The organism is Brevibacillus jepli (assembly GCF_047229145.1).
In the GTDB taxonomy this organism is placed as follows: domain Bacteria; phylum Bacillota; class Bacilli; order Brevibacillales; family Brevibacillaceae; genus Brevibacillus.
Window position 1 is genome coordinate 115,343 of sequence record NZ_JBFEFW010000006.1, and the last position, 115,343, is coordinate 230,685.

78 protein-coding genes and 1 other annotated feature (2 of these 79 running past the window's edge) are annotated in these 115,343 nt (G+C 45.5%); of the genes, 64 read left to right on the forward strand and 14 right to left on the reverse strand.

Annotation, left to right across the window (positions count from 1 at the left end; genetic code table 11):
* Nucleotides 1–104, reverse strand: partial view of an ATP-binding protein gene (locus tag AB1L17_RS08840; RefSeq protein ID WP_412844230.1) — the 5' end (the start) only. Its footprint begins 1,306 nt before the window's first position; 104 of the gene's 1,410 nt are visible here — the first part of the coding sequence; it begins with the start codon at nt 102–104; the stop codon falls past the left edge of the window.
* Nucleotides 101–802, reverse strand: coding sequence for a response regulator transcription factor (locus AB1L17_RS08845; RefSeq protein WP_412844231.1), 702 nt, complete (start codon nt 800–802; stop codon nt 101–103). The genes AB1L17_RS08840 and AB1L17_RS08845 overlap by 4 nt, the downstream gene beginning before the upstream one ends.
* 179 nt (nt 803–981) lie before the next feature.
* On the opposite strand from AB1L17_RS08845, the gene AB1L17_RS08850 reads away from it, so the two are divergent.
* The 3 genes from AB1L17_RS08850 to pcrB all read left to right on the forward strand — a co-directional run bounded on the left by AB1L17_RS08850 (nt 982) and on the right by pcrB (nt 3,160).
* Nucleotides 982–2,037 carry a DUF3048 domain-containing protein gene (locus AB1L17_RS08850; protein ID WP_412844232.1) on the forward strand — a complete coding sequence of 352 codons (1,056 nt, stop codon included), beginning with the start codon at nt 982–984 and terminating at the stop codon, nt 2,035–2,037.
* 119 nt (nt 2,038–2,156) lie between these two features.
* Nucleotides 2,157–2,447 carry a YerC/YecD family TrpR-related protein gene (locus AB1L17_RS08855; RefSeq protein WP_007717484.1) on the forward strand — a complete coding sequence of 97 codons (291 nt, stop codon included), beginning with the start codon at nt 2,157–2,159 and terminating at the stop codon, nt 2,445–2,447.
* A 17-nt stretch (nt 2,448–2,464) separates the two neighbouring features.
* Entirely contained in the window at nt 2,465–3,160 is a 696-nt protein-coding gene (gene pcrB, locus AB1L17_RS08860; protein WP_412844233.1) for a heptaprenylglyceryl phosphate synthase, read from the forward strand.
* 62 nt (nt 3,161–3,222) lie between these two features.
* On the opposite strand, the gene AB1L17_RS08865 is transcribed toward pcrB, so the two are convergent.
* Together AB1L17_RS08865 and AB1L17_RS08870 are read right to left on the reverse strand one after the other, a co-directional pair.
* Entirely contained in the window at nt 3,223–4,932 is a 1,710-nt protein-coding gene (locus tag AB1L17_RS08865) for a DUF4179 domain-containing protein (RefSeq protein ID WP_412844234.1), read from the reverse strand.
* Nucleotides 4,929–5,486 carry an RNA polymerase sigma factor gene (locus AB1L17_RS08870; RefSeq protein WP_412844235.1) on the reverse strand — a complete coding sequence of 186 codons (558 nt, stop codon included), beginning with the start codon at nt 5,484–5,486 and terminating at the stop codon, nt 4,929–4,931. The genes AB1L17_RS08865 and AB1L17_RS08870 overlap by 4 nt, the downstream gene beginning before the upstream one ends.
* Before the next feature lie 492 nt (nt 5,487–5,978).
* Here AB1L17_RS08870 and AB1L17_RS08875 point away from each other — a divergent pair, with 492 nt between their 5' ends.
* The 9 genes from AB1L17_RS08875 (at nt 5,979) to mglC (ending at nt 17,238) form a co-directional block, all read left to right on the forward strand.
* Nucleotides 5,979–7,133 (forward strand): HesA/MoeB/ThiF family protein, encoded by a 1,155-nt coding sequence (locus tag AB1L17_RS08875; RefSeq protein WP_412844236.1) that lies wholly within the window; start codon nt 5,979–5,981, stop codon nt 7,131–7,133.
* A gap of 35 nt (nt 7,134–7,168) precedes the next feature.
* Nucleotides 7,169–8,407 (forward strand): PqqD family protein, encoded by a 1,239-nt coding sequence (locus AB1L17_RS08880; protein ID WP_412844237.1) that lies wholly within the window; start codon nt 7,169–7,171, stop codon nt 8,405–8,407.
* 77 nt (nt 8,408–8,484) lie between these two features.
* Nucleotides 8,485–8,970 (forward strand): tetratricopeptide repeat protein, encoded by a 486-nt coding sequence (locus tag AB1L17_RS08885; protein WP_412844238.1) that lies wholly within the window; start codon nt 8,485–8,487, stop codon nt 8,968–8,970.
* Nucleotides 8,971–9,039: 69 nt separating this feature from the next.
* Nucleotides 9,040–10,644, forward strand: a complete 1,605-nt coding sequence (locus AB1L17_RS08890) for a response regulator transcription factor (protein ID WP_412844239.1) — start codon at nt 9,040–9,042, stop codon at nt 10,642–10,644.
* A gap of 3 nt (nt 10,645–10,647) precedes the next feature.
* Entirely contained in the window at nt 10,648–12,417 is a 1,770-nt protein-coding gene (locus AB1L17_RS08895; protein ID WP_412844240.1) for a cache domain-containing sensor histidine kinase, read from the forward strand.
* Nucleotides 12,414–13,397: a substrate-binding domain-containing protein gene (locus AB1L17_RS08900; RefSeq protein ID WP_412844241.1), complete on the forward strand. Its 984-nt coding sequence runs from the start codon at nt 12,414–12,416 to the stop codon at nt 13,395–13,397. The genes AB1L17_RS08895 and AB1L17_RS08900 overlap by 4 nt, the downstream gene beginning before the upstream one ends.
* Before the next feature lie 125 nt (nt 13,398–13,522).
* Entirely contained in the window at nt 13,523–14,569 is a 1,047-nt protein-coding gene (locus tag AB1L17_RS08905) for a galactose ABC transporter substrate-binding protein (RefSeq protein WP_412844242.1), read from the forward strand.
* A 115-nt stretch (nt 14,570–14,684) separates the two neighbouring features.
* Nucleotides 14,685–16,202 carry a sugar ABC transporter ATP-binding protein gene (locus tag AB1L17_RS08910; RefSeq protein ID WP_412844243.1) on the forward strand — a complete coding sequence of 506 codons (1,518 nt, stop codon included), beginning with the start codon at nt 14,685–14,687 and terminating at the stop codon, nt 16,200–16,202.
* Nucleotides 16,203–16,218: 16 nt separating this feature from the next.
* Complete coding sequence (mglC, locus tag AB1L17_RS08915; RefSeq protein WP_412844244.1) at nt 16,219–17,238, forward strand: galactose/methyl galactoside ABC transporter permease MglC; 1,020 nt, start codon at nt 16,219–16,221, stop codon at nt 17,236–17,238.
* 48 nt (nt 17,239–17,286) lie between these two features.
* Here the strand turns inward: mglC and AB1L17_RS08920 are convergent, their stop codons facing one another.
* Nucleotides 17,287–18,336 (reverse strand): DUF418 domain-containing protein, encoded by a 1,050-nt coding sequence (locus AB1L17_RS08920; protein WP_412844312.1) that lies wholly within the window; start codon nt 18,334–18,336, stop codon nt 17,287–17,289.
* Between the two features lie 206 nt (nt 18,337–18,542).
* On the opposite strand from AB1L17_RS08920, the gene AB1L17_RS08925 reads away from it, so the two are divergent.
* From AB1L17_RS08925 to AB1L17_RS08955, 7 genes are all read left to right on the forward strand, one after another.
* Nucleotides 18,543–19,343: a VanW family protein gene (locus tag AB1L17_RS08925; RefSeq protein WP_412844313.1), complete on the forward strand. Its 801-nt coding sequence runs from the start codon at nt 18,543–18,545 to the stop codon at nt 19,341–19,343.
* Nucleotides 19,344–19,444: 101 nt separating this feature from the next.
* Nucleotides 19,445–21,799 (forward strand): DNA helicase PcrA, encoded by a 2,355-nt coding sequence (gene pcrA / locus AB1L17_RS08930; RefSeq protein WP_412844245.1) that lies wholly within the window; start codon nt 19,445–19,447, stop codon nt 21,797–21,799.
* A gap of 5 nt (nt 21,800–21,804) precedes the next feature.
* Nucleotides 21,805–23,820: an NAD-dependent DNA ligase LigA gene (gene ligA, locus AB1L17_RS08935; protein WP_412844246.1), complete on the forward strand. Its 2,016-nt coding sequence runs from the start codon at nt 21,805–21,807 to the stop codon at nt 23,818–23,820.
* Between the two features lie 20 nt (nt 23,821–23,840).
* A complete protein-coding gene (locus AB1L17_RS08940; RefSeq protein ID WP_412844247.1) occupies nt 23,841–24,767 on the forward strand; it encodes a WD40/YVTN/BNR-like repeat-containing protein in 927 nt (308 codons plus the stop codon).
* 46 nt (nt 24,768–24,813) lie between these two features.
* Nucleotides 24,814–25,881, forward strand: a complete 1,068-nt coding sequence (locus tag AB1L17_RS08945) for a CamS family sex pheromone protein (RefSeq protein ID WP_412844248.1) — start codon at nt 24,814–24,816, stop codon at nt 25,879–25,881.
* A gap of 273 nt (nt 25,882–26,154) precedes the next feature.
* Nucleotides 26,155–27,702 carry an L-glutamate gamma-semialdehyde dehydrogenase gene (gene pruA, locus AB1L17_RS08950; protein WP_412844249.1) on the forward strand — a complete coding sequence of 516 codons (1,548 nt, stop codon included), beginning with the start codon at nt 26,155–26,157 and terminating at the stop codon, nt 27,700–27,702.
* 153 nt (nt 27,703–27,855) lie between these two features.
* Nucleotides 27,856–28,761 (forward strand): MraY family glycosyltransferase, encoded by a 906-nt coding sequence (locus tag AB1L17_RS08955; RefSeq protein WP_412844250.1) that lies wholly within the window; start codon nt 27,856–27,858, stop codon nt 28,759–28,761.
* Here the strand turns inward: AB1L17_RS08955 and AB1L17_RS08960 are convergent.
* Nucleotides 28,755–29,681 (reverse strand): diguanylate cyclase domain-containing protein, encoded by a 927-nt coding sequence (locus tag AB1L17_RS08960; RefSeq protein WP_412844251.1) that lies wholly within the window; start codon nt 29,679–29,681, stop codon nt 28,755–28,757. The genes AB1L17_RS08955 and AB1L17_RS08960 overlap by 7 nt on opposite strands.
* Nucleotides 29,682–29,837: 156 nt before the next feature.
* Between AB1L17_RS08960 and asd the strand changes: the two genes are divergently transcribed.
* The 5 genes from asd (at nt 29,838) to AB1L17_RS08985 (ending at nt 36,941) form a co-directional block, all read left to right on the forward strand.
* A complete protein-coding gene (asd, locus tag AB1L17_RS08965; RefSeq protein ID WP_412844252.1) occupies nt 29,838–30,683 on the forward strand; it encodes an archaetidylserine decarboxylase in 846 nt (281 codons plus the stop codon).
* A 1,233-nt stretch (nt 30,684–31,916) separates the two neighbouring features.
* Nucleotides 31,917–32,207, forward strand: a complete 291-nt coding sequence (gene gatC, locus AB1L17_RS08970; RefSeq protein ID WP_007717539.1) for an Asp-tRNA(Asn)/Glu-tRNA(Gln) amidotransferase subunit GatC — start codon at nt 31,917–31,919, stop codon at nt 32,205–32,207.
* Between the two features lie 32 nt (nt 32,208–32,239).
* On the forward strand, nt 32,240–33,712 hold the full coding sequence (gene gatA, locus AB1L17_RS08975; protein WP_412844253.1) for an Asp-tRNA(Asn)/Glu-tRNA(Gln) amidotransferase subunit GatA: 1,473 nt from the start codon (nt 32,240–32,242) through the stop codon (nt 33,710–33,712).
* A 4-nt stretch (nt 33,713–33,716) separates the two neighbouring features.
* Nucleotides 33,717–35,153 carry an Asp-tRNA(Asn)/Glu-tRNA(Gln) amidotransferase subunit GatB gene (gene gatB / locus AB1L17_RS08980; protein WP_412844254.1) on the forward strand — a complete coding sequence of 479 codons (1,437 nt, stop codon included), beginning with the start codon at nt 33,717–33,719 and terminating at the stop codon, nt 35,151–35,153.
* Nucleotides 35,154–35,312: 159 nt separating this feature from the next.
* Nucleotides 35,313–36,941 (forward strand): YcdB/YcdC domain-containing protein, encoded by a 1,629-nt coding sequence (locus AB1L17_RS08985; RefSeq protein WP_412844255.1) that lies wholly within the window; start codon nt 35,313–35,315, stop codon nt 36,939–36,941.
* An 80-nt stretch (nt 36,942–37,021) separates the two neighbouring features.
* Here the strand turns inward: AB1L17_RS08985 and AB1L17_RS08990 are convergent, their stop codons facing one another.
* Complete coding sequence (locus tag AB1L17_RS08990) at nt 37,022–38,773, reverse strand: RNA polymerase sigma factor (protein WP_412844256.1); 1,752 nt, start codon at nt 38,771–38,773, stop codon at nt 37,022–37,024.
* 508 nt (nt 38,774–39,281) lie between these two features.
* On the opposite strand from AB1L17_RS08990, the gene AB1L17_RS08995 reads away from it, so the two are divergent.
* The 6 genes from AB1L17_RS08995 to AB1L17_RS09020 all read left to right on the forward strand — a co-directional run bounded on the left by AB1L17_RS08995 (nt 39,282) and on the right by AB1L17_RS09020 (nt 45,232).
* Nucleotides 39,282–40,538 carry a tetratricopeptide repeat protein gene (locus tag AB1L17_RS08995; RefSeq protein ID WP_412844257.1) on the forward strand — a complete coding sequence of 419 codons (1,257 nt, stop codon included), beginning with the start codon at nt 39,282–39,284 and terminating at the stop codon, nt 40,536–40,538.
* Complete coding sequence (locus AB1L17_RS09000; RefSeq protein ID WP_412844258.1) at nt 40,531–40,950, forward strand: VOC family protein; 420 nt, start codon at nt 40,531–40,533, stop codon at nt 40,948–40,950. The genes AB1L17_RS08995 and AB1L17_RS09000 overlap by 8 nt, the downstream gene beginning before the upstream one ends.
* Nucleotides 40,951–40,971: 21 nt before the next feature.
* Entirely contained in the window at nt 40,972–41,805 is an 834-nt protein-coding gene (locus tag AB1L17_RS09005; protein WP_412844259.1) for a DinB family protein, read from the forward strand.
* On the forward strand, nt 41,780–42,934 hold the full coding sequence (locus AB1L17_RS09010; RefSeq protein ID WP_412844260.1) for an outer membrane protein assembly factor BamB family protein: 1,155 nt from the start codon (nt 41,780–41,782) through the stop codon (nt 42,932–42,934). The genes AB1L17_RS09005 and AB1L17_RS09010 overlap by 26 nt, the downstream gene beginning before the upstream one ends.
* An 88-nt stretch (nt 42,935–43,022) precedes the next feature.
* Nucleotides 43,023–44,390: an MATE family efflux transporter gene (locus AB1L17_RS09015; RefSeq protein ID WP_412844261.1), complete on the forward strand. Its 1,368-nt coding sequence runs from the start codon at nt 43,023–43,025 to the stop codon at nt 44,388–44,390.
* 29 nt (nt 44,391–44,419) lie between these two features.
* The gene (locus AB1L17_RS09020; protein ID WP_412844262.1) at nt 44,420–45,232 is read left to right on the forward strand and encodes a class I SAM-dependent methyltransferase; all 813 of its coding nucleotides are present in this window, start codon (nt 44,420–44,422) and stop codon (nt 45,230–45,232) included.
* Here the strand turns inward: AB1L17_RS09020 and AB1L17_RS09025 are convergent.
* Nucleotides 45,229–46,023, reverse strand: coding sequence for an SDR family NAD(P)-dependent oxidoreductase (locus AB1L17_RS09025; protein ID WP_412844263.1), 795 nt, complete (start codon nt 46,021–46,023; stop codon nt 45,229–45,231). The two genes, AB1L17_RS09020 and AB1L17_RS09025, sit on opposite strands and share 4 nt — an antisense overlap.
* 134 nt (nt 46,024–46,157) lie before the next feature.
* On the opposite strand from AB1L17_RS09025, the gene AB1L17_RS09030 reads away from it, so the two are divergent.
* The 5 genes from AB1L17_RS09030 to AB1L17_RS09050 all read left to right on the forward strand — a co-directional run bounded on the left by AB1L17_RS09030 (nt 46,158) and on the right by AB1L17_RS09050 (nt 49,980).
* Entirely contained in the window at nt 46,158–46,496 is a 339-nt protein-coding gene (locus tag AB1L17_RS09030) for a hypothetical protein (RefSeq protein ID WP_412844264.1), read from the forward strand.
* Nucleotides 46,497–46,607: 111 nt separating this feature from the next.
* Nucleotides 46,608–47,072: a hypothetical protein gene (locus AB1L17_RS09035; protein ID WP_412844265.1), complete on the forward strand. Its 465-nt coding sequence runs from the start codon at nt 46,608–46,610 to the stop codon at nt 47,070–47,072.
* A gap of 27 nt (nt 47,073–47,099) precedes the next feature.
* Nucleotides 47,100–47,828 carry an ABC transporter ATP-binding protein gene (locus AB1L17_RS09040; protein ID WP_412844266.1) on the forward strand — a complete coding sequence of 243 codons (729 nt, stop codon included), beginning with the start codon at nt 47,100–47,102 and terminating at the stop codon, nt 47,826–47,828.
* Nucleotides 47,828–49,009 (forward strand): ABC transporter permease, encoded by a 1,182-nt coding sequence (locus AB1L17_RS09045; RefSeq protein ID WP_412844267.1) that lies wholly within the window; start codon nt 47,828–47,830, stop codon nt 49,007–49,009. The genes AB1L17_RS09040 and AB1L17_RS09045 overlap by 1 nt, the downstream gene beginning before the upstream one ends.
* A 68-nt stretch (nt 49,010–49,077) precedes the next feature.
* Complete coding sequence (locus AB1L17_RS09050) at nt 49,078–49,980, forward strand: DMT family transporter (RefSeq protein WP_412844268.1); 903 nt, start codon at nt 49,078–49,080, stop codon at nt 49,978–49,980.
* 71 nt (nt 49,981–50,051) lie between these two features.
* Here AB1L17_RS09050 and AB1L17_RS09055 read toward each other — a convergent pair whose 3' ends face one another.
* Nucleotides 50,052–51,056, reverse strand: a complete 1,005-nt coding sequence (locus tag AB1L17_RS09055) for an ROK family glucokinase (RefSeq protein ID WP_486599050.1) — start codon at nt 51,054–51,056, stop codon at nt 50,052–50,054.
* A gap of 112 nt (nt 51,057–51,168) precedes the next feature.
* On the opposite strand from AB1L17_RS09055, the gene AB1L17_RS09060 reads away from it, so the two are divergent.
* The 9 genes from AB1L17_RS09060 (at nt 51,169) to AB1L17_RS09100 (ending at nt 66,409) form a co-directional block, all read left to right on the forward strand.
* Entirely contained in the window at nt 51,169–52,059 is an 891-nt protein-coding gene (locus AB1L17_RS09060; RefSeq protein ID WP_412844270.1) for a diacylglycerol kinase, read from the forward strand.
* Nucleotides 52,060–52,186: 127 nt separating this feature from the next.
* Nucleotides 52,187–53,629, forward strand: a complete 1,443-nt coding sequence (gene rlmD / locus AB1L17_RS09065; protein ID WP_412844271.1) for a 23S rRNA (uracil(1939)-C(5))-methyltransferase RlmD — start codon at nt 52,187–52,189, stop codon at nt 53,627–53,629.
* Between the two features lie 541 nt (nt 53,630–54,170).
* On the forward strand, nt 54,171–54,881 hold the full coding sequence (locus AB1L17_RS09070) for a vWA domain-containing protein (RefSeq protein WP_412844272.1): 711 nt from the start codon (nt 54,171–54,173) through the stop codon (nt 54,879–54,881).
* Nucleotide 54,882: 1 nt separating this feature from the next.
* Entirely contained in the window at nt 54,883–55,671 is a 789-nt protein-coding gene (locus AB1L17_RS09075) for a protein phosphatase 2C domain-containing protein (RefSeq protein WP_412844273.1), read from the forward strand.
* The gene (locus AB1L17_RS09080) at nt 55,668–57,092 is read left to right on the forward strand and encodes a protein kinase domain-containing protein (protein ID WP_412844274.1); all 1,425 of its coding nucleotides are present in this window, start codon (nt 55,668–55,670) and stop codon (nt 57,090–57,092) included. The genes AB1L17_RS09075 and AB1L17_RS09080 overlap by 4 nt, the downstream gene beginning before the upstream one ends.
* The gene (locus AB1L17_RS09085) at nt 57,082–60,252 is read left to right on the forward strand and encodes a DEAD/DEAH box helicase (protein WP_412844275.1); all 3,171 of its coding nucleotides are present in this window, start codon (nt 57,082–57,084) and stop codon (nt 60,250–60,252) included. The genes AB1L17_RS09080 and AB1L17_RS09085 overlap by 11 nt, the downstream gene beginning before the upstream one ends.
* Nucleotides 60,245–61,813, forward strand: a complete 1,569-nt coding sequence (locus tag AB1L17_RS09090) for a hypothetical protein (RefSeq protein WP_412844276.1) — start codon at nt 60,245–60,247, stop codon at nt 61,811–61,813. The genes AB1L17_RS09085 and AB1L17_RS09090 overlap by 8 nt, the downstream gene beginning before the upstream one ends.
* Before the next feature lie 9 nt (nt 61,814–61,822).
* Nucleotides 61,823–64,114 (forward strand): AAA family ATPase, encoded by a 2,292-nt coding sequence (locus tag AB1L17_RS09095; protein WP_412844277.1) that lies wholly within the window; start codon nt 61,823–61,825, stop codon nt 64,112–64,114.
* 3 nt (nt 64,115–64,117) lie between these two features.
* The gene (locus AB1L17_RS09100) at nt 64,118–66,409 is read left to right on the forward strand and encodes a DUF2357 domain-containing protein (RefSeq protein ID WP_412844278.1); all 2,292 of its coding nucleotides are present in this window, start codon (nt 64,118–64,120) and stop codon (nt 66,407–66,409) included.
* 113 nt (nt 66,410–66,522) lie between these two features.
* Here the strand turns inward: AB1L17_RS09100 and AB1L17_RS09105 are convergent, their stop codons facing one another.
* Nucleotides 66,523–67,698 carry a tyrosine-type recombinase/integrase gene (locus AB1L17_RS09105; protein WP_412844279.1) on the reverse strand — a complete coding sequence of 392 codons (1,176 nt, stop codon included), beginning with the start codon at nt 67,696–67,698 and terminating at the stop codon, nt 66,523–66,525.
* A gap of 907 nt (nt 67,699–68,605) precedes the next feature.
* Here AB1L17_RS09105 and AB1L17_RS09110 point away from each other — a divergent pair.
* A complete protein-coding gene (locus AB1L17_RS09110; RefSeq protein WP_412844280.1) occupies nt 68,606–70,351 on the forward strand; it encodes a reverse transcriptase domain-containing protein in 1,746 nt (581 codons plus the stop codon).
* A 315-nt stretch (nt 70,352–70,666) separates the two neighbouring features.
* Nucleotides 70,667–70,918: a sequence feature (23S ribosomal RNA rRNA prediction is too short), on the forward strand.
* A 204-nt stretch (nt 70,919–71,122) separates the two neighbouring features.
* Here the strand turns inward: AB1L17_RS09110 and AB1L17_RS09115 are convergent.
* The 4 genes from AB1L17_RS09115 to AB1L17_RS09130 all read right to left on the reverse strand — a co-directional run bounded on the left by AB1L17_RS09115 (nt 71,123) and on the right by AB1L17_RS09130 (nt 75,646).
* The gene (locus tag AB1L17_RS09115) at nt 71,123–72,058 is read right to left on the reverse strand and encodes a tyrosine-type recombinase/integrase (protein WP_412844281.1); all 936 of its coding nucleotides are present in this window, start codon (nt 72,056–72,058) and stop codon (nt 71,123–71,125) included.
* 12 nt (nt 72,059–72,070) lie between these two features.
* Nucleotides 72,071–73,183, reverse strand: a complete 1,113-nt coding sequence (locus AB1L17_RS09120; RefSeq protein WP_412844282.1) for a tyrosine-type recombinase/integrase — start codon at nt 73,181–73,183, stop codon at nt 72,071–72,073.
* Nucleotides 73,184–73,202: 19 nt separating this feature from the next.
* Complete coding sequence (locus AB1L17_RS09125) at nt 73,203–74,705, reverse strand: site-specific integrase (RefSeq protein WP_412844283.1); 1,503 nt, start codon at nt 74,703–74,705, stop codon at nt 73,203–73,205.
* 110 nt (nt 74,706–74,815) lie between these two features.
* A complete protein-coding gene (locus tag AB1L17_RS09130; RefSeq protein ID WP_412844284.1) occupies nt 74,816–75,646 on the reverse strand; it encodes a hypothetical protein in 831 nt (276 codons plus the stop codon).
* Nucleotides 75,647–76,397: 751 nt separating this feature from the next.
* Between AB1L17_RS09130 and AB1L17_RS09135 the strand changes: the two genes are divergently transcribed.
* The 19 genes from AB1L17_RS09135 to AB1L17_RS09225 all read left to right on the forward strand — a co-directional run.
* Nucleotides 76,398–76,571, forward strand: a complete 174-nt coding sequence (locus AB1L17_RS09135) for a helix-turn-helix domain-containing protein (RefSeq protein WP_412844285.1) — start codon at nt 76,398–76,400, stop codon at nt 76,569–76,571.
* Between the two features lie 423 nt (nt 76,572–76,994).
* The gene (locus AB1L17_RS09140) at nt 76,995–78,056 is read left to right on the forward strand and encodes a restriction endonuclease-related protein (RefSeq protein ID WP_412844286.1); all 1,062 of its coding nucleotides are present in this window, start codon (nt 76,995–76,997) and stop codon (nt 78,054–78,056) included.
* A complete protein-coding gene (locus AB1L17_RS09145; protein ID WP_412844287.1) occupies nt 78,053–81,169 on the forward strand; it encodes a pPIWI_RE_Z domain-containing protein in 3,117 nt (1,038 codons plus the stop codon). The genes AB1L17_RS09140 and AB1L17_RS09145 overlap by 4 nt, the downstream gene beginning before the upstream one ends.
* Nucleotides 81,135–83,615, forward strand: coding sequence for a pPIWI_RE module domain-containing protein (locus AB1L17_RS09150; RefSeq protein WP_412844288.1), 2,481 nt, complete (start codon nt 81,135–81,137; stop codon nt 83,613–83,615). The genes AB1L17_RS09145 and AB1L17_RS09150 overlap by 35 nt, the downstream gene beginning before the upstream one ends.
* Nucleotides 83,616–83,734: 119 nt before the next feature.
* The gene (locus AB1L17_RS09155) at nt 83,735–84,685 is read left to right on the forward strand and encodes a helix-turn-helix transcriptional regulator (protein WP_122960167.1); all 951 of its coding nucleotides are present in this window, start codon (nt 83,735–83,737) and stop codon (nt 84,683–84,685) included.
* Nucleotides 84,686–85,218: 533 nt separating this feature from the next.
* Entirely contained in the window at nt 85,219–88,128 is a 2,910-nt protein-coding gene (locus AB1L17_RS09160) for a PD-(D/E)XK nuclease family protein (RefSeq protein ID WP_412844289.1), read from the forward strand.
* Complete coding sequence (locus AB1L17_RS09165) at nt 88,121–91,357, forward strand: UvrD-helicase domain-containing protein (RefSeq protein ID WP_412844290.1); 3,237 nt, start codon at nt 88,121–88,123, stop codon at nt 91,355–91,357. The genes AB1L17_RS09160 and AB1L17_RS09165 overlap by 8 nt, the downstream gene beginning before the upstream one ends.
* A gap of 119 nt (nt 91,358–91,476) precedes the next feature.
* Nucleotides 91,477–92,073 (forward strand): DUF1819 family protein, encoded by a 597-nt coding sequence (locus tag AB1L17_RS09170; protein ID WP_412844291.1) that lies wholly within the window; start codon nt 91,477–91,479, stop codon nt 92,071–92,073.
* Nucleotides 92,074–92,087: 14 nt separating this feature from the next.
* A complete protein-coding gene (locus AB1L17_RS09175) occupies nt 92,088–92,654 on the forward strand; it encodes a DUF1788 domain-containing protein (RefSeq protein ID WP_412844292.1) in 567 nt (188 codons plus the stop codon).
* An 18-nt stretch (nt 92,655–92,672) separates the two neighbouring features.
* Nucleotides 92,673–96,239: a BREX system P-loop protein BrxC gene (gene brxC / locus AB1L17_RS09180; RefSeq protein ID WP_412844293.1), complete on the forward strand. Its 3,567-nt coding sequence runs from the start codon at nt 92,673–92,675 to the stop codon at nt 96,237–96,239.
* A gap of 85 nt (nt 96,240–96,324) precedes the next feature.
* On the forward strand, nt 96,325–99,846 hold the full coding sequence (gene pglX, locus AB1L17_RS09185; protein WP_412844294.1) for a BREX-1 system adenine-specific DNA-methyltransferase PglX: 3,522 nt from the start codon (nt 96,325–96,327) through the stop codon (nt 99,844–99,846).
* An 84-nt stretch (nt 99,847–99,930) separates the two neighbouring features.
* Nucleotides 99,931–102,483: a BREX-1 system phosphatase PglZ type A gene (pglZ, locus tag AB1L17_RS09190; protein WP_412844314.1), complete on the forward strand. Its 2,553-nt coding sequence runs from the start codon at nt 99,931–99,933 to the stop codon at nt 102,481–102,483.
* 18 nt (nt 102,484–102,501) lie between these two features.
* The gene (brxL, locus tag AB1L17_RS09195) at nt 102,502–104,556 is read left to right on the forward strand and encodes a protease Lon-related BREX system protein BrxL (protein ID WP_412844295.1); all 2,055 of its coding nucleotides are present in this window, start codon (nt 102,502–102,504) and stop codon (nt 104,554–104,556) included.
* 142 nt (nt 104,557–104,698) lie between these two features.
* The gene (locus tag AB1L17_RS09200; RefSeq protein ID WP_412844296.1) at nt 104,699–105,895 is read left to right on the forward strand and encodes an exonuclease SbcCD subunit D; all 1,197 of its coding nucleotides are present in this window, start codon (nt 104,699–104,701) and stop codon (nt 105,893–105,895) included.
* On the forward strand, nt 105,852–108,944 hold the full coding sequence (locus tag AB1L17_RS09205) for an AAA family ATPase (RefSeq protein WP_412844297.1): 3,093 nt from the start codon (nt 105,852–105,854) through the stop codon (nt 108,942–108,944). Before AB1L17_RS09200 ends, AB1L17_RS09205 begins: the two co-directional genes overlap by 44 nt.
* 268 nt (nt 108,945–109,212) lie before the next feature.
* The gene (locus AB1L17_RS09210) at nt 109,213–111,744 is read left to right on the forward strand and encodes a dynamin family protein (RefSeq protein ID WP_412844298.1); all 2,532 of its coding nucleotides are present in this window, start codon (nt 109,213–109,215) and stop codon (nt 111,742–111,744) included.
* A 30-nt stretch (nt 111,745–111,774) separates the two neighbouring features.
* A complete protein-coding gene (locus AB1L17_RS09215) occupies nt 111,775–112,416 on the forward strand; it encodes a hypothetical protein (RefSeq protein ID WP_412844299.1) in 642 nt (213 codons plus the stop codon).
* A gap of 12 nt (nt 112,417–112,428) precedes the next feature.
* A complete protein-coding gene (locus AB1L17_RS09220) occupies nt 112,429–114,267 on the forward strand; it encodes a dynamin family protein (RefSeq protein WP_412844300.1) in 1,839 nt (612 codons plus the stop codon).
* Nucleotides 114,254–115,343, forward strand: the 5' portion of a protein-coding gene (locus AB1L17_RS09225; protein WP_412844301.1) for a dynamin family protein. Its footprint extends 755 nt past the window's final position; only the first 1,090 of its 1,845 coding nucleotides appear in the window; the start codon lies at nt 114,254–114,256; its stop codon lies off the right edge, out of view. Before AB1L17_RS09220 ends, AB1L17_RS09225 begins: the two co-directional genes overlap by 14 nt.

Here is a 115,343-nt window from a genome sequence, read left to right on the forward strand (position 1 = left end):
GGATACCCGATGCCAAGTCCGACCCCGAGGACGCTCGTCAGGATCATGAACAAAATGAGAATTTGCCTGGAGATCGGCAGGTTTTTCATTCGGAATTTGCTCATATACGCGTCATCCGGTAGCCGAAGCCATAGACCGTCTCCAAGGGAAACTTGGGCATTTTCTTGCGGATGCGCTTCACCAAGTCATCGACAGCCCGGTCTGAGCCGATGTAGTCCTCGCCCCAGATGGAGGTCAGGATTTGCTCGCGATTTAAGGCCAAGCCCTGGTTGTGGAGAAGGTAGACGATGAGCTCGAATTCCTTTGTCGTTAAATCAATTAGTTCTTCGTCTTCTTTTACTTGTCTGCCTTTTTCTGAGATCATATAAGGACCGACCGTTACCCAATCCTGGAAGGTTTGGGTAGAGGAGGCTGCGGCACCCGGCTTCTCATAGGTGCGCTGCAACAGCTTTTTCGCACGAATGACCAGTTCACGTGGTAGAAAAGGCTTCGCCAAATAATCGTCGCTGCCTAGCTCCAATCCGATGATTTTATCGACATCCTGATCGCGAGCGGAGATGAAGATGATCGGTACATTCGATTTTTCACGAATGAGACGCAATAGCTCATAGCCGTCGATGTCGGGCATCATGATGTCCAAGATCCATAAATGCGGTTGTGATTCTTCATCAAGAAGCGGCAGTACGTCCTTGCCGTTCGAAAACGCCTTTACCTGCAATCCCGCGCTTTGCAAATACGATTGCAGCAGCTCTAATAGGTTCGTTTCATCGTCCACCAGATAGACGAGGTAGGGGGTATTCATAGATTTCGGCCTCGCTTTGCATCTGTTTTATATCATTATTGTAGCATAGCCAAAAACAAGATGTGTGGCACGGGCGTATGAGAATCGTGGAAAACGTGTGGAAGCAGGATTCCCCTGTATCCTTCTGGAAAAAGAAACAGGGAAAATACGACAACGAGAGATGGAAAGGAGCGATTCATATGAAACGAACAGTCAAATCGTCTCTCATGGTACTAGCCTTGTTGCTCTTAACTACAGCTTGCGCCCAAAAGCCGGTGGACACACAGCCCAGTCCGCAAATACCGGACCCGATAGTGCAGACTCCACCGGAAACGAATCAGCCTATCGAGTATGCGTATAAGGCACCGCTGACAGGACTTGGCAGCCACGAAAACCTGGGTAGTAAACGCCCGATTATGGTGATGATCAACAATGCTCCGCCCGCACGTCCACAAACAGGCGTGAACAAAGCGGACATGATTTATGAAGTATTGTCAGAAGGTGAAATGACCCGCTTTCTAGCGATATTCCAAAGTCAGAAGCCAGAAGTAATTGGACCTGTCCGGAGTATACGTCCTTATTTTATCCAGATCGGGAATGGCTTTGACGCTGTCCTCGTTCACGCAGGAGGCAGCCCAGATGCGCTGGAGACCTTGGCGCGAAAAGACTACAGCCATCTGGACGAGATCCCGAACGGCCAATACTTTTGGCGAGAAAAATTCCGGAAAATGCCGCATAACCTGTACACCAAGCCAGAGCTCTTGGAAAAAGCGATGGAGGATAAAGGAATGCGTCAAACGGCAGAGGTGCCTCACTTCACGTTCTTGAAGGAGGATGCCGAAATCAAGGAAGGCGAGCCAGCTACTCAGGTAGATTTGACCTTCCATTCGCTGAACAAAGCTGCTTTTACATACGATCCTGAGCAAAAGAAATACATGCGCTTCACAGCAGGCAAGCCGCATTTGGACTTGAGCGACAAGAAGCAGTTGTCTACGACCAACCTCTTGGTCATCTCTGCCAAGCACCGTGTGCTGGACAAAGAAGGGCGTCTGTCAGTCGATGTAATCGGCCCTGGAGACGGTTATTTATTCCAGCAGGGAAAAGCGCGCAAGGTCAAATGGAAGCGCAGCAATGGTGTCATCCGTGCCTATGAGGACGCGGCTTTGACGCAAGAAGCACCGCTTCTGCCAGGAAATACATGGGTTGCCATATTGCCGAACTCACCAGGTCTGTCGAAGTCGCTCAAGTTCCAGTAAGGATTAGGGCTTGCGGATGAAGGCGGTTTCTTCTAAGATAATTGTTGAAGCTTTAGTGCTTAAAAATTGTACAGTGAGAAACCGCTCGAAAGACGGACTATATAACAGAGGTGACAGACATGCAATTGGAAAAATTAAAAGGAAAAGGGCTTGAGCAGTTGTTTGAAGCTGTGCTTTCCCTGGAAACAATGGAAGAATGCTATCAATTTTTTGACGATCTGTGCACGGTGAACGAAATGCAGTCGCTCGCACAGCGCCTGGAAGTGGCGAGAATGCTCCGCAAAGGCTTTACCTACAATCAGATTGAAGCAGAGACCGGCGCAAGTACGGCGACCATTTCCCGCGTCAAACGCTGTCTGAACTACGGAAATGACGGATACCAGATGGCGCTTGAGCGGATCGGAAAATAGCTAGGAGGCAGGCAACGTTGATTGACTATCGTGGCTGGCGCCATACATTTAAACTAGACCCGGATAAAACAATCGATGACGAGGCCTTGGAGGCGATTTGCGAGTCCGGAACAGATGCGATCATTGTTGGTGGCACGTACGGTGTGACCTATGACAATACGCTCGAATTGATGTCGCGATTGCGTCGTTATGCGGTACCGGCAGTACTGGAGATTTCCTCGCTGGATGCTGTCGTGCCGGGATTTGATTCGTACTTGATCCCGCTCGTACTGAACGCTGGTGATCCTGACTGGATTTTTGCTCCGCATGTATCGGGGCTTCAAGCGTTTGGCGCGTACATTCATTGGGATGAGATCATTACAGAGGGATATATCATCGCCAATCCTGACGCGGGCGTAGCACAGCTGACGAAAGCACGTCCGATTGCGGATGCCTCGCAGGCCAAAGCGTACGCACAGGTAGCGACGAACATTTGCCGTTTGCCAATTGTCTACATGGAGTACAGCGGTACATACGGCGACCCGGCGATCGTCAAGGCAGCCAAAGCAGGCGCGGGCGAAGCCCATCTCTTTTATGGCGGAGGGATTCGTAACCCGGAGCAAGCGGCAGAAATGGCCGCAATTGCAGATACGGTTGTTGTAGGGAATGTCATCTATGACGATCTCGCTGCTGCGCTTTCTACTGTGAAGGCTGTAAAAGGAACCCGAAACTAAAAAAGACCACCACTCCCATGAGCTGTTACAGTTTCATTGGGAGTGGTGGTTTTATTTTTGCGTTAGTTCTTCAGTGGAAGTGCTACGCTCCAATCCATATCTTTTGCTCTGTTCACTTGTTCCTCGATCGTAAGCGTCAGCTCTTTCGGGATTGCGTCCATTTCATCTACGAGTATACCTTTCACGACAAAATTACCTTTTTCATCTTTTGTTGTGGAGCCCATGAAATTAAAATCGTATTCTTTGCCCTTATCATCAGCACCCTCCCAGGAGTCTAAAAAGATCACACCCGGTGCCAAAGTTGCCTCTAGCTGTATTGTACTACGCAGCTTTTTGTGTTTTTCAGAAGTGATTGGGTTTGTTTTCATTATCTCTTCTGAAGCAAAGTTTGAGAAGGTTAGTGTGCTTCCTTCATGCTTTATCGTTACAGGTGTGGTTTTTAGTGTCTCAATGGACAGCTTTTGCTTAAAATTCGAAGGAACCTGATCGTAATTATCACCCACTCTAAAGGTTAGATTTTTATTCGTTGGCAAGGAATGAAAGGTGATGAAGTGAACATTTCTGTCGGCGGTTGCACGAACGAAATACTCCCTGCTTACATTTTTGAAAAATGGATTCGGCTCTTCCCCAAATTCACTCATTAGCTCCAGAGTGCTCCAAGCTGCGAGTACAGTTCCCTTATCGTCCACCACTTCATAAGTTAAGGATGGGGAACTACCACTTCCTTCCGTATTCTCGATAACGAATTCCGTTTGGCCGGGTGTCACCATTACTTGCTTCAGATTAATCACTTCGCCATTGGGAGCGGTAAAATGCTCGTTAATCGGTACAATTTTTGTTTCTTTTTTTGCTTTGGAAATATCAACAAGAATCGTCACGCTCCAATTTCCGTCAACTTTGTCCAGCTTCTTGATACTAAGCTCGATGTTCAGTTTGTCAGGAATCTTGCTGACATCTGTAAAATATCTGCTAATCGGTCGGCTGACCATCAAGTACTCATCTTTTTCGCCGATGCTTTCCTTCTTGTTATATTTAAGATGGTACTTATCATTTGTCTCAAGAACGTTTCCATCTTCGTCTGTGATTTTGATTTCATAGGTTTCGTTCAGTTTATCTTCATCTCCAAGTGGGAAATTCCGGAACAACTTTTCAAGCTGCTTGCCATTCTTATCCTTGAAGCCGAAAATAATCCGGACATCCCTCGTGTCTGCCATGACTTCTCTTACTTCCAGCGTCATTCCGTTGTCGACGGCTTTCAAATCAAGCTTCTTGTTATATCCTTCTTCAAGTCCGCGCTGGATGAGAGCGTCCTCGGACGCTTCTTCTGCAAACAAGCTGCTCTCTGTCTGCTTCGGCTGTGATTTTATGGTAGCGGCATACAAGTCATTTACATAAGTCGCAAAAGATGGTGAAGTCAGTGTTCCAAAATAGACGACTGCTGCGATTCCTGCTACAGCGATGGTTGCTTTTTTCACGATATCCAGGCTCCTTTTTTTCCAATCGATTTTCTTCTGTATGTTTTGTCTCTCTGATCGTTTCAGAACGTGTATGGGGTAAGGGGGAAGACTAGCCATGATGTCTTGGATGACAGCATCGGATGGCTCATCTGTCGCTAGCGATTCTTCCGGATCTTCCAGCTCGTCCAGCTCCTGCTTCAACTTCAACTGACAATGACGGCATTCTTCCAAATGAGCTGCTATGACCTCGGCTTCTTCTGGCTCAAGAAGGTCGTATAGATACAAAGCAATTTGTCCTTTATCTAAGCATTTCATAGATGAAAGTCCCCCCCTTGCCCTGCATGCCCGATTGCTTCCCTGAGCTTGTCTTTTCCACGAGCCAGGCGCGTCCGCACAGTACTCGATGGAATGGACAAGCGATGACTGATTTCTTCACAACTCAATGATTCGAAGTAGCGCATTTCGAGGACGATCCGATACTTTTCTTCGACGGACATCATCCTTTGATGCAACAGGCGCTGACCCTCCTTATTCAGAAAGGCAACCTCCGGCGTATGGCTATCCACTGGTTCTATTTCTTCGCTGGTGGTGAGCTGCTGCTTACGCTTGCGCTTACGCAGCTCGTCCAGACAGTGGTTGGCTGCTATCCGGTACAACCATGCAGAAAAATCGTAGTTTGTTTTATAGTCTGGTAAATGGTAATACGTCTTGATGAAAATTTCCTGCACGATATCTTGTGCATCAGGTGTATGTCCCAACATCTTACGAAGAATGGAACTTACTTTTCCGTGGTATCTGGAAATGATCTCGGAGTAGGAGTCTTTGTTTCCTTGCAAGACCCGCCCGATGATCACTCGATCTTCCTCCATTTGTGCTCCCCCTAAGCAAAAAGGCTCGCTGCGCAGCTTTTCCTTTTTGGATAAAACAAAATGATCTTGGTGTATTTGTTTTATACATCCTAGTACTACGAGTCAAAAAACGAAATTGTCCCAAAATCAGGATAAATTTCTAAAAAAGCTGCAAAGATGTTTCCAAAAGAAGGAATGAAAAAAGTTTGCTAGAAAATGGCAGGAAATTCCTATTGATTACGAAATAAATAGGAGAAAATTACCAAAATATATAAACTTTTGCTAATATTTGTAGATTTCTGTAAATTTCAGGAATATAATGAGCTTGTCTTTATTTTTGATTAGAGAGAGGAGGAACGACTCATGAAAATCCAAGCGAAAAAGGTAGAAAGCGTACGCACTACAGCAGTAGCAGCTTAATTCTCTTTAGGGAGAAGGGAATAGCACTCAGGCTATTCCCTTTTTTCATCCGAATGCGCCGGGTTAGAGAACCCAAATTTGGGAGGGTCTTTTATGGAACGTCGTCCTTTGTTTAAACCAGTGCATCCTGTTTATGAAGTGACTGAGCAGATGATCCGCATGGGGGAAGCTCCCGGCTATACCTTTGAATTGGAAGACGAGAATGGTTCCATCCGCAAGATGATCAAGCTGATGGACGGCACTCGCACGGTCGGTGAAATACATACATGTTTGGTTGTTGATTACCCTGAAATTACGTATGACGAAATAGTAGAAGCAGTGGAATCACTGAGTGGCTTGGGCTTCCTGATGGATCAGGCAAAGGAAGAGGCATCAGTTCTGACTTCGGAACAAAAGGAAAGGTATAAAGCCAATATCCGCTACTTTTCTCTGTTTACCGATCTCCATCAAAGTCCAAGCGAGCTACAGGAGCAGTTGAACAGAAAAAAAGTCACCATTCTGGGAATGGGTGCCTTTGGCTCAACGCTACTGGTCAATCTGGTAGGAGCGGGAATCCAGCATATCAAGCTCGTTGATTTTGACAGAGTAGAGCTCAGCAATTTGAACAGGCAAATGGTCTTTAACGAGCAGGACATTGGTCGCCTGAAGGTGGAAGCGGCACGTGATTTCATAGGAAGGCTTCATTCTGACGTGTTGATTGAAACAGAGACGCTGCAAATCAAGTCCAGCGAAGACGTGGAGCAGGTTATTGCTGGAAGCGACCTCGTGATACTCGCAGCCGATCAGCCCTTCTTCTTTTTGCAAAGATGGGTGAATCAAGCCTGCACCAAGCTGGATATCCCGTTTATTGCAGGTGGATTCAACCTCATCGAAGGACAATTCTTCATGGTAGAACCGGGCAAGACAGGCTGTATCGACTGCATGCATTTGCACCGTTCCAGACAGATAGAGGATTATCCGCAGTTGATCCAAAGGCTGCTCGATACCAACTTCATCCTGCCCACCGCCACCATTGCACCCAACACCATGATGATTACGGGAATGATGGCTTCCGATGCAATTCGGTATTTGACAGGAATCGCTCCGGTGCAATCGGCGGGCAAATTTATCATTTTTGACTTTAATACGCTGGAGAAGAGTGTGTTTTTTGAGTGGGAGCGAAATGAAGCGGAATGCCCGACTTGTGGAGCGGGTAGCGGAACGGAGCCGATTTTTCAAATCACGCGAAAAGAAGTGCTCGCTAGGTGAGAAGTCGTTCCCGATAGAGAAGGAGGTGTCTGTAAGTGAATATCTCGGGCGATAGCATTCTCAAGATGCACCCGCTTGCGCGCCGGGCGGAAAACGAGGAAGAAATCCTCATAGGAAGAACGGATATCAGCAATTTCATCGTGCTTCCGACCATTGGTGTCGAGATCATCGATATGCTGGATGAAGGTAAGAGCATCAATGAAGTAGCGGCTATCATGGAAGAACGGTTGGGCGAACCGGTAGATGTGCTTGACTTTGCGCAGGATTTAATTGCTTCCTATCAATTTGTGTACAGGGTAGATGGAGTAGTTGTCGACGAACCAGTTCCGGTTGTCGATCATTTCTCTTGGATCAAGCAGGGAACAGGTCAGTTTTTCTTTAACCGTGTCGCCTTCGGATTATATGGTATCTTATTTTTCACAGGTCTCTTGATTTGTGTGTTTACTGGCAAGTATATCCCGGTCTACTCCGATATTTTTGTTTCTTCTTCCGTGACGGTTTCGGTTGTGGTTTCTTTCGTGGCCACTTGGGTTTTTCTGTTTTTCCACGAGATGGCTCATTTGATGGCGGCCCGTTCATTGGGGATCGGCAGTCGTATCGGTCTGGGGCATCGGCTTGTTTTTGCAGTGGCAGAGACGAATATGTCCAACATCGTTCTCGTTGAGCCGCAGCGCAGATACAGGGCGTTTTTGGCGGGAATGTCCTGGGATGCGATGTTTTGGGGAATCGGTGTGATTCTGTTGTTTGCCAATGACCAAGGCTGGCTGACCCTTGTGCCCTTCATGGAAGCATTCATTCGCATGCTGAATGTGATCCTGCTCATGGCCTTGGCCTTTCAGTTCATGGTTTTCATGCAGACCGACTTGTATTACGTGCTGGCGACCAAGTTCCAATGCGCTAATTTGATGGTGAATACCCGCTTGTTTTGGAAGGGGAAGTTCCGTTCCTTGACGCAGGAAGAGCAGGAGGAATGGGAGTACGTAGCTGACCATGAGAAAAGAGTCATTCGCTGGTACAGCTGGGTCTACTTGGTCGGATCGGTGTGGGGCATCTGGTTCTTTGTCCAGTATCAGCTGCGAATGGCGGTTGATTTCATCTGGATCATCGTTGACGACATGAAAAACGCTCCGCTTCACTCGTGGGAGTTTTGGGACGGCATCCTGTTGATCTTGCTGGTTCTCGTTCCGTTTCTCATTTTGGGCTGGTCGTGGATGAGAGCGTATCGGCAAAGGAGAAGTGAAAGAGAGCGGGCAAAATCCTTGCAGGGAACATAAGATACGCTTCACGTAACTACACAGCCCTGTTACGCTAGGGAGAAAAGATAGAAACTCAGCCAAAAGGGAGTGCGCGCATGAATTCGACCATCCAAAACATCATCCACCTGCGAAAAGAAGGGCAACTGGAAGAAGCGATTCAACTGGCCCTACAGCTCGTCAGCCAATACCCGACTGATCCTGTCGTCCATTATCAATGTGCATGGTGTCACGACGCAGCTGGATTGGAGAGCGAAGCGGTTCCGTTTTACGAAAAAGCGATTGAGCTCGGACTGTCTGTCGAAGACGATCTGCAAGGAGCACTGCTCGGTCTGGGCAGTACGTATCGAACACTGGGGCAATACGAGCAGGCAGCGGCTACTCTCGCGAAGGGAATGCAACAATTCCCGGAGGACCGCTCCTTTTCGATTTTTCTTTCCATGGCGTATTACAATCTCGGGAAGCATCACGAAGCCATGACTCTCCTCCTGAAAAACCTCGCAGAAACCTCAAGCGATCCTACGATTTTGGCCTATCAAAAAGCGATTCTGTTCTACACAGATGACCTGGATAAAACGTGGTAGCGCCGTACGATTCCATTGGCAGGAAAACAATCACCTCCCGTTGTACATGTACAACAGCGGGAGGTGCCTATGTATAAGCTGATAGTGGTAGATGACGAAGAAGACGTAAGAGAAGGAGTTAGCCAAGAAATTGATTGGCACAGCCACGGATACGAGGTGGTTGCCAAGGCAGAAAACGGCAGAGAGGCATTGGAGCTGGTGGAGAGGCTTCGACCGGACGTTGTCGTGACCGATATCAAGATGCCCTTTATGAACGGACTACAGCTGGCTGAGTCCATCGGGCGTGAATATCCTGGGATTCGCATTATTATCCTGACAGGGTTTGATGAGTTCGAGTACGCGCAAAAGGCCGTGAAGCTGCACATTGATGAATATGTGCTCAAGCCGTTTTCTGCGAGCGAGCTGATTGAGGCGCTGCACAAGGTCAAGCGACGTATGGATGAAGAAGCGGCTCATCGGGAAAACGTTCAGCTTCTGCGCGATAGCTATCGAAAAAGCTTGCCGGTATTGCGGGAAGTTTTTTTATCATCTTTGCTCAGCCGCCAGCTGGTACAGCACGATGCTTTTTCAAAAGCCTGCGAATACGGGGTAGAGCTCAGGAGTCCCGAGTATCTCGTGTCTGTAATCAGTGTGGACCAGCCCAAGCAGGAGGAGCAGCAGCTGTTTCTTTTCGCTGTAAAGAATATCGCGGATGAGCAGTTGCATACAGGGCAGTATGCAGGCATCGTGTTTCTTCATGATGATCATGTGGTGCTGCTCATGCGAACAAAAGCAGATGACACGCAGCGAATAGAAGTGCGGACACAAAATATCGCGGAAGAAATCAGGCGTACGATTGAAAAATATATGAGCATCACCGTAACGATTGGAATCGGACATGTCGTCACGGATCTATCCGCTCTTCCTTACTCATATGAGAACGCCATGCAGGCACTCGATTACAAAAGTATTCTTGGCTGCAACCGGATGATTGTGATCCATGATGTGGAGAAGCAAGCCAGTGAGCAGCTGCGCCTCGATGAGAGAAGAGAGCATGAATTGGTCCGGTGTATCAAAATGGGGACGAGTGCTGAGCTGCGTGCCGTGATGGATGAATTGTTCGATCAAGTGGCTGGGGTGCACGTATCGATTGAGAACTATCGGATTTTTTTGTTAGAGATTATGACGACGATTTTGAAGACTGCCAATCGAGCCGAGGTCGACATGGATCAGCTGTTTGGCGGACAGCGTTATCTTTTGCAGGTGATGACCACACTCACCAGCATTGAAGATGCCAGAGGACAGATCATCGAGATTTGTGAGCGCATCATGGCAAGTGTCGCTAGCGGACGACAAACGACGTACAGGCGACTGATCGATCAGGCTTTGGCCTATACTCACGCGCATTATCATTCTCCCGAAATTTCCATCCATAAGGTGTGCGATCATCTGCACATCAGCCTCGGTTATTTTAGCAGTATTTTCAAGAGAGAGACCAAGACAACGTTTGTGACCTATCTACTGGCAGTGCGCATGGAAAAAGCCAAGGAGCTATTGCGGACGACCGATTTGAAAACATTTGAAATCGCGGAGAAGGTGGGGTATACCGACCCCAATTACTTTAGCTTTTGCTTTCGCAAATATGCTGGCATGTCCGCCAAAGAGTATCGAAATCTGAGTGAGCAGGATGGCTGACCGATGAAACGGATGCTGACGGTTGCTTTGGACGCGATTAAAGTCAAAAGCATTCAATTTATCATTACGACGTCTTTTACGCTCGTGACTGTGCTCGTCATGCTGTTCGTCGGGGTGATGCTGTACGGTAAATTTGCGCAGACGGCAGAACAAAACGCCTACCTGCACACACAGCAAATCCTGGAGCAGGTGAAATACAACCTGGACAGCTATTTGAATGGGATGACGCAAATTTTTGAACTCGTCGATGACAAAATCAGAAGAAGCAAGGGGCTTACGGCAGACAAGCTAAGCGAACAGCTTGAGACCATCGTGGAAACAAGAAAGGACATCGTCTCCATCGCGGTTTTCACGAGAGATGGAACGCTATTGACCACCACACCTTCCAAAACGTTGAGGAAAAACACCCGACTGACTGAACAAAGCTGGTTCCAAAAGGCAATCGAGGACCCAACGAATCTGTCCTTTTCGCTCCCACATATCCAGAACCTGTTTAAAGGGGAGTACACCTGGGTCGTTTCGATGAGTCGGGAAATTACCCTCCACGGACCAGACGGGGCGATTCCGGCCGTACTTTTAGTCGATGTGAATTTCAAGGAGATCGATGATCTGTGCCGGAGAGTGGGCTTGGGGAAAAAGGGGTACGTCTACATCATTGATCTGGTGGGGAATATCGTCTACCATCCACAGCAGCAGTTGATATACGCCGGATTGAAAAATGAAAACCGTTCCTTGCCGCTGAAGCACTCCTATGGCAGCTACGTAGAAGAGACACAGGATGAGGCACGCCTGATTACAATCAAGACAATCGATCAGCTGGGCTGGAAAATCATTGGAGTTTCTTACATGGACGAGATCGTAACGACCAAGAAAGAAATCAGCCGCTTCATTTTTTGGCTGCTCATCATTGTGATCGTCATCGTGTTATTCGTGCTGCACTACCTCTCTGCGAAAATATCACGACCGATCAAGCTACTGGAGCGTTCGATGGAAAAGGTAGAGCAGGGAGATTTCCGGGAGAGTGAACCGATCCAGGGAAGTCACGAAGTCGAACAGCTTTCCATGCGTTTTCATCTGATGGTCGCGAAGGTCAGGGAATTGATGCACCAAATCATTCGGGAGCAGGAAGCCAAACGAAAAAGCGAGCTGGAGGTACTACAGGCGCAAATCAATCCGCATTTTCTGTACAACACGCTGAACTCCGTGGTCAGGATGGTTGGTACCGGAAAAAGTGAAGATGTCATCACCACGATTACTTCGTTGTCGAAGCTGTTTCGGATCAGCCTGAGCAGAGGCAAGAGCATCATCACGGTGCAGGAGGAGCTGGAGCATGTTCGTCATTATCTCATTATTCAAAAAATGAGATACAAGCAAAAATTTGATTACGAGATCGTGGCAGAGGATGAGGTACTAACCTGTCAGACGCTGAAGCTGTTGCTCCAGCCGATTGTGGAAAACGCCATTTACCACGGGATTGAGCATCTGGCTGATCCGGGGTGGATTCGCATATCGGCGTCGCTCATGGAGGGAAAGGTGTTATTGCAGGTAAGCGATAATGGCTTGGGTATGTCCCGAAGCGTACTCGAACAAGTCAAAGCAGGTTGCTACAGAAGCGAAGAAGGCTCGGGCGTAGGGATTCAAAATGTGCAGGAACGCATTCGACTGACCTTTGGAGAACAGTACGGTTTAGAGATTGCGAGCGAACAAGAGGAGGGGACCATCGTGAACCTTTGGATTCCCTGCCAGGAATCAGAGGAGCGAGATCGCTTATGAGGAGATCGGTAAAACGTTTTGGCGTGTACGGGCTGCTCATGGTGTTGGCGGTTACGTTTTTTTACTCCTGCAGTGCTCCAATTTCTGATACTGATGTAGTCAAGAAAAAGACGGTCGCATTGATCGTCCGGATGAAGCACGGTGATTATTGGCGAACGGTCAAGCTCGGGGCGGAGATGGCCGCGAAGGAATATGAGCGGAACCTGAACTTTTACGCACCGGATTATGAGGATGACGCCCAAAGCCAAATGGAGCTGGTGCAGCAGGCAATTGCCGATGGTTCTGATGCGATTGTGGTGGCGCCTAGTGACGAGCAAGTTCTGCGAGAAGCCATCAAGCTGACAAGGGAGCGTGCCGTCCCTATCCTTGTTCTCGACACAGTCGCCCAGGATTCAGCCGTCAATAGCTACATTGGGACGGATAATTACAATATGGGCATGAAGGCATTCGAGAAAATGGTGTTCCTGATCGAAAAACAGGGACAAATCGCATTGCTCGGCACAAATCGGATAAAGGCGAATGCGAAGCAAAGAGAACAAGGCGTCCTGGACTTGCTCCCACGGGAACCCCAGGTCCAGCTGATTGCCAACGAAAATGTTCCGTTGGATAAAAAGCAGATCGGTGAGTGGACACGCGAACTGATCCGTAAGCATCCGCAGGTAAAAGGAGTCATCGCACTCGATGCCAGTACGGCAATCGGTGTGGCCGAGGAAATGGAAAAAAACGGTCTACAGGACAAGGTCAAAATCGTCGCGATCGACAGTCCGCCGGAAGTACTGGAGTACTTACAGGAGGGAGTCATTTCCGCGACGATCATCCAGAAGCCACTATCGATGGGATATCTCGGCGTCAAGTACGCAGTCGAAGCGAGCAATGGAGAATCAGTGCCCAGTTTGGTCGACACCGGAACAAAAGTAATCGATTGGGAGAATATGTTCTGGTCGGAGAATCAAAAGCTCCTCTTCCCCTTTGTAAAATAAGCCACCGAAAAACAGATGAGAATTTTGATAAAAATGCGCAGGATTTTCGATGGAACACCATTAGGAAAACGCTTACATTTGGTATATATCAGATGTAAACATAGGGGATAAAGGGGGATTATCTAATGAGAAAGCTGATTGCCACTACACTGGTGGCCGCTGTTACACTTTCGGTGGTTGGATGCTCACAATCTGGCGGTTCACAGCCAGCAGCGTCCGGGGGAGGATCGGCACCTGCGGGGAATCCCAAAATCGGTGTAGCCATCTACAAGTTTGACGATACGTTCATGACAGGTGTGCGCAATGCGATCTCAAAAGCAGCAGAAGGCAAGGCGGAGGTGGACATTGTAGACAGCCAAAATGCCCAGCCTACGCAAAATGACAAAGTCGATTTGTTCATTAACAAGCAGGTAAATGCCCTCGCGATCAATCCGGTGGATCGCACAGCGGCTGGCGTCATCATCGACAAAGCGAAGCAAGCCAACATTCCAGTGGTGTTCTTTAATCGCGAGCCAATGCCGGAGGATATGCAGAAGTGGGATAAGGTCTACTACGTGGGAGCAAAAGCAGAGGAATCCGGCACGATCTCTGGGGAGCTGATCGTGGATTACTGGAAGGCAAACCCGGAAGCAGATAAAAACAAGGATGGCGTCCTGCAATACGTCATGTTAAAAGGTGAGCCAGGACATCAGGATGCTGAGCTGCGGACGAAGTTTTCCGTGAAGGCGATTGAAGATGCGGGCATTAAGGTTGAAAAGGTCGCGGAAGATACGGCCATGTGGGATCGCGTAAAAGGACAGGAAAAAATGGCGGCATTCCTCGCAGCTTCCGGTGACAAGATCGAAGCCGTTCTGGCCAACAACGATGATATGGCACTCGGTGCAATTGAAGCGCTGAAGGCATCGGGCTATTTTGCGAACGGCAAGTACATGCCCGTTGTCGGTGTGGATGCAACTGCCCCAGCGCTGAAGGAGCTGGAGGCAGGAACCTTGCTCGGAACGGTACTCAATGATGCGAACAATCAAGGGAAGGCCACGCTTAGCATCGCGGCGTCATTGGCGAAGGGGGAAGCGCCAACGAAGGACTCCACAGGCTTTGACATTACAGACGGCAAGTACGTGTGGGTGCCCTACAAAAAAATCACCAAGGAGAACATGAACGACGCGAAATAAGCTCCGTTGGCATGTTCGAACATGACCGTGAAAAGGCAGGAGAGTCGGTGAAGAGACGAATGCGACTCTCCTGTTTTGGTGATGGGATGATTTTGACGAAAGAGGGGGCATTCGCATGGCGCAGCACGAGTTTTTGTTGGAAATGAACCGCATCCATAAAGAATTTCCAGGGGTCAAAGCACTCGATGATGTCACGCTAAAGGTGCGCCAGGGAACCGTTCATGCACTGATGGGAGAAAATGGAGCAGGCAAGTCGACCTTGATGAAGTGTCTCTTCGGCATGTATAGACCGGACTCGGGAGAAATTGTCTTAAACAACGAGCGGGTAACGCTGAACAGCTCAAAGGACGCACTGAGGCATGGAATTTCCATGATTCATCAAGAGCTGCATCCGGTGCCGTTTCGCAATGTCATGGAAAATATATGGCTGGGGCGTTTTCCGGTCAAACGAATCGGTCCTTTTCCTTTGGTGGATGAGAAGAAAATGCTCAAGGATACTGAAACGCTGTTCGCAGATCTTGGCATGGACCTGAATCCGCACGATATTGTCCGTGATCTGTCGGTTTCCAAAGTACAGTCGCTCGAAATTGCCAAAGCCGTCTCCTACGAATCCAAAGTGATCATTATGGACGAACCGACCTCATCATTGACGGGAAACGAGGTGGAGCAGCTGTTTGCCATCATTCGCGAGCTGAAGAGCAGAGGTGTCGCCATCATTTATATTTCGCACAAGATGGAAGAAATCTTGCGGATTGCCGATGATGTGACCATCATGCGCGATGGCAGGCTCATCGGCACATGGCAGGCAACTGAGCTGACGACAGACCTGATCATCTCCAAGATGGTCGGAAGGGATTTGACACAGCGCTACCCGAGTCGGACCAATACCCCTGCGGAACCGATCCTGAAGGTAGACGGACTTAGCTCTCCATTTTCTCATTCGTTTCAGCACGTGTCGTTTGAACTGCGCAAAGGGGAAATCTTGGGCATTGGGGGTCTCGTGGGGGCACAGCGGACAGAGCTGATTGAGGCATTGTTTGGACTGCGTCAGATAGCGACTGGAAAAGTGTCAATCAACGGACAAGAGGTACGGATCAAATCGCCGAGGGATGCGAAGAAGTACAAAATGGCGCTCTTGACGGAGGAACGGCGTGTAACGGGGATCATTCCGGTTTTATCCATCCTGGAAAATACGGTCATCGCGAATGCAGCCAGTTATCAAACACCGTACCTGCTCCTGAATGAACGCAAGCAAAGAGCAGATGTCAGCAGAAGTATCGATATGCTCCGGGTGAAGACTCCCTCTATGAAAACCTTGATCAAAAACCTGTCGGGAGGCAATCAGCAAAAGGTTCTGCTGGCGCGATGGCTCTTGACCGAACCGGATATTTTATTGCTGGACGAACCTACGCGTGGAGTCGATGTGGGTGCCAAATATGAAATCTATACCATCATCGCCGAGCTGGCGAGCCAGGGGAAGGGCATCATTATGATTTCCTCGGAAATGCCGGAGCTGCTTGGTATGTCAGATCGAATTATGGTGATGTGCGAGGGTAGGCTATCGGGGATTTTGTCAGGGGCAGCGGCAACGGAAGAAGAGATCATGCGTCTGGCTACCAAGCATCTCGCATGAGAGGAGGGGAACAAACATGAGTCAGTTGTCGGTTAGGCAGGTGCAAGGCTTTGTTACACAAAATGCCATCTATATCGTGCTGGTTTTGTTAATAGCGGGAATCGCGGTCTATGACTCCAATTTTCTTTCGATTACGACGCTTCGGGATATTTTGCTGCAATCCTCGACTCGCGCGATTATTGCTTTGGGAGCTGCATTTGTGCTCATCACAGGAGGCACGGACCTTTCAGCAGGTCGTGTAGTTGGATTGACGGCTGTCATCTCCGCCTCGATGCTGCAAAGCCAGGACTATCCGCGGAGGTTTTTTCCTGATTTGCCCGATTTGCCATTGCTCATCCCTATCCTTATTGCCATTGCTGCAGGCTTGCTCGTCGGCTTGATCAATGGAATTATCGTGTCTCGCTTCAGTGTCCCTCCTTTTATCGCCACACTGGGTATGATGGTGATTGTGTACGGGTTCAACTCCATCTATTTTGATATGGAGCCCAATCAATCCCAGCCGATTGCTGGGCTGCGAAGTGACTTCAATCATCTCGGGACAGGGTACATTGGTCCTAGTGGCCCGTATTCGATCCCGTATATCGTCATCATCGCAATCGCTGTTGCGTTCATCGTCTGGGTGATCTTCAACAAAACGAGGCTCGGAAAAAACATGTATGCCATCGGAGGCAACATGCAGGCCGCCACAGTTTCCGGAATCAATGTCGCCTTCAATCTGATGATTATCTATGCCATTGCTGGGGCCTTGTATGGACTGGGAGGAGTACTGGAGGCAGCCCGGACAGGAGGTGCGACGAATAACTACGGCAACATGTACGAGCTGGATGCTATTGCTGCCTGTGTGGTAGGCGGAGTCTCAACGTCTGGCGGAATCGGCACCGTTCCGGGCGTGCTTGCGGGTGTCCTTATTTTTGGTGTTATCAACTACGGATTGACGTTTATCGGAGTCAGTCCATACTGGCAGCTCATCATCAAAGGGCTGATCATCGTAGCAGCAGTAGCTTTTGACATTCGGAAATACTTGGCCAAAAAATAAATAGAGACCCCGGTCCAGCTGTCAGGAAGCTTCCGGGGTCTTTGCGTGTTATTTTCGAAGCGGTGTGATTTTCATATACGTAAACAACCGCCATAGCCACTCTAATGGCCCCATGCGGAAGACAGACAGCCAGAGTGCGCTAACTATCATTTGAATCACGTAGATGCCGAGGCAGATCAGTGTTGTTTGCAGGTAACCGAGATTGCCGAACCAATCGAACAAATAGCTTCCAAGAAGGATCAATACGGTTTGTCCCACGTAGTTCGTCAACGCCATGCGACCATAGCTGGTTAGCGGAGACAGGATCGTCTGGACGATTTTGTTTTGCAGCAGCCGAATCAGGGTCGTCGTGTAGAAGACTGCCATGGCAAAGCCAGTGGAGGTCAAGGCAATCGTGTAGTTCATCAGCTGCTGAAGTGTTTCTTCCGATATCGTGTCATCTACAACCAGGTTCGCACCGCCCATTGCCGGATCAGCCGGAGTCAGTCTGTATTGTATAAACAAGCCGATTAACGAAAGTACGAAGGTCACTCCCTGCACTTTCTTAATCACAGGCAAAAATCTCGGAATATCTTGAAATACCCCGTACTGCCCGACAGCAAGCCCCAGAATAAACAACGGAAGAACCAAAAGCGGCTTGAAGCCGGTAGCGCAGACAGCTATAGACAAAATAAGGCCGATGATTAGATTGGTTCTCGCTTTCAATCGATAAAAAGGCATCAAGATGAATCCGAAGATCGCGTAGATAAACAGCGCTTCGCCGGGGTGAAACATTTTATGCACGAATCCAAAGGCGAGTAGCACGATCAAACGTCGAATGAACAAGGCGGTGCTGTTCGCGCCTTTTGCTTTGGCCCGACTGATGAAAATATAGAAGCCTACTCCGAACAAGAATGAAAAAATCACGAAGAAGCGCGATTCCACAAAGAAATTGAAAAACTGGAACAGCCAGTGGTCCACACTTCCTGGCTCAGGTGTTTGCGCATACAGCAATGCTACGATGTTGACGAGGAGAATGCCCATCAAGGCGAAGCCGCGTACGGTGTCTAACGTATCAATCCGTTGGTTCATGGTAGGTGCGTTTTCTATCAATCCCATCACTTCCTTCTCTCGTTGTTTATAGTTCGATTGCGCACTTTTCCTATCCTAGCTCTTGTGGGGGAGAAGAGAAAGGGCATTTACTTACGACAGGCTTACAAAAATGTAAGAAGTGAGGTTCGATCTACCATCCAACCGCAACTTCGTGCTAATTTCCTGCGTCTATTGTAATAATCAGGAAAATTGGGATGTGGCTTAAGAACACGATGAAACCGATCGCACGGGGAAAATGGCGGCTCACGGCAGGTATGACTTATTTTCGCTGGAAAAGGTATGTACAATGGGCAATGGGTCAAACGAAGTTCGCTCATGTGAAAAGAAGCGATCTGTTGCGTTATGTCCATTATTCTCATCAAACGATTTTGTTACGCCCCTTGCAGAACGTGGAGATGTGGATGCAGCACAACAAAGTGATCAACCTGCGCCTGGCTATTGCGCGATTGAACGGATTGATCATCCAACCGGGGGAGACCTTCTCGTACTGGAAGCAAATTGGCAAGCCGACACGAAGCAAAGGCTATGTAGAAGGCATGCTGCTCTCGCAAGGACGTGTCACAGCCGGAGTTGGCGGAGGGCTTTGTCAGCTCTCGAATTTGCTGTACTGGATGACGCTGCATACGCCATTGACAGTGACAGAACGGCATCGTCACAGCTACGATGTATTTCCCGATTCAAATCGGACACAGCCCTTCGGAAGTGGGGCTACTTGCTTCTATAACTATTTGGATCTGCAAATTGCCAATCAGACCCATCAGCCCTTTCAACTGCATGTCTACCTGACCGATACACATTTGGTAGGGGAATGGCGTTCAGACATGCCACCGACAAGGACGTATGTCATTATCGAGAAAGAACATGAGATCCTGCCTTCGATTTGGGGAGGGTATGAACGGAAGAATGAATTGTATCGTGATGTTTATTCGCTCGAAGGAGAATGGGTGGAGCAAGAATGGCTGACACAGAATCGAGCCTACCTCATGTACGAGCCATTGCTGCCGAAAGGATGATCTTTCCTGTTCGGGATACGAACTGGAACTCCACTGCGATCTGTGCGAAAATAGGAACATATGCTTTCGTCTAGGGAACGTGGAAAGGTGGATTTATACATATGTCTTTTGCAGATCGTATTACAGCAGGCCTGAACCCGGAGCAGCGGGAAGCAGTCCTTACAACAGAAGGCCCCGTCTTGATTCTGGCCGGTGCGGGTAGCGGCAAGACCAAAGTACTGACACAGCGAATCGCCTACCTCATCAGTGCAAAACAGGTGGCCCCTTGGAGTATCCTGGCGATCACTTTCACAAATAAGGCAGCGCGGGAGATGCAAAACCGTGTGGCTGCCATTATCGGCGGAGCGGCAGCGCAGGATACTTGGCTGTCGACGTTTCACTCCTTGTGTGTGCGGATTTTGCGCAGGGATATTGACCGACTCGGTATCAACCGCAGCTTTTCTATTTTGGATGCGGGGGACCAGTTGTCTGTCGTTAAGCAGTGTTTAAAGGAACTGAACATCGATCCGAAGCAGTATGAGCCGCGTTCGATCTTGGCTGCGATCAGTGGAGCGAAAAATGAGTTGACCGATCCCGAGACCTATACGCGTCTGGCAGGTGATCCATTTGCACAAGTGGCAGCCAAGGTTTACACGGCTTATCAGAAAAAGCTGAGAAACAACCAATCGCTGGACTTCGACGATCTGATCATGACGACGGTTCGTCTGTTTAAAGAAGTGCCGGAAGTCTTGGAGTTTTATCAAAACAAATTCCGTTATATACACGTCGATGAGTATCAGGATACAAATAGAGCGCAATACCTCTTGATTTCCATGCTGGCAGACAAGTATCGAAATGTATGCTGCGTGGGGGATGCTGACCAGAGTATTTATAAATGGCGCGGTGCCGATATCTCGATCATTTTAAACTTTGAAAAGGATTATCCAGAAGCCAAGCTCATTAAGCTTGAGCAAAATTATCGCTCCACTAAAACGATTTTGCAGGCGGCGAACCAGGTCATTGCCAACAACAAGCTGCGCAAGGAAAAGAAGCTGTGGACCGAGAATCCGGGCGGCGACAAGATCATGTGCTTCCAGGGCGATTCCGAACACGACGAATCGTATTTTATCGTCGATACGATCCGTAAACAGATGGCACAGTACAAGCGCTACGACAAATTCGCGGTCCTGTATCGAACCAATGCACAATCCCGCGTGGTCGAGGAAGTGTTCATCAAGTCGAACATTCCGTACACGATCGTCGGCGGAACCAAGTTCTACGATCGCAAAGAGATTAAGGATATCCTGGCTTATTTGCGCCTCATCTCCAATCCGGACGACGATATCAGCTTGCAGCGGATCATCAACGTTCCGAAGCGAAATATCGGGGATACGACAGTAGACAAGCTGCAAGCCTACGCGAATGCACATGGACAGTCTCTCTTCCAAGCGATTCAAGAGACGGCTTACATGGGGCTGCCTTCACGTACGACGAATGCGATCTTGTCCTTTAATGATCTCATTTCGAATCTGATGCAAATGACCGATTATTTGAGTGTGACCGAGCTGGTGGAAGAAGTGCTGAAGCGCTCTGGATACCGCGATTCTTTAAAAGAAGAAAAAACGTTGGAAGCGCAGGCACGCTTGGAGAATATCGAAGAGTTCCTGTCTGTAACACAGGAGTTCGAGCGCAAAAACGAAGACAAGAGCCTGCTTGCTTTCCTGACCGATCTCGCGTTGGTGGCGGATATCGATTCATTGGGAGATGACGGTGCCCAGGAGGAAGTAGCAGCAGATGGTCAGGTTGTACTCATGACCTTGCATAGCGCCAAAGGGCTGGAGTTCCCTGTTGTATTCCTCGTCGGTTGTGAGGAGGGTGTTTTCCCGCATAGCCGCTCTTTGTTTGACGATGCTGAGATGGAGGAAGAGCGCCGTCTCGCTTATGTGGGCATTACACGAGCAGAGGAACGCCTGTACATGACGTGTGCCCGCATGCGGACGTTGTTTGGACGGACGAATGTGAATGCACCATCTCGCTTCCTGCAAGAAATTCCGGCAGAGCTATTGGAAGGAAATCCAGCGGCAGCGGCAGCTGACCGAGGCTTCGGCGGCGGACGCAGCAGTGCGTTCGGACAGCGCGATGGCAGTGCATTCGGACGCGATACGGGAGCGAGACCGTTTGGCGCATCTTCCTCACAAGCAGGATCAGCTCCGAAATTTGGTATGGGGCAGCAGCGAACAGCTAGCAGTGCACCTGCTACGTTCACCCGTCCGGCTGGAGAAAAACTGCCTGGACACGGTCAAGGAGCAGGCGTTGATTGGAAGGTTGGCGACAGGGTGGCGCATGGCAAATGGGGCAACGGTACGGTCGTCAAAGTAAAAGGAACGGGCGACGACATGGAGCTCGACATTGCCTTCCCAAGCCCGACTGGCATTAAGAAACTGTTGGCGAAGTTTGCTCCGATTCAGAAAGGATGAACGAAATGGATCGATTGACGGCGGAAACAAAAATTAAGGAATTAGCGAAACTAATTGAGCGGCATAACCGTCTTTACCATGAAGAGGATCGACCTGAGATTTCTGACCAGGAATACGATCAATTGATGCGGGAGCTAAAGGAGCTGGAAACCAGCTTCCCTGATCTGCAGTCACCGGATTCTCCTACCCTGCGTGTAGGGGGAGAGCCACTGCCCTTCTTTGAAAAGGTCGTTCATAAGACACCGATGCTTAGTCTCGGCAACGCCTTTAATGAGGAGGACATCAGGGATTTTGACCGACGGGTACGTCAGGCCGTAGGTAATCAAGCTGTACGATATGTAGCTGAACTGAAAATTGATGGTCTGGCTGTGTCGCTACATTATGAAAATGGACTGTTTGTCCGCGGGGCGACACGTGGAGATGGAACAACAGGCGAAGACATCACCCAAAACCTGAAAACCATCCGTTCGATTCCTTTGCGGCTGACAAAGCCATTATCGCTGGAGGTACGTGGCGAGGCTTACATGCCCAAGGGTGCTTTTGAAAAGCTGAACAAAGAGCGCGAGGAGCGCGGGGAAGCGTTATTTGCCAATCCACGTAACTCCGCGGCAGGCTCGCTCCGACAGCTCGATCCAAAGATTGCAGCATCCCGTCAGCTGGATACGTTTATTTACGGCATTGGCGATTTGCAGGGCGAAACGGTTGAATCGCACAGTGAGGGTCTTGATCTATTGGAAACACTCGGCTTCAAGGTGAATCAGGAGCGCCGTGTATTTGACGATGTCGATGAGCTGCTTGCTTTTATTGCGAGCTGGACAGAGAAACGTCCGCATTTGCCTTATGAAATCGATGGCATGGTAATCAAGGTCGACAGCTACGCTCAGCAAGAAGAGCTCGGATTTACGGCGAAAAGTCCGCGTTGGGCTACCGCATACAAATTCCCTGCTGAAGAAGCGATTACAATCCTCGAAGGTATTGAAGTATCTGTAGGACGTACAGGCAATGTAACTCCGACCGCCTTGTTGAAGCCAGTCAGTCTGGCAGGTACGACCGTCAAGCGTGCTTCCTTGCACAATGAAGATATTATTCGGGAAAAAGGCCTTTTGATTGGCGATCATGTTGTCGTCAAAAAAGCAGGGGACATCATCCCGGAGATTATCGCGGTTTTGCCAGAGCGTCGTACTGGTGATGAAGTGCCGTTTGCCATGCCAACGCATTGTCCGGAATGCGGAAGTGAGCTGGTACGCTTGGAGGAGGAAGTGGCTTTGCGCTGCATCAATCCAATGTGTCCGGCATTGATCCGCGAAGGCATGATTCACTTCGTATCCCGAACAGCCATGAACATTGATGGCTTGGGAGAAAAGGTTGTTGCACAGCTATTTCGCGACGGAATCATCCACAGTGTGGGTGACCTGTATTATTTGCACCAGCAGCGCGATGTTCTACTGGGTATGGAGCGCATGGGTGAAAAGTCTGTAGACAATTTGCTCGCGGCCATTGAAGCGAGCAAGGAGAACTCGCTGGAGCGGGTATTGTTTGGTCTTGGTATTCGCTTGGTCGGAGCCAAGGCGGCACGTGTTCTCGCGGAGCATTTTGGCAATATCGATGCCATTATGCAGGCATCTGAAGAAGCGATTACGCAAATCGATGAGATCGGGCCGAAAATGGCTGCGAGTCTCGTGAACTACTTCGCACAGCCGCAGGCTCAGGCTGTTATTGAGAGACTGCGAGCGGCCGGAGTGAACATGGAGTACAAAGGAATCCGCATTGAAAGTGGCGAAGACCTCCCATTCTCAGGCAAAACAATCGTCTTGACTGGCACACTGACGCAAATGTCGCGGCAGGAGGCAGAGGAAGCGATTGCCCGCATGGGTGGCAAGGTAACAGGCAGCGTCAGCAAAAAGACGGACCTGGTGATTGCAGGAGAAAAAGCCGGCTCCAAGCTGGAGAAGGCAGAAAAACTGGGCGTGGCTGTTATGGACGAAGCAGGCTTCCTGCAAGTATTGGAGAGCAACGCCTAAGAAAACGGTGGCGACAACGGATGAGTAAGGGAAGGGACGTGAAGAGCATGAATAGCTTCCTGAAATGGGGAATCGGTGCAATAGCCATGCTGCAATTGGTTGGCTGCGGAAATAACAGCAGTAATGGCGTTGAAAAAATCAATGAAAATCCCCCGACAGTTACAGCTGCTGCTCTACAAGGGGACTTGACCTATCAGGACGTATTGGAACAGGGAGCAACGATTCACAATCTGATGATGACGGATGATGCCGAGCAAATATGGGTAGGCACTCACGCTGGCCTGTATAGCTCAGTTGGCGGCGGAACGTGGGGATCACTTTCGCCAGAATTAGAGCAGTACGATATCGAAGGCTGGTTTGTGGACCCGGATAATCCGAATCAAATTTTTGCCGGTGGGATCGATGGTGTCCTTCATTCCAAAGATGGCGGTAAGAATTGGAAGTCCGTCAATAAAGGGTTACCGGAGCCTGCGAATATCAGCAGCTTTGTGGGGAGTCGCCAAGGAGATGAAGTACGACTGTTTGCCTTTGTCTCGGGTGAAGGCATCTATCAATCGACCGACGAGGCTAGAACATGGAGCCTGTGGCAGCCGATGGATCAGGAAGTATTTGCTATGGACTTTGATCCCGAACAGGACCGTCTCTATGTAGCGGCCCAATTCAGCTTGCTCTATAATGAAGAGGGGCAGTGGAAGACAGAGGCGATTCCCGAGGTACAGCAGATCTATTCTCTAGCCATTAACAGACGAACTGGCACTCTCGCTGTCGCAACCGAACAAGGTATTTATGAAAAAATCAAGGGCGAATGGCGTTTGCTTGATGCTCGCTCTCCTGAAAAGCTGATTGTGATTGCTTCAGGTGGCGGGGATACAAAATGGGTGGGAATTGGTGAATCGGCGCTGATCTACAAGCTCGATGACAAACGATGGACCAAGTGGAACGAGTGACTTGTACATCGCCCACTTTTTGAACGACCTCGAAAAGGAGTAATCTATGAAAGTGAAGTTTTTGACAGGATGCAGGTTCTTGACAGCTTTACTTCTTGTGTTGGCACTGACTGGCTGTTCGTTGATACCTGGGGGCAAGGACAAAGCTCCTGAGCCTACTACACCGTCCTTGTCGGAGGTAGTGGAAGTATCCGAGGATTACTACGGCAGCATTACCCCATACCAGCCGAACCAGACGCGAGGTATGCTTTCAGATACGAAATATCGCATCGATTTCAGCCATCTGGAGTTAGGCTTGATGGAGTTTGCTCGTGAGACATTCCCGACGTCCGACTATTATTTCCAAGAGGGTCAAGTGATCAAGAAGGAGCAAGTCTCCCAGTGGATCGCGCAGGAAAAGACAGGCGGAGCAAATGGGAAAAAGAAGAGTGGGATTCTGGTACACGTGTTGGAGCACGATTACCTGAATAAAAAGGATAAGAGCCTCTCAGGCATGGTGTTGGGCTTGTCGCTCTCGCCCAACTACCAGGATGCAACCGGTCAGGACAAGGTATATACGACACAAGAATTGCAAGCAAAAGGCCAGCAGGTCGCAGCTCGTATCGTGCAGTCTGTGCGTGCCAACGGTCCGCAAGTTCCAATACTGGTATTGATGTATCAAGTACCGGAGGCGAATTCTTCACTGGTGCCTGGCCACTTTATCATGTCAGGAACCGTAGCAGCTAATGAAGCAACGGTATCCAAGTGGCTGCCGATCGAAGAGGAATTTTTCCTGTTCCCAAGTCCAGAGGTTGAGCAGAAATACCCAGAGGTGTCCTTGCAGTACGATAAGCTCATGCGGCAGTCCAAAGGCTATTTTGGCGAGTACATCGGGATGACTGGATTGGGGCGTTTCATGGATGGCCGAATGACAGAAATTACGATCACGGCGACGGCAGAGTATGACTCAAGGACGGAAGTATTGCAGTTCACGCAATATGCGGCAGGAAGCATTAATCAGCTCTTCGACAAAAGCGTCCACGTTAATATGTACGTGCAGTCGATGAACAAACCATTGTCGATCTACATTCGACCGACAAGTGGTGAGCCGTATATGCATATTTACAGACAATAAGGAAAAGCAAAAAGCACCCGAATGATCACCTGATAAAGGTGAGAGTCGGGTGCTTTTTTGTACACAAGAGAAAAGGGATTAAACAAATGTGTTAAATGCTGAACGATATGTAGACAAAAATGTTCACAATACTTCTCCAATCTTGGCGGTGATTTTTCGCCAAAAATGCAAACACTAGTAGAGTCGAGCCTTTAACTGTTGGTTGGTATGATCCTTGCATAAGTTTTATGAGTGATCCGAAACATGGAAGATATCGATAAGGAGGCGTCACAGATGCAAGTGGAATTCAAAAACGAGGCGTTTACTAATTTTAGTCTGCCAGAAAATAAAAAGGCATTTGAAGAAGCACTCGCTAAGGTAGAAAGTGAACTTGGTCAAGAGTTTTCTTTGATCATTGGCGGAGAGCGCATCACAACGGAAAAGAAATCCCGCTCCATCAACCCTTCCAATAAAGAACAAGTAGTGGGTATTGTATCCCAGGCTGACCAAGCACTGGCTGAAAAAGCAATCCAAGTAGCAGCGAGCACATTCGAAACATGGAAAAAGGTATCTCCAACGAATCGCTCCCGCTATCTCTATAAAGCAGCAGCTATTATGCGCCGCCGCAAGCATGAATTCTCTGCTTGGCTTGTAAAAGAAGCAGGTAAAAGCTGGGCAGAGGCTGATGCTGACACAGCAGAAGCAATCGACTTCATGGAATACTATGGCCGTCAAATGGATAAGCTGTCCCAGCGTCATGACTTGCCACGCATCCCGGATGAAGACAACGAACTGTACTACATTCCACTTGGTGTAGGGGTAGTAATCCCACCTTGGAACTTCCCTCTGGCGATCATGGCAGGGATGACAACAGCTGCTCTCGTAGCAGGTAACACGGTAGTACTGAAGCCAGCTTCTACAACACCAATCATCGCAGCGAAATTCATGGAGCTTCTTGAAGAAGCAGGCGTACCAGCAGGTGTTGTGAACTTCGTACCAGGTTCCGGTAGCGAAATCGGCGATTACCTCGTAGAGCACAAGCTGACTCGCTTTATCAGCTTCACAGGCTCCCGTGACGTAGGTCTGCGCATCAACGAGCTGGCTGCGAAACACCGTCCAGGTCAAAAATGGATGAAGCGTCTGGTTGCAGAAATGGGCGGTAAAGACTCCATCGTGGTTGATAGCGAGTGCGACATCGAGCTGGCTGCTCAATCCATCGTGGCTTCTGCATTCGGCTTCTCCGGTCAAAAATGTTCCGCTTGCTCCCGTGCAATCGTTCACCAAGACGTGTACGATCAAGTACTGGGCCGCGTAGTTGAGTTGACCAAGCAACTGACTGTGGGCGACATCAGAACCAACGATTTCTACACAGGTCCTGTTGTTGACGAGAAAGCATACAACAAGATCCTCGAATACATCGAGATCGGTAAAAAAGAAGGTAAACTGGTTGCAGGTGGCGAGAAGGGTCCAGAATCCGGCTACTTCATCATGCCAACTGTATTTGCAGATGTAGATCCACAAGCTCGCATCATGCAGGAAGAAATCTTTGGCCCAGTGGTAGCATTCACGAAAGCAAATGATTTTGACCATGCAATGGAAATCGCGAACAACACGGAGTACGGTTTGACTGGCGCTGTCATCAGCCGCAATCGTGCGCACCTGGAGCGCGCTCGCGAAGAGTTCCACGTAGGTAACCTGTACTTCAACCGCAAGTGCACAGGCGCTTTGGTAGGCGTACATCCATTCGGCGGCTTCAACATGTCCGGTACTGACTCCAAAGCGGGTGGACCAGACTATCTCTTGCTCTTCACGCAAGCAAAAATGGTTTCCGAAAAAATGTAATACCCGCAATAAAAAAGGCTGCCTCTTCACAGGGGCGGCTTTTTTGTTCCCATTTTGTCCACACTAAAGACAAATTGAAGTGCGGGCAGGTGAGGGTAGCTGTTTACTTATATCGTGTCAGGACTCTCCTCGTTTTTTGTGGTGTATTTGTTGATGCCAGTGGCTGATTGGTTGGCGTGGAAAACAAAGCTGTTAGACATGCCGAAGGGAAGAAAGGGACATAGTAGACCGATCCCATTATCCGGTGGCTTGGCGATGTTTGTGGGCCTTGTGCTGGTGTCAACTTTTTTTGCAGGGGCGCAAAAAACGGTTGCAGTTTTGGCAGTTGGCGGGGCTATGCTGGTGGCCATCGGATGGGTAGACGATACGTACAAGTCCAAGAAAAAAGATTTTCCGGCATTACCAAAGCTAACAGTGCAGCTGTTGGTGGCGACCTTGACATTCCTCATGGATATTCGCTTTCGAGGAGTCAATTTATTGTGGCTAGGTGGCGAGGAAGGGACGTATATCTCATTTCCTATCCTTGTTTCCTTGCTAATGACCGTCCTGTGGATTGTGGGCTTGATCAATATGGTCAATTTTTTGGATGGTGTGGACGGGCTGGCTGCCGGTGCTACTGTCATATCAGCGGTGACCTTGTTTTTTTTATCAATGCTCAAAGGCCAGGATATAACAGCTTTATTGGCTGTGGCGCTGGCTGGTGCGGCACTCGCTTTTTTACGCTTTAATTTCTATCCAGCCAAAATTTTTATGGGTGATGCGGGATCGATGTTTTTGGGATTCGCTCTTGGAGTCATCTCATTGGAAGGAACGATGAAGGGGGCAACGCTCATTTCGTTGATTGTGACTGTGCTCGCAGTAGGCTTGCCCATTATAGATACGGTTCAGGTCATTATCAGTCGGCTGTTGGCTGGCTCCCCCATGTACCAGGCGGATCGTCGTCATGTCCATCACCGCCTCATGTCCCGGGGGTTGTCTACGAAGCAAACGGTCATGATCTTGTATATAGTGAGCTTGCTGTTCTCCGTTTTGGCTGTGTTTTTGTTTTACAGTCAGTAGTCTGTTGAATCAAAGAAAGTGAATCGATTGCGTCCTGTATTTTTGGCCTTGTAAAGTGCCTTGTCTGCATTGCTCAACAGCTGTTCGGCTTCGTTTGCCGATGCCGGGTAGAGCGCAATGCCTATGCTTGTCGAAAACGGGATGGCCCGGCCCTCGATCATCCATGGCTCTTGGGTCGCAAGTAGGATACGGCTCGCGATTTTTTCAACCTGACGTTCGGAGTGAATGCCGGTCAGAACGATGACAAACTCGTCCCCACCGAGACGTGCAACGATATCTCCATCTCGAACGGATGACTTGAGACGTGTAGCCAGCATCTGCAAAAACAGATCCCCTGTGTCATGCCCCCACGTATCGTTGATTTCTTTAAAGCGGTCACAGTCCAGATAGAGGGCAGCGACCATCTCTTCTTTAGATTGGGCAGCACTCAGAACTTGCCGAAGCTTTTCGGAGAGGAGACGCCTGTTCGGCAATCCGGTTAGCACATCGTGATACGCCATATAGGTTAGCTGTGACTCCAGGTTTGTGCGCTCGGTAACATCACGGGTAATGGAAAATACATGCGTACATACGCCATTACTATCGTAGATAGGAGAAAGAATGGATTCGCCAATGACATCTCCATTCGCGGTAAAGTGGATGGGACTCCCGCTTTTTACGGCCTGTGTGTACATGTGTTGCAATAAGCTGGCTTTCTCATGGGGATAAACGTCCTCAAACGTTTTTCCGTATGCTTCCTCGCACAGCTGTCCAACGTGCATGGCGGATGGATTCATCAGGACGTAGCGGAACTGATACTCCTCGTCCGCAGCTTGCTCCACAGCCATGAGAAAGAACATGTCCGACATATGATCGAACAGAGTCGTTAGGATATCACCATGTTGACTGATGAGCGTTGTAATATCGAGCTTCTTCACCATAACCGATATCTCCTGATAATGAGCTTGTTAGAATGATTATAGTATAGCAAGACTCTCGAAGAAAATGATGAACCTCTGGTAATAGTGCGGGGTTTACTGGCTGTTAGCAGAAGTGGTAAAGTAAGGGTATTGTTGTTTTACGAAGGAGCATCTCTTATGCGCAAAAAGCTGCTCCCAGGCCTGATTCATCGGTTGCCACAAAACGCGATGTCTCGGACTATGGGCAAAATTACTGCTACTCGCTTTAGTCGATTAGCCATCCAACGATACATACGACATTATCAAATTGATACTTCCATCATAGAAAAGCCGGTTTCGGAATACCGAACGCTGAAGGAATTTTTTTCTCGTCGCCTGAAGCCAGGGGCTAGATCTATTGCACCAGATCGAGATACCATCGTCAGCCCGGTAGATGGGACGATTTCGCAGCTAGGCGATATTTGCGAAGGTACCTTGATTCAGGCAAAAGGAAAAGCGTTCAGCGTGATCGAGCTGTTAGGTGGTTCAGAGGAAGAGGCCAAGCGTTATTACGGCGGTAAATTTATCACGATTTATTTGAGTCCAAAGGACTACCACCGAATTCACATGCCAGTAGCGGGAGATTTGAGCTGTTACTGCTATCTGCCAGGCAGACTCTATCCGGTTAACCAGCTCGGGATCGAAAACGTAGACAGATTGTTTGCCCGCAATGAACGACTGGTAACCCATATTCAAACAGACGATTTGGGAGATATGGCGTTGGTCAAAGTAGGGGCATTGTTTGTAGGCAGCGTGAAGGTCTGCTACAATACCGCTACGACGAACATCAAGCACGGTCGCCAAACCCACGAGAAAATTGCCGGGGCGCCTCATTATGAAAAAGGGGCGGAGCTGGGCTGGTTCGAGTTTGGATCAACCGTCATTCTGCTGTTGGAATCCAACGAGCTCGAATGGGTGGCAGGCGTTGAAAAAGGCAAGCCTCTCTTGATGGGGCAGGCACTCGCGAAAAAGAAGCCTGAATAGCAAACGATAGAAGACGCACAGTCCAGGGCAAATGCCTTGGGCTTGTTTTTCTTAGTAGTTCTAATAGATGGAGCTGCGGTGGGGAGAAGAATATTTCCAGTCTAGGCTCAGTGCTCCGTCCCGCGGGGAAGCATGGACTGCCCGCTCCGAAGGGATTAGCGGGGAACCGCAAAAGTGGTAGCCGCTTCGTCGCAGGGGCACGTTGCGTTTCTTTTGCCCGCTAATCCCTTCTCCGCTCGGTAGGACTCCACAAGTCGCTACGTCTGGAAATATTCTTCTCTGTCGTAACTGATTACGTTCTTCAATCTATTAATTCTTTATAAAACCCGATTTACACGGAAAGCTCGTAGAGGAAACAGGAGAAATAAGCGAAGATCTTTGGTACACCGACCGAGACGCAATGCAAAAAGCGAAACACGCTTTTAAGCGTCCACCTCTGAAAATGCATCCTGAAAGGACCACTTTGGACGCGGTTTCGCTTTTTGCATGGAGTCGGGCAGTGAATCCCTCAGCGGGTGGGACAAGAAGCTGAGCGTTTTCTCCTGTTTCCTCCCCGGCACTACAGCAACAACTTAAGGTTCCTGTTATGTGGCTGCGGTGGGGAGAAGAATATTTCCAGACTAGGCTCAGTGCTCCGTCCCACTGGGAGATTGGACTGTCCGCTCCGCAGGGATTAGCGGGGAACCGCAAAAGTGGTAGCCGCTTCGTCGTAGGGGCACGTTGCGTTTCTTTTGCCCGCAAATCCCTTCTCCGCTCGGTAGGACTCCACAAGTCGCTACGTCTGGAAATATTCTTCTCTGTCGTAACTAATGACATTCTTCAATCTTTTAAGGCTTTATAAAATCGGTTAACACTGACAGCTCGTAGAGGAAACAGGAGAAATAAGCGAAGATCTTTGGTACACCGACCGAGACGCAATGCAAAAAGCGAAACACGCTCTTAAGCGTCCACCTCTGAAATACATCCTGAAAGGACCACTTTGGACGCGGTTTCGCTTTTTGCATGGAGTCGGGCAGTGAATCCCCCAGCGGGTGGGACAAGAAGCTGAGCGTTTTCTCCTGTTTCCTCCCCACCTCAACAGCCGGACAAAGTTATTATTAGTTAATAATCGATCAATATTTTTTTGCCGAAAACATTATTTGTTTTCCCTATCGAAATCCCTGTGAAAATTGACTGAACCTGCTGTTTTCAAGTAAGATCAAAGTTATGTGATACGATTCGGAGGTGGAAAGAATGAGTGCCATTACTCGCAAGGAAGTAGAACACGTAGCTAATTTGGCCCGTTTGCAGCTCACTGAGGAAGAAGCGGAGCGGTACACAAAAGACCTGAATGCGATTCTTGATTTTGCAGCCAAGCTAAACGAGCTCGATACCTCTAACATTGAGCCGACCAGCCATGCTACAGACGTGAAAAACGTCATGCGTGAAGACGTAAACAGACCGTCCCTGCCGCGTGAGGACGTGCTGAAAAACGCACCAGATCACGAAGACGGACAGTTTAAAGTACCGGCTGTATTCGAATAACCTACTGGATAACGAGAAGGGAGGAACCCACTGTGTCGCTGTTTGACAAGCGATTGTCTGAGATACATAGCGCCCTGCGCGCAAAAGAGCTTTCGGTAACAGATCTGGTGCAGGATTCCATCGCTAGCATCAAGGAGCATGATGGAGAAATCAAGTCCGTCCTGCATGTAGATGAAGAGGGAGCCTTGGCTCATGCCCGTCAGTTGGACGAGCGTCTGGTCAAGGGAAATGAAGAGCTGGGTCTTCTCTACGGTTTGCCTGCCGGACTGAAGGACAACCTGGTTACAAAAGACGTTCGCACGACTTGCGCGAGCAAATTTTTGGCGAACTACGATCCTGTTCATGACGGGACTGTTTCCAAAAAGGTAAAAGAAGCTGACGCTGTGATTGTAGCGAAGCTGAACATGGACGAGTTTGCGATGGGCGGCTCCAACGAAAACTCCGGCTTTTTCCCAGCGAAAAACCCATGGAACACCGACTACGTTCCAGGTGGTTCTTCTGGTGGTTCGGCGGCGGCAATGGCTGCGCGTCATTTTTACTTCACGCTTGGCTCTGATACAGGCGGATCTATCCGTCAGCCTGCTGCTTTTTGTGGCGTTGTCGGGTTGAAGCCTACGTATGGTCGTGTCTCCCGTTTCGGACTGGTAGCGTTCGCGTCCTCGCTGGATCAGATTGGACCTGTTACGAAAAACGTAGAGGATTCCGCGTATGTGCTGCAAGCCATTGCGGGACATGATGAATATGATTCTACTTCTGCCAATGTGGACGTACCAGATTACTTGTCTGCATTGACTGGAGATGTAAAAGGTCTGCGTATTGGTGTACCGAAAGAGCTGATCGGCGAAGGGATTGACCCTGAGGTGCGCGATGCTGTTCTGGCAGCGTTGAAGCAGCTGGAGAGCATGGGTGCTACATGGAGCGAGGTTTCCATGCCGCACACGGAATATGCGGTGCCAGCTTACTACCTCTTGTCTTCGTCTGAAGCTTCGTCCAACCTGGCTCGTTTTGACGGCGTACGCTATGGCGTGCGTGCAGACAATGCGGAGAACCTGATCGAGCTGTACAAGGAATCCCGCAGCCAAGGCTTTGGCCCAGAAGTGAAGCGCCGTATCATGCTCGGAACCTACGCGCTCTCGTCTGGTTATTACGATGCTTACTACAAAAAGGCGCAGCAGGTGCGTACCCTGATCATTCAGGACTTCAACAGCATTTTTGCGGACTTTGATGTCATCCTGCATCCGACTACACCTTCTACTGCTTTCAAAGTCGGTGAGAACGTAGATGATCCAGTGAAAATGTATCTGGAGGATATTTGCACCGTTCCTGTGAACCTGGCTGGACTGCCAGCAATCAGCGTACCGTGTGGTTTCTCCAAAAACGGTCTGCCAATCGGTTTGCAGATCGTAGGCCGTGCGTTTGACGAATCCACCGTATTGCGCGTAGCCCATGCGTATGAGCAAACAGCAGGCTACTTCCAGCGCAAACCGGAATGGGTGAGGGGGTAAGAGCATGAGCAAATACGAAACCGTCATCGGCTTGGAGGTTCACGCCGAGCTATCGACCAACAGTAAAATCTTTTGCGGCTGCCCGACTGAGTTCGGTGCACCGCCGAATACACATACATGCCCGATCTGCTTGGGACATCCAGGTGTGCTACCTGTAACGAACAAGCAAGCAGTAGAATTCGCGATGAAGGCAGCACTCGCCCTCAACTGCGAAATTTCCCGCGAGACCAAGTTCGACCGCAAAAACTACTTTTATCCGGACTCGCCAAAAGCGTACCAAATCTCGCAGTTCGACCAGCCGATCGGCTACAATGGCTGGATCGACATCGAGGTAAACGGTGAGACAAAACGCATTGGAATCACTCGTCTGCATCTGGAAGAGGATGCGGGCAAGCTGACGCACAGCGATTTTGGCGGAGAATCCTTGGTAGACTTCAACCGCGTCGGGGTGCCGCTCGTGGAGATCGTTTCTGAGCCGGACATCCGCACACCGGAAGAAGCACGTGCTTATTTGGAAAAGCTGAAAGCGATCATCCAGTACACCGAAGTATCTGACGTTCGCATGGAGCAAGGCTCCTTGCGCTGCGATGCCAACATATCGATTCGTCCATATGGCCAAGAAGAATTCGGAACCAAGGCTGAGCTGAAAAACATGAACTCCTTCCGTAACGTACAAATGGGCTTGGAGTACGAGGTACAGCGTCAGACCGAGGTAGTTTCTTCGGGTGGCAAAGTCGTTCAGGAAACTCGTCGTTGGGATGAAGCGAACAAGAAGACGTTGACGATGCGTTCCAAAGAGGAAGCCCACGACTATCGTTACTTCCCAGACCCGGATCTGGTTCGCATGCAGATATCCGAAGAGTGGATTGAAGCGGTTCGCGCAACGATTCCAGAGCTGCCAGATGCTCGTCAGGCGCGTTATGTGAACGAGTTTGGCTTGTCAAAGGATGATGCAGGAGTTATTACGATCTCCAAGGAAACGGCTGATTTCTTCGATGAGACAGTGAAAACAGGAGCAGAGCCGAAGTCAGTAGCAAACTGGCTGATGGTTGACCTGTTGGCGCACCTCAATGCAAACAACCTGGTGTTTGCGGATGTGAAAATGACACCAAAAGGCTTGGGTGAGATGATCAAGCTGATCGGTGACGGAACCATTTCCTCCAAAATCGCGAAAACCGTCTTCAAAGAGATGGTCGAGACCGGCAAAGAGCCGAAGCAGATCGTCGAGGAAAAAGGGCTCGTCCAAATCAGCGATGAAGGCGCACTGCGTCAAATCGTCGTTGATGCGGTCAATTCCAACCCGCAAGCCGTAGCAGACTTCAAGTCCGGTAACGAAAAAGCAGCTGCTTTCTTCGTAGGTCAGGTTATGAAGCAAACCAAAGGCAAGGCCAACCCGGGAATGGTAAACAAGTTGATTCAGGAAGTATTGAACAGCCTGTAGGCACTATATACAAGCAGCACTTTCTTCGTAGGAGGAGAGTGCTGTTTTTTTTGGGTGCTCGATAGAGGATTTCTGATCGATTAAAAAACATGCTAAATAGTGGGAAAAAAGGTAAAATAGACTTATCAAAATCACAAGACTTATAGGATGTGGAGTAACATGGAGACCAGGAATTGGGGAGCGACAGTGTTTAGCTGGGCGGCAACCGTGATGTTATTTGGCGTAGGATGGGCTGTAATACCAGACCCGATTGAGCTGCCAGCTGGTGCGGATAAGATCATAGCTACCATAGAGAAGCTGGAGCCCGGGTTAAAGGATTTGACGAACCGCAGAGTCAAAATTGACGGACAAGATGAAAATAAAGTATACGTGCAAATGCAAAAACCGGACGATTATTACGCCAGTGCAATTGTATTATTTGATCGAAAAACCGGAGAATTGATCAGCGTGGATGCTTCCATCAACAATTGGAAGAACAAAAAAATAGAAAAAGCAACAGACGAAGAGATCATGAAACGTGCGGATACCATTGTTCAGGAACTATTTGGGGATAAACGAAAAGAGACAGGAACGCCCCGATTATCCAAAGCCATGGAGCCTGATCCGAGTAACCCCAACGATTCGCGTGACGTATACCGGTTTGTATATTACCCTGCCTTGCTGAATGGCGTAGAGATCGAGACGGCAGGAACCGATTATGGCCTAAGTGTGGCGACAGATCACGCAGGACATCTCGTAGAGGTATCGTACGAACCGATCGATTTGCAGGGGATAAGTGTTCCAGATCCGAAAAAGGCTTTGGCACCAGAAGCAATTCAAAAGCAAATCTTCACGCCCGACCGTTTTGATTTTGACTATGTCTGGGACGGAATAGACGGTAAGCCCACTTTGGAATATACAATAAGGACTTCTCCTATCTATGACGCAATGACGGGTAAGCAGATTGATGCCAAACGTGGGACGGAAAAAGAAGATGGAAAGCGTAACGCGACCACCCATAAGGACATTACGATAAAACCCCAGTCGAAACCTCTCATTGCGCAAAGCGCAGAAGAGGCAAAAAAAGTTTTGGAGAGCTTGTATGGGGCAGATTCAATGAATACGTTATCCACCTATAAGAAGAACGAGGTTGATAACCTCATCGTTCATTACTGGACGGAAGGGTACGATTATTTAGATAAATACGTTTCGCTTATCGTAGACAAGTCAACAGGAGAGGTTGTTACCACCGAAAATAATACATACAGGGAAGAACTCGAGGTCCCGCTGACAAAAGAACAAGCATTGCAAAAAGCGATCGCCTTTATGGAGCCATATGCAGAAGCAACGAATTGGCAGGTAGAAATCGTTGAGCCGTACAAAGCTGCTCCGATGGCTGACTGGATGATCGATATTTATGGGGAAGGTCTTCGGGATCATGATGAAGAGGAAGAGGAGGGCAAGTACGTCTTCTACTTTAAGGATTTGCACCATGGCGTGCCTATCGTTGATACGTATTATAGGGTAGTGGTCAATGTGTTAACAGGCCAAGTGCTGCAATTGGAAAGATCATTGCCAATCAATGGGCGTACTTATCCCGTACTAAAACCATCCGTGACCGAACAACAGGCTGCTGAAATATTTGCCAAAAATATTCCATTAAAGCTGAACTACACGTGGGTTCAAATTTACGAGCATAAAGCTCCTCACCTCTCCCTCGTCTACACGCTGGATATGAGCAAAGGTTGGCCAAGCATAGATGCATTAACCGGAAAAATGGTATGGAGAGAATACGAAGAAGAGGAATAATCGTAACACCTATGGTAGAAAGGAAAAAAGAACGCGGTTTGCAGATTGCGCTCTTTTTTCCTTTTCGGATTCAATATTCTCTACTGATTGTCAGCAAGCCCCGCATGCATTTTCTCCAACAAAGAAACAGCCTCACGCTCATTTCGTTCAATCGCTTGCAACAACGCGATGGCCTGCTTGCCCTGCTCCGTATCGTTCGGTTCTCCACCAGCCGGGAACGGGAAGAGCATGCTTAAGGTATCGTAGTCATCTGCAATCGCCCCGTACAAGCTAGCCGCCTTTTTCATCAAGGGGCGAATCTCATCTAACACAGCATCTGTCCACGTCTCCACGATTTCGCTCCAGAATAGGGAAGCATTTCGTCGTGCGTTCGCTGCAACAATAGTCGTATACGAGTTGCCATTTGGCTCAATGGTTCCCTTTTCATAGGCTTCCAGCCAGACTGCATAAGCAGCCAGGCCATTTGCGCAGCTTAGGTCCAGAGGCTCTTCTCCGCGATAGTGAACGAGTGCTGCCTGGATGGCGCTTGCAAGCATCGTACGTTGATCGATCGGGAGTGTACGGTCGATCGCGAGGACAAATAACTCCTCGAGGATGCCACGTCCCAAGTTTTCATAGGGGATGGTGCTGTCGTTACGGCAGTTGTCTCCTGCATAAAACACTCTTTTCTCATCATCATAGCCGTAGATCAAGCCGAACTCTGGCATGAACAGGTCCCAAGCAAGCACCGGGTTGCCTTTGTCGATGGAACGGTGGATCAGCTCCAATGCTTCCGGCAACTGGGCAGATAGCTGGCGCTTCGCACGTGCATCCGGACTGAGCAGCGAAGAATCGACTTGATTGGCGTTAACGCTTGGTGCGCAGCTAAGGTGATAAGAGGTCACGGCACGAGATTCAAAGCCCATGTTTCGCAAGCCCTGCTGCAAGACCCGTTGAAAGTGAAACATCGTCGGTCCCGCAATGTGGATCGTTTCAGGGACGATCGTCAGGCGAAAGGCATGCCCACTCAATCCAAGGATCATGGGTAAAGACATTTTCCGTTCAGTTGATTCCACCAAGCCGTATAGTGCCGCTGCGCAAGTAACCCAAGTAGGCAAAGTGAATGCCTCTGGTTTATTCAATATTGCTTGTTTCATACTCCCCGCAACCTTTCTCGTCTTCATGTATTGATCAACAACGACACGAGTTTTCTCCTGAATCAGCTTTTTGCGAGAACGAGATAGCACTTGGTAGACATTCGCCTGAGACATCTGGAACATGTGGGCGATCTCATGAGGGGCCAAATGGTCAAAAAAGTGAGATTCCACGATGCGTCTTTCCCGGGGGTTGAGGCAGTACAACAGGCTCGTGATTGTCTCAAACAGCTCACGACGCACCATGACCTCCTCGGGATTGATGTTTTGCGCTGTGGGTGACCAAGTGCGCCCGAGTCGGTGCAGGATACTGTCGAGGTCTTCCCAATCAGTTGGTTCCTGCTCACTCGTTTGTTTACCCAGGCTGGAGAAGACTGTCTCCCTTTTTTGAGATCCCTTCGCCAGACGCGTATACGCCTGATTACGCACAATTCGGTGCAGCCAGGGAAGGAAGCGTCTGCTGTCCACCAGTGTGCCCAGGTGCAAAAAGGCGCGAATGAGAGCATCCTGAACGATGTCTTCTGCCAGAAAGGCTTCTTGTGTGTACGAACGTGCATAGCCGTATACTTTGGAGCGATGACGTCTGACCAGCTCGCCAAACGCCTCCTGATCTCCGGCTTTTGCCCGCTCTACCAAAGCCTCGTCCTGTGTCTGTTCTGTTTCCTCAAATGTCTTAGGCTTGATAACCAAATGATCCATCGCAAAAACCCCTCGTAAATTGTTGAGTTACTGTATAGACTTCTGGTTCACGGAATTTCTGACAGGAATACGAAATAAAATTCGAGTTTTTTTTCGCTAGCGGAAACTGTCATGTTTAGTGTAACAGACAAATAAACCCAGTGGTTTTCCAATGATCGTTCAGGAATGTATACATAAGGCTGTTGAGAGATTCTACAACTTTCCTTGTAAATAAGAGGCGACTTATGTCTGAGCGTAGCGTATAGTGTCGATATGATTTTATTTACTGTTTTTGGTAGTAATGTTATATTTTGGGTGTTGCATGCAATGAAAACAGAAAAAGGAGGGGAACCAAATGTTAAAGTTCACTAGCGTAACTTACAAAAAACAACCTGCTCTTTTCAAAGTTGAAGTTTAATCGTTTTCGCTCCACCAAAAACGGACTCTATTTTCAATAGGGTCCGTTTTCCCAAGTTATTACCCTGATTTTTTAACTTTTTTAACCACGCGAAAAGAAGGTGAATCATATATGGATAAGCAGCATGCATTTGTTTCTTCCATCCTCCACTTTCAAGAATCGGGCAATCATCAAAGCAACTGGACCCGCGGTGTTTGCAAAGCCCTCGCTATCCACAACTTCGATCAAGTCCCCTATTACATTGGACAAGTCATGGAATCTTCGGTTCTCTATGAAGTAGCGATGGAGACCGGGTTAACGGTTGAAGCTATCGAAGCATTGGATTACGAGACTTCTGGCCCTATGAAAAAAGTCAAATGGCTCTACGATGAGCTGGAATACTTAACAGAAATTCAAAAGGTAAATTTGGCGAATTGCTTGACTGCCGTATCGCGCTTCCAACTGGCAGAAAAGGTTTTTGCGAAGATTAATCCAGAGCGTCTTTTCCCGTACGAAAAGCATAATTATTACATGCTGTCTTTCATTTTGAAAAACCGCGCCAACGCTGCGGAAAAACGAGATTTTGAATTTACGAAAATCAAGGAAATTATCGAAGCGGTAAATTTGCCAGAAACGACTAGACTTTCCGCAGCCGGCTTGGCGATTGTGTGGGAGATGAAAACAGGGTCTGTCGGCACGGATTTACATAATTGGTTTGTTCGCTTGGGGCAGGAAACCGCCAAAAGCATTGAAGCTTCAGGGGACTTTAGAAATCGCATTGCCCTATCCACCTTCTATCGTGCATATGCGATGATTCCGGCTGAGAATCATGATGTTACAGGCACGCGCCAGGCAATGGAAAAAGCGTTCATGTATGCCAGTCAAACGGAAGCGAAGACACCGATGCAAGAAGTCATCAGGACGGATGCGATCAAAACCGTTCATGAATCAGAACTGAAGGAATATCTGTATTTGTCCCGTGACTACGATAAGGCCGAGCAGGCGGGTGAGAAATTGATCGCTCTTGATCCTTATTGGAGCATTTCGTATCAGGAAATGGCTGAGGTTTACATGGAGACAGACCGCTACGACAAGGCTCTGGACATGTATAAAAAGGCCAGAGAAATTCGTCTGCCTCGCCTGATCGAATCCCAATTCATGGTGGGGTATTGCCTGCAAAAGCTCGGAAGGGAAGAAGAAGCTCTGGCCGAGTATCAAACGACATTGAGAATGGACAACCAAAACATTGGTGCAGGTGTCAACGGGTATAATCTGGCCAAACTTATGGGCCATGCATCTCTCTCCTTCTACCAGGATTATCTGGATGCGTGGGAATCGGCCGGAATTTTGCAAGATGATCATAAGGAGTTGATCTCTAGTCATGCATAGTGCAACCACCCTTCAACCCATTCGCATAAAGCGCTTTGATCATATCCAGATGGACGTTGGCAATCTGGAAGAAAGCATCGAATTTTACTCGCGTGTATTTGGTTTCGAGAAAAAGGAAGCGGGCATGAGAACGCTGACGCGCTGGACAATTGTCGGCAATGATACGGGTCTTTTCCTGTGCATGCATGAATACGCAGAGGGTGTTGGCCAGGAGAACGAAGGCTTGGAGATTACACACTTTGGCTTGATCGTGGAGGATTTTGAAAACGTGATGGATCGTCTAAAAGCATTTGGTGTCGAGCTTTTTTACGATGATTACGTCCATTATCATTCCTCCCGCTCGGTGTATTTCTATGATCCTAACGGCTACAAGCTGGAAATATCTGAACACGATGGTGGCGGGATTCAATAGAAGCGCAAGGAGTGCACAATCATGGAGCCAAAAACGTGTTTGCGTGCAGGAAAACTGGATCGTAGCTTGCACTTTTATCGCCAGATCGGATTCGAAGTCCATTCGTGTCAGGAACAGCAAGCATTGATCAGCTATGGCGGGCATACGCTTGTGCTCGCCGAGCTGGATCAGGATTGGGAAGGGACCAATTTGTTTCGGCCGATGCCTGCCAAGGACTTGATCTATTTCCATACGAGCCTGACAGAGGCCATGAAGGGAAAATGCAAGCTTGCAGGCGCTTCCTTTTACGAAATGAATTACGAATGGGAAAATGCGCTGGTTGTCTACGATCCAGAAGGCTACAAGCTGATGTTTAAAGAAGCGAAGGCTTTGAGTGACAAGCGCATCCTGGAGCTGTACGAACAGGGGATTCACTCCCTGCACAGTGCTGTGGAGGGGGTAACGGTCGCACAGCTCGATGAGAAAAGCGATACAGAAGAATGGAGTATCCGTCAAGAAGTTCATCATCTGATAGAAGAGGATTTGACGAGCTTGATGCGCATCAAAATGACGCTGGCTGAGCCGGGGCGTGTGTTTCATTCCAACGTACTGGACTTCGATGTTTGGCAGTCTGCCTTGCCGTATGACAGGCTGCCCATTGAGTATTCCATCACGATGTTTGAAGCGATCCGAAAACATGTCCTACAGCTTGTCGCCATGACGGATGATCCCATGAATCGCTATCTGGTCACAAATGGAAGGCATGTCTATTTAAGAGATTCACTTCGCCGATTGGCAGGCCATGTCTTGGAGCATACCCATCATATTATGGAAAGAAGAGGGATGCAGGTTGCATACACACAATCAGAACGCTGAGCGTGTCACTTTTCGTGATCTACAGACCCACTTCTCAGGCACATGGTACAAAAACCAATTGGTTTTGAGAAATAGTCAAAAGGATTGGATAAGACAAGAGTTCGGTCAGCATGCCGACTATAAAAAACGTCCCGACATCGTAGCCGAGAAGGATCTGGGAGATCGGCTGTGGAGCATCCCGGGGCAGATCGCTTCGGATCTGGTGATTGCCGGCTGCTGGGACAACTATATTTACAGCTTTGATTTGCATACCTTCCAGGAAAAATGGAAGTTTCGTACAGAAGGGCCTGTATATAGCTCGCCTGCTGTACAAGCTGACGGCTCGTTTGTCATTGGCTGCGAGGATCATGTGCTGCGTCGTATAGACGGGAATGGAAGACTGCTTTGGTCTTATCGCGCGGGCGGCTTGTTTCATGGCACTCCCACCATTGATGCGAAACGAAACCGTGTATACGCAGCTTGCTATGACCAGCATATGTACGCTTTTTGTCTGGATTCTGGAGAACTTGTCTGGAAAATCTACTACGAAGTAGAGTCTCCCGAAGAATGCATCTACAGCTCCCCGTCGTTATGCGATAACGGCAACATCATTTTTGGTGTCGATGTATTTCTGGTTTGTCTGAATCCTGACGGGAAAGAGCTTTGGCGACATACGCGTACAGACTTTATCGATACGACAGCCGCTTTGGATTACGCCACAAGAATATGTGTGTCCGGCTCGTTTGATAAACATATTTTTGCGGTGGATATGGACACTGGCCTACCGTTGTGGTCCTATGAGACGGACGAAATGGTCGTCTCCTGCCCAGCGATCGGGATGCACGGAGATGTTTGCATCGGCAGTGACGATGGCTATGTCTATGCCTTTAATCTGCAAGACGGTAGTCTGTGCTGGAAGTCTTACATCGGTGCCAAAATCAAATGGACTTGCATAACGACGCTTCCAGACGGCTCCTACCTCTATACCGGTTATGACGGAATATTGCGCTGCTTATGCCATGAAACCGGCGAGCTATTGTGGGACAAGACATTTCCGCAAGGCGTTCATTCCGCGCCACTACTTACCCATAACGATATCCTGGTGGTAGGGTCGCATTTTGGACAGCTTTATTTTTTGAAATGGGAGTAAGGTACGGAAGGGAGCGGATGGAGGCGGCTGGAAGAGGCCGTTGTCTTTCCGCTTTTTCGTTAATGACGATGAAGGAGACCTATCAACCATGTCATATGAACTGCAAAAAGAAACCTCAACTGCACACGTGCTAAAGCTGACGTTCCCGATTTTGATGAATTACATGATTCAGTTCAGCTTTACGATTGTAGACAGTCTCATGGTCGCGCCGTTAGGAGTGGCAGAGTTAGGCGGCGTTGGACAGATCGGTATTTTTTATAATGTTGTGGTCACATTTTTCCTGGGCATTCTCTCTATCTATACGCCGTTGGTCGGGCGCTTGAATCAGGAACAGCTTTCTGATGGCAAAATGATCTCGTATTTTTGGATGACGATGTTGCTCACCCCTGTCTTTATGCTGGTGCTATATGGAATCACTTATCATACCGGGACGATTCTATTGTTTTTCCAACAGCCGGTAGAGGTAAGTCAAGTCGGACAGGATTACATGGCGATTCTGCAATGGGCGTTTTTGCCGCACTTGGCGTACTTCTGCTTGTCGCAGACAGCGAATATTCAGGGGAAGCCAGTGATTGGTGTATATGCGGTCATCATCGGGAATTTGCTCAACCTGTTCTTGAACTGGATCATGATTTATGGAAAATGGGGATTTCCTGCATTGGGAGTAGAGGGCTCCGCTTGGGCCACTTTGATTTCGCGCTGGGCTATGCTATTCGTCGCCTTTGTGTTCGTTAACCGATTATTAAAAGGGAAAAATTTGTTGCGGTTTTGGGAAGTCAAGATCGACTGGCAGTTTTACAAAACGATGTTTCAAAAAGGAACGCCTGCGGGATTCACCCGATTAAATGACTGGCTCTCGTCGTACATTTTGGTTTTATTTGTAGGATGGGGCGGAGTTACGATGGTAGCCGCCAATCACGTAACGGACCTGATTTCAAGCACTATGTATATGTTCTCACAGGCTTTTGGAACGGTGACCACCATCATCATCTCCAAACAAATCGGAGCGGGGGTCGAAGGGAAGGAGCTTCGTGGAGTGGTGTGGCGAATGGTCAAAATCGTCATGACGAGTACCATCGTCGTGGGCATCGTCGCCTTCCTGCTGCTTGATTTAATCTTTATGCCGTTTTCCATAACGCCAGGCTCAGACGTGTATCAGATCGCCTTCAACATTATGCTGGTACATTTGGGCATCTATCTGTTTTATGGGCTTCAATATGCGATGCTGGCTGTATTGGATGGATTATTGGATACAGGGGTTCCAAGCATTGTCTATGCGATTTGCTCCTATGGAATCGTTCTTCCGCTCGCATATTTTGCTGTGAAGGCCGGATATGGGGCAGTTGGGGTATGGCTTGCAGACGGATTGGGAATCATCATTTTGGCCGGCATTTTCTGCCATCGGGTATATGGTCACCTGTATAAAAAGGATGCGAAGGTACAAATAGAGACATAATCTGGAAACAAGTCTATCGACCATGTACAATGAGGTTACGATTCGAAGGCAATAAAAGGGGGATTGGCATCGTGAGTGTTCCATGGAGTTTGGAGGAATATGAAGACCCATTATTATATGACGTGGAAAACAATGGGACTGCCGAGCTCCCGTTTTTGCGAGACTGGGCGGGTAAAATACAGGTCGGCGACAGGCCCATTATGGATTTGGGGTGTGGAACGGGTCGATTGACATTGCCAATGGCAGAAGCCGGGTACACGATGATCGGCATCGACGTCCATGAGGGAATGCTTGAGCGTGCAAAAGAAAAAACAAAGCCAGGCTTGTCTGTCTCATGGCTTCGTCAGGATTGTCGGGCTTTGGATGTCCCGATGAAGTCACCCCTTGTCTATATGGTGGGCCACGTTTTTCAGCATTTTTTAACCAATCAGCATCAGGAAGAGCTGTTGAAATCGGTACATAGCGTATTGGCTCCAAACGGTACCTTCATTTTTAACACACGCTTTCCGTCTGCGGATGAATTGCTGCAGCCGGCAGAAGAGCAGTATGACCATACGATTGTGGATCATAACAATCGGAATGTGCAAATTTTTTACAAAATGGAGTATGATCCGATTAACCAAATCCAGCATTACAAAACCATTCGCCGTTTCTATGATCAGGATGAGCTGCAAGAAGAGAGAGTAACCACAATCGACTTGCGCTATACGTACCCGCAGGAAATCGAGAAAACATTAGCACTGAACGGATTTACGCTGCTCCATCTCTTTGACGGCTGGGAAGAGAAAGCGTTGAATCCTGATTGCTACTCGATAGTGGTCGTTTGTCAAAAAGTAGATTAATAGATGGTGGAGAGGCTGCCGCTGTCCATGCGCCAAGCCATGCCGTTGATCGAGGCTGTATGGTCACTGCACAAGGTCGTCAATACAGACAGGACCGCCTCCATGGGGGTATATTTCGTGCTGGTACAATACGGATACGTTCTTTTCATCGCTTCCTCAACAAGATTCTCCACGTTGAGGTTTTTCTTTTGTGCTGCTTCGTTCAAGTATTCTTCGTTGTCTGGTGTCAAGAGAGGGCCGAGCAGCAAGGAATTGGCGGTGATGGAGGTTCCGCGCAAGTCTTGGGCAAGTGCGCGCGTCATTGTGAGTAACGCTGCTTTACTGACGGAGTAGGAGAGTAAATGAGGCTTGACCTGCAGAGCGGATTCCGTGTTGATCATGACGATCCGGCCGTAGTTGCGCTCATGCATGGCTGGCAATAAATGCTTGGTGAGGAACAAGGGAGCAAGTGCATTGACGTCAAAATGACTATACAAGTGGTCCTTGGTTAGCTCGGAAAAAGGGATCTCGTCAAAATGAACAGCGTTATTGATCAGGACGTCCACATAGCCGTGCACAGCTTTGAGACTGTCGGCAAGCTGCGAGAGTTGATCAATATTCTGCAAATCATAGGAGAAATAGCTGTTGCCGGATTTTTCGAACAGCTCCTCGCGATTTTCTATCTGGTCGTAAGAGCGTTTTCCAATCACTAATACTTTTGCATGTTGCTTTGTCAGTTCACTTAGCAAATATTGTCCCAATCCGCTTGTGCCACCTGTTAGCACAACGACTTTCTTTGCCCAATAGCTCATAAAGGCAACACCTCGCATTTTACAAATTTTGTAAATTGATTATACAACAGGCGGAATAGCTTGTACATCATTTGTAACAATTTCCACTCTCCCCTATAATGAACGTACAGGAAGAAAAAGGAGGATGGAAGTGCATGAAGCTCGTTTCTGTTGCAGGAGAAAGCGTGGCACCTGGAAAAGGTGGTTCACCGTCTGATACATTCGACCGTTCCATTGCTACGTGGCAAGAAAATGGTCAGGAAAAAACAATAACCGTCACCTATGTACGCTATTTTGGAAAGGTGCTCGCTGAGCGGGGCATTTACGATCAAGAAGCAGAAGGTGTTCCTGTCAGCCATCTGGTCGCGACTCTTTTTCTGGAAAAGCATCCTGAGGCAAAAGAAACCCGTCACTATATTAACGATACCGAGGCTTTCGTCGCTCTGTTCGAGGACTTTTCTCTGACGAAGTGGAAAGAGCGTTATCCCCTGTAGGATTGGAGAGCCAGGGTTTTTAAAGTCAAAAGATTCTGATTCGCAGATGGCACATACGGGAAACTTTTCAGAGGGCATGCTAAGGGCAACCAATTATTGGAGGTAATTAGCATGTTTTCTATTTGGTTGCCACTGTTGATGACTTCTGCAGCTCTTGTGTTTGGTGCGATGCCTTCGAGTATCCCGGCGACTTCCTCAACTGCGTGGATGGCTGCTGTACAGGAGTTTGATGCGTTTTTGCAGGACTGGAAAAAAGGCCAGGTGCTGGAGAACCTGCGACACCCGCTTTTTGATCTCACGGGAGTATCAGCTGTGTCGGGAATGATGGAGATCATTCGTTTTTCGGGAGAGGCACATGGGCAAGCAGGAGAGATCACCCTGTCGTTTTACACACTGGAGGGCGACAAGGTATTTTCACCTCCCGGCTCCGTGTCTGTTGCACGAGTTGACGAGGAGCGGCGGGAGTTTCATGTCAGTGGTGCCATTCCGCGAGTTTTGCGCGGGCGTACGGGTGTCGTACAGGTGACCTTTCAGGGGGAAAAGCGGGCCTCGTACTTGCTGAAGGTACGATTCTAGTGAAAAACGAGAGAGGAGGGGCTGCTGTTGATTGAGGTCAAAGATGTCAGCAAGCGATTCAAGGAGATCGCAGCGGTCCAGCGTGTATCGTTTCGCGTGGAAGCAGGTGAGGTATACGGTCTTCTGGGGGAAAACGGTGCAGGAAAGACAACCACGATGCGTATGATGGCGACGATCCTGTCACCAACAGAGGGAGACATCGAGATTAGTGGGTTTTCCGTCCGACAGCAACCGCTTGAAGTGCGGCGCCGAATCGGCATCTTGTTCGGGGGAGATGTGGGTCTGTACAGCCGTTTGACAGCGCGGGAAAATATTGCTTACTTCGGGCGTTTATACGGCTTGGACCAAGCGAGGCTTCAGGAGCGGACCTGCAGTCTGAGTCGGATGCTTGCGATGGACGAATTTATCGACAGGCGAGTCGGTGCCTTTTCCCGGGGAATGAAGCAAAAGGTAGCGATCGCCCGGACGCTTGTGCACGATCCGGACGTCATTTTGCTGGATGAACCGACGACAGGTCTCGATGTGACGGCTGCCACCATCTTTCGAAGAATGGTCAGAAGGCTGCAAGCTGAAGGGAAGACGATCCTGTTCTCCAGTCACAACATGGGCGAGATCAACAAGCTGTGTAAAAGGGTTGCTCTCATGCACAAGGGCAAGCTTCGATTTGCCGGAGGCTTGGATTCGTTGCGCGAGCAGTTTGGGACAGATGATCTGGACGACATTTTCATGGCTGTCGTGGAAGGGAGCGAAGGCTAATGGGCTCGCCTGTCATCTGGACCGTACTGAAAAAAGAACTGATGGACTTGTTTCGCGATCGCAAGGCGTGGATGGGGACGTTGCTAATCCCGGTAATCGTCATTCCGTTCGTATTCTTTTTGCTCGGGACGTCCTATAGCAATGTGGAAAAAGAAGCGAGGGAGTATGTCCCGTTAGTCGTTCAAGGCTCATCCTTGTTGATTGATGCTTTGCAAAAAAATCCGGGCGTTCAAATCCTGGAGCCGCCCGATCCGGGGCAAGCATTGCAGGCGGGGCAGCTGCGTGCTATTTTGACAATTCCTGCAGGCTTCGACGAAGAGATAGCGGCGGGCAGAACAGCTCAGTTATCGGTGGCCTACGATTCCACCAATCAAAAATCCGTCTATGCACGTACGTTGATCGAGCAGACGATAGAAGCGTACAGCAAACAAGTGGTAGCTACAAGGTTGAACCAAGCGGGCTTGTCCGAGCAGACGATTCAACCGATTGTCTCTACCTATCAAAATGCAGCCTCGGAGGAAAGGAAGTCGGGAGGGATGCTGGCTGGCATTATTCCGTTGATGCTCGTGGTGTCGCTGGCATCTGGGGGAATGGCCGCAGCGAACGATCTCGTAGCGGGTGAAAAAGAACGGGGAACGCTCGAATCACTAATGACTGCACCGATTGATGCCAAGCACATCCTCACTGCAAAGCTGTTGGCTGTCATGATCATGAGTACAATGGGGGCAGTGGCGTCACTTATTTCTGTTACGCTGGCCATGCGTCTTGGGCCCATGGGGACAGAGGGAGATCATTTTACACTCGCGTTTTTCTCGCCCTTCACGCTCTTTGTGCTCATCGTGACCATCCTGCTGCTGGCAGCACTCTTTGCAGGGCTGGAGCTTGTTCTAAGTACGATTGCGAAGTCGTTTAAAGAGGGACAGACGTACATGAGTGCGGTCATTTTTTTGGCAATGGTTCCGTCGTACATGCTGATGCCAGTAAGTCCCGTCGACATCCCCGAGCATTACTACGTGATGCCCGTTTTCAATGGTGTGGCACTGTGCAAGGAAGTGTTTTATGGCAAGGTCGACCCGATGCATGCGCTCATGGGAATTGGCTCGTCGCTTGTCTATGTGGTCTTCACTATTTTTCTCGCGTCGCGAGTATTCCGTAGAGAAGGGGCGGGATTACAGCACTGATCGCTTGTATGGTCCCTGCCCTGCCACGTCTCTTGTCGCTGCCATTTCGAGAAAGCTGGTGAAATGTTGTGAATCCGCTGTATGTAGGTGTGTTGTATGTATTTGGGTCGGCTGCTGGCTTTGGCGTCATGTCTATTTTCGCTGTGTACGCCTACGAAGCGGGTGTGTCTGTTTCGACGCTCTTGTTTTTACGGTTTTTATTGGCTACTGCCTTATTTTTCGGCTTGTTGCTCTGGCGTAAGGAGTCGCTTCGCTTGGAGAAAAGACAGGTGCTCGCCATGTTTTGTCTCGGTGGGATCTTGTATACGCTGCAATCGCTCAGCTTTTTCTCTGCGGTTCAGTACATCCCGACATCGATGGCTGCCTTGCTGCTGTACACTTTTCCTGTGTTTGTGGCCGTGCTGAGTTACTTCGTCGAGAAGGAGAAGCTGACCAAAAAGACAGTCATCGCCATGCTGATCACGCTCGTCGGTCTGGGACTTGTACTGGGCTTGTCGTTTGGCGGGATTAGGCCGATGGGCGTTCTGTTGGCCTTATCCGCGGCGGTGTTTTATTCCGTTTATATTGTCGTGGGGAATCGGGTGGTAAAAGGGGTTTCGTCTTATGTGACGTCTGCGTACATAGCCCTGTTCGCCGCCATTTCTACCTTTTTCATTGCGCAAAAGGACGGAGGTATTGATCTATCTTTTACGATACAAGGATGGTGGGCGCTGGCGGGAATCGTTGTGTTTTCGACGGTGGTGGCCATCAGCTTTTTCTTCCGTGGCTTGCAATTGATCGGGTCAACGAAAGCGTCGGTGCTAAGTACGCTGGAGCCTGTCGTCACCTTTGGATTTTCGGCGTTGTTGTTTGGTGAAGCTTTTAGTCTGCTTCAGTTATTGGGGGGATGCGCAGTGCTTGTCGGGGCTGCGCTGATTGTTTCGGGGAAAGGCGGCGAACCAGAGCTGGCACCGCGGCAGGCTTCTTCCTAGATGATACCAAAAAGACGCTCATGCTGTGATCATCCGCGCAGGAGCGTCCTTTCTTTTTATAGAATGGGAGATCAGGCTTCGTCCATTTGCGAGCGGATTAACCAGCCTGCACCGTACACACCAGCGTCATTGCCGAGCTTGGCAGGAACGATCTCTGTAGACTCAACGACGTAGGTGAAAGGAACAAAGCGTTTGAATGATTCACGGATTCGGGAAAAGAGGAAGTCACCTGCTGCGGCTACGCCTCCACCAATCATGAACTTCGCGGGATTGAGTACATTCGCCAAATGAGACAGAGCGAGACCGAGATAGAGCGCCACTTGATCGGTAATGGCTATTGCAGCTGTGTCTCCCGCTACCGCTGCTTCGAGGACATCCTTGGCGGCAATGTCTCCTTTGGAGGCGAGTACAGCGGCAAGTGCCGGGCTTGTTCCGTTCGTAGCAGCCAAGCGCCCCTCGCGGATGATGGCGGTCGCAGATGTGTATGTTTCGAGACAGCCTTTTTTGCCGCAATTGCAGGGGGCACCGCTATCCGGCGTCATGGTTATGTGACCGATTTCGCCGCCCACACCATTGATGCCATGGATGACCTTTCCATTCAAGATGACGCCTCCACCTACACCCGTGCCGAGCGTGATGAGAACGAGGTCTTGCGCACCTTGGCCTGCACCCTGCCACATTTCACCGAGCGCTGCTACATTCGCATCGTTATCGACTGCGACAGGCAGGCCTGTAAGGGCTTCCAATTTTTCCTTCAATAAAACGGGTCGGCGCCAGTGAAGATTCACCGCTTGGAAGACGATTCCTCTCGCACCATCGACAGGGCCGGGTACACCTACACCGATTCCGCAGACTTGCGAAAGAGAATAATCGTGCTGCCCAAGAAGCTCACGGGACATGTCTGTGATTTTTTGCAATATGCCATCCTCGCCGTTTGCAACAGGCGTCGGTTCTTGCACTTTTGTCACCAGCTCGCCATCTGGCGTAAGCAAAGCCATCTTGATTGCAGTGCCACCCACATCTACTCCCACGATAATCTTCTTCACAAGCGTCTCCCCTATCTCCTTGTTTTCCATCTTTTTCTATATTATCACGCTACATTCAGCATAGCGATTCCCAAAAATGGCTATACAGGATATGATGGAAGAGAGTACCCATGTGAGCGAGTGAAGGAAGAAGGGATCTGCCTTGAAACGAGCCAGATTAATCTACAATCCAAGCTCCGGCCGGGAAATCGTGCGTCGGCGATTGCCGGATATCCTCGATTTAATGGAGTCGGCCGGATACGAAACTTCATGCTATGCGACCAGAGGGGAAGATGATGCAACCGAAGAAGCTGCTCGTGCAGTAGCTCGCGGTTTTGACGTCATCCTGGCTGCTGGTGGAGATGGAACCATATACGAAGTTGTAAATGGGATGGCTGAGCAGAAAGCACGTCCATCTCTAGGAATAATCCCCACAGGAACCAGCAATGATTTTGCCCGGGCAGTAGGAATACCGAAATCGATCACAAGTGCCACGGAGATTATCGCCAAGGGCAAAAAGAAACGCATTGACCTGGGACGCATCAACAACCGCTATTTTATGAATATCGCGGGTGGCGGCTCACTGACGAATCTGACGTACGAGGTCCCGAGCAAGCTGAAAACACTACTGGGCCAAATGGCGTATTACGTCAAGGGATTGGAAAAGCTGCCGTCGCTGCACCCGATCCGTGTTCGTCTGGAGAGCCGCAAAGAAGTGCTGTTGGATGAAGAAATCATGGTCTTCCTCATCGCTAATAGCCACTCGGTAGGCGGCTTCGACAAGCTCGCTCCAGAAGCGAATTTGTCCGACGGCAAGCTGGACGTCATCGTGGTGAAGAAGACGAACATTGCGGAGTTTATTCGGTTGGCGACACAGGCGGTTCGCGGCGAGCACCTGAAGGACCCGAACATCCTGTATTTCCAAGCAGATTACATCAAAGCCACGTCACCTAGCGGAGAGACGGTTCAGCTCAATCTGGACGGTGAGCTGGGCGGACAGCTGCCTTGCGTCGTGGAAGCGTTGCCGGGGCATATCGAGTTGTTCGTCCCGTAAGAAGATAGTAAAATGAATAGCAATAGCCGTGGGGATGCCGCTTTACGCTGAGCATCCCTGCATGCTTCCTGGATCGAAAAGCCAAGCAGGCGAGGAATATAGAGCAAGACAAAAGGAGCAAAAGATAGTGGCGAAGACAACAAAGAAGCGGCGCGGTCCGCACCCGACAGCCAAAGTGGAGCTGGACGTCCCTGTACGTGTCGGACAAACCGTGGAAGTGGAGATAACCGGACTCAACCACGAAGGAGCAGGAGTCGGCCGGATTGAAGGATATACGCTGTTCGTGGATGGCGCACTTGCAGGAGAGCGAGTGCATGCTCGCGTCGATCATGTGAAGAAAAACTTCGGTTTTGCCAAGCTGACAGAAGTAGTAGAAGCAAGTACCCATCGCTTCCAGCCGCCCTGTCCGCTGTATGATCGTTGCGGAGGCTGTTCGTTGCAGCATCTCGCTTACGAGGAGCAGCTGCGTCACAAGCAGCAAATCGTACGGGACAATCTGCGAAGAATCGGCGGCTTCCAAGTCGATGGAGAAGGGGCCATCACCGTTCATCCGACACTCGGCATGAGTGATCCATGGCGCTATCGCAACAAGGCTCAAGTACCGATCGGTGAGGAAAACGGGGCGTTGGTCGGCGGATTCTACGCAGAGAAATCCCATTCAATCATCGACATGAACGAATGCCTCATCCAGCATCAGGCCAATGACGAGGCGGTTGCAGCAGTGAAGCAGGCAGCAACCAAGCTGAATATCAGGGCATATGACGAGGTACGTAACACTGGATTACTCCGTCATGTGGTGGTCAAGGTAGGAGTCAAGACGGGGGAAGTCATGGTCGTGCTCGTGACGACGGAAGAGCAGATTCCACAGCGAGATCAGCTATTGGAAGCGATTCGCGCACGGGTAGCTGGCGTGACGAGCATCGTGCAGAACATTAACCAGGACAAGACCAACGTCATTTTTGGCAAAAAGACCGTGACGCTTTGGGGCAGCGACGTGATTTATGATTATATCGGTCCGATCAAGTTTGCCATTTCGGCGCGTTCGTTTTATCAGGTCAATCCTGCCCAGACAGAGGTGCTGTACAACAAGACGCTGGAGTATGCGGGTGCGACTGGAACGGAAACGGTTATTGATGCGTACTGCGGCATCGGGACGATCTCGCTCTTTTTGGCGCAGAAGTCCAAGCATGTGTACGGTGTGGAGATTGTGCCGGAAGCGATTGCGGATGCGAATCGGAATGCACAGTTGAATGGCGTGGAGAATGCGACGTTTGAGGCTGGACCTGCTGAGGTTGTTATTCCTGCGTGGAAGGAGAAGGGCATACGAGCGGATGTGATTGTCGTTGACCCGCCGCGCAAAGGCTGTGATGAGGCGTTGTTGACGACGATTTTGGAGATGCAGCCGGAGCGTGTGGTTTATGTGTCTTGTAATCCTTCTACGTTGGCGAGGGATTTGAAGGTGCTGGCGGAGCGGTATGAGGTGAAGGAAGTGCAGCCGGTGGATATGTTCCCGCATACGGGGCATGTGGAGAGTGTGGCGTTGTTGGTGCGGAATGATACAGGTGCCTAAGTTCCTTATAAATAGAGGTTCTTTGAATGGTACAGTTTATTGGTGTGAGTGGTACAGAGGTTGTTTTTGGGCGTTGGTGCTAAATTGGTGTTAAACATCAGCAACAACTAGCCGAAATAAGCGTATTTTCTCACATGAATGTAATGTAATAAAGGGAAACCGTTATAGTCAACAGTATACGAAGAACCCGAACGATTGCTATCTCAATCGCTCGGGTTCTTATGCTTTTTGTTGATAATTAAGGGGGAAATTATTAAGGGGATAATTTTATGAAACTAATTGACGGCTTATCTATCTGCTGTTGCTAAGACATGACCCCAGACGTTCTGAAATAGACAATAATATAATTGTAATTATGTAAAATTATTATGGTATTACCTCCATAAAATCTATTGGAGGTATTTGTTAGTTAATGGAGGAATGTGACAATTCATGTTGAACTAGGGATAAAGGAACAATGTTACTGAGTCAAAAAGACTATATTAAAAATATGTCGAATTTACCGGTATAGGTACAAATCTACTATTTATTGAGGTGTGGGATGAACCTGAACAACTTTGTCATCCAAGAAGCAAGGCCATTGCCTGTCTTTTTGCTCGTAGATACAAGCGGCAGTATGCACGGCGCCAAGATCGATACGGTAAACGTGGCGCTCAGAGAGATGCTCCATACATTGGCCCATGTGGAGGGTGCAAGAGGACAAATCAAGCTTTGCGTAATCACGTTCGGTCAGAATGTCGAAGTGCTGCAACCGCTGGAAAATGTAGAGAAGATTTCTCTGCAGCCGTTAACGGCAACAGGCAATACGCCGATGGGAGAGGCGATTGAGAAAGCAATTGCGTTAATAGAGGACAGGTATCTGGTTCCGGCTAGATCTTATACGCCAACAGTCGTATTAATTAGCGACGGCTTACCGACGGATTGCCCGTCGACTTTATACGACAGCGAGGATGCGTCCAAGGACGACTTCCTGACCTGGGAACCCGTTCGTCAGTTGCATCATGCAGAAAGGGCCAAGAAGGCTTCGAAGCTGGCGATGGGCATTGGACAGGATGCCAATTATGAAATGCTCAAAGCTTTTGTCAACAAGGAGGGCGTGCCCGTCATTAAGGCGAATGACGCGGCGGCGATCGCGAAGTTTTTCAAATGGGTGACGTTATCTGTCAGTATGCGGTCGGTCAGCGTAAACCCGAATACATTCGACGATGTCCCGTTCGACGATGTGTTCGGCAAGGACGAGTTGGTGTACTAACGTGTTGAAGCACCACTTCGCCTATGATTTCAACCAAGTGAAGACCGATTCTCGGGTGATGGAGACGAATGCGGTGTCTGTCACCGGTACAAGAAATATGCTGGCAAAACAAGCCAACCAAGACGCTTTTCTCGTCAAAATCAAGCCGAATATGGCGTGTATGGCGGTTGCGGACGGATTAGGATCATGCAAGCACTCTGCAACGGGCGCGAAAATGGCCGTCGCTTGCGTTGAGGAGTGGATCGAGCATGACCTTGAGAAATACAAGGATGTTTCAGACGAGGTGGTGACCATCTTTCATCGCAAGTTAATTAATCGTTGGAAAACTAAGGTAGGTGTCGCCGATTACCGGCAGTTCGACACTACCTTATTGTATTTGATCGTCACAAACCGATATGCGCTGGTCGGTGGAATCGGAGACGGGATGATTCTTTGTCATCTTGGTCGGGAAACTACGGAGTATTCGTGGGACAAGGACGACTTCAGCAACCGGACACTGTCGCTGGCTTCGAACGGAGCTGCGGATTTGATGAAAGGCCACTTCATCGAGCTTGATGAGTCCAGTCTGCCGCTAACCGTTATTCTGGCAACAGACGGGGTAGCTGAGGATTTGGAGCCCGCGAGCAAAGCGGCGTTGCCTGAATATCTGCATAGTGAACTGCTAAAGTCGAATATCGTCGATCTCCAGCATGAGCTCGAACAGTGGGTCATCCATTGGAAGACCGAGCACCATACCGACGATCGCACATTTTGTATGTTAAATATATACAACAAGAGGGAATTAATATGAGAGACAATCTGCTTGGTCAAACGGTAAAAGATACATCTGGAAGGGTCTACCATCTCGTCAAGTCTGTAGGAGAGGGCGCACAAGGTGTCGTGTACGAAACATCGGACGAATTCATCGTCAAGCATTGCTTTACGACGAAAGAGTGCAGAGAAGAACTCACGAAGCGATTTCTGTGGATTATGAATCAACGAGTTCCCAAAGATGCACGGGTCGTAACGCCGATCGCCGTACTGGATCATCCGAATACGGGGTACGTCATGAAGAAGGTGAAGGGGCATGAACCGCTCACTAACTACGTGACGGCGTCAACCAAAATTCCGTTCGCTGAGTGGTACAACCATCTCACCGGAGGGTTAAAGAAGCGGTTGGAGATCGGGGCCGCCTTAAGCAAATGCTTTCGCAATCTCCACCTTCACGGGTTGAGCTATGTAGATATTTCCCCAAGCAACGTATTGGTTGCAAGAAAGGTCAAATCGGTCGTCTTCATAGATCCGGATAACCTCACCTCGACGGGGACGTTCAAGACCAACATTCTCGGCACGCCGCGATATATCGCACCTGAGCTGTTTACTGGCGGACACCAGCCGAATTCAATTACTGATACGTACGCCTTCGCGGTCATATTATTTGAGCTGCTACGATTGGGGCATCCATTGTTGGGTGAAGATCTGCTGGAAGAAGAGCCCGAACGCGAGGAAGAAGCGCTGCGTGGCGAGGCTGTCTATATCGACCATCCGACAGACGACAGCAATCGGAATACGAAGCTGTTGCCTGCCAAATATGTGTTTACTGAGGAGCTCGCACAGCTATTCGAGCGGATGTTTGTCGATGGCTTGCACGACTATACGAAAAGACCAACGATGCAAGAGTTTCGGCTGGCATGCCAGCGAGCGGAAGATCTGCTCGTCGATTGCAACAATCCCGATTGTGGCTCCTCCTACTTTCTCGAGGGGAAAGAAGCAGTTTGTCCTTGGTGTCAAACGCGCGGTCCGCAGCCTTTCCGATTCGTTTCCAACGAAACCATTACGTTAAAAGCCGAAGTCTTCACGGGAGAGAAGATGGACGTTCCAACCAAAAATGTGGGCGATGTGCTTCTAAAGGAAGGATACAATTTGTTGTGCAGGCGCCATTTCGAGCCTGCGTCGTCATTGGACGGAGACGAAAAAGTAGCCGTGCTGGAACTTACATCGAGCCATGAGATCTATCTCCATACGTTGCCGGCGCATACGATCGTGCTTTTCAACAAGAGTTCGAGGAAAAATGCGTCATTGCCACCGGAAAAGAGGATACGCATCGTGAGCGACGATGTGATGATCTATAAGTTTACGGATCAGCTTCACGAGGTGGAAGACATCTTTGGCAAATGCGTCATCTGCAATTACGGCGTTGTGCTGAGTCAGGAGGATTCCATTGGAAGCTAAGCAGGTCAATTTTGGCAACGAAAAAAACATCACGTTCAGGGCGTCGTCTCATCTGCCGATGGAGATGGAGGAGACGTTCGTCGAGTATCAAATCATCGAGGACCGAATGTATATCCTGGGCGAGCAGCAAGCACGGTATGGATTGCAAGCGGAGACGGCTGCCCAGAAGGAGATACTCAATCACCTTCAGCAATATAACGGCCTATCATTAGTTCGGATCGATCAACTGAGCGGATGGAACGTAACGATCACAGTCTTTACCTATGCGGGCGCCGTGCATTTTACAGATGAGGAATTGTTCAGCATCGTCATCAACTCGTCTATCGATCGTGAGCTTCGAAAATTGGGGATCGGCACGACACAACTGCCGCAGTTTTTTACTTCGGAGTTTCTGTGCAAAGAAAGATGCTTCGCTATTCCCGCACAAGACGGTGATTTAGGGTCGCTCACGTTGGTCGGCGAAAACTACTTTTGTAAAATTGAAAGAACGAAGCAAAATATCATGCAGGTCACCGATATTTGGCGAAGGCGAAAAAACAACTATGTCCAGGGCGCCATTTTGTTGCTCAGCGGCAATATCGAGTTTCAGGACCAGTTGACACATACCGCGCAACAATCCGAAGCGACACAGAAGAAATTTATCGAGAGTGTCAAGGATAATCAACATCTGCTCAAGCTATGGTCGCTCTACAGCGAGCTAGAAATCGAAGCGATGAAGCAAGAAGTAAACGAGCTTGGAGCTATCAAATATGTGGATGCGGATATCGTTCCCGATCTGCATGGCAAGAGCGTCGCCGTGTTCAAGGTGGAGAAGAAGGTACCGTCGAGCTTCTATCAGACAAGCTTGGGATTCGCGGTCGTAAGCGAAGAGCATTTCAACGCACAGGACATCTCCTCCTCGTTAAAGAGTATTTATGTAGGCGATACCGTGTTAAAAGACAACGAGAGCAGACCGGTAGGGTATACCGAGCTGAGAATTGCGTTGGCTTCGGATATGTATGCGTTGCCGCCAAAAGGTTATGTGATCGGATCATTTTTGGGCTCTAAAACGATGGCAGATCGACGAGTGCGAGCGTTGGAGAAGATCGACGCTTGTCAAACTCCGTTGCTGGACTTAAAGCTGCTGCTGCAATCGGGGGAAACCTTGAATCCGGTTAAGAAGAAGCATTTTGAGCCTGTCAACGACGAATTGCTCAAGAAAATTTTTGGCGATAAAAAAATAACCTTTACCGAGCGTCAGCGGGAAGCGATCAATATTGCCGTAAACACGCCGGATATGGCTATTATTCAAGGGCCACCCGGAACCGGAAAAACTACGGTAATCCGGGCGATTATTGCGAGGCTCGGAAAATTATACGACGGGGATGTCAAAATCCTCGTATCCAGCGCCCAACACGATGCGGTAGACAACGCTATCGAAAATGTAGAATACGGCGGATTACCAGTGAACCGAATTGGCGGCAGGCTGGGCGAGGCGGAATTAAAGTCTGGTTCGTACATCTGGAAGTGGATTCGACAAATTTCGCAAAATTGTGACGAGATACTAGCGCGAGAAGGTGTCAGTGAATACCGTGCCGCTTTTCGAAAAATGTTGTTGCTGATCGAGGAGTGCAGAGATCTTGTTCACGATCGAAGCGAAGTTAAGCTCCGGCTGCTGTCAATCTATCGGCTGCTCGCCCAAGTAGATGTGGAAGAAGACGTCATAGACCAAGTCAGGGCTGTGATTTCTCGGTTGGAACGCAATCAGCTTGTTGACTCCCAAGCAGAGACAGAGAATGAGGCGGCAGAGCTGTTCCAGCTACTGGAGAATCAACGATTGACGAAGGCGGCGTTTCAAGACGATGGCCCGATCCAGCTTGCAAAGCTGGTGCGATTTTTAAGGCTCTGTACGGATTTTCAGATCGAGATACCCGATTTCTGGACTTCGCTTCGAACGGGGCCCGATGCATCTGAGCTTGACGAATTGCTCACTCGGTATAAGGACAGCCTCGATCGGATCAGAGCGACTGTTTTCGGTGAGACGACAGAGGCGGTATATACGGACGAAGCGTTGCTCGAAAAAGATCTTGAGGTTTTGTTTACGCGGATTTTGGAAGACATTCAACTCAAGGCTGAGCAGACGCGGGATTCGCTGGCTAACGTGATCTGGGAGTTTAAAGATGAATTGGAGAACCCTCAGAACATCGCGGAAATTATTGAAAAGTACGCAAAAATCAACGCGGCGACTTGTCAGCAAGCCGCGTCAAGAAAAGCGGCCAACGTGAAACTGAACAGATCCATTGAATACGACTACGTCATCGTCGACGAAGCGGCACGGGCGAACCCACTTGATTTGCTCATTCCGATGAGTCTGGGCAAGAAGATCATCTTGGTGGGTGACCATAATCAGTTGCCGCACTTGTTGGAAAAAGACATCGTGCATGAGCTGGTGAAGCGGAAGCGAGACCCGAAGGCTGCTGAGCTATTGCAAGAAACATTGTTCGCCAGATTGTACACGATGCTGGACAAGACGAAGTACACTGAGCATAATCGGACCGTTATGTTGAACGATCAATACCGGATGCACCCCGTCATCGGTGATTTTGTCAGTACGTTTTATGAGGAGCCTCTTCGTTCGGCTATGCCGAGAGAAGAGAAGCTTCATCAGCTAGGTTTATACAACGACAAACCGATTGCCTGGCTCGACGTCAAGCCATCCGCTGGAGCAGAGAGCGCTACTCGCCATCAGAGCAAATCTAGGGATGCGGAAGTAACTCGGCTCATGTCGGAGCTACATCAAATCTTGCATGCGAATCATACATATACGATCGGGATTATTACTTTCTATAAGAGCCAAGCGGTCAAAATTCAGGAGCAAGTCGAAACCCTTACCCAACACGACCAAATGCGGGTCAGCGTTGGGACGGTCGACTCTTTTCAAGGTAAAGAATTCGATGTCGTAATTTTATCGACGGTCCGCTCTAACGCCTACCATGATGTAAAAGATCGCGTCGGTTTTCTCGACTCCAGGAACCGTCTTTGTGTCGCATTTAGCCGCGGCAAGAGACTGCTCATCGTGGTCGGGGATGCCGAGACGGTTGCTTGGGATGGGGAAAGAACAATAATTAAGGAACTGAAGGAGTTCTACGACCTGTGCAAGAGTGAGGGGTACTATGAATAAATCATATATTACGAGCTTTGGGAAGGAACCATCAAAAGCTCACTGTATCGAGAGGAAGGTCGGGTGGCCCCTATATGTATGGAAAGCGTTAGTCCCTGAGTCTATGATCGGCGAGGTAGATATTTTGCAGCGATTCGTCCTCTCGTTGGCTCACATAGACCGGTTAAAGGATCACACGATATTCCACTCTCTGGCGTTGTCAAGCGAGCTCGTAGAGGCTGTAAAGCTCTCCTGCATAGAGAAAAACTACCTGGACAAAAACGGGAAGATCACTGAGGCGGGGAAAGCAGTTTTGTCAGGAGAGGTAATTCAACGCTCTGATGCGAGTCTGAGCGAAAACTACCAAAAAATATGCGTGTTTCGCGATGCGCTGACCGGCGATATCGTACCGCATTTTTCTATTCAATCACTGCCGAGAAGCCGCGAAGAACAGTCGGATCGATGGCTGCTTCCGTATAACAAAGCACATAGCGCAAAGCCGAATTTCAATGAGCTTGCCCATGCAGTGAAAATCAGAAAGTTTATCGAAAGAAACGTCAAGTCTGCTCAACAAGACTATGCAGCGGAAAAGGTGGATTCATCCACTTCCGGCTTGGAGCTGCCTTTCGACCTGACGGCAGACGATGAGGTGGATTGGGAGCAGGTCGGCAACGACGGCGAGGTGGCGGCGAGTCTTGAGGAGCAGCAGAACGCTCGGCCATCGTCTCGAAATGCTATCTCCAGCCGTTCCTATATTAAAATTTGGGATGATACACCTGAGCTGATTTATGCGGATGCGTCGTTATACATCGATCCGGATATGCCGAATCGACTATTTACCGCGTCACCGTTTGACGCATACGAGAATGTGTGGTTTACGAATCATTTATTGAATCAAGCAAATAGAGACGAAGCGATTCAGAGCGGATTGGATGGTTTCGTCAAAATGGCGCTAGAGGAATTGAGGGAGAAGTACCCGCTGAATAATCATCTGGATATCGAACTGTTCGTCCGCTTCCCTGCGATCGCCAACCAGCCCGAATACAAGGAACTAAAAGAACAGTTAGAGTCAGTCAAACGCGCGTACAATCGTATTTCCGACGGTCATATGGATTACGATACTTTCTATTTGCGGTGCCAGCGAACGTTGGAATGCCTGTTGGATTACTGTATCGCAAAGATCGATAAGCGTCAGGAGCTGGCGGGAAAAGTACAAAAGTACGACTTTCCTAATCGGATTCGGGATATGGCGATGAACCTGTCGATCGACCTTCCAAGCAATTATGGCAGTCCTCAGTTTGCTGATCGGATGGAGAAGGTTGCCAGGATGAGAGGAAACAGCAGCAAGGACAGAGCGCTCTTTTTGTTGCTCGACGCTCATTATCGAAAAGATTCAGCGTCCTTGATGGTCTTCAGAGATATGCCCGAGTTTTTCCAAAGCATCAATCTGGTTGCAGAAGTTAGAAATAAGACGGCCCATTACAACAAAGAGACGATTGATCACGATACGTCAACGGAAAGGGTCATGGAACGGCTCGAACTGTTGGTGATCGTACTCTTTTCCCACTTCTTGAGGAGGTAAGCACAGCTTATGTCGAAACGATCGAAAAAAAATTTCCAAGCACCGAAGCAGGACAATCAACCTACGAAACAAGACAATGTCCAGCGGCTTCTTGCTCAGCAGAGGGAGGAAGCGCAAAAAATCCTGCAAAAGGATGAGCGCGTCCTCATCAAAATACAGGAGTACGAGCAGTTGATGGAGGAGCTTGAGAAGGAATATTCACAAAAGCGGGAAGAAGTACAAGCCGAATATACCGAAAAATCAGCAGCGCTGCGCGACGAGAAGGATAGCTTCCAAAAACAGAAGGAACAAATGATCGAGGCGATTCGCAACGACGAAGAACAAATCCGATCCAGCTATCGCGACGAGTTAGCGTTGAAATGGGAGACAGAATTTCAGGAAAAGCAAAAGCAAAGTCACGATTTGCTGACTACTGCGCGAGAAGAAGCCGAGCGTCTTCTGACCCAAGCCAAGCTGGAGGTCGGCAGTGCAATGGAAGAAGCGCATCGTGTAAAAGTAGAGGCAGAACATACGAGAATCACGTTATTGGACGAAACGAGGAAGCAAATTGAACAGAGATATCGGGCGATCTCTGATGAATACGACCAGAAGCTTGCAGAATTAATGAAAAAGGAAACGGAATATAAGAAATGGAAGCTGGAATTGGAGCTCCAGGAAGAAGATATCGAGTATATGAAGCTGGAGTTTCAGTCCAAGAAAGCGAGTTTGGAAGACAGAGCGGCAAAGTTTTCTCCGTTGAAGGTCGAGGAGTTGCAGGGCGAGCTCGAATCGATGCAAGAGTTAAAAGAGGTGGATAAGGAAACGATCCGCCAATTGAAAACACAAGTGTCGCAGTTGAAGCAGTTACTCCCGGAGGACGAAGAGCGATCCATTGACACGATTTTGTCTGAGCTTGATGCCCAAAAAAGGGAGAATAATTCCTTGCGTGACCGTCTGGCGCAGTTGCCTTCAACCGAGGAGCTAGTGCGTCTTCGTGCGTCTTCTGAGACGTTGGACAACCTCAATCGGGTGCTCGATGAAGAACGGCGGAAGCGAAGAGACGCCGAAATGTTAGCCGACAATCTCTCCATCGGTGTCATGGAGCTGGAGCAAGCGAAGAAGACGGCGGAGACGCTTAAGACGTTGAATGCTCAGCTTAGGGATGAACTGGGTAAAATCAACGATGTGTATAAGCAAAGCTCACAAAGCAAGTTCCCGGGATTGCATGAGATTGATCTCAGTCTGTTAGAACAAGCTCCGTTCCGCCCGATGCCGAGCAACAAAGATCTCGAGGGCTTAGTGAAATATATGAGAGCCTACGGAGCGGAGAAAAAGGGGCTTTATTATTCGGAGCGGATGATCCGTGCCTTTATCGCTTCTTTGGCCGCTTCCAAGCTGTTAATTTTGCAAGGCTTGAGCGGGACGGGGAAGTCGAGCCTCCCGAGGCTGTTTCAAGAGGCGCTCGGGGCGGAAAACTCGCTCGTTCCGGTACAGCCTTCTTGGAGGGACAATCGCGAGCTGCTTGGCTACGATAACGACTTTACGAAGCGATTCAAAGAGACGGAATTCACCAAATTCGTCTATACGGCCAGTGCACCGACAAATCGCAACAAGATATGGTTCATTGTACTGGACGAGATGAACTTGGCCAGAATTGAATATTACTTCGCCGATTTCTTGTCAGTCATGGAGAAAGATCCAGAGTATTGGACAATCCCGCTTATTTCAGCAAATGACGACTCTCATCTCGATCAACGACCAAAGTATTTGGTGGATCAAGGGAAAAGCTTGTTCATCACGCAAAATATATGGTTTATCGGTACGGCGAATAGGGACGAATCGACGTTCGGGATTACCGATAAAGTATACGATCGGGCGCAAATCTTGGACTTCAAGCATAGAGAGGAGCCTTTCAGCGCGCAATGCAGCGAGAAGATCGCCTTGTCCTACGACGAATTTTTCGATTTGATTGAAGCGGCCCAAACGAATGCTACGAACGATCTTCGGAAAAGCGACTGGGAGAAAATCGCGTTGCTCGACGAGTATATGCGGGACAAGCTTGATATCACGTTTGGCAATCGGATTAAAGCGCAGATAGAGAAGTTTGTTCCTGTTTACGTCGCTTGCGGAGGCAGCAAGATGGAGGCGTTGGATCATCTGTTCGCGCATAAAGTGCTTCGTAAGCTGGAAGGCAGATATGAAACCTATTTGAAGGATAGTTTGAAAGAGCTAATCGAACTGATAGAATCGGAGTTTGGCAGAGGGGAATTCATGGAAAGCATCTCCCTTATCGAGCAGAAAATCCAGCGCTTAGGGGGGTAAAAGATGCTCAAGATCAGACTGGAAAACGAGCTTGGCTATAGTCAAGACCTCCCCTTAAACAGTAAGTCGCTGCAAATCGGGACGTATTTAAGTTACTTAGAGGTAGATGCCTCCCAGGACCCACTCGAACAAATTATAGTGAATGGCTCCCCTTTTGAATTGGAAAGGGATAACGACGTCGTGGTTATCCCTTGTTATTTCGAAATGAACCAGACGTGTGTCGTTCAAATCAAGAGCCAAAATCAATCGCTGCGGTATTCGTTCACGTATTCGGATTCGCTGAAAGTAGAGAAGAAGTCGATCGAGGCGTTGGCTGACTTTCACAGAAGATCTGTGGAGTGGATAGGTGTGGGCACATCTTCCGTAGATCACGTTATTCGCGGAATTCAAGAAGGGCAAATACCTTTGCTGCACGTACTCGATCCATTGACGGGTATCCACGACCAATCCCTTCTGGAAATGATCGAAGCGGCATTGCCTTTTGCACTTAATATATGCACCAAACCTAGACAACATCTTCGCATCGAAGAAGAAATTTTGGACGTCGAATTGGTGAAGCGCATTGGACCAGCTGCACTACAGCATTTGTCCTCCCATTCCGAGCATTGGAGAGCGCGGACCATTACCGGACTTGTTCCATCCAGGCTTCGCGCCGAGGTTTACGAGGACGACGTAAACATTTACGAAAATCTGTTTTTTCGCATGGTCATCGAGAAATTGTTAATCTTGATAAGCGAGAAGGATGCAGATATCAAGAAGGCGCTTGCGCAAAAAAATTCGTTGATCGACTGGGATCAATACGGTCAAATCATGAAGGATTACAAGAGATCCGAGTTTCTGTACAAGCTGCTCCCTAAGTATGACTACGAGACGGAAGCGGGGGTGAAGGGCGAACTCGAAGAGATGAGATCGCGGCTGAAGCGGTTGGAGAAGCTGCTTACCACGATCGTATCGACTGCATTTTTTCAAGGGATCGACAGGCATCGCAAGCTGGAACTGCCGATCCAGCCTACGAATATTATTAAAATGGATAATCGGTACCAAGAGATGTTCAAGCTGTGGAACAAGTTGCTTGAGTATGAGGGCAATCAAAAGATCCAAGACATTTCGAGCTCTGCTGTACTCAATCCGAATCATTATTACCAAGCTTACGTCCAAATCGTGCTACTCTATTCGTTCCACCTCATGGACTATCGGTTCTCCGGTGATTCCTCCGTAACCGTCTCGGAGAACGGTGCGATTAAACTTAACGTTTTAGTGACGAACGACCATTTCGAAATCGCCTGTCGCTCGGTAGCGAACCGCTGTCTGTCCGAGTACGTCGAATTGAAGCTTACTGAGATTCTCCATCACGAAGCCCGACTCCCTATGGCGTGCGAGATCGGGGACATTGCCGAGGAGCTGGGGCTGTACTATGACGTATGCGAATGGCGCGGCTTGGACACCATTCTGTTCAAGCGGAAGCCAACACCTACGTTGGAAAGATCGATAAGTAATCTATTCAAGAAAGTCAAGGACGAGAGCCCGCATCTAACGAGGGATTCGAAGTATCAACTCGAGACGATGGACAAAGTGTGGAGGAAATGGTTAAGCGAAGAGTTCCTGCGAATCAAGGGTCCGAGAAAGTTCACAATACGGATTCAGCCAGTTCTCGGCTCCGTTGGCAGAGATGAGATTGATCTGAAGAAAAATACCGCAGCCTTACTGGACGGCGGCCTTGTCGCCAATCCGTCCGGCAATATCGATCAATCGATTTTCGTTCTGCCTCTGGATCTCTTTAAATATAGCGATGTAAAGAATGAACAGGTTATTCACAGATTGATAAATTTTGGTGAAGCCTACCTTAACGGGGATGCAACCGCGTGGGGAAATTATCGAGTTGGGATGCTGCCCATATCCCAAACGGAGATTCATTCCATGCAGCGATTTATAAAGCTACTATCGCTCCATATTAGTAAACTAAGCATGGAATGGGGGATCGCGGAGGTGATGTGCCCTTCATGCGGGGCGGAGCATATAGAAGCAATCGATCATACAAGCTGGAGATGCAAGAGTGATACTTGCAAAGTACAGTGGGGAACGACTCGATGTAACGACGGCTGCGGGTCGGAGTATACCTGGATCAAACCATCCTTCGACGGCAATCACGTGAACCTGGAGGCGGATTCACCTCTCGAACTGCTTCTTAAGAAGGAAAGTATGTTTGGGCGACTGACGATAACGGATTTCGAATGGACGAAAGAGCGCGGCTCGACGAAGCTTGTCCCAAGATGTCCGAAATGCGGAACGGTTTGACCGGCTGCGGGGGAGGGGGCATTTCCCCAGAGGGATGCAATGTAGAAAGAGTATTGTTATAGTGAACAGTAATCAAATAACCCGAACGATTGATATGTCAATCGCTTGGGTTATTATGCTTCTTTTTGATTAGTAAGGGGAATAATTTGATCAAACTTATTGGCAGCTTCTTTGTCTGCCTTTGATAGGACATGACCATATATGTTCATTGTCGTGGTTATGTTGGCATGACCCAGTCGCTCTGAAATAATTTTGGCATGAACGCCCTTGTTAATTAATAAAGTAGCCGATGTGTGACGCAGATCATGAAACCTGATGTATTTTAATTTGTGCTTTTTAAGGAAACCTCGGAACCAGAGATACGGACTCTCAGGGTAAAATGCTCTTCCATACTGGTTAAAGAACACAAAGAAATGTTCTTCGTCACGAGTCTCCTTTAGTTTATCCCAGTCTTGAGTGCAGAACTTGTAATATTCCTTCAACTCAGAGAGGACACCATCAGACAAGCTAATCTTGCGTAAGGACTTTTTCGTTTTCGGTTCCTTAATGATGGGTTTCCCGTTAATAAAGTTTGCAATGCTTTGTTTCACATGGATAGTACCAGCTTCTAAATCAATATGTTTCCATTCAAGGGCTACGAGTTCGCCGCGCCGAAGACCTGTGGTTAATGCGAGTGTGATCATCATTCTCCAATGGTATGGCTCGCATTCCAAAGCTTGAAACAACAACTGGATTTCATTTTCATCGTAAACTTCGCTTTCTTTATAAACAACTCTAGGGGATTTTACATCGGCAACTGGATTGGACTTAATAATTCTCCACTCAACCGCCCTCGAGAAAATATTTTTCAATACGCGATAAACGTACTGAATACTTCCAGAAGAGAGCACCCCCTCCTTGCGATCCTGACGGCTTCCTTCTTTGCCTAAATCGCTGAGCAAGGAGACTATATGCATGGGTTTAATTTGATACAAACGAAAATGCCCAATTATAGGGAGAATGCGTTTCTCCAAAATTCTAAGGTATATAGACATTGTTTTGGTTTCAAGTTCTTTTATGGCGTACTTATCTTTCCATTCATGGATAAAAGCATTTAGAGTTAATTTTTCTGGAGCAATGTATTCGCCAGCTTCAACCTCAATTTGGAATTTTGCAAGTTCTATCTCCGCTTCTTTTTTTGTGCGACAGCGAACCGTTTTACAGTGACGAACATACTTGCCATTTGTGTCTTTTCCTGCATTTACAGTTAACCTCCAAGAGTTTTCTCCACGTTTCTGAATACTTGCCACTTCGTCACCTTCTTTTACAAATATACATTATTTCATTTATGTCCATAATCAATTAGAGGGATACACCTATTAAACGGTGGAAGCAACTTTACGCTTTCGATTCCTAGATTAGGTACTAAGCGTATCGTATCTATAGATCCGGAAATAGTCAGTCACAAATAAAAAAGGGGAGATCCTATTGGCTTGGATTGGATCAGCCAACCGGGATGAGAGTATATTTGAAAATGCTTCAAGTTTGATAATAATCGAAATCTGAAACCGCATATTATTTTCGGACATGGCATCCATTTCTGTTTAGAAGCATCTTTAGCACGTCTTGAAGGTTAGCACAAATCAAAAAGATATCCATTGAGTTCGCTGCCAAAGGGGGGTGATATGATCCGATTGAGAGTTGTAGAAAATAGGGGTCAAAAAGTTTCCCGGTTGGCGTTAGAAAATAAATAGTAGGAGCTTAAAGCTTATAACATGAATTCGGAAGTGGATAAAGCACATACAGTTTCATGAGATGCCTCATTATGCTAACAGGAAGTATAGTGGAATAATATTTAAGGGATTTTAGTGTTTTTTCTTTTGCATCGTTCTCTATGTAAGGCTAATTGAATGTGGGGCCAAATTCAGGTGAGTAACGCACTTGAAAATCAAACCTTGCTATGGGCAACGTCCGCTTTTATCTTACAGAATATGACTTTTCAGCAGATAAATTATGGTATATATTTAGAAGGATAAGAGAATTGGGGTAGGGTGCTAATTGATTTCCACTGTGTAATTGCGGTGGTGTATAGAAATGGCAGCAGCACATTTCGCTATGTTTACGCTTGATCACTTTTACTTGGTCTAATCGCCATGTATGAATAAGGTAGAATTTCCCTTCCCCTCTCTTTCCCTTTTAGATAATGGAGTGTATGAAATGACTCATTTTAATGCCAGTCCGACATTAAAAGCAAGCAATGCGCAGCTAGTAAAATCTCTTCGATCACTTCAAACCTTTGATGATGTTGCAAATATGTTGGAGATAACCCCGAAGCACCTTCATTATATTCTCTTTAAAAAAAAAGCTTCTCACTACTATAGATCCTTTAACATTCCTAAAAAAAACGGTGGCAGTAGAAAAATATGTGCACCAGGAAAGCCTTTAAAAATATTACAGGAAAAACTAAATAAGATATTTAGCCTGGATTACAAACCAGATGTTTCTGCCCATGGTTTCATTAATAATAGAGGAATTCTTACAAATGCAACTAAACATTTAAGAAAAAAATATGTTTTAAATATTGATATTGAAGATTTTTTTAATAGTATAAATTTCGGCCGCGTCCGCGGTGTACTTAAGGCGTTTTTTGGAATGAGCGAAGCTGCTGCTACGACCATTGCAAATATATGTTGCTACAACAACGTACTACCGCAAGGAGCACCTACCTCACCAATCCTATCCAATATGGTTTGCTTTAAATTGGACAAGGATATGAGAGACTTAGCAAAGCAATACGGCTGTGACTATTCGCGCTACGCAGACGACCTTACCTTTTCGACAACTCGAAATGTTTTTCCACACGCCATCGCTCACTTAGAATCAGGTGTTGTTCAATTCGGCCCTAAATTAATGAGTATACTCATGACCAATGGCTTTACAATTAAAAGTAACAAAACTCGCTTACACAGCAATCTACAAAACTTAAGCGTTACTGGCATTACTGTAAACAAAAAACCGAATGTGGAAAGAAATTATGTAAAAAAAATTAGAGCAATATTACGGTGCGTAGAGACAAATCCTCTTTCTACCGCACAACAAATCTATGAGAGCAAGTTACCGGCAGAAACGAGAGGCAAAACAAAAAACATAATGCATGTAGTAAGAGGGATGATTACTCATGTAGGTTATGTGAAAGGTAAACAAGATCCAATCTATGAGAAATTAGCCCACCGTTATAATCATCTAGCCGGATCAAAGTCATTAAAGGTCGGAGAGGCATTTTTAAATTATTGGCATGAAAATGTGTGCGTTGTTGAATTGGGATACATTGATAACGGGATCTTTTTGCCCGAAGTACAAGGAACGGGTTTCTTTTTAAAGGATGTTGGTTTCGTTACCAACGAACATACATTCAAAGATTTAATTCCCGATGCAATTGATGTCATTCAAATACACCTATCGAGGTACGGTAAGACTTCCTTTAACGCTCAAATTAAAATAATAAATAAAGACAGAGATATTGCAATATTAGAAGTAGACGAATATAAACCAGTTGGTTTCCAGTATGATTTCGTCCATTTTATTAGCCAAAATATTAAAGTTTTGGGATATCCTCATCATGGTCACGAGGATTCTTTACATGTAGTCCCGGGTGTGATCACACAGTATCGATCTCACCCAATGCCTCACACCTTCAATAAAGAGACGGGTACAATAGGAGTAATGCAGCAGCGAATTGTAACAAACGCAAGAATAGTACAAGGAAATAGTGGTGGCCCCGTCATTAATATGAATGGGCAAGTAATTGGAATTGCGACCAAGGGATTCCGTGCAATTAGCGAATCACAGAAAGATGATCCCTCGGCTGAAAATCATATTGTTCCTATTTCGGAAGTTTTTTCAATGTTAATAGAAAATGAACTGCAAAACAAAGAGCCTTCATTGAAAGCATCTGCTAGATGAGCATGAAAAACACCTTAAAAAACACCCTCAATTATTATTAAAATTATAGAGGGTTAAGCAATATACGAAAGCCCGGTCATTAAGCTGATATGAACGAGGCGGTCATATCAGTTTAATGAGAGGTTGCCGGATCATCTCCAGCAGCCTCTGATGTTTTTGCTAAGCTATCGATACACGTTAGTTAAGTTTTCATCTCCTGATAATTGCTCGGTATACAAATTTCGGTAAGGCTATTTGTCTGCGCAACCGTGATTTTTGTCCTTTAGCAACGGGGACGGTAAGTAGTCGATGCAACCACTCTCTATCTGTCGCGGGCGCAGGAAGTTTGAGGAGAGCTGTCCTTATTACGAGAGGACGCACCGCTGGTGCACCAGTTGTCATGCCAGTGGCACAGCTAGGTAGTTATGTGCGGACGGGATAAGCGCTGAAAGCATCTAAGCGTGAAGCCCCCTCCAAGATGAGACTTCCCACAGCGCAAGCTGATAAGATCCCACATAGACGATGAGGTTGATAGGCTCGGTGTGGAAGCGTGGTAACACGTGGAGCTGACGAATACTAATCGGTCGAAGTCCTATCCACACGCATAATCCACAAAGCAAGTATGCAGATCCAGCTTTGAAGGAATGAATAACTAGACCCAATGTTATCTCATGTAGATAGCACTGGGTCTGTTTATTGTTTTGTTTGTGAATAGACCTCTAATAGAATTTGTCATGAAGGGGATTTCAGCAGCCTATAACGGAGAGCATATAGCTCAAGTGGTGATATATCCTACGATCCTTCCTCTAGTATTTTTGCCAAATCAACCAGAGGTGGAACGTAACGAAGAGTAGTGCTTAGAATCTTGTGCCCCAGTTGGTGTTGGATCTCAATGATACCCATTCCACCAGCTTGCATCAAATAACCCGTAGTACGTCTTAAATCATGTGGAGTCAGATTACGTGATAGTCCAGCTTTTGCACTTAGCTCTTTCAACATGCTTCTTATTTTGTCATAAGAAAATACTTTCCCTTCGTGATTAAAAAGAAATTCATCCCCTTGGTTTGACCAGGTTACATAACTGGGATGATTGACATAACGCTTTAGTTCTATTGCTAGAGATTCAGAAATAGTAGCTACTCGACGCTCCGTTTTTTGACCATCTTTCACTCTTACCATTCTTGTGTCCAAATTAACACTTGATCTTCGAAGAAAGCGAACTTCCGAAATGCGTAAGCCTGTAATCAACATAAACCATATTAGGACGAACCATTGACGATAAAATGGGTCCTCCTTAATGGCAGCTTCAAGCAGTTCCAAACATTCTTCTTTAGATAACGCTGTATTTTTGATTGGTGATTTATACGTAGAATACCGATAGGATTGCATAGGATGATGTTCTATCAATTCCATGTCATATAAAAAATCGAAAAAGTTTTTAAGTGCTTTAACTGTAGCAGACACCGAACATGGAGTGGCCTTTTTTTCGTTATGTAAAAATTGAACAAAGTTTTCGATAAAACTTTCTTGAATCGGGAGATATCGGTCCGGGTGAGCACGGCTAGCATGAAATTTGTCAAAATCTAACTGACCTTCGAATTCCTTTAGCAGTAAGAATTCTTGGAATCTTTTTAGGTAGATTTTATAATTCCGTTTGGTATTTGGTCGTAAATTGGCATATTCATTCCAATACTGAAAATAAAATGACTGGAAGAATAAATTTTTCAAGAAAATCGCCCCTTAATTATGAAAGAAATCAGTTGCTCTTATCTGAGCTAACGGGTGCTTATCGATGGCATGGACGAGCATGTTATTAAACAGCTTCAAATAAACTTCTGTTGAACTCAGCCTTTCGTGACGCATTAGTTCTTTGATTGTGTAGATATTGACGCCGGACTCAAGTAGGTACAGGGCAAAAGAATGACGAAAGGAGTGTGTGGAGAGTTGGTACGATTTTTTATCAAACTCGGAGATCGTTTTAGCTTCGTCTATAAGTGCGGAAATCATTTTTTGAACTGTACTATCATGAAGAGGAGATATCCCCTTGTCACTTGAGAAGATATATCGCTCTTGATAAGCCGGTTCGTTCTCGACGCCTCCATATCGAAATTTCACATACGCAGAGAGGATATCCAGGGATGACTTTGTAATTTTATTAGGTTGTTTATAGCCTTTTTTTCCTTTTCCTCGTACTAAGATCTCTTGCCTCGATGGAATGATATCTCCAACTTGAAGATGGCATAGTTCATTTAGCCGAATCCCGGATCCAAGGAAAGTCCACAAGATCGTGAAGTTACGGTGCGCCTCTTTGCCTAAGCGGACAAGATTTAAAAGCTCATCTAGTTGTTCTTTTGTAAATGCCCGAGGCTCCCGATTCCTATCGATGTCTATAGAAAGGGGACGCTTAAGCTTTTCAATAGACCCCTGAAAAAAATGAGCATGAACCTCTCCAAGAAAGCTACGTAGAAAAGCGGACTTTTTGTTGCGTGTATTTGGCTTCTTTACGGGAGCCAGATAATCGTTTAAGAAAGTCGCAGCTGAGATCTGCGCAATAGTAGGTTGCCCCCCTAATCGTTGGCGGCAGTAATCGGAAAAAAGGTTCATTTCATACTTGTAGACCTGTTGAGAGGATTTGGCTAGACCAGTGAATGCATCACTTGAATAATAATGAGCAATGGCTTCGTTTAATGTTACTTCTTGTTGTTTGGTTTTATCTTGACTTGATTGAATCGGCATCCAGTCAAATCGGCTCAATGCTTGTTGGATCTGGAACGGACCGAACTTTTCAGCAAGACTTTCAAGTGCTTCTTCAAGGAAGAGCTCTTTTGATACTTCTTCATCATATAGAGGCAATGTAATTCCCACCTTTATGCTACTTGTAGTTGAGCAAATTTATCTGATTGATCAATTGTTGCTGTCCCAAATGCACGTAAATACTTACCGTATTGAGATTTTGTACACGCGCCAACTCTTTCATTGCCTGAGGAAGAATTCCCTTTTGGGCTAATCGAGATAAAAATATGTGTCGGAAGAAATGAACTCCACCAGGAAATGACCAATCTGCGATGAGCGCATAAAGTTTATAGTTGAGATAAATTCTGTTTGCAATAGATGTGGGGTTATCCCCCAATAGAAGGTTCGAAGTCTCTGCTCGATTTTTACTTAGTTCACAAATACTTTCGAAAAGTGAACCAGCTAGAGGCAGGAGATGTTCCTTTCCCCCTTTACTGTGAATGGCAAGCGTTTTGTTCCCCAAGTTAATATCATTCCATGTAACACGGGATACTTCCGATAAGCGTAGCCCGAGATACAAAAGGAGGCCATAAGCAACACGGTCTCGACAAGGGGAATCTGAGTAATCATTGATGACTTCAAAAAAATTGGCTAACTGTTGATTGGTTGGAATTTCTCGAAAATAATAACGTGGAGCCTTGATAGCACGGAAATTTTGCAAAGGAGCAGAGAATCCAAACTGTTTTTTCAAAAAAAGGAAAAAGGAACGAATATTGTACATCGCGTGCTCGAAAGTAATGGCACTACAGCTACCTTCTTTTACTAGTTTCCGTTTATAGGAACGGTATGCTAGAAGGTGCGTGTTGCTTATACGAATAATGGGGATCTCGTGAGGGGATATACCATTAAAATCTTGGACATTTGCAGAGAGCCACGACAAGAGATCGTTGAGAGTGTACAAGCAAAGACGACACTGTTTTTGAGATAACCCTCTTTTAATGAGATGTTTTTGATACGCTAGGACTTTGGGATGAATCAGTTTGTGATCTCGTTTTTGTTTTGGAAAAACCAATTTGGTCTCAATCAGACCTGCTAACCTCATTCTTTTTTCTATGAAGCGTACAATGGACTTTTTAGGTTCGGAAAGTGTAAGGTTAGCGATTAAATAATTCAATGTACTTAGACTAAAAATGTGTTCGTTTTCAAGATCACAGAGAGAAATTTGGTGATATCGAACTACCATTTGTTGCATCTCAACGACACCTTTGTATGCAACATAGAACCACTGTGGAGAATTATTTATGCATCTTCGCAGATAATCTTTCAAAACACTTGGGTAAATCTCCGTAGAGATTTTGTTATCCCAAATCCATCGATTAATTCCATACTGCTGTTTTTTTGAAGAGCTCACCTTGGATGGTGATAGCGAAGGGGTCAAACTCTCTGCATATAGCATATCCTCAAGCTTCCTTCTTGTGATTTTTTTAATATCATGTTTGTCACAAGCAGGGGGGATTATACATTCATTGGGGAGAATCTTTTCGGCAAAAACATGCTTCTGCCGAAAAGATTGTGTACTTTCTACTTTGCTGTTGTTTCCGGATTGTTGATTTTCCGGGGATTTTGCTTCGAGGTTATCCATCTTCATTCCTCCATTCATGTCTTACTTGCTGTTTAGCATGGACATGTATTGCTAGGTGCCTAAAAATCCTTAGTAAACTAAGGAAAATCGATGGAGGAGAGAAGATGGTATTACAATAGACTGTGACATTCCGTTTGATCACGGTATACTTTCAGTTCATGCAGGATTCCATTATACGAGTTTCTAGATTTCCCCTTGGGAATAATGACCCATAACGACCGAAAATTTCGTTTAAACGGAAGAAAGGTCGTAACAAGATGTTTAGCCTGTGGGAAAAGTTCACAAATCCTTTTCCGAAGCTCTTTATCTATTAAGGGCTCATTGTTGAGATGGAACTCAAAATAATCGAATTCGTGATAGGTCGTAACCCAACGACCAGAAATTCGATCAGACTCTTTATTGAGTAATACTTGAGGATCGGTGATCACATAACCGCGAATACTCGTCACATTTGTCCTTTCAGCTGGTACCTCTTTTATACCAATTGATTTGGAAACCCCATGATAAAAGTATTCAGGCGATTCTCTGAAAGAGTCTTTAACTGGATTTTTTAGATTAATGAGCTGATACGGATGATTAAAGAGAATGCTAAGCTGAAAAGGTCGTGGCATGTCTGGCATGGTAGCTTTATTAAAAAGGTTACTTGCCGCACCGTCTGATATGCCTAATTCTTGCATGATATTTACTTGTTTAAGATTAAATAATTTTAAACAAAGCATCCGTCTGAAGTTAACGTCGGGATCACACATCAACTTTTCCCAACATTCTATGGAACTTTGTATGATTAGAAGTTCATGGTAATTAAGCTGCAGTACTGTTTCTTGAACTTCCAACAATTTCGCGTTGCTGATGTTTGCATCTGCCAACTTCTCAAAATAGTTCTCAACAACTGGAATTACTGCCTTTCGATTCAGCTTGTAACTTTCTGGGTTAAAGGTCATTTGATCATCACCATTAACCATAATACATTGAATTTATAGACACCGTAGAAATCCTTAGTTAGACTAAGGATTTCCATTAACTTAAATGCATAGAATTGTTGAAGATCCTTAGTTAGACTAAGGATCTTCAACCACGGCATTGAAATGGAAAAACTTGTTCCTATAACGAATGCACCTCCCGAAAAATTAATTGAGATACACATGCAAACAAGAATAAATAAAAAACACTTTGTGTATAAAGATCGACAAAGTGTTTTACTCGACTAGTAGTTGTGCTTGATGACATAAAGGGATGTCCTTTTGTCATAAGGCGCCGTAACTTTGAAATGGAATTTACCAAACTCCAATAAGTTTGGTGATATGCTTGTCCTCTGGAATCAGTGTCTCGATTGACATCACTTTCTTGTGCTCTTCCACATGACGATTGATTTCTTTAGAAGGGGAGGGATTCTATTCATAGTTTCGTAGAATACATTTGTTAAATTGTTTACCAATAAAGTACTTTATTGGAAGCCTTGTATGTGGTTTTTTTTACTAAGAGACCTGTCCTTTTTGCATGAAGAATGGAATTTGGCCATTTGCAATCATGACGTTAGCGCATTTGGGATGCGTATGAACGATCGAGGATCGTAGTCTTTGTCATTTTCGCCCGTTGGGAATACGAGGCAACATAAGAGGATATTTCAGTTATATGATAACCGTTGAGAATAATCAACTAAAATAATGAATTTCAGAAAGGGAACGATTGTAAATGCAGAAGGTCTATTCAGTTACTTCAATAGCAGAGTATTTAAATGTATCGACGGATAGCATCTATGCAATGGTCCGTGAGAAACAAATTCCTCATGTTAGAATTCGAAAAAGAATTTTGTTTCACATGGACATTATCGAAGAATGGTTAAAAAATCAACATGAAGTAAATTAGAATTCTTAAGTTTAGAAGTGGTTTCACCCCTCAAAATTAGAGTCTTTCTCCCTTGTTCTTGCATTTTCATATGATTTTTCTCTTCTTCACCACCTGTGAGTGTAGGAAGTGAAAAATCCAGTGTCAAGGAGTTCACTTGACCCCAGACTTTTCACTTCATGCTTGTCGGTTAAGTCGAAGAAGAATCACTCTGCAACCCTTTGCCACATTAAACTACCACAACAAATGATTTTATGTGTTGCAGGGCAAAAATCTGACAGAGTGAAATTATAATGAAAACGAAGAGCGCGTACTAATTTGGCGGCATGTGAAAGAGCCAGGTTAATATGCGTTTTTTGTGTTGAGAACATACGTTCAGTGACAAGCTAGCGTCAATAGGTTAAGTCACAATTATTGTTAAGTACTTTCGAGGAGTGTGGCCCATTGAATAAAATTCAAAATATGCTTTATTACATTATCAGCGGGTTACAGAAATGGCCAAATAACTATGCGCAAATCCCGGATGAGCTTCACAAGGGAATGCTTATGTTTATACAAGAAGCTGCAAGATCAGGAGGTGAGGTTCCTACTGATTTGAATAGGCTAATTCAAATTTTACATAAGCCATCAAATGAATGGGGAATTCAGGGATTAATAGAGTATTATCCAGGTGAAGCACCAATGATTGAAGAGTTCATTGGGATCACTCCTGATGCAGAAGATTTTATAAATACATATATATCTCCTGATGAAGCACAACAGAGGAATATGTTTGCAATCTTACAATTCTGTAGAGATGAAAGTCGTAAACTGCAGACAGAGTATACACAAATCCGTACATTTTTGTCGAAGCCTCAAAATGCTGTATTATCTTCATTCCAACTTGCTCAATTCGCTGAATCCTTTCGTGACAGTGAATTGAGTACTCTTGTTCGACAATGCTTTGAAGAGGTAACTCCATTTCTGGTTAATTATCGTAAATGCCCGCATTGTGGATGGACACTTGAATATAAGCATGATCAATGGCGCTGCAATAAAGAAAATATTTGTAAATCATTGTCTGATTGGAAAATGGTAGACCAGTTCGACTTCAAAAATGAACGTGTTTATCGATTGCTTCCTGGTATACAGAGATATGTGTTATTACCTGGGATCTCTGAAACGAAGCTTGCTGTTTACTTAAAGCGGAAAGGGTATAGAGTAGAGTTATTCCCCAATGTTGATGAATATGATCTTGCAGTCTCACTGAACAACAACAGGATATTTCTTGACGTAAAAGATTTCAAAGATCCAAGAACACTAGCAAACTTCTTCAACCAAAAATCACCAATGTATTTGGAGAAGTATGGCCATCAAGTATACGTTGTTATTCCTAGATATCGAAATGAGTTATTCCCCTTCTACGGCAAGCGGGCGTCAGTACTTCTAAAAGAAGACACGAAGAAATTTATTAGAATAATTATGGAAAATGAAGTGGAAAAAATGTTGAAGAAGGTGCTCCAATGAGAAAAACGTTTTGGGATTTAACTGAGCAAATAAATAAAGAGTTTTTCTCTCTAGAGCTTTCAAAAGCCAATATATCAACATTAATAAGCATGGAAATATTCATTACGGGCTGCCTTTTGATTGACCCGTTACTTGATATTGATCAGGCCTGGTCAGTTTTAGTTGGTTATGATGAACCAATCTTAAAGAAAATAGAGCGTAAGGATATCGTAGTCCGTCTTAGAATATTATTTCCTGAGTTAAGGAGTGAGAAGATACTGGCTCGTCGGATTGAGTCTTATCGATTTATTAATAAGAAATATCGTTTGTTTGATATTGATGTAGACGGAAAGACAAACAAGCAGGTTCCGCAATTTTTGATTAATAGGGATACCATTTACGAACAGATACTAAATAATCCAATTCCAAGAAAAACCAATGACATACCTTTTGCAATTCAAGGAAAGTACGAATATTTAAGAATTGTAAGAGGAGGGATACCTCAAAACTTCCATGGAAGTATCCCGGAAGCATTAATTACTACTGAGAAGCGTTTATTGCCTTCCTATCGTGAAAAAAAGAAGCTTAGTCTAGATTTACCTTTTAACGGGCTTTCATTAGCCAAGGAAATGGATGAAATAGTGGGTGAATCTTCAGCTTGGCAGAAAAGAGCAAGTTCAGTTTTGCTAGAGTCTATAGATTGGGCTAATGAGTTTGTATACAAAGGAAACCAGCATATTGGCGGTGCATTGGGGGCAGGGAAATCAACATTTATGCTTATGGAGACGTACCGCCTTGTGAAGCGGGAAGGTGCCCGTATTGCATTTATAGAAGGCAGCGTTTCCCAAGTGATTGAGCGTGTTAAAATTCTCAGAGAGTTAGGTATCAATGCCGTACCGATCATTGGCAAATCATCAAGGAAGTTGCATCAAGAAAACTTTTTATTTGCGAACTCTAGCGAGATCGTTGAAATTAGTGACTGGTCTAAGGACCCATTTCAGGCTTTAAAACATCTATCAGACACTTGTGTAATTAAGGCACTTTCTGAAGATTACGAGCGAAACAATAATTATCCCTGCACTCAGCTAAAACAAGACAATAAATCAGTGAAGTGCCCATTGGCTAATCATTGCGGAGTTTATAACGATCTCTCTCTACTTGCTGAGGCCGATGTATGGGTGGCTACGTCTGCAAGTGTTCTCAAAACAAGAATACCGGCCATGATTGATCCGTTCGAACGAACTATTTATGAAGCAATGTACGACTTGATGGATATCGTATTTGTAGATGAAGCGGATGAAGTTCAAAAGCAATTCGATGAGACGTTTTTATCGGAATATAATGTTTTTGGAAATATAGAGGATATCTTCGAACAGTTGTTAAACGAGTCCAATCAGTTGACCAGTGGACGGTATGGTCAATTTGCCGGTGATCCAGTAGTGAATGAGTGGAAGGATAAACTTCGTCAATTGGATCAAATGATTTGGAGAATCTATAACAAGCTTGATCACACTCATATGCTTCGTAAAAATATAAGCCGTAATCTTATTAGGGTAGCTGCTCTTGCAGATTCATTAAGCGAGAAGATCTCTGACAATGTGGCTGCGCAAAAGAAAATACGCAAATCTCTGATGAATTATGCAAGTGAACCGTATCAAGATCCTACCCTATCCAGCATTGTTGACAAGTTAATTGAAACGGAAAATATCGAAGCTAAACAAAAGCTGCTTACTAAAATTACATCGAAGCTGCTAAAAGGAACAATTCAGCCGCGGGTAAACCGGGATTTATTTTATGCCCAGTTGGAGTTCTTTATATATTTAAGCAGGGCGGAAGAATGTGTTAAATTCATTCTGACTTCATTTGCTATGATTCAAGCAAAGCTTGGGATGTCTGCAGATTTTTCGCCGTTGTTTACCATGCAAAAAGATTACCAACCGTTCATGAAAGAAGCCATGACAGGCACAATGATAGGATATAAATATGACATGAAAGACGGGGATGTAACAGGATCATTTAAATTAGTTGAATATGCGGGAGTAGGCAGATTGTTGTTGCATGATTGGCACCGAGTTTATGAAGATTCTGATCAAAAACAAGGGCCAGCGCTTATTTTTTTATCCGGTACTAGCTATGCTCCTGACTCTGCACATTATCACTTAAATACAGGTTCAAAATGGATACTCAAAGCAGATAGAGTACCCTCCGAAATTAAAATGATTTTCAAGCCAACTCTTAATTCTCGTCATGACGGATTCTTGGAAATCTCAGGAGTTCGAAATGAAGAGACTAGAAGCAGCAATTTGTTTGAAATGGTACAGCAACTTAAAATCGATATTCAATACGAATTAAATCATTGGAAAAGTATGGGGTCTGCCAGGAGAGTTCTCTTAGTAATAAATTCTTACGACGATGTTGCAACTGTCGGGAGGGCATTTCGTGGTGATCATGATTGGGGAGGCAGGTATAAGATTCTATCAAGGGAAAGAAACCGTGAGAGTGATCAATTTCCAAGATCAATGATTGAATCATTTCATAAAGAGAAGGCAGAAGTATTGGTAGTTCCCCTTTTGTCAGTAGGTAGAGGTTATAACATATTGGATCAAAATGGGGAAGCGTTATTCGGATCGGTCTTTTTCCTAGTGCGCCCTTATCCTATTCCTAACGATATGAATTACATGGTTCAAACTCTACACGCTTATTTGCCAAACTATTTGGAACGTCTAATGGGACAAAGTATCCACTACGATAAGGCCATGTCGAAATTACGTCAAATTAGTAGTGCTAAGTTCGAAACGATGTATAAAAAACCTGATTTTTGGTCGATCTTGAGTGATTCTGAAAGACTAATTATGGCATGGTTTACTTTTGTACCGATATGGCAAATGATCGGACGGTTATTGCGCGGAGGCAAGGATGCCAGAGTATTCTATTGCGATTTGAAATTTAATGCCAAACCTGAAGGAAAACCAGAAGGAATGTCTATGCTGGATAGCTGGGCAGCGATTATGAAGAAGCATAAAAAAGATCCTTTGTTTGAGAGCTTGTATGGCCCCTTTATTCAGGGAATAAATAGTTTGAATCTGGAGGTGCATTGTGATGAAGAAGATGGAGCTGTTTGCGCTGGAAATTGATGAATCATTGTTTTACAACGAAACCATTTATTACATGAAAATGCCGGAAAGCTGGCGTAATTTTTTTAATAGAGAGCGAACAGATCGATTTAAGCTTGCCTATAAAGTAGAACCTTTAGGAAAGAAGCTTAGAAGCATGTTTCCTGAAATAATCAGCGTTCATTCTGACAACAAGGTGCTGCTTCATGATCGTCCGTGGCTGATATCAACAAAACCTATTCCTGAGTTATATATTAGACAACTGACTCTTGGATGGTTGGCTCATTTAAAGGGATATTCGATTCCTGAATTACCGCAAGATATAATAGATTCGGATCCTGCTTGGGTATCCTGCACTTTCGGTGATATCCATGAAATTGTTGATAGCTATCAATGGGTTCCCGGTATGGCTGCAATAAAGTTTTGCCAAGATCCAAAGCTCCTTGATCTAGGGAAGGACCTGCGTGAAGAGCTGAAATTCTATCATGTTATTTTTAATGGTAAGCATGAGTGCATTTCCAATCCGCTTCAAAAGTCCAATCGTCATGATCCTTTTTCTTATGTGATTCGGCTTGAATTAAAGACCCGTGGAGGAGATACTGGTCGAACTATATTAACCGTGTCTATGGGGACAAGAAGGTATTTAAGCAAAGAACAAATTAAAGATGGAATATGTTTCATGAGATTCGGCCATTCCTGTTCGGTTCTTGTAACCGTTAAAAATCCGTATGAAACGGACATGGGCAGATCTTTTTCCCAATTGAAATTTGAGAGGTGCACTAGAAGTAAATCCTCTTTTACGGCCTGGGAAAGTGCTTTAGACGGATTGTATTGGGACGTGTTAAATGGGGAGGCATTCGAGTCGGATTCGTTGCTAGTAAATCCAATTGTCTATTTTGATGGAAATGGAGAAGTTACTGCTTACGTCGTAAATAACAATCTTTTTAAAGGTAACAGTGTAAAAGCAGGAATTGGCCTTTCTGAAAAAAGTGGCCTGTTTCATTTGATCAAGTGCTTTTTAGTAGACTTTGGTGCAAAAGAGCTCCAGCTTATCCCTGATATTACTCGTCGGGAGATGAATGACAGTCGCTTTCCAATGGTTGCTCCTAATGTAGAAAGACTAACTATCGAAATCTATAGTTCGGTAAAGATGTTTGAAAAGGTCATTGAAGTATTAACTACAGCGCAAAAATCAATTGATATTGATCCGGTTGTTATCATTGATAAACTTTCTGATTCCCTCTTTAGGCTCAATTGTGATAAAGAGGTTATTGTTGAACTTGTTCATTGCAATCCCGAAGGAATCGTCGCTGAACTAGAGATAGACAAATACAAGGATAAATCACTTGCACAGAGCAAACGTATTAATCAGATTTCCAAGCAGTTATCCAAAGCAAAGCAAATTAACAATCCGGTCTTAGGACTCGTGGAGATAGATGAAAAGAATAAATGGAGAGAAGGCACTGATCCTAAGAAGGCCGTTAGAGAAGGAATGAAAAAAGCGGGACGTCTCACTCAGTTCATCTATCCATTAACCGATGATGAGACGGGGGATATATCTCGAATTATTAATGCTGCATTGGATCTCTTCAATGATTACGGACTGTTTAGTGGTAATGTGAATAAAATCAATGTTCCTGGAACGTTGTTATCAATCACTGTCTTGAAAGCAGGCAATAAATATTTACCTGCAATTTCAAGATTAATCGGTACTGATCTAAGTATAAAGATGTTAGGCCACGATTCTTGGATGTCCTTACAGGATGCAGCACTGAAAATGGATGATTCCAAATTCCTTGATAATCCACGTAAAGAAAATCGAAGCAGTGAAGTATTTGATGCATTTATCACAAAAGTGATCGAAAATGAATTAGATCGATGTGAGGGACAATTTGTTGTATTGGTGAATGCTACCTTAAGGAACAATTGGATGCGATCAATTGGTAATACCAAAATACAATGGGATCGAACTCCTGTTATCAATGAACGCCTGTCCAATGAATCTCGATTAAAGTTTATTCGCATCAATGCAACAGACGATGTCCCTCAGTATCGGATTATTATTAATGATGTATGGAATGAATTTAATAAGGCATCAGGAATTTTTAAAGATTCTATCGGTGCGTACTATGGTGTAGGCGGAAGACCAAGTGCTTGGAAAGGAATTGCTAATGATGCAACTAAGTTTTCATCGCCGTCGAAGCTTTTGCTTCAGCAAAGGGCTGTTGAATACATTCCCTTAGGAGCAAAGGACAAAAATGAAATGGATGACCTAGCAATTCTAGCGGATCATTTAAGACGATTAGGATTGACTTATGATAAGCACACTATTCTTCCGCATACGATGCGTGTCCTGAACTCTTTATCAAAATACATAACCGGTAATGAAGACGATTATGATTACGATGCTGAGTTTGATGAAGAAGTGGAAGTGGAGTCAGAGGAAGGCATGGTAGAGGTAAAATAGAAAATGTTACCGCATTAATAGCGAACAAGATACATAGGCAACGAGCAGGAAGGAAAGGACTGGATATTGGCGAAATATAAACTTTATTGAACTGGCTACTAATAATGAGGGGAATTGCCATGATCGATAAAGTTATCCGTATCTTTAACATTATAAACGCTATTCAAGCAAATCCCGGAATTTCCGCAACTGACCTAGCTCAGAAATGCGACGTGAATATCCGAACCATTTATAGGGATCTGGATATTCTCAGCCTAATAGCACCTGTCACCAACGAAGGTAGAGGCACTGGGTATCGTTTTTTAGGTAAGTTTTTTTTGTACCCTCTTAACTTCACTGAACAGGAAGCTCTAGCATTTTCATTGTTACCTTCCGTATTAGATATCGATAATTTACCGCCTGGCTTTGAGACTGCATATGATAAAGTGATGGGAACGCATCGTAAGGAGAAATCACAGCAAAACAGAATTATTGAGGATATAGCTGGCATTATTCAGATGGGAACACCCGCTTATCGCCAAGAAAGCCAAAATTTCCTGCAGCCAATCATACAAGCGATCTTAGAGGAAAGAACAATCGACAGCGTTTATCATACTCAATACCGTAATACAACCACTGAGCGTAAAATTGATCCCTATTACCTCGTGCCACGTGATCAACGGTTCTACTTGATTGGTTATTGCCATTTGAAAAAAGAAATTCGTACGTTTCGAATCAGCCGCTTTCTGAAGATTGATCCTACAACTCAGTCATTTGACAAAGGAGACTTCAATATAAAGAAGTATCTGAAAAACACATGGTCGATTGAACAGGGAGATAAGAATATTACTTTCAAAGTGCGTTTTAATGCAGCAGTTGCTCGCTATATCAAAGAAGAGGAACTGTTTGTCCATCCACGTATGAAAGATCAGAAAGACGGTAGTATGATTTTCGAAGTCACGGTAAATAACGAAAAAGAATTCATCAGATGGATTTTGCAATATGGACCTGCAGCAGAAATTCTAGAACCACAGTCCGTTCGCTCTTCATTGAAGGAACAATTAAATGAGTGGAAACAAATGTATCATTAATTAACGTGCGAAGGCTCTTTGAAAAGGGTCTTCTTTTTTTATTTTTTGAGACGAACGAATATTCGCTGACAGGCTCATGTCATGATCACAGATGCATGATGTAGTTAGAAGAATTGGACGATCAAGTGAGAATGCTACAACATAAATCAAGTCAAATTACATGCCACCAAGCATTATATGAAAGAGGAAGTAACGACCATATGGCATATTACGATTTCCAACAACTTTTACGCAGGGAAGCTAGTATAGAGATGAGTTTATTGGTGTGGAAGGGCAGCCCAGCAGTTTATTTGTACCGAGCCTATTGGCGATACGAACTCGATGACTTAAGAGGACAGATGATACTTATCACATGCTTAGGAATTCTGGAGTTCATAAGCTTGAGTAAATGGGTGACGCACGAAAAAAACAATCGAACTAAAAGAAGGTGCCTCAAATACAAGGAAAAAAGTTAACAGTAAATAAAATGACAATTAGGGAGGATATGGATAGACTTCCTCGAAATACAGAAAGAGTCGGAAGGAGTGGGTCCAATGAACCATAGATGGCTGGTAGATCTGGATGAAATTTGCAAAAGGGATCCTTTTCAAAGAAAGATTCTTCTCGCAGATAGTCACAATCAGGCAGAACAATGGTTAGCTCGAGTAACAAGAGAATGCGGCCCACTGCTAGGAGTAGAAACGGAGACATTACAGTCACTTGTTGTAAAACGCACCAAGTTGGAGCTAATAAGCCGAGGATTTCAACTGTTAAATAGCGAGCAAACGTTTTGGATCGTGCAAAACTTGATGCTCAGTCTATCTAATCAAATGGAGGACTATATTCCTGGTGAAATGGTGACACCTGGTATCGTAAAAAGCTTCCATCAGGCAATAGAGGATCTTCGCTTAGCGGGTATCCACTCATACGATCTCTCCCATAATCATTTTGATACCGTAAAAAAAGGAATCTATATTATTGAACTGCTTAAAATGTATGAAGAATGGCTGAAGCAAAATCGTTGCACAGATTTTGTGGGATTATTGAACTATCTGCCGGAATCAAATGATGCTGTCCATCATGATCTCTTCATCATGCGGGATGTTGATAGGCTACCTCCAGTAAAGTTGGAAATGGTAAGGCGTATTGCAGGAAGCGAGTTAGTTGTGCTGAGACCGGCACCTCCTTTTCCAAGGTCTTTGGAAGACACGGACAGTCACCACATCCATTTATTTCGAGCTGCAGGTAACCTTGCCGAAATTCGTGAAGTATTCCGACGTATTTGTCATCAGCAAATTCCCTTTGACCAGACGGAGATCATTGTTTCTGATTATGCAGCTTATTATACAGCGATTTATACGTTAAGCCAGGTACTCGATATTCCCTGTACATTTTCCAAAGGGCTACCTGTCTCTTGCACGAAGACCGGGAAAGCGGCGCTTGTGTATCTCGAATGGCTGGAATCCAACTATGACGTGGATTGTCTTCTCAAGGGACTGCGACATGGTTATCTGTCCTTCCGTCATTTCGGTGAGTCAATTACAACGTCTGATCTCATACGTGCATTGGAGAAAAGCGGAATCGGTTGGGGAAGAGAGCGGTATTCCATACTGAAAAACTCAACAGTACACACAGACGACGAGTTAACCGATGAAATGGACGAGTTATTAGGAAAAATATTTACGGCTCTCTTTGAAAAACTTCCAGATTCACAGGATGAATCGTGGACTCCATTGACGATTCTTTATGCTTTGATTGATTTTCTCAAAAGGTGTAGCAATCTATTCAGTGAGATAGACAATAAAGTTCTTCATGCACTCCATGATCAGGCACAACTACTGGAAATGGTATCTCCTCATTCTCTTTCAAATGAAAGTTCGCTACGGTATGTGAAAGAAATGGTAGAGAACATCCGTATCAATCATGATGGGCCTAGCCCCGGAAAACTACATATTTCTTCTCTTCAGGATGGTGGTCAATCGGGCAGGACCCACACTTTCGTGATGGGCATGAGTAATAATGCATGGTCCACACAGTCTCGACAAGACCCTGTGCTATTAGACGAGGAACGTCGCCGTATTGGTGGCCTGTCGCTTTCTGCAGAGCAAGCGGAGTATATCTATCGTGAACGTGCCGCGCGCCTTGGTATGCTCTCGGGAACAGTGACATTTAGCTATACCAGCTATGATCCAACAGACCAAAAGGAAATGAGTCCAGCTTACGAACTCCTACAGGTCGCCCGGATCGTATCAGGTGATTTTCATATGGATATGACAGGACTCGAGCACGTCCTAGGAAAAACGATAGGCTACTTCTCGATTGGCAAACAAGGGGAATATCTTTTGGATGGGACGGACCGTTGGCTGGATCGATTGACAGATAACGGGATTGTACAAAATGGTTATCCTTCTCTGCAACAGGCTTTTCGCTCTGTCTTTTGTTTAGAACGATCTAAATCACAGGTAAATGACAATGTATTATCTGAATACGAGGGAATTATTCAAACAGATGTCTTCTCTGTCAGTTATCGGAATAATCCGGAGGTGCATCTCAGTGTCACACAGTTAGAGCGATACGCCGAATGTCCCAAGAAGTTTTTCTTCTCTACCGTATTGAGTGTCAGAATGAAAGATACTACGAGTTTCGACCGTACCCGTTGGTTGGATGCTGCAAGCAGGGGGAGTTTGCTTCATCGCATCTTTTGCCTCTATTTGGATGAGATGTCCCAGTCTACTCCTAGTGGCGATTCACTTATCCATCATGAACACAGACTCCAGGAAATCACCGAGCAGACAATTAGAGAATACCAAGCTCTCGTACCGCCACCTAGCCCCCATATTTTTCAGAAGGAATGTGAATCTATTCGCAGAGATGTAGCGATATTCTACCAGATGGAACAACAGCATAGTGGACGGCCACGTTATTTTGAGCTGGAGCTATCGAAAGAGGGCGAACCGATGGAAGTCAACTTAGGTAACGGTCTTGTGATCAGGATGAAGGGATTCGTTGATAGGGTGGATGAGCTCGGGCCACACACATACAAAATATACGATTACAAGACTGGAAGTCCGTCCAAGTTTGACGTGAATGAGTACTTTTCACAGGGTAAGCAGCTCCAGCATGCGATCTATGCAGTAGCGGTTGAGCAGTGGCTTCGAGAAACGGGAATCGACACAGAGGCAAATGTGGTAGAGGCATCTTATTACTTTCCAACTGAGCGAGGGAAGGCAGAAGAAGTCTCTCGCATTCAAAACCGGAGAACAGAGCTATCTGAGTTGGTCGAGCATCTGTTGACTTCTATAGAAACAGGAACGTATGTAGCGACAAAAGAGACAAAAAGGTGCACCTACTGTGATTACCGTAGCGTTTGCGGTAATGAATCGGATCGAGCTAAGGAAAAATGGGATTTGGCAGAGAATGCCCCGCGACTTCACAGTTTAAAGGAGGTTGAGCGTTTTGCATGACGATCAGAGAGCAAGAGAGCGTATAGCAAATGCCCTAGACCAGACGTTTTTAGTAGAAGCGGGAGCAGGGTCCGGGAAGACGACATCACTGGTCGGAAGAATGATCGCTTTGATTGAGACTGGAAGTGCAGTGGCTGAGCAAATCGCAGCTATTACTTTTACACGAAAAGCAGCAGACGAACTGAAGAGTAGATTTAGATTAGAGCTGGAGCGAAAGATTCGTACTGCGCAAGAATCGCAACGCCAATGGCTGCAACAAGCGTTACAGGATATAGACCGTTGTTACATCGGAACGATTCATTCCTTTTGTGGCAGATTGTTGAGAGAAAGACCGATTGAAGCCAGACTCGATCCCATGTTCCGTGAGCTAGAAGAAGAGGAAGTCTCAGTGTTGCGTGATCAGTGTTGGGATGAATACTTGATGGGATTGATCGAAAGTGGTCAGGAGGCAAGTATAGCAGAGCTGTTGTCACTTCAGGTAAACGTGGAAGATTTGCGCCAGGTTTACAGACGGATGTGCGAGTACACGGATGTTAAGATTGAGACATCTCCCATTCCTAGACCAGATTTTAACCTGATCCGACTTTCACTGCCGCCAATGATGGAAGAAGCAAGTCGCTACATTCCGACCACGAAGCCGACTCAGGGGTGGGATGCCTTGCAATCGCTGGTACGAGACGGGTCTCGGGTGGTTGCTTTACACGGACTTCAAGACGATATGCGGATTCTGCAGCTGGCACTGTTATATGATCGGAAAATCGATGCAACCTTAAACAGGTGGACAGACAAGGAAATGGCTAAAGCGTTTAAAGTACAGTTTCAAGAGTGGCAAAACCGCGTTCTGTACCCGTTTCTACGCGCGTGGCGAGAATATTTGTATCCACAGTTAATTGATTTCGTACGACCAGCAGTTGAGTACGGTGCACGCAGACGCAGAGAAATGGGCTTGCTTGATTTTCAGGATTTACTGATGCGAGCAACAGCTTTACTACGCGAACATATAGACGTGAGGCGATATTTCGCTGAAAGATATACGCGCTTGTTTGTCGATGAGTTCCAGGATACCGATCCGATACAGGCTGAGCTCATGTTTCTGCTGACAGGTGAGGATCCGAATGAATCAGACTGGCGACGTACCACGCCAAAACCAGGCTCTCTTTTTGTGGTAGGCGATCCCAAGCAGTCTATTTACCGGTTCCGCCGTGCAGATATTTCCACCTACAATTGGGTAAAAAACAAGATCAGGTCATGCGGTGAAGTTCTTCAACTTACGGCAAACTTCCGCTCCGTTCACGCAATCGGTCAGTTTGTGAAAGATGAATTTTCCAATCGGTTTCCACAGAGTGAGACGGAGCATCAAGCAGGATTTGTAAGAATGGAGACGAAAATCGATAACCCGAATTACGATGCCTTGCACGGTGTATACACGATCACTCACGCGAGGATGTCTGGGGGTAAGGCGGTAATTGCAGAGACAGATGCAGACCGAATAGCGCGATACATTGCTTGGGCTTGTAAGGGTCAACTCAAAATTCAGGAAAAGCAATCTAGAGTTGACGGAAACTATGTCCTGCGAGACGCATCTCCAGGTGATTTTCTGGTTCTTTTGAAACGTAGAGAGTTTCTCCACCTCTATGCGGAAAAATTGGAGGAGTATGGTGTCCCCTCTATCGCTACGGGAAGCACCACGATGTATGAGGAAATAGGCGCTCTTTCTTTACTAGCATGTAGTTTGAACGACTCAGGAGATCGAATAGCCCTGCTTGCTGTACTGAAGGGAATGTTTTTTTCCGTCAGCGATAATGCGCTATTCCATTACAAAATGGAAGGGTTTCCGATTTCCTATACCTACCTGCCGGATCCGGACGAGGTATCAGAGGTAGCATCGCCGGTATACGAGGCACTGGAAAAACTCAGGGAATATGCACGTGTTATCCGGGAGCTACCGGCGTTGTCTGCTTTGATTCACATCATGGAAGATCTAGGAATGATCCCACTAGCTGCCGTTCGACCGACCGGTAGGGCACGCGCAGGAACGCTAATCAAGCTCTTGCATGTGTTACAAAAAGATAACCGCATCGTGACAAGCTGGCCTGAACTTTGTTCACGTCTGCTGCAGATGGCGGAGGAAGCGAAGATCGAAGGCGGGGATTTGTTCGCTGGTCAACAGGATGCTGTCCGCATTATGAACCTCCATAAAGCAAAAGGGCTTGAAGCGCCTGTGGTCCTTTTGGCTTGTCCATGTGGGGAATCCGACCATGATGCTACGGAGCACGTAGATCGATCAGATAATCCTGCTCGAGGCTATTTCAGTATTACGCGGAGAATGCTATTTCAGGAAGAAATGATTGCTCATCCGCCTGGCTGGATAGAGCTCACAGAAAAAGAGCGGTTGTACTTGAATGCGGAGAAGGAACGGTTGCTATACGTTGCGGCTACCCGTGCGAAGCAACTTATGATTATCAGTAGATACCCAGATAAACCAGCGATTGATCCCTGGAGTAGTTTTGAGAGCGGTATCCTGGAAGGGGTTGAGTTAGAGGTTCCTGAGATGTCTCCCGTGTTGCGTTCTGATTACGATGTGGTTCATGACGAGGCAGCAGATGAAGCGGTGAGCCGTGAATGGAGAAACCGACTGGCACAGTCGACGTACAAGACGACTTCCGTGACAGAGCTAGCAAAAACCGGAGCACAACAACCACCTAGACCAGTTAAAGGTAGAGGAATGGCGTTTGGAAGCACAGTGCATCGTTGTGTTGAATTGCTTGGTTCGGGTAAAAAGCTAGATGAGCTAGAGTCGCAAATTCGGATGATTGGTGAAGAAGAAGGCATGGATGCCGACTTTATTCCAGATGTTCGGAAAATGCTGCAAGCGGTAGTGGAGCATCCTCTATGGAGACGTTCTCTTATGGCAAAACGTAGAATTCATGAGTTACCCTTGAGGACGGTTCGTACGGATGTAGGCGTAGAAGGTGCGACAGAGAAAATAGTATTGCTAAAGGGTGTTATCGACTTCTTGTTTGAGGAAGAGGATGGATGGGTGATTGTCGATTTTAAGACGGATGTGTACGAGGATGGTCAACAACAGGCATTTGTTGACTTCTATCGGCCACAGGTTGCGATGTATGCAGAAGAGCTGGAACGGGCCTTTGGTTTGCGTGTGAAAGAGGTAGGACTGTATTTTTTGGATGGGAATGAGTATCTATCCCTACAAAGAGAAGTAAGTTAACGTAGATTCAGGTCTGCACCAGTACAAGGAAGCAAGTTTATACCCTTTCTATGTTAAAATAAAGTGATTGTGCTGCGAGGTGTATGACAATCCTTATAAGTAAGAAGGGGATGTTAACGATGTTTAACCAACAAGAATATTCTGCCACACTTACTGGTGCAGCGTTTATGTTATATGAATTTAAAAAAGTGCTTACGCTCAAAAATGTAGGTATGAGCGATCATGAAATTAGGAAAACGATCCTTGAAGAAAATTCGTTTCAATATCAGAAGAATTCAAGTTTAAAACGAAGTTTGCCATCTTTGTTGCGAAGAGCACATGTATTGGATGAGTTTTTAACGAAAATGGTATTAGAAGAATCCCTTCAGTCGGGTAAGATCATTAATCTATATGCCATCATGAAAACGGACAGGCTCTTCTTTGAATTTATGAATGAAGTCATTCGGGAGAAGTTTGAAACAAACAATTATCTGTTAGAAAAGAAGGATCTCAATCTTTATTTTACATCTAAAGCGGAACAAGATGCTGGGGTAGCTAGTTGGACAGAGCAAACCGTGAATAAACTGAAACAAGTGATCCTGAGAATACTAGAAGAATCAGGGGTTTTAAAAGATAAGAAAACGGGAGAATTAAGTAGACTTCTCATGGACGACCAATTGAAGGGGCGTATGATCCAAAGTGGGGAAGTTATTTATATACGGGCAATGGGTGAATGAGCGAGGTGAAACACATGGCAAATTTGAATAGTAGACTCGACAAGATAATACCAAAAATAAAAGAAGATAAGTTCATTGAAGGTAGAGGACTTGGTAACGAGATCAGTTTCTATGTCTTCGATTATGAGCCGGAAAAGGAACTGGTTATACGGGATTACGTTCCACATATCCTAAAAGAATTTAGCCACGAAGGATCAAACCGCAAGCTAATTGAGTTTGACCTATATAAGATGCTCATTGAGATCGCCAAGGAGAAGCGAATTTTTGATCGAATTCCCAAAATGGAAGAGAAACAGGGAAAAGATGCTTTGTTTAAGGCGATGACAAACTTTGCGAAGCCTGAAATCTTTCTACAAAAGATTAAAGAGCAAATGCAGGACCACAATGTAGTCCTCATCACAGGTGTAGGCAAAGTATATCCATTTGTTCGTTCCCATAATATCCTGAACAATCTACAAGAGGTACTGGATAAGATCCCAGTTATCATGTTCTTCCCTGGTAAGTACGATGGATTATCTCTTCGCTTATTCGACCGTTTCAAGGATGACAACTATTATAGAGCATTCCGGTTAGTGGATTAAACCAGAGGGGGAAGACTTGTGCTAATCAAAGATATGTTTGTAAAAGGTATAGAAAGACCAATTAAGGGCGTCATTAAGGTCGGACAGACTGACGAAGAGAATACTTATCAGGAACTCGATGAATATGTCGTAACACGAGAGCTTAATAAGCACTTATCCAAGTTTTACGAGAACTATCAGCACGGAATTGACGGAAATACTGATAAAATGGGCGTTTGGATATCGGGCTTCTTTGGTTCGGGTAAATCACACTTTTTGAAGATCCTTGCCTATTTGCTTGAAAATAAGAAAGCCAAAGACAAGAGGGCAATCGATTTTTTCGCCGATAAAATCCAAGATCCAATCGTTCTTGCCAATATGAAGAGAACCGCTAACGTAGAAACCGAAGTTATCCTGTTCAATATTGATTCGAAAAGCTCATTGGATAGCAAGTCCAAAGAAGACGCCATTCTTCGAGTTTTTACTAAAGTATTCTATGAACATCAGGGTTTTTACGGCGATATTCCTGGTGTGGCGGAAATGGAGAAGTATCTGACCAAAGAAGGCGTGTATGAGGACTTTAAGCGTGAGTTTAAAGCGGCAGCAGGCGAAGAATGGGCTGATCGTAGAAATACCTTCTATTTTGATGCAGATTATGTCATTGGAGCTTTAACGAAGGTAACTTCTATGTCGGAAGAAACAGCTAGAAACTGGTTTGAGAATGGTGTCAATAACTTTGAAATCAGTATCGAGAAGTTTTCGAAGGACGTGAAAGACTACATTACCCAGAAAGGGAACAACTTCCACCTTATTTTCCTGGTCGATGAGATTGGGCAATACATAGGAGATAGTCGACAGTTGATGCTCAACCTCCAAACATTGGCGGAGGATCTCGGAACGCATTGTTCAGGTAAAGTGTGGATCATGGTCACTTCGCAGGAAAGCATCGACAGTATTGTGAAGGTAAAGGGGGATGACTTCTCACGTATTCAGGGACGATTCGACACGAGACTGTCCCTATCTTCCATCTCAGTAGACGAGGTTATTAAGAAACGGATCCTCGAAAAGAAGGAGCATGCGTCTGACAAACTGAAGCTTCTTCACCATGAGAAGAGTGCAACGCTCAAGAATCTAATAAGCTTTAAGGACAGCACAGCAGATTTAAGAGGGTATGAAGACGATAGAGAATTTGCGGATGTATATCCGTTTCTTCCTTATCAGTTCAAACTTCTTCAGAATGTGTTCGAGCAAGTACGAAAACACGGAAGCTCTGGTAAACATTTGTCTGAAGGTGAACGCTCGATGCTCTCTGCATTCAAAGAGGCTGGCTTACGATTTAAAAATGCAGAGGAAGGCACATTAATTCCTTTTTACGCATTCTACGACACAATCAAAGAGTTCTTAACGCCATCTATTGCAAGGGTTATTGAGGGGGCATATGAGAATCCAGCATTACGTGACGATGAATTTAACATAGATCTACTTAAAGTGCTGTTTATGATTAAGTATATTAAAGAGCTTCCTGCTAATATCGATAATATTGCCACGCTCATGGTCACACAGATCGATGAAGATAAGTTGGCATTGAAGGAGAAAATCAAGGTTGCACTTCGAAAACTGATCTCCCAGACACTCATTCAGAAAAACGGTGAGTTCTACTTATTCCTGACGGATGACGAACAGGATATCAATCGTGAGATCAAAGGTATGAAAATCGAAGAGGATGTTATCAAGCGTGAGCTTGCCACCTATATTTTTCAAGACTTGTACGATGACAAAAGATACCGCTACTCGGCACAGTACCAATTCCCGTACAACCAGAAGATGGATGAGAAAAATATTGGTAATCAAACATCCAGCATCGGAATTAATATCCTTTCGCCGCTATCAGATCATTATGCCAAATCTGAACAAGAGCTTATGCTTATGTCTTCTGGTACAGGGGAGATGATTCTAAAGCTGGGTGCAAATGAAGCTTACGTGGAAGAGATGGAAGAAGTGCTCAAAATTGAAGAGTATCGGAAGAAGAAGAATCCGACACAGCTTCCAGAGAGCATTCAGAACATCTTGAACAATAAACAAGCAGAGGCAAGGGATCGCAGACGAAGAGTAAAGGATATGCTGGAAGAAGCCATCAAGGGTGGCGTATTCTACATTAACGGTAATAAGGCTGAGATCAAAGGTACGTTGGTTAAAGAGCGGATTAACGCTGGATTTCAGTCGTTGGTCGAGAATGTATATACGAAGCTTGGTTATGTGAAGACATTCCTGGATTCGGAGAAGGACTTGATATCGACTCTAAGAAGGAATACCGAACAAATGTCCATAGATGGAACACATACGAATGCAAACGAACTGGCTATTAAAGAAGTCATGGATTTTATCAGTTTGCAGGATAGTATCCAGAAGCAAGTACGTGTCAAAGTGTTATTAGACCGCTTCAAGCACAAGCCTTATGGTTGGAAGGATCTCGATATAGCGGGGCTGATTGCGGAATTAATGAGAGAACAACGAATCCGACTTCGACTCAACTCGGAATATTTGGAGCCAGAAGACGGTAACACCGTTAATGCATTGACTAAGGCGAGTGAAGTTGAAAAAACCATTGTTGTAAAACGGGTTAAAGTTGATGAATCTTTACTTAGAATTGCCAAAAACATCTGTAAGCAAGTATTTAATAGAACAGATGTGGCAGACGATGAGGATGGGCTAATTAAAGATATTCGAGGATTCATTGAAGATCAGGTTAAAGAGATTAATGGACTCAAAAGCCGCTACGAAGGCAGAAAATATCCTGGCGGCAGTCTCTTGGACAAAGGTCTTGAATATTTCGGTGAGTTTACGAAGGGATTAGATAATGTATCGTTCTTTACCAAGCTTCGGGATCTGGAAGATAATCTGTTAGACTGGGAAGAAGATGTTACGTATGTGAAGAGCTTTTTCGCCTCCCAAAAAGATATCTTTGATAAAGGACTTCGAGCAATAGAGAAATACAAGGAGAACGATATTTATTTATCGAGCAACGAAATTAAAGGTTATGCTGAAAAATTACAAGAGATTCTAACGGAAGTCGAACCTTATAGAAGAATCAAGGAGATCCCTGAGCTTGTGAATAAAATTGATGAGCAGATTCAGGGTGTGCTTGAAGAGAAGAAAATATCGGCGAAAAGTGTTATTCAATTGGATTTGGATTATCTCACGCTACGTGCCAGTGAAGAGGGTGTATCTGAAGAGACAAAAAATCGTATTCAAGTTTACTATGACAACTTATATAGCGTTATGAATGGGCTTACCGATATATTCAAGGTGGATGCAACAATAACACAAAGCAACGATTTTAAAGATAAGCAGGGAATCGCACTTAATCGTGAAATTCAAGCATTTTATGAAAAACAAGAAAGCAAGAAGCCAGAAGTGGTGGTTGACGGAAAAGAGCCTTACGTAGCGGTGAAAACAGCTTCTCAGAAAGAGCGGGTGAAAGTGAATAGCTTACTCGTCACCAAGACTTTGCGTACAGAAGAAGATGTGGATCGCCTACTTAATACTCTTTCGGCTGAGCTGAAGAAGATTATTAAGAGCAATAAGCAAATTGAATTTATTGATTAATGGGCTGGTCTGTGCCGCGGTATTAGCCGCGGCACTCTGGCCATTGTATTAATCACATTCCAATATGGGTTGGTGGACAACACGCATGAATAAATCAGCATTGAAAAACTTTGCGACCATTGCTCGTAAAGAGTTAATTGATAAGGTTAAAGCAAGGGCATTTAGAATAGGAATTACCGAAGAAAGCATCAAGAAAGCTCAAATTGAAAGCTCAGATGCGATCTATATTGATGGCAAACAGCTATCTTCAATTGAAAAGAAGCAAAGAGACAAGCTCATTCAAAGAATAAATGATATTGGTTTCGGTCGTGTAATAGAAGAGGTTTCTTACACATGGTTTAACCGTTTTACCGCATTGCGTTTCATGGAGGTCAATAACTATCTTCCATCAAAAGTCAGAGTGTTATCTTCCAGCAATGCTGATAATCTTGAGCCTGATATAATAAAAGAAGCGTTGTCGGTTGACTTGGACATTGATAAAGATCGAGTGTATGAGCTTAAAATAAATAATAAAACAGAAGATCTGTTCAAGTATTTAATTATCAAACAATGTAACAATTTGAATCAATATCTCCCGTTTATGTTTGAGACAATTGATGATTATAAAGAGATATTATTTCCAGAAGGGTTATTGGCAAAGGATTCCTTTATTCGTGAAATGACTGATGGCAGGAGCATTCGAGAATCAGATTGGGAAAATGTTGAGATTATTGGATGGTTATATCAATTTTATATCTCTGATGAAAAAGATAGGGTTTTTAAGGCAAAGAAAAAATATAAAGCACATGAGATTCCTTTTGCAACACAGTTATTTACTCCAGGATGGATTGTTAAATATCTTGTAGAAAATTCGTTAGGTCGATATTGGATAGAATCACATCCAGAGAATCGTGATCTGATAGATAATTGGAAATTCTACATCGAAATAGGAGACAGAGATGAGGATACCAAAAAGACTCTTACTCCATATTTTAATAATGAATTAAAAGTAGAGGATATTAAATGTTTTGATCCTGCAATGGGAAGCGGACATATGCTCGCTTATATGTTTGACGTGCTTTTTGAGATATACATTAGATGTGGTTATATGGAACGGGAAATTCCAAGATTAATCATTGAGAATAACCTGTTTGGATTAGATGTTGATGATCGAGCATACCAACTTGCTTGTTTTACAGTTGTTATGAAAGCAATGCAATATAACAATAGATTTTTTAGAAGTATCCAGAAAGAAGGGTTAACCCTTAATTTAACTTCCATCCAAGAGACAAATAATTTGAAAGATGACGATATCGCATATTTTGCAGGCGATAAGCAAGGTGTCAAATATAATCTAACAAAAAAATTCGTTGAATCTTTTAGAAATGCAAAAACCTTAGGTTCACTAATAAAATTAGAAGAAATAGATTGTGATTTCTTTGAAAAAAGACTTGATCACATTCTTAATAAACAACCAAATGATATTTTTGAATACAATCTAAAACAAAGACTAATAGAGGTTTTTCCAAAATTAATTAAACAAACTAAAATATTAACCAGTGAGTTTGATGTTTTAGTTACTAATCCCCCGTACATGGGGACGAAGTACATGAATGAGGACTTGGCAAATTATGTGAAAAAGGAGTATCCAGATTCGAAAACGGATATTGGTGCTTCTTTCATGGAGATTAGTCATTGTGTGAAGTCGAATGGGTTTATAGCAATGATTAACCAACATTCATGGATGTTTATATCAAGCTTCGAAGGTTTGCGAAAAAAGATAATTAAGAATAATAATATTTATTCAATGCTACATTTAGGTGCTAACGCATTTGAAGAAATTAATGGTGAAGTTGTACAATCAACTGCTTTTGTGATGAGAAACTCTTATACAAGTAGATTAAAAGGAGAATATATTAGATTAGTAGATTTTAAAGATTCACAAGAGAAAGAAGCTAAAACTTTAAAAGCTGTTATAAACAGTAATGTAGCCTATAGATATTCCTCAATTATGGATGATTATCTAAAAATATCTGGATTACCAATTGCATATTGGGTTACAGAAAAAGTAAGAGAGATATTTAGAAATGAGATTCAACTCGGTGATATTGCCGCTCCAAGGAAAGGAAACTCTACGTCAGACAATAATAGATTTTTAAGATTTTGGTATGAAGTAGACAACCACAAAATAAATTTCGATAAGGAAAAAATAATCAAAGAAGAAACGACTGTTAAAAGATGGTTCCCATACAACAAAGGCGGTGGCTATCGGAAATGGTATGGAAATAATGAATATTTGGTGGACTGGAAGAATGATGCTGAAGAAATTAGAAACATACCTACTGCTGTTATAGCTAATTATGATTACTTTATGAAACCAGGGTTAACTTGGTCTACAGTTACAACCTCTAAATTTAGTATAAGGTTATTCGGTAAAGGGTTTATTTTTGATAACGGTGGATGTTGCTTATTTACAAAAGAAAATGATAGATTATTTTTTTTAGCGTTATTAAATTCAAAAGTGTTCAGTTATCTATTAGGCGAAATCAATCCTACATTAAACTTTCAATCTGGAGAAGTAGCAAAACTTCCTGTTAAGTTTCCAACTGAGAACGTAAGATCTGAAATAGATAATAGCTCTAATGAGAACTATGTGATTTCAAAAAAAGATTGGGACATACTTGAAACATCGTGGGATTTTGCTAAACATCCTATATTAGAATTTAGATTAAACACAAATACAATAGAGCAAGCGTTTAATAATTGGAGTAACTATTCGGAAGAACAATTCCAAAGAGTAAGAAAGAATGAAGAGAAAATTAATGAAATGCTTATTGATTTATATGGTCTCCATGATGAAATAACACCAAATGTTTCGGAAAAGGAGATTACGATCAGTAAATCTGATCGTGAAAGAGATATTAAATCATTTATCTCTTATGCCGTTGGTTGTATGTTTGGAAGGTACTCAATAGATGAAGAAGGACTTATCTTTGCGGGAAACAAGTTTTATCCAGAGAGATATAAAACATTTGCTGTGGACAAAGACAACATTCTCCCAATTCTATCAGGTGCTTATTTTGAAGACGATATAGTCTCCAAATTCATGGAATTTGTTAAAGTGACCTTTGGCGAAGATACTTTAGACGAAAATCTTGAGTATTTAGCGGATTCTCTTGGGAGGAAAGATGGAGAAACAGCTAAAGAAACATTAAGAAGATACTTGCTTAACGACTTCTTCAAAGATCATTTACAAACATACAAAAAGAAACCGATATATTGGCTGTTCACTTCTGGAAAGCAGAAGGCATTTAACTGCTTAATTTACATGCATCGCTATGACAAATCAACTTTGTCGAGAATCAGAACAGATTACCTACATGAACTTCAAATTCGAATGGATGCAGAAAGAAAATCCCTTCTCGATATTATTGATGGAGATGGAACTGCTAAGGAAATCAGCAATGCTAAGAAAGAACTGAAGTCGCTTGACCTGAAGATCGAAGAATTACGTGCATACGATGAACAGCTCCATCACATGGCAGATATGCAGATTGAATTTGATCTGGATGATGGCGTTGCTGTAAACTATGCTAAATTTGAAGGCTTACTCGCTCCAATTAAATAAATTGGGTACAATGGGGATATGCCAGTTAGTCTTGGTATATCCCTGTTTTTAACCTGATGTAAAAGGTGTTGATAAATCGTGAATATGGATGAAGTTATAAAAGCACTGCAAGATGCTTTTCTTCAACCACTTAATGAAGGTGAACAACGTAAAATTGTCTTCTGGTTCGATAAAGACCAGGAGTTTGCTGAATACATACAAGAAATTGCCTTAGAGAACGTCAAGGTACATATATTGACTGAAGGTAACAGCTTCTATACGAAGGTTCTGCTCGAAGAAGAGGATCCAACTTCACATTACTTGATCTACTCTAACTTGGATGTGAACATGGAAGGCAATTGGCTGTTGGATACGATTCTTTACTCTAAGACCTTCTATGCGGATAGGTTATCACTCATTATGAATGAGCTGAATATTGACCCTTCTTTACGAAGTGTTGTAAAGAAATACGAGAAATTCTTTGGCAGTAAGGAACGTCTTCGGAAATTTAAGGCGTTTGAGGTTTCGACTTTTACAGAAGAAACCATTGAGTTGGTCATGATGAGTGCTTTGTCCAATCTCAAAATCCCTGATTTTGAGGATGTCTTGAAAGTTGTTCTGATGGATACGCTCGATGACAGCCAAAACAAATATCTGGATTTGATCACGAAGTTTGTGGGATCAGAAGTGTTTTGGAATGCGGTGGCTGAGTGGTATGGTTATGAGCAAAGTCACAAATCGCTCAAGACGCTGTTTATTCATTTGAGTGTCTCTGCATTAAGCCATGCGGTTAATGAGGAACATCTCTCACTCATTAAGAACTATATTGCCACTCGAAACAAATCAAATTCATTGGTGTTTATCGATCACTGGATGCATCATAAAACAGATTACCAAGTGTTCGATCAGTATGCTGAAATTGCAGAGAAAGAAATCAAGTTATCGGATATTGTGGGAAAGTTTCCTTTAGAGGAATTCAAAACGGCGGATACCTTCCCATATTTCGATAAAGCCATCATTATCTATATCGCAAACAGCCTGGAAGAACGGCTGGAGGATTATGAATCGTATACGAAGTTGATTAACCTACGTCGAGCAAAGCATTACTATGAGCGGTATCAATACATTTATGAAGCTCTGTACTACACAATTAAGATGTTCGAGTTCTACAAAAGATACAGCCTGGGTATCCCGAAAGCACAAGCTGTGGACATGTATCGAGCTTATGTCAATGATTATCACCAAATGGACACGTACTACAGGAAGTTCTATGTCGCTTATGATAATGATTCCAATAGTGAAATTTTGAAAAAGCTCAAAGTGATGGTTGAAAACCTGTATACCAACTGGTACATGGGCGAATTAAATTCCCACTGGTCCGCCGCTGTGCAAGATGAGATGAAATCAAGCTGGGTACTTCCAGGTATCCAAAACCAAAAGGATTTCTATAGAAGCTTTGTTGCTCCTAAAATTTATAATGGTGACAGGGTATTTGTAATCATTTCTGATGCCCTGCGTTATGAAATAGCGGCGGAGCTGGCGGACAAACTTAATTCAGAAACGACAGGAGCTTGTGACATTCAGCCGCTATTGGGTGTCGTCCCTTCTGTTACGAAGTTAGGAATGGCATCGCTTCTACCGTATAAGAGCTTGGACATTGATCTAAACGGTAAAGTGTTGGTTAACGGGCAATCCTCAACTGGTATGGACAACAGAATCGGCATTTTGCAAGTGACAGTAGCCGATAGCACAGTAGTTCACTTTCAAGAGCTGAAAAATATGAATAAGGCTGGCCGCAGAGAAACTTTCAAAGGTAAGAAGCTGATTTATATTTATCACGATAGCATTGATGCGACAGGAGATAAGGCTTCCACCGAGATATATACATTTTCAGCGGTGGAAAGAGCAATCGATGAACTATACGATATAGTTAAAATCATTAAAGATGATTTGAGCGGTACGAATATATTCATCACTGCCGATCATGGCTTCGTTTATCAACGTGAGGCATTGGAAGAGAGTGATAAGATCGAGAAAGAAGGGGTTCAAGCCTTTGAGATCAAGCGGCGACACCTACTTTCACAGGAAAAGAGGGAGCGAAGCGGTCTTCTCGATATTAATATGGATACCCTGATCAAGAATGAGCATCAGATCACGACATACGTTCCGAAAGCAACAATCCGTTTTAAAATTCAAGGAGCAGGAGCGAACTTTGTTCACGGTGGAGCCAGCCTTCAAGAGATTGTTGTACCGCTCATTCAATTTAAAAATATTCGAAGTGGACAGAAGAACAGTCGTGAAATCGAGAAGGTAGATGTAAAGCTTACCAACACGACGAGAAAAATAACAAACAGCCTGTTCACCCTTACATTCTTCCAGACTGAGAAGGTGGAGGACAAGAGAGTTCCTCGGACAGTGAAAATCTACATGTTGGATGATGCGGATGGAGTGATTAGTAATGAAGAAATGCTGATTTGCGACCGCACTTCGGATAAGCCAGATGAGCGGACATTCAAACTTCGTTTTGCATTGAAATCGATACCATATGACAAGAACAGTAACTATTACCTCATTACGAAAGATGTTGAAACGAATGTAATCGTAGAGAAAACTCCATTTACAATTAATTTAGGTATTGTTAGCGATTTTGATTTTTAGAGGAGGGGAGGAATTCGGATGGAGCCAATAGATGGAGAACAATCATTTGATTTAGACAGCAAGCTGAATGATGTTTTTTCGGGCAGAGTCGTTCGAAAAGACCTGACAAAGCTGATGAAAGAAGGAGCAAATGTCCCAGTTTATGTTCTTGAATATCTGCTTGGGATGTATGCAGCAACAGACGATGAGGATAACATCCGTGAAGGGATCGAACGTGTAAAGAAGATCCTATCCGAGAACTTTGTGAGACCTGATGAAGCAGAGAAGGTCAAGTCGAGAATTCGGGAACTGGGTCAATATTCCGTTATCGATAAGATCACTGTAACGCTCAATGAAAAAATAGACTCCTATGTGGCAGAGTTCTCGAATTTGGGTCTAAAAGGAGTTCCTATTTCCCCAAACTATGTCAAAGAGTACGACAAGCTTTTGGCAGGCGGTATATGGTGCATGCTCAAGATGGATTACTTCTTCGATGAAGAGGTAAAGAACAGTAATCCATTTAGTATCAGTAGCCTAAAGCCTATTCAAATGCCGAATATGGATCTTAACGAGGTATTCGAAGGTAGAAGAAGCTTTACGAAAGAGGAATGGATCGATGTACTCATTCGCTCGACAGGTATGGAACCGACACAGCTTGAGGATAGAGTAAAATGGCATCTTCTTCTCAGGCTCGTACCACTTGTCGAGAATAACTATAACATGTGTGAATTGGGTCCAAGAGGAACAGGTAAGTCCCATGTCTATAAAGAGATCTCACCTAACTCTATCCTGGTGTCAGGCGGACAATCGACTGTAGCCAATCTGTTCTATAATATGTCTACGAAGAAAGTCGGGCTTGTGGGGTTATGGGACACAGTGGCTTTCGACGAGGTGGCTGGAATAACGTTTAAGGATAAAGATGGCGTACAGATCATGAAGGATTACATGGCTTCAGGGTCATTTGCACGAGGCAGAGAGGAGAAGGCGGCTTCCGCTTCCATGGTTTTCGTAGGTAATATCAATCAAAGTCTCGATTCGTTAATCAAGACTTCCCACTTGTTTGCACCATTCCCTGAAGCGATGGCGAACGATTCGGCATTCTTTGATCGGATGCACTACTACCTGCCAGGCTGGGAAGTACCGAAAATGCGTCCAGACTTCTTTACAGATAAGTATGGCTTCATTGTGGACTACATGGCTGAATACTTCAGAGAGATGAGGAAGCGCTCGTTTGCAGATGCTCTTGATCGTTATTTTAAACTGGGTAATAATTTGAATCAGCGTGACGTAATAGCTGTACGCAAAACAGTGTCAGGGTTGGTAAAGCTTCTGTATCCAAATGGTGAGTATACGAGAGAAGATATTGAGGAAATTCTGAAATACGCTCTTGAAGGAAGAAGACGGGTAAAAGAGCAACTTAAGAAAATCGGGGGCATGGAATTTTACGATGTCCATTTCTCCTATGTCGACAAAGAAACATTGAATGAAGAATATGTATCAGTTCCTGAACAGGGCGGCGGTAAACTAATTCCCGAAGGCCTTGGTAAGCCAGGGCATGTGTACACAGTAGGTCATGGCGATTCAGGCATGATTGGTGTATACAAGCTGGAAAACCAAGTTGTCTCAGGGACGGGGAAGTTTGAGAAATCTGGGGTTGGGTCACATAGAGGGGCAAAAGAAAGTCTGGATACAGCTTTTCGCTTCTTTACATCGAACAGTAAAAGCATTAGTGGATCCATCAGCACAAAAACAAAAGACTATCTTATGCATATAAGCGATCTTCAGGGGATTGGGTTAACACATGAGCTGGCGATTGCGGAGCTGGTCGGATTATGTTCAGGTGCAATGGAAAGATCAGTTCAGGAGAGTACAGTTGTGCTTGGAAACATGACTGTTGGTGGCACGATTGCCAAAATCGAGGAATTCGCTAATACGCTTCAGATTTGCGTAGACGCAGGGGCGAAAAAAGTGCTGATACCAGCCGCTTCGGTGGTGGACTTTCAAACGGTTCCTGCTGATTTGTTGATCAAGATTCAGCCTGTCTTTTATTCTGACCCTATTGATGCAGTGTATAAAGCTTTGGGAGTATCATAAAACACTTAAATATTTATTGCGAACAAAAGTTCTCTGGCAACCTGTTGTCAGAGAACTTTTGTCAAAATAGGACTAACAGAACAGAAGACACCGGTGACAGGGTAATTACGCTGAAAAAGAACAGAAAGGACGGAGTGATGAAATGAAAATATTCCACACAGCCGACTGGCATCTAGGCAAATTGGTACAAGGTGTTTATATGACTGAGGATCAGCAATATATCCTTGAACAATTCATAAAGGACGTCGAAACAGAGAAACCAGATGTCATCGTTATTGCGGGAGATTTGTACGATCGTGCCGTTCCGCCGACTGAAGCTGTGCAATTGCTAGACCGTGTGCTGGAGACAATTGTTCTTCAATTGAAAATTCCAGTAGTAGCAGTCGCGGGTAATCACGATAGCCCGAGCCGTCTGGATTTCGGCAGCAGCATTATGAAAGCTTCGGGGCTACATATCGCTGGTGAACTGATTCATCCATTTGAGCCTGTCGTATTGCACGATGAGCATGGAGAAGTTCATTTTCATCTCATTCCTTATGCCGAACCTGGCAAGGTACGTTATTTACTTGGAGATGACACGATCAAAACGCATGATGATGCCATGAGCAAGATCACCGAAACAATCAAAGCATCCATGGATCCTAATGCCCGTCATGTGTTCGTCGGCCACGCTTTCGTGACACCGAGTGGTGAAGCGCAGGATAATACCAGCGACTCGGAGAGACCGCTATCCATCGGTGGAGCTGAGCATGTGAGTGCCAAGCATTTTGATGGATTTCATTACACGGCACTTGGGCACCTGCACCAGGCACACCATGTCGGAAATGAAACGATTCGATACGCTGGCTCGCCTCTCAAGTATTCCATTTCGGAAGAACATCACAACAAAGGTTATCTTGTCGTCGAACTGGATGGGAACGGAAATGCAACGATTGAGAAAAGAGACCTTACACCGAAACATGACATGCGAACGGTAGAAGGCCTGATTGCAGATATTGAGAAGCATCCGATCAATGAGGACTATGTGTTTGTTCGCTTGCTGGACGAGGCGCTGGTGCTATCTCCAATGGAAAGGGTTCGTTCCGTTTATCCAAATGCCATGCATGTAGAACGAAAAATGGCCGTTGCAGGACTACTCGGAGAAACGCTGGCCGTAGACGGACGGGCCCAGATGGATGAACTGTCGCTGTTCAAAGCGTTTTATAAAGAAGTGAAGGGAACAGAGCTTTCGACGGAAACGGAGAAGCTGTTTATTGAAACGATGCAAGAGATCTTCAAGAAAGAAGGTGAGCGCCATGAGACCGTTGAAGCTTACGATGACGGCGTTCGGGCCGTATAAGAATGAAGAAGTAATTGATTTCTCTGAACTGAAAGACAATCGCTTGTTTGTCGTATCGGGGAATACGGGAGCTGGAAAAACATCTATCTTTGATGCGATCTGCTTTGCATTATATGGAGATGCAAGCGGGGAGGACCGAAACGACAGTAAAATGCTTCGCAGTCATTTTGCTGATGATCAGGTGCACACTTCAGTTGATTTTGTTTTTGAGCTGAAAGGTCGTTCGTACCGTGTATTCCGGCAGTTGGCTCATGTGAAAGCAGGGAATAAAGGAGCGACGGGCGACAGATATGAGTTATTTGAAATCACGGGTGGAGAAGAGATTCCCATAACTGACCGCTTTATCGTGTCGCAAGTGGACGAAAAGATTCGTGAAATCATTGGTCTCACGAAGGATCAGTTCGGTCAAATCGTCATGCTGCCGCAGGGGGAATTCCGCAAGCTGCTGACCTCCGAAACGGAAAACAAGGAGGAGATTTTGCGTCGTATTTTCAAGACCAATTTGTATAAGGTTGTCGTAGACCAATTGAATGAGAAGCGAAAGGTAATGCAGCAAATTTGTGCTGAGTTGGCCAAAATGCGGGAGTATCATATCAGCAATGTGAAGGGCTCCCTAGCTGGACGTGAAGGTTCTGATCTGTATAACGTCTTTCAGCAGCAGCATTACAATACGCATCAAGTCGTGGAAGCTCTAGATAAAGAGATCGATTACTATGTTGGGCAAATGGTAGAAAAGAAGCAGTTGCTGCAGTCTGAGACAGTAAAACACCAAGAAAAAACGGCGGCATATCATCAAGCTCAACATGTGAATGACCAATTTAACCTTTTGGATCAGAAGGTTGCTGCAAGACAAGAACTTGCCTCGCAAGCGCTTGATATTCAACAAAAAATGGTGGAGCTTTCGCTTGCAGAGCAGGCTGTTCACCTGCACGTATACGAGCGGCATCACGTGGAGATGACGGAAGAACTCATCCGCAAAAACAAACTTCTAGAAGATGCGTTGATCGAATGCGAACAAGCAGTGTCAAGTTTCCGCACGGCCGAAGCAAATTATAAGCAGGAAGAGGGCAAAGAAAAGTTAAGAGAGCAAGCCTTGCGTGAGTTGGAACGCCTTCAGGGATATTTGCCAACAGTAAAGGATATTGATGAAAAGCAGCAGAAGGTACTGCGGCTTGAAACAGAAGTAGAAGCCTTAACAAAACAAGTAGCTGATGCACAGAATGAACTGGAAGCCTTACAGTCTCAACGATCTGAAAAATTAGTTCAGGTAAAAGAATTGGAGGGTAAAGTTGCTCATCTTCCGGAAATGACTGAGCGGCTAAATCTTCTGAGGCAACACGCAACAATGATTCAAGAGTACCTGAACCTCGTAAAAAGATCTTCGGAAGAACATGAAGAAGAAAGAGGATTTTCGGATACATTCGAGCAAGCGAATCGAGCCTATTCTGTAGTAGAGGATCTCTGGATCGAAGGTCAAGCTGGTTTATTAGCGAGCCATCTTCATGACGGTGATACTTGTCCGGTTTGTGGCAGTGTAGAGCACCCGAAAAAGGCTGCTATGATTGGTGAAATCCCTACGAAAGAAGAACTAGAACGGTTGCGAAAAGATAAATCTGTGGCAGAGAAAAAACACCTTGAAGCGAAAGCGAAGTACAATGCCACTTTAGGCCAGATCCAGGAGAAACAGCAGCAAGTGCTTGAACAGGGTTTCAATATCGAAGGAATTCAAGAGACCTTTGCAGAGTTGGTGAAAGAAGGAAAAGCTCTGGCGAATGAGGAGAAGGAGTTGAAGGAGAATCATGCCAAGCTCACTCCACTCAAGCAAGCACTTGAAACGTTGGATCAAACATTAGAAGAGAAACGCAAACAGAAAGAACATACTTCCACCTTATTCAATGACAAGAAGACTGCGTTTGCAACGGAGCAGGCAGTTTATGAACAATTGCTAGCAGCGTTGCCAGAAGAGGTGCGAAGTCTTGAGAAGCTTGAACAGCAAATCCGAGACACAGAAGAGTACAAGAAGAAATTGGATACCGCCTGGAAACAGGCACAAATGCAATACCAGGAAGCGAGTAAACGAAACATTGAGGCGGTTACGAGCCGTACGAATGCGGATAACTTAAAGAACGAAGCAGTAGCAAAGAAAGAAAAAGCGCACCGAAGTTACTTTGAAGCGCTGAAACAGGCAGGGTTTGAGACCGAAGAAGCCTACAAAGCAGCAAAGATGAAAGATGATGCACGATCTGTATTGAAACAACAAATTGAAGCGTATCATACAGCTACAAAAACAATAGAGCAACAAATTGAGGAATTATCAGAAGCACTAGCTGGCAAAGAACGTCAAGACGTTGTGATGTTGCAGCAACATTTGCTGGAGCTGGAACAACGTCTAGAAATCATCCGGAATGAAAACATGCAAGCGGAACTTAACTATGGGAAAGGAACCGAAGGCAAGGTCAATATTCTCGAAGCGGAGAAGACTTGGCAGGACGCCGAACATGAGCACCAGCTGGTGAAGGATTTGTATGATGTCGTTCGAGGAGAAAATACCAAGAAGATCTCGTTTGAAAGATATTTACAAATTGAATTCCTGGAAAAAATTATTTTCAACGCGAACCAACGCTTACAGCAGATTTCGTGCGGGCAATTTTATCTGGTTCGTAGTGACCGCATGGAAAAACGTGGTAGACAAAGCGGACTCGGTTTCGATGTCTATGATCATTACACGGGTCAGCTGCGGGATGTGAAAACATTGTCTGGTGGAGAAAAGTTCAATGCTTCACTATGTTTAGCGCTTGGAATGGCAGATGTTATTCAGTCCTATGAAGGTGGCATTTCGTTGGAAACCATGTTTATTGACGAGGGTTTCGGCTCTCTCGATGAAGAGTCTTTGCACAAGGCCATCGATACCTTGATCGATTTGCAGCAATCCGGACGTATGATCGGTGTCATCTCTCATGTTCAAGAGCTGAAACAAGCCATTCCGGCCATTCTGGAAGTGAAAAAGACAAGAGAGGGATACAGTTACACCAACTTTTGCGTTAGTTAATTTCGGGCAACTCATTCCTGGGGTAAATCTATTTACTACCATACATTGGAAGAAATCTGTCGACATTGTAGTCTTTTTGTCGTAATCTAAATAAAAATGTACATGAGCCAAAAGGACTAAAAATAGTGTGAAATAAGCGTGCCATGACAGTCGGGATTATACTGCAGCATTGCTTGTTCCCAGCCTTCTGTCATTTTGCAGAGGCTGTTTTTATTATTTGGCGGAAATTCAAGAAACGAACCGTTTTCATTTTTTAAGGAAGTGACATATGAAGGAATTAGAGATACTTCAACAATTAGAGAGGGCTTTGACTCATCCACAAATACCAGCAATTTATGTTCAAGGCGACTTAGAGTGGCTTAAAAGGCGAAGTTTGAACTGGACAAGATCTAGTTGGCGCATAGGAGTACTTGGCGTAACCAGTTCCGGGAAATCTACTCTTATTAACGCATTCTGCGGCGAGGAAATTTTGCCGCAAGAAGCACGGCCAACATCTGGTGTATTAGTATCATGCAAGAAAAGTAAAATGCGCAAAGGTACACTTATTCGCAAAAATGGAAGCACGATCCATTTTAATCAACATCAGTTAAACAAAGAAATAATCGCTAAATATGCAGATGAATTAAACAATCCAGGTAATAAAGAACAAGTTGACGAGATTTGCCTTGAGTTTCCTGACTTTCTAGTAGGGAATAACATCGAAATTGTCGATTCTCCTGGCCTCGATGCTTTTGGTCTAGAGGGTCATGAAGAAATTGCATTACGACAGTTGGTACCAACAGTTGATCTCGTCCTATATCTTACGACTACAAAAGCAAACAGTGACCAAGCTAATTTGCAAGCTTTAAACCAGATAGCCCTAGAACATAAGCCTGTTATCATCGCCCAAAATTTTATCGATTGTGTTACCCCAGAGTTTACATCGGGTGGGAGTGAACGTCGAACATCACAAGAGGTCGAGCAACGTCTACGTCAGCGAATCGAAAAGATATTGAAGGAAACATCCAATAAGAGCCTGAGAAACGCACCTGTATTTCAAATCTCTGCTTTAGAAGGTTTGAAATCGAAAGGAAGTAAGCGGGGGGAGTCTTGGAAAAAATCCCGTTTGGAGCCTCTCCTCCTCTCTATCCATTCGATTTGCGAGCAGATGGAAGGGCAGCGTTCTCAGAGACGCTTACATCAGCTGTTAAGGCATTTGAATGAAATAAAAGAGAGAGCTGTGGCAGACTTAGCTACTTACAATCAGGATAAACAAATTACCATTGAGGTGATCGGAAGCTGGGACGCAACGAGAAAACAGATCGAGGTCTACCTTGATGAAGCTGAACAGGTTAATACTCATCTCGATGCGGAAATACAAAAGGGAAGAAGACAGTTTTCGGATCAATTTACGCAGATCAGAAACCAATATATTAAGTTAGATGCGGAACGTATAAACGAGAATGAGGTGTATTTAGCTGGAAAAAGTCTCAAGGATATCGCGTTGCAAGTTCAAAGAAATGTGCTTCAGTTAATGGACACTTGGGATTCCAAGGAAAAGAAGCTGTTACACGTATTAAATCTTGCTTTGGAAGATGTTCGTTCTCATCGTCTTCAGCTTGTTCCTGACGAGACTCTTAAAGTCTATAAAGAAACAAAAACGAAGATCACGACTCGAAGAGAGAAAAAATCGAATGGAATTCTAGGCCTGCGAAAATTAAAGCGGTGGATATTCAGTGAAAGTGATTATGAGACGATTACGACAGAAGAAGAAATTTCAGTCGTTAACATCCGTAAGACGCTCGAGGAATTCCAAGTGTATTTGAATCGCTTTGACAAGCTTCTCGAAGCCTTCCGGATTACCTGGCAGCAACAAAAAGAAAAGGGTTGCCTTGTTATAAAAGAAGAAGCAATGAGAAGAGATGAGATCATTGCCGCGAGAAGGAACAAGCCTACGGACGCAAAAGTGCTAGAGGACTTTATTCACAATCTTGAACTCATTGAAGAGAAGGGGTATGGACGTCGAGACAGGAAAGAGGAGGAGCCGGAGCTAAATTTCGAGCTCCCATTTGTTGAGCATCCTGTTCAAGCACTCAATACAATGACCATGGGCTATCGTCAATTTTCCATGTCCAGATCCTTGATTGCTTTAGCAACGGAACAGAAACGAATATACGCGCAGGCGATCATCTGGAACCATCTTAAGTCCCATTCTGGGGTTGAAGTGGCAAATGACCTCTGGTTTTTTGGAAAGGACCAGCAATGGATGGAACAAGCTTTTACCAACATATTTGGGATTCGACCTCAATTTACCGATAACGAAACGGTTCATGTGCGCCTTAAAGAAACCAAGCTTCCAATCAGACATGCGTTTTTGACCATTAGTCAGGAAGTAGATGAGAACATTCAGAGACAAGGTGTTGCATTGATCCAGCTGGATATTCATCAATTAGGGGTAACTCAAAAGTTACTAGCAGGACAATGGATTCTTACTATTATAAAATCGATGCCTTTTGTTTTCGTGATTCAATCGATGCAAGAGTATATCCAGGATGCTGGGCTTGCAATGGCCTATAAAAGCTACCGTCAGCTTATGGACTTCGCATCCATTCAGAACCCTTCCAGCATCGTGATTCATGATAATCCACTCTACACAGCTTTATTTCACACGGCTGATCAATTTGCTTGGCAAGCAGGTAAAGGGGAAGAGCAGGATGCACTTCGACAACTTTTCACCCAGTTCCCACGGCTAGATCATGCAAAAAATAGGAACGAGGCAGGTCAATTTTTCAAGGAAATTTCCTTGACAATCCGTAGCTAAAAGTTTGGACAAAGAAAGGAACTGTACACGATGAGCAAACTAAGCGATGATACGATCACATTATATGTAGATGAGGAAACAGAACGGATTTTAGGGGAGCTTCAGCAGGCTGTTCAAGGCGGGATGGAAGATGTATTAAAACAGGCCAAGCTAGCGAAGCAACTTAAAATCGATGAGCTGGAAGAAACGTTACTCTATACCTTGAAGACCACGGATCAAGCGATCGATAAAAAGATGGAGAAGATAAAAATGCTTCTTCAGGAAACTACTGCGCAACTGAAAACCTTGATGTTACAAATGGCTGAGGAGAATCTTCAGGCCAGCAAGCAGCTTAAGCTGAAAGCCGAGGACGATCAGGCTCATCTGCTGAACGAACTGGAGGATTTAAAAACAGCAATAAAAGATAGCCATCAAACGCACTTTCAGATAATGCAAGAAGCTGCTGTCTCAGTCCAGGGGCACTTTTCAGGAATGGACGAGCAGATGATCTCTCTTCAAATTGGATTAGAAGAACGTCTTGACCGGATGTCTAATCGTATCGAACAACAGCAAGAGGAATGGAGAGCCTACCTAGAAGAGCAGGCTCTTATACAATCTGTTCCTGGGTATGTATCCCTTTTTTTCGGAAAACAGAAAGCTCTTGAAAAGGCAAGAAAAAAACAAAGTCAATAGGAGGCTTTTTAGATGTCCTCAATCATTCGCTTACTAAACGATGAGAGACTTATTCATGCTATACGCCACATCCTTCCAGGGGAGTCTGTCAAATCAGCTTTTGACCAATCACTTGCAAGCAGAAAGCAAAGTGTGACCGCTCAGAAATTTGTAATTGCGGTACTTGGTATTCAGGGGGCGGGGAAGAGCTCTCTTCTGAATGCGCTTGTTGTCGGTGACGACATTTTACCAGTAGAAGCGGATGAAACGACTTGCATTCCGGTTGAAATACACAAAAGTGCAGATGGAAGCCATCGCGGTATTGTTCATTATAAGGATGGACGAACAGAAAGCGTTGCTGTTGAGCGGGAAGCATTGAACCGTTTTGTGAATCATGAATGTAACCCTGACAACGTGTTAGGGGTCCATCATATTGAGCTACATATTCATTCGCATCTTCTACGACCCGATGTCGTATTTGTCGACCTGCCCGGGGTGGCTAGTTTAAGCTCCGCAAACCAAGAAACCACGATGAAGTATATCATGTCCTGCTCGGGTGCTATTTTCCTTTTGCGCACAATTCCCCCAATTACTCGAATAGAGTCGTTGTTTCTTAAAGCTGTATGGCCACAAATATCTAACGCCTATTTTGTGCAAAATTGGTGGGAGCATGAGACTGAGCGTGAGTTGGAAAGTGGCATGAAGCACAACCAGGATGCGCTGGAGAAAATTTCTCTGGAGCTGGGTGTGCGCTACGAGCAGCAGATTATACCAGTGCAAGTAAAAGATGCAGTGAAAGCGACCTACACAAAGGATCTGAGCTTACGCGAGAAGTCTGGTATTAGGTTGGTTGAATATCGGCTAGAAGAGAGTATGAAGACGTGGTTCGAAGAGATCATGAAGGATAATATTGAATGGATCGGGCAGAAGATCTTAGAAAGTGAACGAATGTATGAGTCTATTTTGAAGGACTTGGATAAAGATAAGGAGACAGCCGACTTGGAGCTTGAGAATCAAAAGCAAAAGTTTCAAGAGGAAAAAGAAAAGACTAAAAGTCAATTTGCTGAGTTAAAAGCAGAGGCGGAGACTTTGTTCCGTGAAGCCCGTAGAAAGATGAATCGTTTCATTGTAGAAGTAGAAGAGGGTACCGTAAAACATATTGACGAAAAAATTTCTAGCGGTATATACGACGGCCATTATTTTGAGACCGTTGTGACAGAGCAGCTTCAAGAGGCCCAGCTTTCGATCGTAAATGAGCTCCAATATCAGATTCGAGAAATAATTAAGAAGATACTGACGGATTTTGAATCGATCCTCAAACATGTGCATGAAACGAACCCGAATATTGCCATTGATGTCGATTCACAAGGGAATTTTAAGTTTGAGCGTGCAGTACCAGCTCTACTTTCCTTAGGACTGATGGCAGTTGCTCCAGCTCTGGTTCCTCTCATTGTATCGAATCCTGTTGGCTGGGTTGTCGGCGGAGCGATTGTAGTAGCTGGAGTGATCGGTAATCTCCTTGGTTTTTCTATTAAAACTGAAGTAGAAAAACAGCGGAAGGCCGGGGCAAGAAAAGCTGCAAAATCCATTGTTATAGAGGTGATCGAACAGCTTCAAGAACTGGTGAAGAGGGAAACAGGTCTTTATGAACAGCAAATTATCCAAGATCTCGAAAAACTACTGATGGATGAGCTGAATCGTATTGAAGGTGAGTTTACCCAACGTCAGGTAATTTTAGAGGAAAGTCTCGATCACCGTGAGCAGCTCTATGAAGACACCCAGGAACTTTTACAAATCATCAAAAAGAGTAAAGTAGAATGGGAAAATGCGCGCTTGATGTGGAAGGGAGAGCCGCTTCGTGAAACCGTTTGAAAATGAACGCAGCCTGCTAATAAACTCGGCTGAGCGAGCTTACGAGCTTGCTCGGAGAATAGGCTTTTCAACGATGCAAGGATCAGCAGCTGCTCTTATAGAGAAGCTAAATCAGCCTTCTTTTTATATGACACTTGTTGGACGAACAAGCTCTGGGAAAACGAGCATTATTAATAGTCTCATTGGTAGGGAGAAGTTAAAAGTATCTGCTTCTCCTACGACTCCTATTGTTACTGAGGTAATTGGTGGTAGGGAGTATTTAGAGTCGTATGGCATAGTACATCGAGATGGGAAGAGAGAAGCAGTATCGAAGGAACAGTTCGACCAACAATTCGTCCAGCCTTTGCCTACGTTGCGGAGGTTACAACTTAAGACTACTACGCGCATAGATGTAGAGGCTCATATTTTGGACACGCCTGGTTATGATTCTATCTATGAACAGCATACGGAGGTACTGAATAACTTTATCCCTGAAGCGGATTATCTCGTTTTTTGCGTGATGTACCGAAGTGGGATCGTAGAAGCGGATAAACAATTTTTAGAGCTATTATACCAAGTGTTTGAGAAAGATCTTCCTCCATTGTTACTTGTCATCAATCGTGCTCCCAATGAAGTAGATGAATCGGACCGTCGCGTTGCTGAGATTCGTAAACATGTACAGAATCTCATTGGGAGTGAAGTTAAGCTGTTTCTTGTAGCTGAGCAAGCGGGGGCACCGGTTCCCCAAGCAGAGCATGTATGGCGATGGTTAGGCCAGGAGATGGTTAGACCGGAACGAACAAAAGCATGGCTTGAACGAGCAAAGCTGGTTCTGCAATCGATTTATGAAAATCTGGAAAGCGCTACGGTGACAAAATGGCAAATGGCGGAGCTTGATTCGGAGCAAAGGGAAGGGTTACGTGTAGAAATTGTACAGTTACGGGAGAGCCAAAAGAAAATACAGGATCTCGTAATACGCCGCAGGAATGAAATGATTGAAGAACTGCAAGTACATGTTAGTCAGGAGCAAAGTAAGATCTCTAAAGCATGTGATGAGCATATTACCACATCTAATCGATGGACCCAAGCAGCGGATT

Coding starts and splice junctions, on each gene's coding strand:
- AB1L17_RS08845 (WP_412844231.1), bottom strand. CDS start 802: ATGAATACCCCCTACCTCGTCTATCTGGTGGACGATGAAACGAACCTA.
- AB1L17_RS08850 (WP_412844232.1), top strand. CDS start 982: ATGAAACGAACAGTCAAATCGTCTCTCATGGTACTAGCCTTGTTGCTC.
- AB1L17_RS08855 (WP_007717484.1), top strand. CDS start 2,157: ATGCAATTGGAAAAATTAAAAGGAAAAGGGCTTGAGCAGTTGTTTGAA.
- AB1L17_RS08865 (WP_412844234.1), bottom strand. CDS start 4,932: ATGAAATGCTTAGATAAAGGACAAATTGCTTTGTATCTATACGACCTT.
- AB1L17_RS08870 (WP_412844235.1), bottom strand. CDS start 5,486: ATGGAGGAAGATCGAGTGATCATCGGGCGGGTCTTGCAAGGAAACAAA.
- AB1L17_RS08875 (WP_412844236.1), top strand. CDS start 5,979: ATGGAACGTCGTCCTTTGTTTAAACCAGTGCATCCTGTTTATGAAGTG.
- AB1L17_RS08885 (WP_412844238.1), top strand. CDS start 8,485: ATGAATTCGACCATCCAAAACATCATCCACCTGCGAAAAGAAGGGCAA.
- AB1L17_RS08890 (WP_412844239.1), top strand. CDS start 9,040: ATGTATAAGCTGATAGTGGTAGATGACGAAGAAGACGTAAGAGAAGGA.
- AB1L17_RS08895 (WP_412844240.1), top strand. CDS start 10,648: ATGAAACGGATGCTGACGGTTGCTTTGGACGCGATTAAAGTCAAAAGC.
- AB1L17_RS08900 (WP_412844241.1), top strand. CDS start 12,414: ATGAGGAGATCGGTAAAACGTTTTGGCGTGTACGGGCTGCTCATGGTG.
- AB1L17_RS08905 (WP_412844242.1), top strand. CDS start 13,523: ATGAGAAAGCTGATTGCCACTACACTGGTGGCCGCTGTTACACTTTCG.
- AB1L17_RS08910 (WP_412844243.1), top strand. CDS start 14,685: ATGGCGCAGCACGAGTTTTTGTTGGAAATGAACCGCATCCATAAAGAA.
- mglC (WP_412844244.1), top strand. CDS start 16,219: ATGAGTCAGTTGTCGGTTAGGCAGGTGCAAGGCTTTGTTACACAAAAT.
- AB1L17_RS08920 (WP_412844312.1), bottom strand. CDS start 18,336: ATGGGATTGATAGAAAACGCACCTACCATGAACCAACGGATTGATACG.
- AB1L17_RS08925 (WP_412844313.1), top strand. CDS start 18,543: ATGAAACCGATCGCACGGGGAAAATGGCGGCTCACGGCAGGTATGACT.
- pcrA (WP_412844245.1), top strand. CDS start 19,445: ATGTCTTTTGCAGATCGTATTACAGCAGGCCTGAACCCGGAGCAGCGG.
- ligA (WP_412844246.1), top strand. CDS start 21,805: ATGGATCGATTGACGGCGGAAACAAAAATTAAGGAATTAGCGAAACTA.
- AB1L17_RS08940 (WP_412844247.1), top strand. CDS start 23,841: ATGAGTAAGGGAAGGGACGTGAAGAGCATGAATAGCTTCCTGAAATGG.
- AB1L17_RS08945 (WP_412844248.1), top strand. CDS start 24,814: ATGAAAGTGAAGTTTTTGACAGGATGCAGGTTCTTGACAGCTTTACTT.
- pruA (WP_412844249.1), top strand. CDS start 26,155: ATGCAAGTGGAATTCAAAAACGAGGCGTTTACTAATTTTAGTCTGCCA.
- AB1L17_RS08955 (WP_412844250.1), top strand. CDS start 27,856: ATGCCAGTGGCTGATTGGTTGGCGTGGAAAACAAAGCTGTTAGACATG.
- AB1L17_RS08960 (WP_412844251.1), bottom strand. CDS start 29,681: ATGGTGAAGAAGCTCGATATTACAACGCTCATCAGTCAACATGGTGAT.
- asd (WP_412844252.1), top strand. CDS start 29,838: ATGCGCAAAAAGCTGCTCCCAGGCCTGATTCATCGGTTGCCACAAAAC.
- gatC (WP_007717539.1), top strand. CDS start 31,917: ATGAGTGCCATTACTCGCAAGGAAGTAGAACACGTAGCTAATTTGGCC.
- gatB (WP_412844254.1), top strand. CDS start 33,717: ATGAGCAAATACGAAACCGTCATCGGCTTGGAGGTTCACGCCGAGCTA.
- AB1L17_RS08985 (WP_412844255.1), top strand. CDS start 35,313: ATGGAGACCAGGAATTGGGGAGCGACAGTGTTTAGCTGGGCGGCAACC.
- AB1L17_RS08990 (WP_412844256.1), bottom strand. CDS start 38,773: ATGGATCATTTGGTTATCAAGCCTAAGACATTTGAGGAAACAGAACAG.
- AB1L17_RS08995 (WP_412844257.1), top strand. CDS start 39,282: ATGGATAAGCAGCATGCATTTGTTTCTTCCATCCTCCACTTTCAAGAA.
- AB1L17_RS09000 (WP_412844258.1), top strand. CDS start 40,531: ATGCATAGTGCAACCACCCTTCAACCCATTCGCATAAAGCGCTTTGAT.
- AB1L17_RS09005 (WP_412844259.1), top strand. CDS start 40,972: ATGGAGCCAAAAACGTGTTTGCGTGCAGGAAAACTGGATCGTAGCTTG.
- AB1L17_RS09015 (WP_412844261.1), top strand. CDS start 43,023: ATGTCATATGAACTGCAAAAAGAAACCTCAACTGCACACGTGCTAAAG.
- AB1L17_RS09020 (WP_412844262.1), top strand. CDS start 44,420: ATGAGGTTACGATTCGAAGGCAATAAAAGGGGGATTGGCATCGTGAGT.
- AB1L17_RS09025 (WP_412844263.1), bottom strand. CDS start 46,023: ATGAGCTATTGGGCAAAGAAAGTCGTTGTGCTAACAGGTGGCACAAGC.
- AB1L17_RS09030 (WP_412844264.1), top strand. CDS start 46,158: ATGAAGCTCGTTTCTGTTGCAGGAGAAAGCGTGGCACCTGGAAAAGGT.
- AB1L17_RS09035 (WP_412844265.1), top strand. CDS start 46,608: ATGTTTTCTATTTGGTTGCCACTGTTGATGACTTCTGCAGCTCTTGTG.
- AB1L17_RS09045 (WP_412844267.1), top strand. CDS start 47,828: ATGGGCTCGCCTGTCATCTGGACCGTACTGAAAAAAGAACTGATGGAC.
- AB1L17_RS09055 (WP_486599050.1), bottom strand. CDS start 51,056: ATGGAAAACAAGGAGATAGGGGAGACGCTTGTGAAGAAGATTATCGTG.
- AB1L17_RS09070 (WP_412844272.1), top strand. CDS start 54,171: ATGAACCTGAACAACTTTGTCATCCAAGAAGCAAGGCCATTGCCTGTC.
- AB1L17_RS09080 (WP_412844274.1), top strand. CDS start 55,668: ATGAGAGACAATCTGCTTGGTCAAACGGTAAAAGATACATCTGGAAGG.
- AB1L17_RS09090 (WP_412844276.1), top strand. CDS start 60,245: ATGAATAAATCATATATTACGAGCTTTGGGAAGGAACCATCAAAAGCT.
- AB1L17_RS09095 (WP_412844277.1), top strand. CDS start 61,823: ATGTCGAAACGATCGAAAAAAAATTTCCAAGCACCGAAGCAGGACAAT.
- AB1L17_RS09100 (WP_412844278.1), top strand. CDS start 64,118: ATGCTCAAGATCAGACTGGAAAACGAGCTTGGCTATAGTCAAGACCTC.
- AB1L17_RS09110 (WP_412844280.1), top strand. CDS start 68,606: ATGACTCATTTTAATGCCAGTCCGACATTAAAAGCAAGCAATGCGCAG.
- AB1L17_RS09125 (WP_412844283.1), bottom strand. CDS start 74,705: ATGGATAACCTCGAAGCAAAATCCCCGGAAAATCAACAATCCGGAAAC.
- AB1L17_RS09130 (WP_412844284.1), bottom strand. CDS start 75,646: ATGACCTTTAACCCAGAAAGTTACAAGCTGAATCGAAAGGCAGTAATT.
- AB1L17_RS09135 (WP_412844285.1), top strand. CDS start 76,398: ATGCAGAAGGTCTATTCAGTTACTTCAATAGCAGAGTATTTAAATGTA.
- AB1L17_RS09145 (WP_412844287.1), top strand. CDS start 78,053: ATGAGAAAAACGTTTTGGGATTTAACTGAGCAAATAAATAAAGAGTTT.
- AB1L17_RS09150 (WP_412844288.1), top strand. CDS start 81,135: ATGAAGAAGATGGAGCTGTTTGCGCTGGAAATTGATGAATCATTGTTT.
- AB1L17_RS09155 (WP_122960167.1), top strand. CDS start 83,735: ATGATCGATAAAGTTATCCGTATCTTTAACATTATAAACGCTATTCAA.
- AB1L17_RS09160 (WP_412844289.1), top strand. CDS start 85,219: ATGAACCATAGATGGCTGGTAGATCTGGATGAAATTTGCAAAAGGGAT.
- AB1L17_RS09170 (WP_412844291.1), top strand. CDS start 91,477: ATGTTTAACCAACAAGAATATTCTGCCACACTTACTGGTGCAGCGTTT.
- AB1L17_RS09175 (WP_412844292.1), top strand. CDS start 92,088: ATGGCAAATTTGAATAGTAGACTCGACAAGATAATACCAAAAATAAAA.
- pglX (WP_412844294.1), top strand. CDS start 96,325: ATGAATAAATCAGCATTGAAAAACTTTGCGACCATTGCTCGTAAAGAG.
- pglZ (WP_412844314.1), top strand. CDS start 99,931: ATGGATGAAGTTATAAAAGCACTGCAAGATGCTTTTCTTCAACCACTT.
- brxL (WP_412844295.1), top strand. CDS start 102,502: ATGGAGCCAATAGATGGAGAACAATCATTTGATTTAGACAGCAAGCTG.
- AB1L17_RS09200 (WP_412844296.1), top strand. CDS start 104,699: ATGAAAATATTCCACACAGCCGACTGGCATCTAGGCAAATTGGTACAA.
- AB1L17_RS09205 (WP_412844297.1), top strand. CDS start 105,852: ATGAGACCGTTGAAGCTTACGATGACGGCGTTCGGGCCGTATAAGAAT.
- AB1L17_RS09210 (WP_412844298.1), top strand. CDS start 109,213: ATGAAGGAATTAGAGATACTTCAACAATTAGAGAGGGCTTTGACTCAT.
- AB1L17_RS09215 (WP_412844299.1), top strand. CDS start 111,775: ATGAGCAAACTAAGCGATGATACGATCACATTATATGTAGATGAGGAA.
- AB1L17_RS09220 (WP_412844300.1), top strand. CDS start 112,429: ATGTCCTCAATCATTCGCTTACTAAACGATGAGAGACTTATTCATGCT.